This is a genomic window from Streptomyces sp. TBY4 (assembly GCF_024213195.1).
Taxonomy (GTDB): domain Bacteria; phylum Actinomycetota; class Actinomycetes; order Streptomycetales; family Streptomycetaceae; genus Streptomyces.
Genome location: NZ_JANAVF010000002.1, coordinates 680,288 through 795,630 on the forward strand (window position 1 = coordinate 680,288; position 115,343 = coordinate 795,630).

Consider the following 115,343-nt stretch of genomic DNA (forward strand, 5'->3'; position numbering starts at 1 on the left):
TCAACAACATCCTTTGGGCCGTTCGGAGGCAAGCCCGCGTCGGTCTGCGGCCGCCTCGGCCCGAGCCGCCAGAATCACCGATCGGCAAGGGGGGCCCGTACATCCCTGGAGGCGAACGTGGTGCTCTCTCGACGCGGTCTTGTGAAAGGGGCTGCCGCCGGCGGCCTCCTGCTCGGGTTCCCGGGGCTCACCGTCCAGTACGAGGCCGTCGCGGCGCCCCCCTCCCGACCGCTGGTCGACGCGGTCGCCGATGCCTGCGCCCGCCTCGCGGGCCGCGGATGGCGCACGCTGCTGCTCACCGTGACCCGGGGCGCACTCGACATCGGCGCCACGGACCTGGCCGCCGAACTGGGCAAGCCGGTCCCCGAGCTGGACCGCTCGGTCCCCGGCTTCGAGGACTTCTCCCCGACCCTGCCCGCCCGCGGCATCGAGCCGGGGATCCCCGCCCGGAGCCTGCTCTACCACGCGTTCGCCTCGCCCCACGTGACCACGGACGGCCGGGGCCGGACCCTCGGCGCGTTCCCGGAGCTCGCCGAGATCGAAGCCGTCGAGAACTACGTCTACGGGGTGCGCCCGCCCTCGCTGGCCCGGCTCCGGGAGATCGCCGGGCAGAACCCGCTCGGTGTGGTGGTGTTCGCCCTCGACTACCGCGATGCCACCGGCTCGGTGCACGGCCGCCACGCCGACCTCTGCTTCTCCCGGACCGGCATCACCCGCATGGGCACCACGGGCCCGCACTACGACGCCCGGGCCCGCCAGTTCGCCGGGCAGGACCCGAAGCGCCCGTTCGTGTTCCGTACGGTGCCGCAGCGCTTCGCCCCGTACATCGCCATGCAGGTCACCGGGGCCGACAGCCGCACCTTCGGGCCCCGCTCCGTCGTCACCGGCGACGACGAGCGTGCCTTCTGGGTGCCGGTGCACAAACTGTTCCCCGGGCGGGAATGCGTGGAGGGCCTGGACCTCTCCCTCAGCCTCGGCTCGCACCTGGTCAACGAGAAGCTCAAGCGGATGCACCTCTTCCTCCGGGAGCAGGGCTATCCCACCGAGTGGACCGGCAAGGACCTGGAGGAGTTCCCCTTCACGATCCGGGACGAGAAGATCGCCTCCCTGCTGCCGGCACGCAAGGGCGGGCACGGATCCGGAGTGCTCGCCCCGCGTCCCGGGCCGTTCGCGGACCGGGCCCGGTTCGAGGGGGAGTGGCTCGGCTTCAACGTGTCCGCGGACCTGGTGCAGGATCCGGGCATCCTGTACTTCTCCTCCGTCCAGCTGATCCCCGGCTCCCTCGAGACCGAGCCGACCTACCTGGAAGGGACCGCCCCCGACAACGACCGGCGCTCCCCCGAGTACGTCAACATCCGCCACCGCCTGCACGCCGACGGACGGTTGGAGGACCTCAACCTCAACCCGGACATGGACACGATCATCCGGGAGGGAGGCTACCGGGCCCAGCACTGGGTGGACTTCGCCGGGGACGGCTTCGTCTCCGTCGACTGCCCGCAACTCGCCTCCGAGATCGACACGTTCAAGCCCGCCTTCTGCAGCGTCGCACCACCCGACTTCTTCCCCCACGTCAACCAGCACGACCTCGCGGCGTGGTGGCGCACGGAGGTCCCCGAGGCGATCCGCGCCGCACTGTGGGCCGTACCGCCCCACCCGCTCTCGGAGTTCCGCTTCGCCGGCGACATCACCCTCCCCAAGGGCTTCGACATCTACGACGACACCCTGACCGCCGTCCTCGGCCATCCGGCGCCCGGTGAGCCCCTCGCCCGTCCGCTGCCCGCGGGCGCGCGCGGCCGGTACACCGGTCTGCCGGACGCGGCGGCCGGGGTCACGGACCCCGGGTGGGAAGTCAGCCAGGGCCTCGTCTACAACGAGCCCGGACTGCCGCTCCAGCGCTACATGCAGGCCTACAGCCTCGGCACCCCCTTCCTGGAGGACGCCAAACTCTGTGCGGCCCTGGGAAGTTACTGGCCCTCCGTGGCACCCGACGCGACCCGTACGTTCACTCCGCTCAAGGACGCCCCCGGCTTCCCCTATCCGTGGCCGACGATCGTCCCGCTGACCGACGCCGAGATCGGCATGGAGGAGACCGACGGGCTCGGCCGGCTGCCCTGGGACGGGATCCGCGGGCCGGAGGTCCGTACGGTGGGCGGCCGGCAGGTGGTCGCCTACCAGGACATCGACAGGGCCGACTACATCACCACCCAGGACCGGCTCACCGCCCACCTCACCGCACGCGTCGACCTCGCCGAGACCAAGTCCCGGGTCCTGGCCATGTCGGCGGTGTACTGGAGCCTGGGCATCCACGACCCCGAGTTCGTGACCCGGTTCGGAGACAAGGCCGTCATCGAGATCCTGAAGGCCAAATCGGCGTGGGCGGTGGTGTCCTTCACCGCGGTCGACGCCGACGACACCGGACTCGCGGAGGCCCAGCGGGCCACCGGCAGCCGCCTCACCGGGACCCGCCGCTACCGGGTCCGCGTGTACCGGCCCGGAACCGAATCGCGGGACCCCGCCGACATCCAGAAGGTCCTGGTGGAGATCGAGGAGGACGTACTCGCCTTCACGGACGGCACGGCCGTGCTGCTGCGCAGGGGCGGAGGCCAGTGGACGCGCGACGCGACGATCCCCACCAGGTGAGGGCGGCCGCAGACCCGGCCGTCGACGTGCTCGTCGCCGGAGGGGGCCCCGCCGGCTGCGCCGCCGCGATCGTGTGCGCGGCGGGCGGGCTGCGGACCGTACTGGTCGAACGCGCCGACGGCCCGAGGGACCGGCCGGGCGAGGCGCTGCACCCAGGCGTGGAGTCCGTCCTCGCACGCCTGCTGCCGGACGGCTTCGCGTCGGTGGTGGGAGCCCGGCACGAGGGCATCGAGGTCGGCTGGGGCGGGGCGCCGCGCTTCGAGCCGTTCGGCGCCGACGCGGACGGGCCCTGGCGCGGCTTCCAGGTGGACCGGCGGCGCCTGGACGGGCTCCTGCTGGACCGGGCCCGGAACGCCGGGGCGGAGGTGCGGATGTCCTGCCGCGTACTGGAGCCCCTGGTCGAGGGCGGCATCGTGACGGGCGCCCGCGTCAGGGGCCCGGGGCCGGGCACGGCGGTGATCCGCGCGCGGACCCTCATCGACGCGACCGGCAGCGCCCGCGCGGCCGGCCGCGTCCTCGGGCCCGCCCGCACCGACCGGGCCCGGTCACCGCGCCTGCTGATCCGCTACGGGTACGCGGTGGGCGCCTGCCCGGTCCGTGACGCGGCGCCCGCGATCGTCGCGGACCACACCGGCTGGACCTGGACGGCCCGGGTGGGGGCCGCCCGGTACCAGTGGATGCGTCTCGACCTGGTCCCGGAGCAGCGGTCGCGCACCTGGCTGCCCGAGGAGTTCTCGGGCCTCACCCCCGAGGGTCCGGCACGGGCCGCCGACGTGACCTGGCGGCTCTGCGGGGCCCCCGCGGGGCCGGGGTGGTTCGTGGTCGGCGACGCCGCCGCGCGGCTGGACCCGTCCTCCTCCCACGGCGTGCTGCGGGCCCTGCTGTCCGGCTGGACGGCGGGCAGCCTCACGGCGGCCGTGACGGACGGCGCGCTCGACCCGCACCGGGCCGCGGCCACGTACCGCCAGTGGCTGCACGAGGGTGCCGAGCGCGACATCCACCACCTGGCCGGTACGTACGCGAGGCTCGGAGCGCGGGGCTTCGGCTGACGGGGCGGCCGCCGCAGATCCGGCCGCCAGGTGCCGGGCCGGATCGGCCGGAGGCCTCAGCGCACGGGGGTGAAGTCCCGCGAGGCGATGTATCCGGGGCGGCGCACCGGGGCGGCGAAGGGCTTCGACGGGCGGTTCTCCACGCTGTTGAAGACGAGGAACACGTTGCTGCGCGGGTAGGGCGTGATGTTGTCGCCCGAGCCGTGCATCGCGTTGCAGTCGAACCAGGTGGCCGACCCCGCCCTGCCGGTGAAGACCTTTATGCCGCAGGCCGAGGCGAACCTGGTCAGCGCCTCGTCCGACGGAGTGCCCGCGTCCTGCATCTGGAGGGACCTCTTGTAGTTGTCCTTCGGCGTCGCACCGGCACACCCCAGGAAGCTCCGGTGGGAGCCGGGCATGATCATCAGGCCTCCGTTGGTGGTGTAGTTCGGCGTCAGAGCGATGGACACCGACACGGTGCGCATGTGCGGCAGTCCGTCCTCGGCGTGCCAGGTCTCGAAGTCGGAGTGCCAGTAGAAGCCGCTGGCACCGAAGCCCGGCTTGACGTTGATCCGGGACTGGTGCACGTAGACCTCGGAGCCCAGGATCTGCCGTGCGCGCCCCACGACGCGCGGATCGGAGGCGAGGGCCGCGAACACCTCGCTGATGCGGTGGACTTCGAAGACGGAGCGCACTTCGCGGGAGTTCGGCTCCACGACGGACCGCTCGTCGGCCAGCGTCGAGGGGTCGCGGAGCAGCCGGTCCATCTCGGCCCGGTAGACGTCCGTCTCGTCGGGCGTGATGAGTTCCTCGACGGACAGGAACCCTTCGCGCTCGTAGCTCTCCAGCTCGTGGGCCCATATGGGGCCCGGCGTGCCGGGCTCGGACCAGACGACGGGGTCCGCGCGGCCGGTGAGCACCTCCTCGGAGCCCCGGGTCGGATACAGGTCGGTCACCGTGCGTGTGGATGCGGAGGTCATGGTGGTGCTGCCTCTCCTCTCTGGATCTTTCTGGTGCGTGCGTTCTCGGGTACGTCAGTCGTGGCCGGGTTCGGTGAGCAGCGGGTACACGCCGTTCTCGTCGTGATCCTCCCGGCCGGTCACGGGCGGGTTGAAGACGCACAGGCAGCGGAACTCGTGCGTGACGCGCAGGGTGTGCCGCTCGTGGCCGTCGAGGAGGTACATGGTTCCCGGCGTGATCGTGTACGACAGGCCCGTCTCCTCGTCCGTGAGCTCGGCTTCCCCCTCCGTGCAGACCACGGCCTCCACGTGGTTCGCGTACCACATGGACGTCTCGGTGCCGGCGTACAGGACGGTCTCGTGCAGGGAGAAGCCGACGCGTTCTGCGGCCAGGACGATGCGCTTGCTCTCCCAGGTGCCGGATGCCGCCCTGACGTGGCGGTCGGTTCCCTCGATGTCCCGGAACGATCGGACGATCATGGTGGTGCCCTTCGTGGTGTCCGGCGGGGTGCTGGTCAGGCGGTTTCGCGGACGGAGCGCGCGAGGATGCCGAGGCCCTCGTCGAGTTCCTCGCCGGTGACGGTGAGGGGCGGGAGCAGCTTGACGACCTCGCCCTCGGGGCCGGACGTCTCGACGAGGAGACCGTGCTCGAAGGCCCTGCGGGACACTGCTGCCGCGCGCTCCTTGTGGGCGAACTCGATGCCCCAGACCAGCCCGCGGCCCCGGTACGTCGTGCCCAGCCGGGCGTGTTCGGCGCAGAGGTCCCGCAGTACGCCCTCGATGTGCGCGCCCTGGACGAGGGTCCGCTCGCGCAGGACGCCGTCGGCCCAGTAGGTCTCCAGGGCGGCCGTCGCGGTGACGAAGGCGGGATTGTTGCCGCGGAAGGTGCCGTTGTGCTCGCCCGGCTCCCACAGGTCGAGCTCGGGCTTGAACAGGCACAGGGACATGGGCAGTCCGTAGCCGCTGATGGACTTCGACAGCGTGACGATGTCGGGCGTGATGCCCGCCTCCTCGAAGGAGAAGAACTCGCCGGTCCGGCCGCAGCCCATCTGGATGTCGTCGACGATCAGCAGCATGTCGCGGCGTCGGCACAGGTCGGCGAGGGCGCGGAGCCATTCCGCGCGCGCCACGTTGATCCCGCCCTCGCCCTGGATCGTCTCGACGATGACCGCGGCCGGGTGGTTGAGACCGGAGCCCTGGTCCTCCAGCAGGCGCTCGAACCAGAGGAAGTCGGGGACCCTGCCGCCGAGGTAGTTGTCGAAGGGCATCGGGGTGCCGTGGACCAGGGGGATCCCGGCGCCGGCCCGTTTGAAGGCGTTGCCCGTGACGGCGAGGGAACCGAGCGACATGCCGTGGAAGGCGTTGGTGAAGGACACGACCGACTCGCGCCCCTTGGCCTTCCGCGCCAGTTTGAGCGCCGCCTCCACGGCATTGGTCCCGGTGGGCCCCGGGAACATCACCTTGTAGTTCAGTGCGCGCGGTTCGAGGACGTGGGACCGGAAGGTCTCGAGGAAGGCCCGCTTGGCGGTCGTCGCCATGTCGAGCCCGTGCGTGATGCCGTCCCCTTCCAGGTAGTCGAGCAGGGCCCGCTTCAGGACGGGGTTGTTGTGGCCGTAGTTCAGGGACCCGGCGCCCGCGAAGAAGTCCAGGTAGCCGGAGCCGTGTTCGTCGTACAGCCGGCTTCCCGAGGCGCGCTCGAAGACGACGGGCCAGGCGCGGCAGTAGCTGCGCACCTCGGACTCCAGTGTCTCGAAGACGGACAGGACCGGCTCGGTCATGGTCAAGGGAACTCTCCAATGAGCGTGGGGTGTTGTGTGCCCGGCGCCAGACGCCGGGGTGAGGTGTCCGGACCGGGATCAGAAGTGGAGCGGCCCGATGCGGTGCAGGACCTCCGGGGCGTAGCCGCGGTCGGGGAACTCCTCCGGGGCGAACAGCACCGTGCGCGTGAGCGTGGCGCCGTGCCGTGCGGCGTACGAGGCGAACAGCCGCTCCGACGCGAGGTTCCCGGGGGAGACGGTGGCCTCCAGGGAGCTCATTCCGTGTTCCGCCGCCACGCGGGAGGAGAGGCCGTCGAGCAGGGCCCCGGCGACACCACGGCCGCGGACGGATTCGTCGACGGCGATCTGCCAGACGAGCAGGGTTTCGGGACTGTCGGGCCGCATGTACCCGCTGACGAATCCGACGGGACGCCCCGACGGGTCGCGGGCCACGGCGGACGTGCCGGCGAAGTCACGGCACCAGAGGAGGTAGCTGTAGGCCGAGTTGAGGTCCAGCGTCCCGGAATCCCGGGCGAGGCGCCACAACAGGCGGCCGTCACCGGGGCGGGGACGGTCGATGTGCGGGGACGGGGTGGTCGAGGTCGTGGAGGTCGTGGAGGGCGGGGTCTTCCGGTAATGGGCCAGTTCTGCATGAGCAGTCATGCGGGCCGAAGCTACCGAGGGTTGGAGCGGATTGCACGGACCCGAGGGGTTATGGGGAGGGGGTGGTCCGTGATATATGGAGACCCCGTGGAAGAGTGGCGAAAGTGGCAGGAATGTGCCCGGTAATCCATGAAAAATCCGGATATTCACCCCCGACCCTCGAGTTCATAACGAGCGGATAACGTCTTAGACCTTGCGCCACCGGGCCATCGCCCAGGAGAACAGTCCGAACAGCACCAGTCCGACGGAGACCGCGACCAGGAGCCACGGCCCCGCTGAGGCAAGGGTGAACGACCTCAGGGTGTCGTCGAGGCCCTTCGCCTGTGCGGGGTCGTAGCGCAGGGCTGCGTACAGGACGAAACCGCCGACGGCCGCGAAGACGGTTCCCCGCGCGAGCCCACCGGCCACGCCGAGGAAGCCGACGAGCTTGCGCCACGGTGCCGCGACCTCCGCCATGGCGAGATGCTTGCGGAAGCTGCGCCGCGCCGCCTGCACAGCGATGGCCACCCCCGCGATCCCGATCCCGAGCCCGGCGGCACCCACCAGCCACTGGCCGGCGGGCAGGCCGAGCGCTTTCGCCGTCACGTCGCGTGACTGCTCGTCCCCGGAGCGTCCGCCGCCCACCGAGAACGCAAACACGGAGTAGGCCACCACGGCGTAGAAGGCGCACCTGCCCGTCGAGGACAGCCGCTTCAAGGGTTTGCCGCCCTCCGGTCCGGCCGCGCCGAACACCGCCTCCGACAGGCGCCAGAGCGCCATGCACACAAGCCCCAGGCCCACGGCCCAGATGAGGACCACGCCGAAGGGCTTCTCCCCGAGTTCCTGAAGGGCGCCCTGGCGGTCGGCCTCCTTGCCGCTGCCGCCGAAGGCGATGCGCACGGCCAGTACCCCGACCAGCACGTACAGCACTCCGCGCGTGGTCAGCCCGCAGCGTGCCGTGACCTCGCGGAATCGGCTGCCCCCGGACGTGTGCTCCTCGATGCGTGGCATGCGCACCCCTTCCGTGTCCTCGCCGGCTCCGCGCCCGGGGCGCGGGCAGGCCCGTCGGGACGTCTCGAGGGGCGGCTACCCGGCTCCGGGGTTCCAATGCGCGAGGCACCGTACGGGCGCGGTCACTGTTCCTGCGGCGGCTTCCCCTCCGCCGCGGACACCTCCACGAGCTCCACCTGGCCCTTGGCGTCGAGGCGCAGGACGGGGACGGCCTTGTTGCGCGGATTGCCGTTGTTCTGGAAGGAGATGAAGCCGCTGGCCCCGGCCACCTGCTGGGTGCCGTCCATCTGGTGGAACATCCGGGCCACGGCGTCGCCGACGACCTGGCCCTGCCAGCGGGCCGCCATCTGGATGCCGTGGGCCGCCGCGAGGACCGCGTCGTGACCCATCAGGGCCCCGCCGTCCTCGCGGGGATCGTGCGGGAACCACTCCTCCAGCTGCCCGCCCGGCTGGAAGTTCTTCGCCGAGGGCGCGGACACGGCCTGCGGCGCCGCACGGTACATGTCGGGGTGGGCGAGGCCGGTGTAGAGCACCTCGATGCCGGTCGCGGCGGCGCGGGCCAGCTGCTCGGGGCTCAGGTTGGTCGTGTCGTCCCCCGTGAACACGGTGAACCGCTGCTCGGTGCAGCTGCGGTTGGCCAGCGCGTCGAGGAACCGGGTGAGGTGCAGGCCGCGGCCCGCGAAGTAGACGAGCTGCGGGCGCTGCTGGCACAACTGGCCCGGCATGTAGCGCAGTTCGTTCTGCCAGGCGCTGCTGACGGAGGAGTCGTAGGTCATCCGCTCGGCGACGAGCTTGTGTGCGCCGCCCTCCTGGAACGCCTTGGTGAAGGCGGTGCCGAGGGTGGAGGAGTAGAGGTCTCCCGCCGCCACGTCCTGGATGACGACGCCGGTGGTGATGCCGCGCCGTTTGAGGTATCCGGCGCCCGCGTACGCCTCGTCCTCGTTCGTGGGGGCGATCCGGACGAAACCGTTGATGCCCTGGATGTTGGAGGCGGTCATGGTGGCGCCGACCATGGCGATCCCGTGCTCCGAGAGGCGCCGTATGGCGGCGAGGTTCTCGTTGGTGCTGGGACCGAGGCCGGTGACCGCGACGAGCCGGTCCGGGGAGTCCTTGCGGTCGATCAGCGCGTCGACGGTGTGCTTCCACTGCCGGGACTTGCTGCCCGGGTTGGCGATCAGCAGCCGGATCTTGGGAGTGGCCGCCAAGTCGCCCTGGTTGTGCCGGTACTGGGCGAGGTAGGCGCCCTGGAGCTCGTGCCGTACGCCCTCGGCGGAGTTGCTGTCGGCGGCGGTCGTGGTGAACGAGGTGAAGTAGGCGACGCTGACGTACGGCTCCTTGGCCGCGTTGGCGAGGACCCGGCGGTTCTCCTCCTCGATCTTCGCGCTGACCGCGTCGAGGTGCGGCGCGAAGACGTAGGAGCCGTCGCTCACGCCCACGCACTCCTCGTCCGGCCCCATTTCGACGACCCCCTCGGCGCACCGGGCCTGGCGTTCCTGGAGCCAGCCCACGCCCAGCCAGAGCGCCGCCACCAGGGTGACGGCCGCCACGGCGCCCAGGGCGACGCGGCGTACGACGTGCAGCGGCCATTCGAGTCTGGGCACGCGCTCAGCCCTCCCAGCCCGCGGTCTGGGGATCGCGCCAGTGCCGGTACCGTTCGGCCTCGTTGAACAGGGCCACGATGTCGTTCCTCCGCAGTTGGGACAGCTGGGTGTAGCCGTCGGCGATCAGGTTCCCCAGCCGCATGGCCGGGTCGGCGAGCGGATCGCTCCACACCCAGCGGGTGGTCACCAGGGTGTGGATCACGGACTCGGTGTCCACGACGCGCCCGGGCCGGCGCGGGACGAGCCCGGACAGGAGCTCCAGCGGCCCGCTGCCGGAGGGGAGCCGGTTCGGAGCGGTGGTGACCGCGTCGAACTCGGAGATCCACTGCGCGGCCGGTACCGCGGAGAAGCGCCGGGTCAGGTGGGCGGTGACCTCGTCGGTCCGCCCGCGGGCCAGCTGGTGGTACATCTCCTGCACCGGCTTGCCCTCGCTGCGGTAGTACTCCGCGAGGAGTTCGTGCGCGGCGTCCCACCCGTCGGGGCGCTCGGCCAGCCGCCACAGGAGCAGCCGGCGCAGCCACGGATGGAGTACGGGCACCACGGCGACGGGTCCGGTCAGCAGCCAGCGCGCCCGGATGTCGCCGAACAGGGAGTCGTCGGGGCTGAGCAGCCGCGCGGCCACGGAGAAGTCCCGGGCGGCGGCGCATTCGGCCAGGGTCGTGCGCTGGGTCCCGTCGAAGTCGCGCAGGAGATGGCCGAGGGCCGTGTCGGCCAGTGTGGCGGAGTGCTCCCCGGTGCGCAGCGGCCGGTCGGGCAGGGTGCGCAGCCAGCGGTCCTGCTGGGGGCCGGAGTCCGGGAGCGGCCCGGCCTGGCGCAGTACGTCGAGCACCTGGTGGACGGCGCGCGGCAGCCCGCCGGTGAGCCGGTGCACGAAGGGGGTGAGGCGGGTCAGCGGGGCCAGGTCGCTGTTCCCGCCGAGCTGGAGCTCGATCCGGATCCGCACCTCGTCCAGATTGAGGTCGCGCAGCCGCAGCGGGTACCACCAGCTGTCCTCGCTGTCGCGGGGAGGCCGGTGGGCGTGCCAGTCGGCCAGGGAGGCCCGGTCCGGGCCGCGCAGCTGCCAGGGCCAGGAGTCCCCGGTGGCCGGACCCCAGCGGGGCAGCCAGCGGTTGGAGCTGGCGACGACGGTCAGCGGGTCACTGGCGTGCCCGGCCACCACCGTCTGGTCGTGCCGGGAGCGCAGTAACAGGTCGAGGAAGTGACGCCCGTACTCGGTGTGGGAGTTGTCCAGCAGCAGCAGGTAGGAGCGGGGCATGAAGTTGCGGGCGGTGTTGCGCCGCAGGTCTTCCAGGAAGGCCGAGAAGAGGATGAGGTCGAGCCGTTCCTGTTCGTTCTCGTCGCCCTCGTGGCGCCACAGGTTGAGCTCCACCAGGGCTTCCATGGGGTCCGCGCTGCGGGTCATGGGATGGCGTCCGTACCAGTGGGCCCCGGTCGTGAGCCGGCTGCCCAGCCTGCCGCCGAGCAGGCCGGGCACCGTGCGGCGGCCGCGACGCAGGGCGTCCTGGAAGAGGGCGAGCGCGGCGCTGGAAGCCCCCTCGGGCATGCCGACCGCACCCATGCCCACTTCGAAGAAGGCCGCCAGGTAGTCGCCGTGCCGGGCCTCGTTCTCCTCCTGGAACCGGTCCAGCTGGCGCTGCACCGCCCGCCGCCCCTCGGCGAGGTTGCGCATGCGCAGCTCCTGGTCGGAGGCGAGCAGGCCGAGGCTGAGCAGCGGGAACTGGGAGCGCCCGTAGCGGGGCAGCTTGCGTTCGAGCTGGCGGGCCAGGAGCCCGAGGGCGTAGCGCGGCAGCAGGGACTGGGCCCCGCCGAAGTTGACGAAGGCGAAGGGGTAGTCGGGCCCGAAGCGCTCCATGAGCGCGCTGTGCGCCTCGCTGGCCCCGCTGCCCGCCGGGCCCAGGAGCATGGTCAGGGGCCGCTCGGCGGTCGGGCTCTCCTTCAGGCAGGAGTCGACCAGCGACAGGATGCCGCTGCGGCCCCGCAGACCCATGCCCGTACCCGGCTCCATCACGTGTGATCCCCCCAGGACGCGCTCCGAGGACTGAAGCCTGTCATCCGCGGCCGGAGTCAGACAGGGGTTTCCGCTCCTTGATTCGATACCGAGATCCAATGCGGCCGTACGGGGCGGCCTGCCACGGAACTGGTACACGGCTGTGCGGTGGCCGATGGACGACGGCGGGGGTCCTGATGCGGTGGTCGGGGATCGTTCACAGCGCGAAGGCCCGCCACGAAGACCCGCCGCGAACCCCCGCCACGAACCCCCACCACGATCCAGATCCAGGAGCGCCATGTCTGTCACCGCCTTCCTCCGCCGGACCGCCGAGCTGCCCGCACGGGGCGGGATCGCGGCCGGCCGGGCCGGTGACGCGGCCTACGCAGCCGCCCGCCGAGCGGTGTCGGCGGCTCCGCTGCCCTGGCCGCACGAGGGCCAGGCGAGCGTGGAGGTGGAGGGGGTCGGCTGCCTCGGCACGGTCGGCGAGCAGCGCCCGGTGCCCATCGCGAGCCTCACCAAGGTGATGACCGCCTACGTGGTCCTGCGCGAGCACCCGCTCGGCCCGGCGGACGCCGGGCCCCTGGTCCGCATCGACGGGGCCGCCGCCCGCGAGGCCGGTTCCGCGATCGAATCGGTGGTGCCCGTCGGGGAAGGGCAGGAGTTCCCGCTGCGGCAGCTGCTCGAGTACCTGCTGATCCCCTCGGGCAACAACATCGCCAGGCTCCTCGCCCGCCGGACCGCCGGCTCCGAGGCGGCCTTCGTGCGCCGGATGAACGAGGCGGCCGCGGAGCTGGGCATGGCCCGTACGACCTTCACCGGCTCCTGCGGGATGGACACCGGGAACACCAGCACGGCCGCCGACCTGCTCCTCCTGGCCCGTGCGGTCATGCGGGACGAGGTGTTCCGGGCCATCGTCGCCACCCCCTCCGTCCGTCTCCCGGGAGACGCGGGCGAGGCGCGCACCACCAACCGGCTCCTCGGCCGGTTCGGAGTCGCCGGGCTGAAGACCGGCACCAGCACCCCGGCCGGGGGCAATGTCCTGTGGGCCGCGTACAAGGATGTCGGCGGCACCCCCCGGCTGGTCCTCGGCGCCGTCCTCGCCCAGCGCACCGGCTGCTCCCCGGTGCGCGCCCGGGCGGCCGTCTGGGCCCACACCCGGCGACTGGTCGAAGCGGTGCAGCGGACCCCGATCGAGGACCTCGCGCGACTGCTGCCGTCGCTGTCGCCGTCGCCGTCGCCGTCGCCGTCGCCGTCGCCGGCCCCCGCCCCCGCCCCGGCTCAGCGCCCCGGCGGTTCCGCGACGCCCGCGCGCTTGTAGGTCCGCATCAGCAGGGCCGTCTCCACGTGGGTGGTGCCGCCCAGCAGGGCGAAGACGCGGGTGGTGAAGGCGTGCAGGCCCGCGAGGTCGCGGTGGCTGGAGTAGCCGAGGAGCCCGGCGGCTCCGGTGGTGACCACCAGATGCCGTACCGACGGCTCGCGGGCCAGCAGCCGCACGGCCGAGCCGAGCCCGCTGTGCGGGACCGAGATCCGGAACCGGGCCTCCACCGGGTAGCCCAGCACCGCCGGGTCCGCGAGCAGCCGCAGGTGCAGGATGTGGGAGGTCATCAGGCGGGCCAGGCGGCGCCGGGCGGTGGTCTCGCCGACCTGCAGCTCGCGGGCCAGCCGGGTCGTCGACATCCGCGCGTCCCGGCTCAGCAGCGTCACCAGACGCCGGTCGAGGTCGTCCACGGTGAGCGGCGCGGGCAGTTCCCGGCCCGCCATGGCCAGCCTGCGCACCTCCGTGGGCTCCTCGTCGTACGGGGCCCAGTCGCCGGCGGTGAGCAGCAGCCGCAGCACCACCCCGGAGTGGACGTCCACGACCCCGTCCAGCCGCCCGACCACCGAGTCCACCAGGGTCAGGAGCGCCTCGTGGCCGGGGGCGTTGACCTCGGCGAACACCTCCAGAGCGCCCGTGGCCACCTCCACCGAGCGGGTCTCGGGCCGGCGGGCGAGGGCCAGGGCCGTTTCGTGGACCCGCCCGGGGGCGCACCGTACGGCCAGCTCCGCGGTGATTCCCTCGCCCTGGTACTCGGGGACGAGCGCGGCAGTGAAGCGGACGTGGCCCGTCGCCGTCATCCTTTCCAGGCGGCGGGCGACCGTCCGCTCGTGCACCCCGACCGCCGCGGCCACATCGGCGAAGGCGGCGCGCGGGTCGCGGTGCAGGATGCGCAGCACGGCGTGGTCGACGGCGTCGAGCGAAGGACCGGTGTTCATCAGGCCTCCCAGCTGTCCGCGCGCCTGCTCGCGGGAACGGTCGGTGACGCTACGACACCCCGGCCGGCCGCCTCACGGGCTGCCCGGTCCGCCACCACGGGGCGGCCGTGCTGCCCGATTCCGCTGCCGGACCGGGGGTCCACGCCGCGTTCACCCGATTATGGGCCCCGCTCTTGCCCGTCGGGTGACCCGCACCGGACATTGTGGTGCGGATTCCGCCCCGCAGGCGGCCCGCTCCCCCCTCCCTGCCCCGGCCCGCCAGCCGATCCCCGAACAGGTGGTACGTATGACGTACACGGACGCCAGACCCCTGCGCAGCCCGGTGCGGGCGACCCCCGCGACCGCCGTGATCGCCTCCGTGGTCCTCGTCGAGCTCTCCAGCGGCATCACCCAGGGATTCCTGTCGCCCCTGCTGCGCGGACTCACCGACACCCTGGGCGTCACCGCCGCCGACCTCAACTGGATCAGCGTCGCCAACCTCCTGGCCAGCGTCGCCTTCACCCCGGTCCTGTCCCGGATGGGTGACCTCCACGGCCACCGCCGGGTGCTGCGCTGGAACCTGCTGATCGTCCTCCTGGGCTCGCTCCTGGTCGGCCTCAGCCGCGACTTCGGGACCCTGCTCGCCGGGCAGATCCTCCAGGGGGCCTTCGCCGGGTTCTTCCCGCTGCTGGTCGGCATCCTGCGCAACCGGAGCCGGGGCGCCGACGGGACCGGGGGCGATGCCGAGGCCGAGAGCCGGCGCGGGATCAGCGTCATGGTCGCCGCCCTGGTCGCGGGCATGTCCTTCGGGCTCGTGGCCAGCGGCTTCGTGGCCCGTACCGTCGACAGCCCGACCGCTGCCCTGTGGGTACCGGCCGTGGCCACCAGCCTGGCCCTCGCCCTCACCTGGCGGCTGCTGCCGGAGTCGGACCACCGGCCGGGCGGCCGGGTCGACTGGGCCGGCGGCATCCTGCTCTGCCTCGGCCTGACCGCCGTCATGCTCGGCCTCGGTCTCGGCGGTACCCCGGGCTGGGAATGGACCTCCGCCCGCACCCTGGGCTGCCTCGCCGGCGGGGTGCTCGTCACCGCGCTCTGGGTCCGGGTGGAACTGCGCACCGCGGAGCCGATGATCGACGTAAGGATGTTCCGCCGCCGCGGAGTCGTCGCGGTCTCGCTGGTCACGCTGACCTTCACCTTCTGCATGTTCGGGCTGATGGTCGCCAACGCCGTGTTCATGGGCACCAGCCGCGCCGAGCAGGGCTACGGGCTGGGCCTCGACCCCTTCGCGATCGCCCTCGCCACCCTGCCCAACCTGCTCGCCCTCTCCCTCGGGGCGCTCCTCGCACCGGCCGTGGCCCGCGCCGTCACCGACCGGCTCACCCTGGTCGCCGGCTCCCTGCTGATGGCCGCCGGCTACGCGACGGTGCAGTCCTTCCACGACGATCAGGCCCTCTTCCTGGCGGGCACCGCCGTGGCCGGCCTCGGCACGGGCTTCCTGCAGCACTCCACGCGCACGCTCGCCGTGGAATGCGTACCCCGCGACCGCACCTCGGTGGGCTCCGGCATCAACGAACTCCTCATCAACATCGGCGGATCCCTCGGAGCCGCCGCCGTCCTGACCGTGTTCGCGGCCCACACCCCGGCCGGCCGGACCCTGCCCGGCCTGAGCGCCTACACCGTCTCCTGGACGGTCTGCATCCTGGTCTCGCTGGCCGGCGCCGCCGTCGCCCTGCTCTACCGCACCCCGAAGGCCGACGCCGTCGCGGAGGAGGGCCGGTGAACGACACCACCGTCCTGCGCGAACGCGGCCGGGCCTTCCTGACCACCCGGCAGGACGCCGTCCTCGACCTCAGCCACGCGCTGCACGCCGATCCCGAACTCGCCTACGAGGAACACCGCGCGGCCCGCCGCATCACCGACCTCGTCGAGCGGGCCGGCTTCGAGGTGACCCGCGGGGCCTACGGCCTGCCCACCGCGTTCAGCGCGACCGCCGGCACCGGTGAGCTCGTCATCGGCATCTGCGCCGAGTACGACGCCCTGCCCGGCATCGGCCACGCCTGCGGCCACAACGTCAACGGCGCCGCCTCCGTGGCCGCCGCCCTGGCCCTGGCCCCGCTCGCCGACGAGCTCGGCATCACCGTCAAGCTCCTGGGCACCCCGGCCGAGGAGTCCGGCGGCGGCAAGGTGGACATGCTGCGCGAAGGCGCCTTCGACGACGTGGCCGCCGCCATGATGGTGCACGCCGCGCCCTCCGACTCGGTGGGCATGAGCTCCCTCGCCATCAGCAGCTGGAACGTCGGCTACACCGGGCGGGCGGCGCACGCCGCGGCCATGCCCGAGCGCGGCGTCAACGCCGCCGACGCCATGATGATCGCCCAGGTGGCCATCGCCGCCTACCGCCAGCAGATGCGCCCCGGCGCCGTGGTCTCCGGGATCGTCACCCGCGGAGGCGAGGCCGCCAACGTCATTCCGGGCCGCACGGAGGCCTCGTACGACTGCCGGGCCGTCACCAGCGAGGAGCTCACCGAACTCCAGACCCGGATCCGCGCCTGCTTCGAGGCCGGAGCGCTCGCCACCGGCGCCGAACTCGCCCTGGAGACCGTCGGCAACGACTACGCCGACCTGCGGCAGGACTTCGCCATGGGCCGCGCCTACCTCGGGGCCGCCCGCGACCTCGGACGCCGGGTCCAGGACCTGGACCCGACCCTGCGGGGCGGCTCCACGGACATGGGCAACGTCTCCCACCTGGTGCCCACCATCCACCCGATGATCGGCTACGACTGCGGCGACGCGATCATGCACAACCCCGAGTTCACCCGCTACGGGATCACCGCCCAGGCCGACCGCGCCGTCCTCGACGGAGGGCTGGCCATGGCCTGGACGGCGATCGACCTCGCGACCGACCCGGAGCACCGCGGGTCCCTGCTCACGCGGCTGGCCGCGCGGAACGGCGCCGCCGGCGACGCCTGACGCCTCCGGCAGCACCCCAAGTATCTTGACGTCAAGATTGATCTGGGGCAGGCTTCCGCTGGTATCTCGACATCGAGATACTTTCGCGGGGGCTCGGAGGTCGGGGAATGAGGCGGCTCGGTACGGGGATCCGGAAGGACCCGCAGGGGTGGCGCGGGCGGTCGGAGTGGCGGCGGGAGCCGCGACGGCCCGGGCTCGTGGCCCAGTTGCGGCGGCCGCCGGGAGGCCGGGACGCCCGGATCATGCTGCTCGCCCAGTTCCTCGACCGCGCCGGAACGGGCCTGTGGGCCGCCGCCGCGGTCCTCTACTTCACCTTCGTCCTCGGCCTGGACGCCGGCCGGATCGGCCTCCTGCTGGGCGCCGCGGCCGTGGCGGGCATCGCCGGATCCCCCCTTGCGGGGCACCTGGCCGGCCGGTTCCCGGTACGGTCCCTGCTGATCGGCTGCCACCTGCTGCGCCTCGGAACCCTCGGCGCGCTGCTCGTGGTCACCCGCTTCGACCTGCTGCTGCCCCTGGTCGCCGTCACCTACCTCGGCGACCGGGCGGCCAAGGCCCTGGAGATGCTCTTCGCCACCCGGGTGGCGGGCGAGCGGCGGGCCACCTACCAGGCGCTGTCGCGCAGCACGGCCAACGCCGGCTACGCGGTGGGCGCGGGCATCGCCGCGGCCGGTCTCGCGCTCGGCACCCGGGAGGCCTACCAGGCGCTGATCCTGGCCAACGCGCTGTCGTTCCTCGCGGCCGCCGTGCTGGTCCGGCGCACCCGGGAACCGCGCGCCGAGGGGCGAGTGGCCGCGGGTGCCGGGGACGCGGGTACGGGGGGCGCAGGCGACGCGGGTACGGGCCGCGTCGCGCCCGGCCGGACCGGGGCGCCGAGCCCGTGGCGGGACCGGGGCTACCTGCGCTTCGTCCTGCTCGACATCCCGATGAACCTCGACGACTCGGTCCTGGCCGTCGGCCTGCCCCTGTGGCTGGTGGCCCACACCGACGCGCCGCACGCCCTGGTCCCGGCCTTCCTCGTCATCAACACCGTGCTGGTCGTCGTGCTCCAACTCCGCGTCTCCGCGCGGTTCGAGGGACCCCGGCGGGCCGCGGCGGCGGTCACGGTGTACGGGCTGACCATGCTCGCGTGCTGCGTCCTGCTGGCCCTCACCGCCGGCGCCGGGGCGGTGGCCGCCTCGGTGGCGCTGCTCGCCGCGGCGGTGCTGGTCACGGGGGCGGAGCTGCTGCGGTCGGTGAGTTCCTGGGAGCTGGCCGTCTCGCTCGCCCCCGAGCAGGCGCGGGCCTCGTACCTGGGCGTGGCGGGGATGGCCCAGTCCGTCCAGAAGGCTGCCGGCCCGCTGCTCCTGACCGGCGCGGTGATGACGGCAGGGCCCGCGGGCTGGCTGGCCCTCGGCACGGGGATCGCCGCCCTGTCGGTGCTCCAGCGGCGCTGCGCGGTCCACCGCCTGGACTCCGCCCCCGGCCGGCCCGGCCCCACCGAACCGGCGCCGTCCGGCAAGGGCTGCGCGGCGGCTACGGAGTGAGGGGCGCGGAGAGCGGGCGGAGGTGGCGCTCCAGGACCACCGCCACACCGTCCTCGTCATGGCCGGCGGTGATCTCGTCGGCGACCGCCTTGAGGCTGTCGTGAGCGTTGGCCATGGCGACCGAGTGCCCCGCCCAGGCGAACATGGGGATGTCGTTGGGCATGTCACCGAAGGCGATGGTGCCTTCCGCCGTGGTGCCCAGCGCCTCCGCGGCCAGGGCCAGGCCGGTCGCCTTCGACAGGCCGAGGGGCAGCAGCTCGACGCAGGTCGGGCCGGCCATGACCACGGTGACGAGATCGCCCACCACCTCGCGGGCCGCCTCGGTGAGCTGGTCGTCCGTCAGGTGCGGGTGCTGGATCTGGACCTTCCCGATCGGCCGGTCCCACAGCCGGGCCGCGTCGTGGACCCGCTCGATGTCGGCCGAGGGCATCGGCGGGACCGGGAACCCGGGCCCCACGAGGATGGGATCGGCCAGCTCCAGCGGCATCACCGCCACCGACAGCGGACCGGTGACGGCCTCCACCCGGGCCACCACGTGCGCCGCGAGCTCGCGGTCGAGGGGGACCGACGAGACGAGGGCGTCGCGCCCCGCATCGTAGAGCTGGCCGCCCTGCCCGCAGACGGCGAGGCCCCGGTAGCCGATCTCGGCCAGGGTGGACCTGGTCCACTGGGCGACCCGCCCGGTCACCACCACGTGCCGGGCCCCGGCGGACACGGCGGCGGCCAGGGCGGCCGTGGTGCGCGCGGAGACGGTGTGGTCGCTGCGCACGAGGGTGCCGTCGAGGTCGGTGGCGATCAACTGGTAGGGGAACCGGGGGGACTGGGACATGAGAGAGGACTCCTGTGTGTGGGGGAGGGGGGAGGGGGGAACGCGGCGGGGCCGCCCGCCCCCCCCCCGGGGGGGGGCGGCCGGCGGCCCGGGGGAGCACGGGATCAGAGGGAGCCGTTGCCCTTGATGAGCTGCTGGTACCAGAAGAAGCTGTCCTTGCGGATGCGGCGGAGCTCCTTGAGGTCGAACTCGTCGCGGTCCACGTAGATGAAGCCGTAGCGCTTCGCCACGCCCTGGTGGGTGGAGATCAGGTCCATGGCCGACCACGGGTGGTAGCCGATGACGTCCACCCCGTCGGAGACGGCCAGGCGCATCTGCTCGATGTGCGTGGAGAGGTAGGCGATCCGGTAGTCGTCGTGGATCTCGCCGTCCTCGACCGTGTCGAAGCCGCCCAGCCCGTTCTCGGTGACCATGATCGGCAGCCGGTAGCGGTCGTAGACGTCGCGCAGCGTGGAGCGGAAGCCGACCGGGTCGATCTCCCAGCCGAACTCGGTCGTGGCCAGGTGCGGGTTGCTCACGGGGCGGAAGACGCCCGCCTCGCCGGCCGACAGCTGCTGGTCGCAGACTCCGGAGTCGACGGCCTCGCCGCCCTCGGCTGCGGCCACGGTGGCGGTGGAGTAATAGTTCAGGGCCAGGAAGTCGGCCGTGCCCGCCTTCAGCACCTCCGCGTCGTCCTCGGCGAACTCCGGCGCGATCCCGGCCGCGGTCATCCACGCCCAGGCGGTCGGGTTGTAGGTGCCGTACACCGCCATGTCCAGGTACAGCCAGTTGCGGATGGCGTTGTAGTCGGAGGCGGCCAGCACGTCCTCGGGCTTGCAGGAGGCCGGGTAGACGACGGAGATGTTCGGCGCCGGGCCGATCTTGGCGGCCGGCAGCATGTCGTGGCACATCTTCGTCACGCGGGCCTGGGCCACCATCATGTGGTGGTTCTGCTGGTACAGCTCCCGCTTCGGATGGTCCGAGGTGGTGCCCGCGGTGCCGATGGCGGCGCCGTGCAGGATCATCATGTTCTGCTCGTTGATGGTCAGCCAGTGCTTGACCTTGCTGCCGTACTCCTCGAACAGCACCTCGCAGTAGCGGGCGAAGGCGTCGATGGTCGAGCGGGAGGTCCAGCCGCCCTTGTCCTGGAGGGCCTGCGGCAGGTCGAAGTGGTAGACGGTGACCACCGGTTCGATGCCGTGCGTGAGGAGGGTGTCGAAGAGGCGGTGGTAGAAGGCGATGCCGTCCGGGTTCACCGCGCCGTCGCCGTCCGGGACGATCCGGGTCCAGGCGATGGAGAGCCGGTAGGCCTTCAGGCCCAGCTCGGCGAAGAGGCGCACGTCCTCCTCGAAGCGGTGGTAGTGGTCCGCTGCGACCTTGAAGTCGGTGGTGCCCTCGGGGTAGTTGCCGCGGGCGTCCTGGACGGACGGGCCCTTGCCGTCGGTGTCCCAGGCACCTTCCACCTGGTAGGCGGAGGTCGCGGCGCCCCACAGGAAGTCGGGGCGGAAGGCGGCGGGGGTCTTGTGGTCCATGTGCGGATCTCCTTCGGGGGTACGTGGATCAGGGCGCGGGGTGCCGGGCCCGGCGGGGGCGGCGCGGCGGGCGGGACGTCAGCCCGCCGGGGCGAGTTCGCGCTCCGGGCTGAGGGACAGGAGCACCGTGCTGTGCCCGACTTCGGAGTGCTCGGTGGTCCGTACGACGCCCGTGCCTGCTGCGTCGAGGACGATCACCATCGTGGTGGTGTCGTAGCCGGCGGCCTCGACCGCGGCCAGGTCGACCTCGCCGAGCGGGTCGCCGAGCCGGACCTGGTCGCCCTGCCGGACGGCGGTGGTGAAGTGCTCCCCGCCGAGCCGCACGGTGTCGATGCCGATGTGGACGAGGACCTCCACGCCCTCGGGGGAGCGGAGCCCGAAGGCGTGCGGCAGGACGCTGACGACCGTTCCGTCGATCGGGGCGTGGACCTCGCCGGAGGTGGGGGCGACGGCCGCGCCGTCGCCGAGGGCACCGGAGGCGAAGGCCGCGTCCGGCACGTCGGCCAGGGCGACGACCTTGCCCTCGACCGGGGTGGCGACCTGGAAGGCCTCACCGGCGGGCCGCTCGGCGGCCGGTCCGGTTTCGCCGTCTCCGGCTCCCGCGCCGGCTTCGGTGTCCTGCGCGGTGCCGGCTTCGGGGACGTCCTTGAAGCCGAGGGCCATGGTGAGGCCGAAGGACAGGGCGATGGCGACACCGACACCGATCAGCTGGAGGGCGAAGCTGCCGACCTCCAGGTAGGCGGAGAGGGACAGCAGGCCCGGCATGATGTAGGCCGTGGAGGCCGAGCCGCCCGCCGAGGCGATGCCGCCGCCGACCGCGCCGGCGATGCAGGCGTAGACGAAGGGCTTCTTCAGCCGCAGGTTGACGCCGTAGACCGCGGGCTCGGTGATGCCGGCGAGGAAGCTGGACACGGCGGCCGGGCCGGCGAGCTTCTTCAGGCCCTTGTTGCGGGTGCGGAGCATGACCGCCAGCACCGCGGCGCCCTGCGCGGCCGACGCGGCGACCAGCGGGCCGTAGAGGAGCGAGTGCCCCTGGACGGCGAGGTCGTTGGCCATCATCGGGACCAGACCCCAGTGGATGCCGAAGACGACCATGATCTGCCAGGTGCCGCCGAGGACGGCTCCGGCGATGGCCGGGCTCAGACCGAACAGCCAGCCGATGAGGTTCGACGCGCCCTGACCGGCCCAGTCGGAGGCCGGGCCGATGGTGAGCAGGGTCAGCGGAACCATGAGGAGAATCGTCAGCATCGGGGTGATGAAGTTGCGGATGCTGGACGGCAGCGCCTTGTCGAGGCCGCGCTCCACGAAGCTCTGGACGTACACGGCGAGGATGACCGGGATGACGGAGGAGGCGTAGGCGGCCATCACCATCGGAATGCCGAAGAAGGAGACCGGGTCGCCCGCCTCGTTCAAGGCGCCGATCGTCGGGTAGACCAGCGATCCCGCGATGGCCATGGCGGTCCACTGGTTGGACCCGAACCGCTTCGCCGCCGTCACCGCCAGCAGCACCGGCAGGAAGTAGAACACGCCGTCTCCGGCCGCGTTCAGGACGGTGAACTCCTGCGAGGTCTCGGCGACCAGCCCGAGCTTGGTGACCAGCACGATCGTGGCCTTGAGCAGGCCCGCGCCGGCCAGCGTCCACAGGAACGGCGTGAAGATGCTGGAGATGACGTCGACCAGCCGGGTCAGCGGATTGCCGCGCTGGGCCGAGCCCGCGGAGCCGGACGCCACCGAGTCCTTCGAGCGGGCCTTGTCGCCACCGAGCGCGGAGATCCCGGTGATGGCGGCGTAGGCCTTGGCCACGTCGTTGCCGATGACCACCTGGAACTGGCCGCCGCTCTCGACGACCGTGATGACGCCGGGGGCCGATTCCACGGCCGCTCTGTCGGCCTTCGACGCGTCTCTCAGAATGAAGCGCAGACGCGTGGCGCAGTGCCCGAGGGACTCCACATTCGATTCGCCGCCGACGCCTTCGAGGACGGCCGGTGCCGTCTTTCCGTAATCCACGATGGGTTCTCCCTGCATCGCGTTGGAACGAACCCGGAACGTCTTCGGTCCGAGTCCCCTCAGTCTTGACGAGGTCAAGGGAAGGCAAAGGAAGGCGAAGGTCCCGAAAGGGACCACCTTTGTGCCCCAGCTACTCCAACTCGCCAACAAGGCTTTTCCTCAAGCGAGTTCACTGTGCGGTGACATCTCCCGGATCGGGCCGTTCGGTCTTCCGGGAAAGGACCTTCAGCCCCTGTCCCCGGGGGGACCGGCGGCGGAAGAGTGCACGTCGAGGATCCGGTCCCGAGGCGCTGCCTCCCGGGTTCCCGGACATCGCGATCCGCCGCAGGGATCGCTCCACCGCAGGGCCCGCTCCACCGACAGGGAAGGCCCCCTCATGCGCTCCGTTCGCCGCACACTCCTCGCCGTGGCCGCCGCGTGCGCGCTCGCCGCCACCACCGGCGCCGCGGCCTCCGCAACCACGGCGTGCTGACCGTCCAGCAGCGGGAGCGGATGCCGGCCGGCTACGAGAACGACTGTGCGGGCGCGCCCTCGGGAGCCCCCGTCTTCGGTGTCTGCCTGGCGGACGGCCCGTGCGGCCCCGACTCGCCGAGCGCTACCCCCGCCGACACCGTCAAACTGGCCCTGCGCGGCGGACTCGCCGCCAAGGCGGGCTGGAGCGGCGCCCCCGGCCTGGTCGTCACCGGCATCAACTCCGGGCTCAACGTGAGCTCTTCGGTCAACGACTCCGGCACCGTCGGAGCCGCGATCGCCGCCATCGACATCGGGGTCCCGGCCGTGGCCTTCAGCGCCTCCGCGAACGCGGACATGAGCGCGCACCCGGTGGAGAACTACCGTGCCACCGCCGCGTTCGGCGCGAAGTTCCCCGCCGGACTGAAACAACACCGGCTGCTCACCGCCACGTTCGCCCTGAAGGTCGACTACCCCGACATCAGCGCCGGCGCGCAGGCCCAGCCGCCGGTCTGGACCCGGTCGGCTCGGGCGCGTACGCCTACCACGGCTACGTACAGGGCGGCGGCGGGGACAGCTTCGAGATCGCCCTCGGCGACTGCGAGTCGGCGCAGCCCGGCAGTGCGGAATGCCGGGAAGACCGCCCGGACGCCGATTCCACGGCCGCCCGCGGCGGAGCCGTCTCCATCACGCCCGTCACCTCCGACCGTACCTACGGCACCGCCGTCGACGGAAAGAAGGAGCTGAAGAAGACCGAGCAGTACGTGAAGAAGTCCGCGCCCCGCAGCTGAGCCCATGAGAACGGAACACCGATGAAGATCGTGATCACGCAGGACTACGCCGACCTCAGCCGCACCGCCGCCGACATCGTCCTCGGTGACATGCTGCACGACCGCCGGGTCAACATGGCACTGACGGCGGGCGCGAGCCCCATGGGCACGTACGAGATCGTCACCGAGAGGCTGCGCGGCAATCCCGCGGCCTTCTCCGACGTCCACTTCTACACCTTCGACGAGGTCCCGCTGCCCGGGCAGGAGCACGGACTGACCCTCTCCGCGCTCCAGCAACACCTCTACGGCCCCGGCGCGGTGTCCGAGACCAACATCCACCCGATCACGGTCGACAACCATGCCTCCGTCGCCCGTGAACTGCGCGGGAACGGCGGGCTGGACCTGATGCTCATCGGGCTCGGCGCGGACGGCCACTTCTGCGGGAACATGCCGTACGCCACCCGCTTCGACCAGGAGATCTACACCTACGAGCTCAAGGACTCCTACCCCTGGTACGAGGACGCCCTGCGGCTACTGCCCGACCCCTCCCGGGTGCCCGAGCAGGTGGTGACGATGGGGGCGGCCATGCTCGCCCGGGTGCGGCGCCTCGTGCTGATCGTGAGCGGCGCCGCCAAGGCGGAGGCCCTCGCCGGGATGCTGGAGCGCGAGATCTCGACCGACTTCCCGGCCGCGATCCTGCGCACGCACCCCAACGTCGTCGTCATCGCCGACCGGGAGGCGGCGTCGCGGCTGGGGTGAGCGCGCGAGGGGCGGACCCGGGCGGGTGGCCCGGGTCCGCCCGCGCCCGCAGCCTCCTTCTAGAACCAGGTGAGGGTGAGGGGGAAGGTGGTGGTGGCGGTGGCTCCGGTGGTGTCGGTGGCGGTGGCGGTGATCTGGATGGTGCCGATGGCCCAGGGTTTGCCGGTGATGCGGCCGGTGTTGGTGTCGAGGGTCAGGCCCCAGGGGAGGCCGGTGGCGGTGTAGCGGACGGGGGGTTTGCCGCCGGTGGTGGTGAGCTGGATGGTGCAGTTCTGGTTGAACTTGCAGCTCTGGGCGCCGGGGTTGGTCAGCTTCAGCTCGGCGGAAGTCGGGGTCGGGGTGGGTGTGGGCGTGGGAGTCGGGGTGGGCGTCGGGGTCGGAGTGGGCGTCGGCGTGGGAGTGGGGGTCGGCGTGGGTGTGGGCGTCGGGGTGCCGCCGCAGCCCGGAGTTGCCTCCGGGGGCAGCGGGACGCGCCAGATCTGGGTGTCGTTCTCCGAGCCGACGAGCAGGGTGGTGCAGTCGAGGTACGTCACCGTCTCGCCCTGGGACTGGGCGGGCAGGGCCACGTCCGCGAGCTTGGTGCCCGAGGCGTCGTACACCGAGGCCGTGTTGGACCCCAGCGGCCCGCCGCTGCGCAGGGTGTAGGAGGCCCCCGAGGGGGAGAAGGCGCCGTCGGTGGCGAAGACCGGGCCCGGCCGGACCGCGGTCAGGGTGTTCGGCTGCCCGGGCACCGGAGGCATCGGAGCCTGGTACAACTGCCCTGCCGCACCGATGAGTTTGCTCGCGATGTGGATCCGGCCGGTGACGGGATCCGCGAGCAGGGATTCGGCGTCGTGCTTCCCGTCGGCGTAGGTGAAGCGGTACGTCGCGGGCGTCACCGAGGCGTTGGCGAGCTGGTCGGGTTCGGCGAAGGAGTGCACGGTGATCTCGGCGCGGTTGCCGAAGTTGTCGCCGATGTCGCCGACCAGGATGACGGGACGGCCCGAGGCGTCCTTGCCCAGCGCCAGGCCCTCCCAGTCGGTGTTGCCGGTCCCGGAGACCGTGTACGTGGCCTTGAGCAGGCCGGTGGCGCCATTGCAGTCGATGGCGAAGACCTGGTTGGTGTTCCCGCTGTCGTTGAGGGCGTAGAAGACGCCGGGGTGCTTCCGGCTCATGGCGAGCCCGCTGAGTTCGGCCAGGCCCCCGGGCAGGGTGCAGTGGCGCTCGGGGGCCGCGACGGCGCCGGCCGGGGGCGCGGACGCGGGCCTTGCCGGGACGGGGGTCGCGTCGGCGGGGCCAGCGGCCGGTCCGGTCAGCCAGGCCGCGGCCGGCAGGACCGTGGCGAGGACCGCGGTGGCGAGGGCGGCGGCGCGCGGGGGTGCGAGGGGTAGTCGTAACATGCCCACCATGTGAGGGGGAGTCAGGTTCCGGCGCCAGGGCAGATCGCCGTCCGTTTGAGCATCGTTCAATGCCGGGCGGGCATGTCCGGCGGTCGGGAGGTGCCCTCCGGCCGGCCCGCCCGGGATGCGTGGTGCGCGCGGGTCGTGCGGTCACCGGGAGGGTTCGCGGATGGGGGCCTTGTGCCGGGCGTGCGCGATGAAGGCGCGGGCCGCGCGGCTCAGCGGCCGGCGGGCGTGGGCGATGCCCACCGGGCGCAGCAGGGGCGGGGTGAAGGAACGTATCTCCGCCCGGCTGCCGAAGGCCCGGGCGACCACGTCGCGGTACCAGATGAGGGAGCCGCGCCCGTCGGTCACCCCCGTCACCCAGCCGAGGCGTTCGTCCACCTCCAGACAGGGCACCGGGCGCACCCCCAGACAGCTGAACATGGCCTCCATCTCGGTGCGCCGGCCGGTCCCGGGGGTGGGCAGCACCATCGGCAGCCCGTCGAGCGCGCGGAACGGCAGCGGGTCGGGCAGTGCGGACCCGGCCGGGGAGATGAGCACCACCTCCCGCTCCTGGATGTAATGGGTGGAGAGCTCCTTGTCGAGCGGCAGATCCACGAGGGCCAACTCGGCCCGGCCCTGGTTGAGTTCCTGGACCACGGCCTCGCGGCTGTCGTACTGGTGGAGCCGGACGTCGAGGCCCGGATGCCGCTCCGTGAAGGTGTGCACCAGGTCGGAGGCCAGGTCGAGGGCCAGGGTGGGGGTGGTGACCACGGACAGGGCGGCCCTGGCGCCCAGCCCGTGAGGGGCGCCGATGTCGTCGATGGCCTCCACCGCGTCGAGCACGGTGCGGGCCAGCCGGACGACCCGGGCCCCTTCCGGTGTGAGGTCCACCCCCCTTCCCCGGCGGGCGAGGAGATCGACCCCGAGGTCGCGTTCCATGGCCTGCACGGCACGGGACAGGGCGGACTGGGCGACGAAGACGGAGGCGGCCGCGCCGGTGATGGAACGACAGTCGGCGACGGCGACGAGGTAGCGGAGCTGGGCGAGGGTGGGGGTCATGACCGGACGGTAACCGGGCAAGGGTGTACCTGTAAGACCGCGTCGGGTGAACAACCGTCAGACTTCGCAAAGGTGCTCATGCCGGGCCGGTGACATCTCATGCCGATGTGGCATGAGCTCGCACCGATAAGGAAGGCCGGCCGGCGGGCCGGGGGCGGCCGGCTCGGGCGCAACACCGCAGGCCACGGCCGCGACGGGCGTGCGCGGACGGGGTGGCGGGGGAGCCGCCGGAGCGGGTGCGGACCGTGCGGGGTGCGAAGTGAACGACTCCGGATGACCGTTGACAGTGTGAGGCCGTCACCGCACGATGCATCCCGGCAACAGGGAATTTGACCACCGCTCAACCCTGTCCCCGCCGGATCGCCCGGGTGATCCGCGCGTTTGCCCACCTCGGATCCCCGGCGGGGAGGCGGCTCGTCCGCCGTCCTTCTCCCGCGCCTTGCCGCTCTTCAGCTCCCTCCGCGTCTTACCCGTCCTCCCAGTTCTCCCCGTCTTCCGTTCCGCGCCGCGCCATGTCACACAGCACTGGAAGAGGAGCGTCCGTGTCCCCCCAGCCCGAGCCGTCCCCCCAGCCCTCGCGTGCAGTCCCTCCGCCGCAGCCCCCGCCGGCTCCCCGCGCCGCACGGCCTCCGCGACCCGAACGGCCCTCCAGGCGGAGCAGGCGATCCGACCGGACCGGAGGGCCCGGGCAGCCCGGGCGGGGGCCGGGGGAGCGGAACGTACCGCCGTCCTCCGGGGCGGCCGGGCAGCCCGGGCGGGAGGCCTCCGCACCCGGACCCCGGCCGCGGCGGCTCCGCGCCGACGACCGCGACCTCGTCGTCGCGGTCAGCCCGTTCGAGGAGCCCAACCCGCGGATCGTCACCGCCGCCGAGCGCGCCGGCTCCCTGGGCCTGCTCGACCTCGGCCGGGACGCCGCGGCCGCACGGAGCGCCATGGCCGAGATCGCCCGCCGCCTCGGAGCCGGCCGGCCCTACGGAGTACGGGTCCCCGCAGGCTGCCCGATCGGCCCCGGGGAGCTGCCGGACGTGGTCGATACCGTGCTGCTCGCCGACCCCGCGAGCCACACCGCCGACGAGGTGGCCGGCTGGGCGGCCGCCGCCGGACGGCCCCGGGTCTGGGCCGAGATCACGGATCCGGCGGAGGCCGCGGCCGCGGAGGCCGCCGGAGCCGGGGCCCTCGTGGCCAAGGGGCACGAAGCGGGCGGCCGGGTGGGCGGCACCACCACCTTCGTGCTCCTCCAACAGTTGCTCGCAGAGCCTGCGTTGGGCCTGCCCGTACGGGCCTGCGGCGGGATCGGGCCGCACACCGCGGCCGCCGCGGTAGCGGGCGGAGCCGCCGGGGTGTTGGTCGACGTACAACTGGCGCTCACACCCGAGGGGGAGGCCGGGCTGCCCGCCGAAGTGGCCGCGGCCGTACGGGCCATGGACGGCTCCGAGACCAGGCTGCTGGAGGGGCGCCGGGTGTACGCGCGCCCCGACCTGACCCCGCCGCAGGGCCCTGTGGCCGCCCTGCTCGGCGCCCGGGACCTGCGCACCGGGCTGCTCCCCGTCGGACAGGACGGGGCCTCGGCGGCCCGGCTCGCCGCCCGCCACCGGACGACCGGAGGCGTCCTCCGGGCCGTCCGCTCGGCCGTCGCGGGACACCTGGCGGCCGTCGTACGGGCCCGGCCGCTGGGGGGCGGCCACGGCCCGGGGCGGCCGCTCCCGGTGACGCAGGGGCCGATGACCCGGGTCAGCGACCAGGCGGCCTTCGCGGAAGCGGTGGCCGCCGGGGGCGGGGTCCCCTACCTCGCGCTCGCGGTGATGGAGGGACCGCAGGTCCGCCGCCTCCTCGCCGAGACCGCCGAGCGGCTCGGCGACCGCCCCTGGGGCGTGGGGATGCTCGGCTTCGCCCCCGCCGAGCTGCGGGCCGAGCAGCTCGCGGCCGTCGCCGAGGTGCGACCGCCGTACGCGATCATCGCCGGCGGCACCCCGGGGCAGGCGGCCCCGCTGGAGGCCGCCGGGACCCGGACCCATCTGCACGTGCCCTCGCCGGGCCTGCTGGAGCGGTACCTCGCCGACGGGGCCCGGAGGTTCGTGTTCGAGGGGCTGGAATGCGGGGGCCACGTCGGGCCGCGCGCCTCGTTCCCGCTGTGGGAGGAGCAGATCGAGCTGCTGCTCGCCTGTCCCGAACCGGCCGCACTCGACGTGCTGTTCGCGGGCGGGATCCACGACGCCCGCTCCGCCGCGATGGCCGCGGCCGCCGCGGCTCCGCTCGCCGAACGGGGTGCCCGCGTCGGAGTGCTCATGGGCACCGCCTACCTGTTCACGGAGGAGGCCGTGGCGGCGGGCGCGGTCCTGCCCCGCTTCCAGCGGGAGGCGCTGGAGTGCACGGACACCGTCCTGCTGCACACCGCGCCCGGACACGCCACCCGCTGCGCCGTCACCCCGTACGCGGACACCTTCGAGGCCACCCGGCAGCGGCTCGCGGAAGGGGGCGCCGAGCCGCGCGAGGTGTGGGAGGAACTGGAGCGGCTCAACCTGGGCAGGCTCCGGATCGCCAGCAAGGGCCTGCGGCGCGGGGCGGACGGCTCCGCACTGGAGCACGTGGACGAGGAACAGCAGTCCTCCGAGGGGCTGTTCATGCTCGGCCAGGCCGCCACCCTGCGCTCGCGCACCACCACGATCGCCGCCCTGCACGCCGAAGTCACCGAGGGCGCGACAGAGTTGCTCCGCCAGCGGTCCGAAGAGCTGGCCGGCCGGGAGTCCGCGGCCGATGAGGCGGCCGCCGCGGACGTCACCGGCCCGGTGCGGCCCGATCCGCTGGACGTGGCCGTCGTCGGCATGGCCTGCGCCTACCCCGGCGCACCGGACCTCGCCGCCTACTGGGCCCGGATCCTGGACGGGAGCGACGCCGTCACCGAGGTCCCGGCCGAACGCTGGGATCCCGCCCTCCACTTCGACCCCGACCCGGCACGGGCCGGCGAACGCACCCCGTCCCGCTGGGGCGGCTTCCTCGGCCCGATGCCCTTCGATGCGCTCGCGCACGGCATCCCCCCGGCCTCGCTGGCCGGGATCGAGCCGGTGCAGCTGCTGGCCCTGGAGATCTCCGCGCGGGCCCTCGCGGACGCCGGGTACGGCAAGGACCGGGAGTTCGACCGGTCCCGGACCTCGGTCGTGTTCGGCGCGGAGGCCGGTACCGAGCTGGCGGGCGCGTACGGGCTGCGCGCGCTGTACCCCGGCTACCTGGGCGAGCTCCCGCCCGGCCTGGACGAGCAGCTCCCGCGGCTCACCGAGGACTCCTTCCCCGGTGTGCTCGCCAACGTCATCGCGGGACGGGTCGCCAACCGGCTGGACCTCGGCGGCGCGAACTGCACGGTCGACGCCGCTTGCGCCTCCTCACTGGCCGCGCTCGACCTGGCCTGCCGCCAACTGCGGGACAACGACAGTGACATGGTGCTCTGCGGGGGCGCCGACGTGCACAACGGCATCAACGACTACCTGCTGTTCTCCTCCGTCCGCGCGCTCTCCCCGGGCGGCCGCTGCCGCCCCTTCGACGCGGCCGCCGACGGGATCGCCCTCGGGGAGGGGGTGGGGGCGCTCGTCCTGAAGCGGCTGACGGACGCGGAACGCGACGGCGACCGGGTGTACGCCGTGATCAAGGCGGTCGGAGCCGCCAGCGACGGACGCTCCCTCGGCCTGACCGCACCCCGGCCCGAGGGGCAGCGCCGGGCCCTGGACCGGGCCTACGCGCGGGCCGGCGTCAGCCCCGCCGAAGTCGGCCTGATCGAGGCGCACGGCACCGGCACCGTGGTCGGCGACACCACCGAACTGGCCGTGCTGACAGCCCTGTTCACCGATTCGGGCGCGACCGGCGGAGCCTGCGCACTGGGCTCGGTGAAATCACAGATCGGGCACACCAAGTGCGCGGCCGGGCTGGCAGGACTGATCAAGGCCGTCCGGGCGGTCCACTCGGGCGTACGCCCACCGACCCTGCACCTGAACGCACCGGTCCCGGCCTGGAATGCGGAAACCAGCCCCTTCACCTTCGACACCGGGGCCCGGCCGTGGCCGGCGCCCGCTGAACGCCGCATCGCGGGGGTGAGCGCCTTCGGGTTCGGCGGCACCAACTACCACGCGGTGCTGACCGGTTACGCGGGAGCCGAGGAGCCCCGGCACGGACGGGAGGAATGGCCGGCCGAGCTGTTCTGCTTCCGCGGCGAGGACCGGCGCGCGGCGGGCCGGGCGATGGCCCGGCTGGCGGCCCGGCTGGAGGAGAACGACGCGGCCGGGCGCCCCTGGGCACTGCGGGACCTCGCGGCCGAGGCGGCCGGCGGTGGCTCCGGCGCGATACGGATCGCGGTCGTCGCGGCGGACCTGGACGAGCTGGCCGACCGGCTGGAGCGGGCCCGGGCCTTCACCCCGGGATCGGGGGTCCACGTACGGGAGGAAGCGGCGGAGCCCGGGCAGGTGGCCTTCCTCTTCCCCGGCCAGGGCAGCCAACGGCCCGGCATGCTCGGTGAGTTGTTCACGGCGTTCCCGCTGCTCCGGGGGCTCCTGGACGGGGCGCCGGAAGCGGTCGTGTCCGCGATGTTCCCCCCGGCGGCCTTCACCGCGGAAGGGCGGACCGCCCAGCGGGCCGCGGTCACCGACACCCGGGCGGCCCAGCCGGCCCTGGGCCTCGCGGGCTCGGCGGCGCACCTGCTGCTCGGGGATCTGGGCGTACGGCCGGACTGCGTGGCCGGGCACTCGTACGGCGAACTCACCGCACTGTGGGCGGCCGGGGTGTGGGACCAGGAGAGCCTGCTGCGACTGAGCGCGCGCCGGGCCGAGGCCATCCTCGCGGCAGCCGGGGCCGCCGGGACGGATCCGGGGTCGATGGCGGCGGTGTCGGCCGCGCCGGAGGAGGTCAGGGAGATCGCCGCGCGGTCCGGGTGCGTGGTCGCCAACCACAACGCACCCCGGCAGTGCGTGATCTCGGGGCCGGCCGCCGCCGTCGCCGAGGCGGTGGCCGCACTGCGGGACGCGGGACTGTCGGCGACCCCGCTCCCCGTCGCCTGCGCCTTCCACAGCGAGGTCGTGGCCGGGGCGGCGGCGGCCCTGGCCGAGGAACTGGCCGGGACGGAACTGGCCGAGGCCGCCGTCCCGGTCTGGTCCAACACGACGGCCGGCCCGTACCCGGCGACCGCCGAAGCGGTACGCGACCTGGTGGCCCGTCAGGTCGCCGAGCCGGTCCGGTTCGTGGAGCAGGTCGAGCACATGTACGCCGCCGGAGTACGGACCTTCGTGGAGGCCGGGCCGGGCCGCGTCCTGTCCGGCCTGGTCGGCCGCATCCTGCACGACCGGCCGCACACCGTGGTACCGCTCGACGTCCCGGGCGAGCACGGGCTGCTCCGCCTGGTCACCGCACTGGCGGAACTGGCGGCAGCGGGCGTGCCGGTGGCACCGGAAGCCCTGTTCCGCGGCCGCACCTCCCGGCTCCCCGAGCGCGCACCGCGCCGCCCGGGCTGGCTGGTGGACGGCCACCTCGTCCGCACCCGGGACGGCAACCCCGTCCCCGGCGGCCTGCGCCCGGCCCGCCGGGTCCACATCCCGGCATCCGAAGGAAAGGGAGCCCAGCAGATGACGCACCCGACGAACGGCACCGGCCCGGCGAGGGACTCCGCCGCGGTGGGGGCCCACGCCAGCAGCTTGCCCGGGAATCCGCCGACTCCGGGCGGCGGCGGGCACTGGCTGCCGGCCGGGACCGCCTCCGAAGGCGGCCGTCTCGCCGGCAGCAACGGGCACGGCACGGCGGGCCCCGGCGGGGCCGGGCACTGGCTGCCGCGAGGGGGCCCCGGGGTGGGGGAGGCGACCGCCGGGCGCCCGGAGGCTCGTTTCGCGGAGCCGGGGTACGGCGGTCCCGTCGGGGGTGCGCCTTGGCTGCCGGGTGGGGGGTCCGGCCCGGTGGCCGATGCCCAGGGGGGTGCGAGCGCGGAGCGTGCGGGAGGGGGCTTCGCGGATCTGGGGTACGGCGCTCCCTCGGGGGGTGACCAGTGGGCGCCCGGTGGGGAGCCCGGTGGGGGGTCCGGTCCGGTGGGGGGCCCGATGGGCGGGTACGCGGACCCGCGCATCGGGCGGGCCGGGCTTCCGCAGGCCGAGGGGGCGCCGGGCCTCCCGGGGAGCGGTGGAGCGGTGGCCGGGCCGGCCGTCGGGGGTGGGGACCGCCGGCACCTGCGGACCGCGAACGGCAGCCCGGGTGCGAGCCTCGAGCCGCTGCCGGGCGCGGCCGGCGGTGCGGGCCTCCGCTCCGGTCGGGCGGCCGAGTACGCCGCACCGGCCCCGGCGGACCGTCGGGAGGAGGCGGTCCTGGAGTACCTGCGCGGTTCGCGCGAACTGGTCCAGGCGCAGCGGGACGTGATGATCGGGTACCTGGCGTCGACGGCGTCGGCATCGCCCTGGACCGGGCCCGACCCGGCCCCGCCCGGGCACTTCGCCGCCACCGGCGGCCCGGCCCGGGCGATCCTGCTCCCCGGGCCCGGTGCCGCCCTTGGCCATGCGGTCCCGCAGGGAATGCAAGCGGCTCCGGACCCGGCCGCCGACCAGGACTTCGGGAGCCCGGAGGGGGCGGGGGGTGCCCCCGGGACGTTCCGGAGCGCGGCTGCCGCTTCCTTCCGCGGCGGTCCCCAGCCGGACGGCCGAACCCTGCCGGGGGCCGCCGCCGGCGCCTGGTCCGCGGCTTCCGGCGAGTCCCCGGCGGGCCCGGATGCCGATGCCGAGGGGCCCGGCCCGTGGCCGACGGCCCCCGGTGGGACGGCTCCTGACGGTGCGGCTGTCGGCGCAGGGGCCTTCGGAGGTGCGGAGGCGGGCTCCGGGGCGTTCCCGGGCGCAGCCTCGCCCGCGCACTGGGCGGGTCCCGGGGCCATGACCCCGGGCGGGGCTCAGGCGGGCCCGATGCACGGCTTCGGGGGCTCCGGCCCGTGGCCGGCGGTCACTGGTGGGCCTGCCTCCGGCGCCGGGCTGCCCGGTGTTCCGGGTGCGGTCCCGGGCTCCGGGATGCCCGGTGACGCCGACTGGGGTTCGGGGATGCCCGGCGGCGCGGCCGCAGGCGCTGACGGACCCTGGGCCGCCGTGCACGGCGCAGCCGCAGCCCAGGGCCCCGGAGGAACGGGACCGTGGCCAACGGCGGCCGTGGGGACGGTCGGCGGCACGGCCCCGGGCTCCGGGATGCCCGGCGGCGGTGCCGCAGGCACCGAGTTCCCCGGTGATGCCCACCTGGGGGCGGGGACCCCAGACGGCCGCACCCCGGGCTCGGGGGTCCCTGGTGGCATGGCCACAGGCACCGGAATGCCCGGTGGTGCTGCCTGGGGGGCGGTGATGTCCGGGAGCCCTGCTCAGGTTTCGGGGATGCCCGGCGCCGTCGCCTTGGGCTCCGGGATGCCCGGTGGTGGGGCTGCGGGCGCCGAGTCCCCCGCTGATGCCCACCTGGGAGTGGGGATCAGCAGGGGAGCCGCCTCGGGGCCGGGGATCTCTGGTGGCGCGGCCGCAGGTTCCGGAATGCCCGGCGGCGCTGCCGTGGGGAGGGGGATGCCGGGTGGTGTGGCCGCAGGTGCCGGAGGGTCCGGCGGCGGGGTCCCGGGTGTGGGGATGCCCGGCGGGGTGGTGCCCGGGAACGGGATGCCCGGCGGAGCCGGCAGGGGCGGCGGTGTCGGCAGGGGCGGCGGTGTCGGCGGTGGGGACGCGGCTCCCGGAGGGGCTCGGTCCGTCGAGGAGGTGATGGACGTGATCGTGGAGATCGTCCACACCCGGACCGGGTACCCGCGGGACATGCTCGCTCCCGAGCTGGACCTGGAGGCGGACCTGTCCATCGACTCCATCAAGAGGGTCGAGATCATCGGAGCCCTGGCCGACCGGATCGGTCTGCCCCAGGACGCGGGCGGCTCCGCCGAGTCCGCGATCGAGGAGCTGTCCCGGATCAAGACCCTGCGCGGGATCGTGGACTGGGTCGCCGGCCACACCGCCGGCCCGGAGGCCCCGGCCCCGGCCCCGGCTGCGGAGGCGGTCGGGGGCTCGGCAGCGGCGCCGCCCGCGCTCGGCCGCCTCCGGGTGGAGCTGCACGAGCTGCCGCCCGCGCCCGGGAACCCGGAGGTCCTGCGGGGGCTCCGGATCGGAGTCGTCGGAGACGGAGACGGAGACGGGCGGGGCGTCGGCGCCGCCGTCGGCGGAGCCCTGCGCGCCCGGGGAGCAGATGTGCGGCAACTGGCGGAAGTCGAAGCCGGGTTCGACGCCGTCCTCGATCTGTCCGCCCTGCGGCCGGGAACGGAACCCGTCCTGCCCGGAACCTTTCCCGGCCTGCGCCGGGCCCTCACCGGAGGGGTGCACCGACTCCTCCTGGTCACCGTCCGCGGCGAGTCTGCCGGAGCGGGAGCGCACGGTTTCGCCCGCAGCGCCTCCCTCGAGTACCCGGGCCGGATGGTCCGCGCCGTGGAGGTCCACTCCAAGGAGGACCCCGCGCAGATCGCCGCGCAGCTCCTCGCCGAGCTGAGCTGCGATCCGGCGGAGGACTCCACCGCCTCCGTCGCCTACACCGCGGACGGCCTACGGGTCACCTCCCGGCCGGTACCCGCACCGCTGGTCCCCGGCAGCGGGACCCCGCCCCTCGACGCCGGCTCCGTGGTCCTGCTCACCGGCGGGGCCCGCGGCATCACCGCACGGACCGCCCTGGCGCTGGCCCGGGCCACCGGATGCCACGTGGAACTCATGGGGCGTACGCCCCAACCGGCCCCCGAAGCAGATCAGTTCGGGCACGCCACCGACCGGGTAGCCCTGCGCGCCGCACTGATCGCCACGGGCCTGCGGACCCCCGCGGAGATCGAGGCCGCGGCCTCGCGGATCCTCGCCGAGCGCGAGGTACGGGCCACCCTGGAGGCCCTCGCGGGCGGGGCCGCGTCCGTCGGCTACCACTGCGCGGACGTCACGGACGAGCAGGCGGTGCGAGCCGTCGTGGCCGCCGTACGGGCCCGCCACGGCCGGCTGGACGGGATCGTGCACGGGGCCGGGACCCTGAGTGACGGGCTGCTCCGCGACAAGGAACCGGCCGTGTTCGCCGAGGTGTTCACCACGAAGGTGACCGGCGCGCGTCACCTGGCCGCCGCGGCGGCCGAGCACGGCACGGTGCCCGCGCCCCGCTTCCTGGCCCTCTTCGGCAGCGTGGCGGGCGTCTACGGGAACCGGGGGCAGACCGATTACGCCGCCGCCAACGACGCCCTCGACGGCCTCGCCCACCTCTGGGCGGAGGACTTCCCGGGCCGGGTGCTGTCCGTCGACTGGGGCCCCTGGGCCGCCGAGTCGGGCGGGATGGTCAGCCCCGAGCTGGCACGCGCGTACACCCGCCGCGGCATTCCGCTCATCGACCCGGAGGTGGGCGGCGCCGCCTTCCTCGCCGAACTGGCGCACGGGACCGACGTACAGGTGGTCCTGATGGCGGCCGACGGACCCGAGGGGAACGAGCGGCATGGCTGACCGCCACCGACAGGGCCAGGGCCAGGGCCAGGACCGACGGCGGCAGCATCGCGGCCCGCGGCCCACCGACGCGGCGATCGTCGGGATGGGCGCCGTCTTCCCGGGTGCCGCGGACCTCGCCGCGTACCGCCGCAACCTCCTGGCCGGTACGGACTGCATAGGCGACGTGCCGCCGGGCCGGTGGGACCCGGAGGTCTACTACGACCCGGGCGGCGCCGCCGGACCGGTCTCCGGCGACCGGTTCTACTGCCGGCGCGGGGGCTTCGTGGACGGGCTCGCCGCCTTCGACCCGACCCGGTTCGGCATCATGCCCGCCACGGTGGAGGGGGCCGAGCCGGACCAGATGCTGGCCCTGCAGGCCACGGCCGAGGCCATCGCCGACGCGGGCGGCGAAAGCCGCCTGCCGGCCGACCGCTCGCGGATCGGGATCGTCCTGGGGCGCGGCGGGTTCATGGGCGTGGCCACCGCCCGGCTCGACCAACGGGTGCGTACGGCACACCAGTTGGCGCAGACCCTGCGGGAGCTCGCGCCCGAGCTCGGCGAGCGGCGGATCACCGCGGTGCGCTCCGCCTTCCAGGAGGCCCTGGGTCCCGAACGGCCCGACGCCTCGATCGGACTCGTACCGAGCTTCACGGCCGCCCGGACCGCCAACCGGCTCGACTTCCACGGACCGGCCTACACCCTGGACGCGGCCTGCGCCTCCTCCCTGCTGGCCGTCGACCAGGCGGTGGGGCTGCTCGCCGGCGGGCGCTGCGACGCAGTGGTCGCCGGGGCCGTGCACCACTGCCACATCGCCACCCTGTGGAGCGTGTTCACGCAGCTGCGCGCCCTGAGTCCCAGCGAGCGGATCCGGCCCTTCGACCGGCGCGCCGACGGAACCCTGCTGTCCGAGGGCACCGGTGTGGTGCTGCTGAAGCGGCTGGCCGACGCCGAGCGGGACGGCGACCGGATCTACGCGGTGATCCGCGGCACCGGCGTGGCCGGGGACGGCAGGGCGGCGAGCCTGATGAGCCCGCTCGTCGCGGGCCAGGTGAGGGCGCTGGAACGGGCCTGGCGGGAGGCGGGCCTCGATCCGAGGGCCCCCGGAGCGCTGGGACTGCTGGAGGCGCACGGCACGGGGACCCCGGTGGGGGACACGGCTGAACTGGAAACCCTGGCCCAGGTGTTCGGACCGCACACGGTCGGCGGGTCCGGGTCCGGGTCCGGGTCCGGGACGGGTTCCGGCGACGCAGCCGGCCTCGACGCCGGCCTCGAAACCGGGAACCTCACCGGCTTCGGCTCCGTGAAGTCCATGCTCGGCCACACCATGCAGGCCTCCGGCATGGCTGGGCTGATCAAGGCCGCGCTCGCGGTGCACGAGGGGGTGCTGCCGCCGACCCTGCACCTGGAGGAGCCGCACCCCGCCCTGGCCGGGACCCGGATGCGGCCGGTGACGGAGGCCCGGCCCTGGGTCCGGGGGCCCGCGCCGCGCCGTGCCGGGGTGAACGCCTTCGGCTTCGGCGGCATCAATGCGCACGTGGTGCTGGAGGAGGCTCCCGGTGCCGCGCGAGGGGCCGCGACCCCGGGAAGGACGGCTCCCGCGCGAACGGCCGCGCCCGTACGCCGCTTCCTGCCCCTGGACGGCCCGCCCGCGCCGGTGGGGGCGCCCGACCGGGAGGAGGTGCTCCTGCTGGCGGCCTCCGACCCGGCGGAGCTGGCGCACCTGCTGGCCTCCCACTCCGCGGCCTCCCGCTCCCCGGCGTCCGGTTCCCCGGCCTTCGGCTCCCCGGCGTCCGGTTCCCCGACCTCCGACGGCGACGGCCCCTGCAGGCTCGCCGTCGTCGGTCCCACCCCGCAGCGGCTCACGCTGGCCGCGAAGGTCGTGGCGCGCGGCCGGGCCTGGCGGGGGCGCGGGGAGGTGTGGTTCACGCCCGAGCCGCTGGGCGGCCGGCTGGCCTTCCTGTTCCCGGGCCTGGAGCCGGAGTTCGCCCCGGCGCTGGACGACGTGGCGGACCGGCTCGGGCTGGACCGGCCACGGCTGACCAGGGGAGTGGAGCTGACGGAACGGGCCCTGGACGCCATCGCGACGGGCCGCTTCCTCGCCCGGGCACTGCCCGAACTCGGCATCGGAGCCGACCTGCTGGCGGGCCACAGCCTGGGGGAGTGGGCGGCGATGGTCACCGCCGGGATGTACCGGCAGGACGCGGCCGACACCTTCCTGGACTCGCTGCGACCCGGCTCGGTGAAGGTCCCGGACCTCGTCTACGCGGCGCTGGGCTGCGGGACCCGGCGGGCGGAGGCCGCCCTCCACGGCCTGGACGGGGTGGTGGTCAGCCACGACAACTGCCCCCACCAGTCGGTCGTCTGCGGCGATCCCGCCGAAGTGGCCATCGCCCTCGCACGCTTGAAGGCCGAGGGCGTCGTCGGCCAGGAACTCCCCTTCCGCTCCGGGTTCCACACCCCCATGTGGGAGCCCTACCTCGGGCAGGTCCGCGCCGCCTTCGGCCGACTGCCGCTCCAGCAGGGGGACGTGCCCGTCTGGTCGGCGACCACGTGCGCGCCGTTCCCCGCGGAGCCCGAGGCGGTGCGCGAGCTCGTGGTCCGCCATTTGCTGGAACCGGTCCGGTTCCGCGAGCTGACGCTCCGGCTGTACGAGGACGAGGGCGTCCGCGGCTTCGTCACCCTGGGCCCCGGCAGCCTTCCGGGCTTCATCGAGGACACCCTGCGCGACCGTCCCCACCTCTCGGTGGCGGCCTCCTCGCCCCGGCTCACCGGCCTCGCCGCCCTGCGGCGCACCTGCGCCGCCCTGTGGACCGAGGGACACGCCCCGCGCTGGGACCGACTGGCCCCCGACGGGCCGGAACACCGGGACCGCACCACCGCCGGACCACCGGCACCGGCACCGGCTGCGCCCGTGCCCGGGCGGAGCGTGCTCCTGGACCTCGGCTCGCCGCTGGTCCGCCTCGGCGAAACCGCACGCGCCAACCTGGCCGGCCTGCTGCCCCAGCCCCCCGTCCCCGCCGAGTCCATGCCGCCGGCCGCGGACCCCCGCCCGGTCCTGCTCTCCGCCCTGGACGCCGCCCCCGCCGAAGTCCACCCCGGGGCCCCGTCCGGGAGCCACACCCTGCGCCTCTCACTTGCCGCGCTGCCCTACGTACGGGACCACTGCGTCTACCTGCAGCCCGAGGGCTGGGCGGAGGATTCCGACCGGTTCCCCGTCGTCCCCATGACGACCATGCTGGAGCTGGCCGCCGAAGCCGCGCTGCGGGACGCGCCGCCCGGCCTGGCCGTCGTCGGCTACGAACGCGTTCGGGCCCTGCGCTGGCTCCCCGTGGAGCCGGCCCTCGACCTGGAGGTCACCGTCCGGTCCGCCGGGCCGGGCCGGGTGCGCGTCACGCTGGGGGAGTACGCCGACGTGTTCGTGCTGCTCGGCGAGGGCTACGAGGCCCTGCCCGGCCCCGACACCACCCCGCTGCGCGACCCCCGGCCGGCCCCCGTCAGCGCCGAGGCCCTCTACCGGGACCGGTGGATGTTCCACGGCCCCCGCTTCGCCGGGGTGCACGAGGTGCGGTCCGTCGGCGCGGACGGCATCAGCGGCGTGCTGCGGGCCCTGCCCGACCCGGGGGCGCTGCTCGATGCCGCCGGGCAGCTCTTCGGGCACTGGATGCAGCTGAGGCTCCCCGTGGACCGGCTGGTGTTCCCGGCCACCGTGGACGCCATCCGCTTCTCGGGGCCGCCGCCCGCCCCGTACGAGCTCGTCGGGGCCACGGCCCGGATCCGCGAGGTGCGCGATGTCACCGTGCGCGGCGATCTCGAGCTGTTGCGGGCCGACGGCCGGGTGTGGGCCCGGATCGACGGCTGGACGTACCGCCGCTTCGGCGCCGACGAGCGGGTCTGGCCGATGAAGTTCACCCCGGAGGTCTGCGGCATCGGCGAACCCCGCCCCGAGGGCTGGTGCCTGGCCCGGCGCCGCTGGACCGACCCCGCCTCGCAGGAGCTGGTCATGCGCCGCTACCTCGGCGCCGCCGAACGCGCGGCCCACGAGCGGCTGTCGCCGCGGGCCCGGGCGCCCTGGCTGCTGGGCCGGATCGCCGCCAAGGACGCGCTGCGCCACCTGCTCTGGGACGGCGGAGCCGGGCCGGTCTTCCCGGCCGAGGTGCCGATCGGCAACGACCAAGCCGGGCGGCCCCTCGCCGGGGGAGCGCTGGCCGGCGGGTTCCGGCTGTCGATCGCCCACAAGGACCGGATCGCCGTCGCCCTCGCCCACCCCGCTCTGCCGGTCGGCATCGACGTGGAACAGGTCACCACCGATCCGGACGCGCTGATCCGCATCGCCCTGGCGCCGGGCGAACTCGGCCTCGCCGAGCGGCTGGCGGCCCGGGAGGGCACCGGACTCCCGGCCGCGCTCACCGCCCTGTGGTGCGCCAAGGAGGCGGCCGCCAAGGCAGCCGGAACCGGACTCGGAGGCCGGCCGCGGGACTGGCGGACCACCGGCGACCCGGACTCCGGCGAGCTGCGGGTGCTCTCCCCGGACGGACACCCCTACCCGGTCCGCACCACCCCGCTCGTGCTCACGGACGCCCTCACGGACGCGCCACTCGCCCACCCCGACCACGTCGTCGCCTGGACCGACCGGCCCGCGACCCCGTCCCCCGTTCCCTTCCACCTCACGGAGACCAGTCATGGCAGCTGACATCCTCGCCGAGATCACCGGCATGCTCGTGGAGATCGTCGGTGACGAGCACCTCCTCGCGGACGAGGTCACGATGAAGACGACGTTCAACGAGGACCTCGCCCTGGAGAGCATCGAGTTCGTCGCCCTCGCCGAACTCCTCCACCACCGCTACGGCGCCGGCGTCGACCTGATGGGCTTCCTGTCCGAGAAGGACATGGACGGCATCCTCGCCATGTCGGTCGGCGAACTCGTCACGCACATCGGCCGGATCACCCACGCCTCCCTCACCCACGCCGCCCCCGCCCGCAGTTCGGTGGGAGCCGCCGCGCCCGGATCGGACGGCTGATCCCGCCATGGCCCTCGTTCCCGCGGGTACCGTCCGCTTCCACGTCCAGCAACTCCCGGCCACCGCACCCGCGGACGGCCCCGATCCCTCCGAACGCCCCGTGGTGGTGTTCCTGCACGGGCTGGTCGTCGACAACCTCTCCTCCTTCTACTGCCCGCTGGCCGTCCCGGTGGCCCGGGCCGGGCACGAGGTCGTCACCTACGATCTGCGCGGCCACGGCCGCACCGAGCGGCCGGCCACCGGCTACGACAGCCGCACCGCCGTACGGGACCTCTTCGCCCTGCTCGGCGCCCTCGGACTCGGGCACCGCCCGGTGCACCTCGTGGGCAACAGCTACGGCGGCACCCTGGCGCTGCACGCCGCACTCGCCCGCCCCGACCTGGTCGCCGGGCTCACCCTGCTCGAACCCCCGCTCAGCGGGGCCTGGGTGGACAACATGGTGGACACCCTGTCGGCGGCCGCGCTCAGCCTGGAGGACAGCCCAGTACCGGCCGAACTGCTCACCCTGCGGCTGCGCAAGGCGGCCAACCTGACGGCCATCGCCGACGCCCTGCTCAACCGCACCACCCTCATCGACGACATCGCGGCCAGCCGTACCTTCACCCCCGCCGACTACGCCGCCCTGCGCTGCCCCGTCCTGATCGTCTGCGGCGAGCACTCCGAACTGGTCCCGGGCGCCCTGGAACTGGCCCGCCACGCCCCGCACGTCACCGCCGTCGAGATCCTGCCCGGCCTCGGGCACGACGTGCTGAAGGAGAACAGCGGAGCCCTGCGGGCGGCCGTACTCGCCCACCTCGACGCCGCCGCGACGGCCGCGGCCGCACCGGCACGGGCATCGACGGCGTCCGCCCGGTCATCGGCGGCGTCGGACCGGTCCTCACCGTCGACCGTACGAGCACGGGCGGGAGCGCTGGTCCGATGAGGGTGCTCTTCGCGGTCCCGCCGCTCGCGGGGCACGTCAATCCGACCGTGGCGGTCGGCTCCGAACTCGCCGCCCGCGGCCACGAGGTCGCCTGGACCGGCCCGCCGGGGGCACTGTCCCGGCTGCTGCCCGACCACGCCAGGATCCTCTCCGCAGGGGCCGAGGCGGGCGGCGACTACACGCTGCTGCACGCCCGCTGGCGCGATCTGCGCGGGGTCGGGGCGCTGCGGTTCCTCTGGGAGGAGGCCCTCATCCCCCTGGCCAGGGCGATGCTCCCGGGAGTGGTCCGGGCGATCGGCGCCTTCGGTCCGGACGTGCTCGTCGCCGACCAGCAGGCGCTCGCCGGACCGGTGGCCGCGCGCCGCCTCGGGGTGCCCTGGGTGACCTCCGCCAGCACCTCGGCGGAACTCACCCTCCCCTTCGCGGACTTCCCGAAGGTCGGGGAATGGGTCGCCGCGCAGATCGCCGGACTGCTGACGGCGTGCGGCGAGGAACCCGAGCAGGCCGGGGCTCCGTGGGACCCGCGGTTCTCGGAGCGACTGGTCCTGGTGTTCTCCAGCCGTGAACTCGTGGGAGGCGAAGGGAAGTTCCCGCCGCACTACGCCTTCGTCGGCCCCGCCTTCGGAGCCCGCCCGCCCGCTCCGCACTTCCCCTGGGACCAGCTGGACCCCGAGCGGCGACGCGTGCTCGTCTCGCTGGGGACCCTCAACCAGGAGGCCGGGGGCCGGTTCTACGGGGCGGTCCTGGGCGCCGCCGAACGGCTCAGCAAGGACGTCCAGTTGATCCTGGCAGCCCCCGCCCCGCTGGTCGGGACGGTCCCCGGGAACGTACTGCTGCGCGACAGCGTCCCCCAGCTGGACCTGCTCCGCCACCTGGACGCGGTCGTCTGCCACGGCGGGCACAACACCGTCTGCGAGGCCCTCGCGCACGGGCTGCCCCTGGTGGTCGCCCCGATCCGCGACGACCAGCCGATCGTCGCCCGGCAGGTCGTGGACGCCGGGGCCGGGGTGCGGGTGCGGTTCGGCCGGACCCGGGCCGAGGAACTGCGCGACGCGCTGACGGCCGTCCTGGACGACCCCGGCCACCGCCGGGGAGCCCGGCGGATCCAGGCCTCATTCGCCGCGGCCGGCGGGGCCGCCGCCGCGGCCGACCGGTTGGAGGAACTCAAGTGAAGCGCCGCCCGATCTCCCCGCTCCCTTCCCCCCTCCGGAACCCCCTCTCCGTGCCCCCGGTCCTGGCCGGCGTCCGGTGGACCTCCGCCCTCCTGCTCGCGGCCCTCGGCGCGGGCACCGTGCGCACGGCCCGCCGGCTGCGGGACGTCCCGGTGCTGTCCGCGGCCCCCCGGGCCGACGCCGGGGTGCCGCGCGCCGCCGGGTGGCGGCTGCTCACAGCCGGCGGGGTCGAGCCCGACGCGGCCACCTTCCTCGCCGCCTGCGCGCACGCCGACCGCGAGGGGCTGCGGGTCCTGGACCTGCTGCCCGGGGACCTGCCCACCGAGCGGGTGCTCGGCCTGCTGCGGCTGGTCGACCCGGCCGGCTACCGGCAGGACCGGCTGGGGGAGGGGCGCGGGGCCGGGTTCGCCGTGCTCGTCGCCGAGGAGGTGCTCGCCCGGGCCGGGGTGGACCCGGCGGGGCCGGACGCCACCCCGGCGGAACTCATGGCGGTGACCCGGCGCGTGAAGGAGTACGCCGCCGACGCCACCGGGCTGGCCATCGCCCCCGGCCTGAGCTGCGGACCACCCGCCGGCCGGGGCGGACCGGCGCGGGCGGCCGAACTGCGGGCCCAGGGGCTGCCACCGGGGGCGCTCGCCGCCGCCCAGCTCGCCGGGCTGGCCCTGCTGGCCGGGGTCGCCGTACGCCAGGGCCGGTGGGGAGCCGCCGCCGCGGGGCTGTACTGGATCCAGCCCTACCTGGCCCTCGGCCGGCCCGGAGCACCCCTGCGCCCCGGCGACCTCGCCCGGGCCACGGCCGCCCGGCCCGTACGCTCCCTCGGCGCGGCCCTGCGCACGGCCGCCGCGACGCCCCGTACGCCACGCACCGGGGCCGCCCCACGGGGCTCGGCGCGGACCGAGGCGGTGCGTACGGAGGCCGTCCAGGCGTACCGGGCCGACCTGGCCGCCGGGACCGACCGGTTCCTCGAACCGCGCCGGCCCGACTGCCCCTGGTGCGGCTCCCGGCGGCTGTCCGTCCGGGTCCGGGTCCCCGACCTGCTCCAGGGCAAGCCCGGCCGCTTCACCCTGGAGGACTGCGGGGCCTGCGGGCACGTCTTCCAGAACCCCCGGCTCTCCCCGGAGGGACTGGAGTTCTACTACCGCGACTTCTACGACGGCCGCGGCGGCGAGGGCGCGGCCACCGTCTTCGGCCGCCTCGGCGCCGCCTACCGGGGCCGCGCCGAGATGCTCCGCCCGCACACGGACCCCGTCTCCTGGCTCGATGTCGGCACCGGCCACGGCCACTTCTGCAACGCGGCCCGCGCCGTCTGGCCCGACACCCGCTTCGACGGGCTGGACATGGGCGACGGGGTCCGCGAGGCCGAGCGGCGGGGCTGGGTGGAGACGGGATACCAGGGCCAGTTCCCCGAGTTCGCGGTGAAACTCGCGGGCCAGTACGAGGTGGTCAGCATGTACCACTACCTGGAGCACACCCGGGACCCGCTCGCGGAACTGGACACGGCGGCCGCCGTCCTCGCCCCCGGCGGCTACCTCACCATCGAACTCCCCGACCCCGAATCCCGGATGGCCCGCCTGCTCGGACCGGCCTGGCTGCCCTGGTTCCAGCCGCAGCACCAGCACCTGATCCCCGCCCCGAACCTCCGCGAGGCGCTGGCCGACCGGGGCTTCACCGTCCTGGCGGAGGAACACGGCCCGGCCCACCAGGGCAACGACTTCTTCGGCGCGGTCGCCCTGACCGCGACCCGGCTGGCCCCCGACCCCGACCGCCCCTGGGCACCCCCCGCGGGCCCCGCCCGCCGCGCCCTCACCGCAGCCGTACGCCTGGCCTCCCTCCCCTGCTTCGCCGCCGCGGCGGTCCTCGACGCCCTGCGCACCGCCGCAGCCCACCGCACGGACGGCGGCAACGCCTACCGCATCCTGGCCCGCAAGGACCCCCGATGACGCCCCCCGCCGGGACCGGCCCCGCCGTGTTCCCCGGAGGCGGCCTGGCCCGCCGGGCCACCGCCGACCCGCTCTTCCGCCTGGTCGCCTATGCCCTGGAGGCCGCGCACGGGCGGCCGCCGGCCGCCGTCTGGAGCGCCCCGTACGCCTTCCACCTGGGCTCCCCGGGGCTCGTCGCGGCGGCCGGCTGGCCGGTGGCGGCCGCCGCTGCGCCGCGGACCGACGGGCTGGTGCGGCTCAGCTCCCTGGCCCACCCGGCGGACGGCTGCGACCTCCCGCTGACCCTGTCCGGGCCGCCGCCCGCCACTCCGGCGTGGGCCGCCCGCCCGTACGCACTGCTGCGCGCGCTGGCCCGGGCCGGCTACGGCCGGGGCGGCACCGACCTGCACGTGCAGGGCTCCCTCACCCCGGCGGCCGGGCTGGCCACGGAGGAGGCCGCCGACTGTGCGGTGGCGCTCGCGGTGGCCGACGTCCACACCCCGGCGGGCGAGGATCCGGACCGGTCGCGGCTGGCCCGGCTGATGGCGCAGGCCCTGCCGGAAGGCGACGACGCCCTGCGCCGGGGCGCCCTCTTCGCCCGCCCGGGCAGGGCCCTGCTGCTCGGGCACGGCCCGGCCCGGCCCGAGCCGGAGCCCCGGCGGCACCGGCACCGGTACGTGGTCTTCGACCCCGCCGGGTCGGGCTCCCGCCTGGTGCTGCTGGCCCTGCGGCCGGGCCCCGACGGCACGCAGGACCGTACGGCCGACCTGGCCCGGGCCGTCGGGTGCGCGCGCCGGGCCGGCGCCCTGAGCGCCTGGCAGCCCGGACCGCGGCCGGGGCGGAGCGTACTGGTCCTGCTCCCCGAGGCCCGCCTCACGGCGGTCCGCGCCGCCGTCGCGGAGGACTTCCGCCACCGGGAGCAGCCCGTCCCCCGCTTCCTGAACATCACCGTGGCCGCCGCAGCCCGCCGCGAGACATGACTCCGGCCCCCGCCCAGGGGCCCGACACCAGGGCCCTGCTGTCGGGGCCCTGACCTCGAACATCGCACCTGGCCCCACATCCACTCATCACTCATCACTCGTCACGAGGAGGAACCACCCATGCCCCTCCGTCCCCCGACAACGTCCCGCGCGAGACAACGGGTCCACCGGTCCGCCCTGTTCGCAGGCGTCGGCGCGATCGGCGCCCTCGGCCTGCTGGGCGCCTTCACCATCGCCAACTCCCAGGCGGCGGAAACCGGTTCCGCCGCGCTCTCGGCCGCGGCCGCACTGCCCGCGTACGACCACGTGGTCGTCGTCGTGTACGAGAACAAGCAGTACGGCGAGATCATGGGCAGCGCCAACGCCCCCTACATCAACCAGCTCGCCAGTGGCGGCGCGAGCCTCACCGGCATGAAGGCCCTGACCCACCCCAGCCAGCCGAACTACTTCAACCTCTTCTCCGGCTCCACCCAGGGCATCACCGGAGACGGCTGCTACACCCCGCAGTCGATGACCGCGCCCAACCTCGGCCAGGAGCTGATCGCGGCCGGCAAGACCTTCGCCACGTACAACGAGGACCTGCCGAGCGAGGGTTCCACGGCCTGCACCAACGGCCAGTACGCCCAGAAGCACAACCCGTGGTTCGCCTTCAAGAACGTGCCCCTCAACACCGGCAAGACCTGGGCCCAGTTCCCGCAGAACAACTTCGCGGCCCTGCCGAACCTGTCGTTCATCGTCCCCAACCAGTGCAACGACATGCACTCCTGCCCGGTCAACACGGGCGACACCTGGACGAAGAACAACATCGACGCCTACGCCCAGTGGGCGAAGGCCAACAACAGCCTCCTGGTGCTGACCTGGGACGAGGACAACTTCCTCGGCTCCAACCAGATCGCCACCGTGTTCTACGGGGCGAACGTCAAGACGGGCACTTACTCCACGGCCTTCAACCACTACAACCTGCTGCGCACCTTCGAGGACCTGTTCGGCACGGCGACGCACGCCGGGAACGCCGCCAACGTCCCTCCGATGAGCGAGGTGTTCACCTCCACGACCCCGACGCCCACTCCGACCTCGACGTCCACACCGACGCCGACACCCACTCCGACCCCGACACCCACCCCGACTTCCGCCGAGCTGAAGCTGACCAACCCCGGCGCCCAGAGCTGCAAGTTCAACCAGAACTGCACCATCCAGCTCACCGCCACCGGCGGCAAACCCCCCGTCCGCTACACCGCCACCGGCCTCCCCTGGGGCCTGACCCTCGACACCAACACCGGCCGCATCACCGGCAAACCCTGGGCCATCGGCACCATCCAGATCACCGCCACCGCCACCGACACCACCGGAGCCACCGCCACCACCACCTTCCCCCTCACCCTCACCTGGTTCTAGAAGGAGGCTGCCGTGTACCTCTCGACCAGCCGTGCGGCGGACATCGCCGCGGACCCTCCGGCTCCGAAGGGCCCCCGGCGGGGCCCCCTGCGGGCCGTCCCCGGCACGGTGCTCGCCCTCGGCATGGTCAGCCTGGTCACGGACGTCTCCGCGGAGATGGTCACCGCCGTCCTGCCGCTGTACCTGGTGGCCGGACTCGGGATGTCCCCGCTCGCCTTCGGCGCCCTGGACGGGCTCAACCAGGGCGCCACCGCGCTGCTGCGCCTCATCGGCGGACGGGTCTCGGACCGCACGCAGCGCCGCAAGCTCGTCGCCGGCACCGGCTACGCGATCTCCGCCGCCTGCAAGGCGGCCCTGCTCGCGGTCACCACGCCCTGGTCGGTGGCGGCGGTGCTCGCCGCCGACCGGACCGGCAAGGGCCTGCGCACCGCTCCGCGCGATGCGCTGATCTCGCTGTCCTGCCCGCCGGGGGAGCAGGGCCGCGCCTTCGGCGTGCACCGCGCGCTGGACACCGCCGGGGCCCTGCTGGGGCCGCTGGCCGCGTTCGGCGTGCTGTGGGTGGCGGTGGACGGGTACGCGGCCGTCTTCACCGTGAGCTGCTGCTTCGCGGTGCTCGGAGTCCTGGTACTTGCCCTGTTCGTACGGGAGAGCCCCGCTCCGGCGCCGGCGGCCGAGGCGCCTGCGGTACGGGCTCTCCTGCGGATCCCGGGCCTGCGGCGGCTCTGCCTGACGGCCGCCGTGCTCGGCGTGTTCACCGTCGGGGACGCCTTCCTCTACCTGCTGCTCCAGCGGCGCATGGAGCTGCCGGCCGCCTGGTTCCCGCTGCTCGCGGTCGGCACCGCGGGCGTGTTCCTGCTGGCGGCGGTGCCGATGGGCCGGCTCGCCGACCGGCTGGGCCGACGCCGGGTCTTCCTCGGCGGCCACCTGCTGCTGTGCGGCGCCTGCCTGCTGCTCCTGGCCCCGGTGCCGCCGGGGCCCGTGCTCCTGTGCGGGGTCCTCGGTCTGCTCGGCCTGTTCTACGCGGCCACCGACGGGGTGCTGATGGCCGCCGCCGGGCCGCTGCTGCCCGCCGGCCTGCGCACCACCGGGCTGGCGGTGCTCCAGACGGCGCAGGCGCTGGCGCGGTTCGCGGGCTCCCTGCTCTTCGGCGCGGCCTGGACCCTGTGGGGCCCGGGCGCGGCGCTGGCCGCGGCGGCGGGCGGACTGCTCCTGGCCCTGACCGCCGCGGCCGCCCTCGCGGGCCGCGGCACCGCCGAGGAGGACGGCAGCCCCTCCGCGGGGTGAGGCCGTACCGCGGCCGTCCCCGTCAGACCGGCGTTCCGCTCGGCTGCGGGTCAGGCAGCGTCTGGGCCTCCTCCTGCTCCCGCTCCTTCTCCGACCGGCGCCGCAGGGCGTCCTCGTCCGTGTCCGCGTCGTAGGAGATCAGCTTCGGCAGCAGGGCGGCCAGCAGCGCCACCGAGGCCACGCAGGCGAGCCCGCCGCTCCAGAACGCCGAACGGGTACCGGTCCAGCCGGCCATCGTGCCCGCGCGGACCTGGCCGAGCTGCGGGCCGACGGAGTACGAGAGCACCTCGATGCCCGCGAGGCGGCCCCGCAGCTCCTCGGGGATGGTCTGGTTCCAGATCGTGGCGCGCCCCAGCCCGCTCAGCATGTCGCCCGCGCCGGCCACGGCGAGGCACACCAGCACCAGCCAGATGTTCCCCGACCAGCCCGCGGCCGCGATGGCCAGTCCCCACACCCCCGCCCCGCAGACCACGAGCAGCCCGTGCCGGCGTACCCGCGAGGCCCAGCCGCTGGTCATCCCCAGCGCCAGGGAGCCCACCGCGCCCGCCGCGTACATCAGACCCAGTGCCCACACCGCGTCGAGCTCGTCCGCGAGGAAGGGGAAGATGGCGTTCGGGAAGGCGAAGAGCATCGCCGCCATGTCCACCGCGTAGGTGCCGAGCAGCACGGGCCGGCTCCACGCGTACCGGGCCCCCTCGGCGATCCCCCGCAGCGAGGGCCGCTCGGCGTCCCGGGCGGGCGGGGCCGGACGCAGCCGCAGGCACAGCAGCACCGATACGAGGAACCCCGCGACGGTGATCGTGTACGCGGGGACGTACCCGGCGTACGCGACGACCAGACCGGCCACCGCAGGGCCCGCGATGGCCCCGAACTGGTAGCGCAGCCCGTTCAGCGCGGCGGCGGCGGTCAGCTGGTCGTGCGGCACGATCCGCGCCATCAGCGAGTCCATGGCCGGCCGCTGCAGGCCGGTCAGTGCCGAGACGCACGCCGCGACCACGTACAGCGGCCACAGCATCGGGTTCGGCAGGGCCGCGTTCACCACGAGGACCAGCGCGAGCACCCCGAGCCCGGCCTCGGTGAGCAGGATCATCCGCCGCCGGTCCACGGCGTCGGCGAGGGCGCCGCCGTAGAGCCCGAAGACCACCAGCGGGAGCAGCTCCACCGCGCCCATCGCACCGACCGCGAGCGGCGAGTCCGTCAGGTGCTTGATCTGCAGGGGCAGCGCGATCATCGCCATGAAGGAGCCGAAGAAGGTGACCGTGCCCTGGTAGAAGAGCAGCCGGAAGTCGGCGCTGGACCGCAAGGGGGACAGGTCGGGCAAAACGGAGGCGAAACGGGATCTGCTCACGAGGGGCCATCGTGAGCGCTCGGCCGCCCCCGGGCAACCGATTTTCGGTCGGGACGGGGTCGGGCACAATCGGCGGATGAGCGAAGAAGACCCCTACCTCTGGCTGGAAGAAGTCACCGGCGAGGCCGCCCTCACCTGGGTGCGCGAGCGCAACGGGGAAACGGTGTCCGAGCTGGCCTCGGATCCCGGGTTCAAGGTGCTGGAGTCGGGGATCCGCGAGGTCCTCGACGACGACGGCAGGATCCCGTACACGCGCCGGCGCGGACGCCACCTCTACAACTTCTGGCAGGACGCCGACCACGTGCGCGGCCTGTGGCGGCGCACCACGCTGGAGGAGTACCGCAAGGACCGGCCCGACTGGGAGCCGGTCCTCGACCTGGACGCGCTCGCCGAGGCCGAAGGGGAGAAGTGGGCCTGGGCGGGCAGCGCCGTCCTGGCCCCCGATCACCGCCATGCCCTGGTCATGCTGTCGAGGGACGGCGCGGACGCCTGTGTGGTGCGCGAGTTCGACCTCGTGGAGCGGGAGTTCGTCGCGGGCGGCTTCGAGGTCGCCGAGGCCAAGACCCGGATCGGCTGGATCGACCGGGACCTGGTCTGGATCGGCACTGACTTCGGCCCCGGTTCGATGTCCCCGTCCGGCTACCCCCTCCAGGTGCGCCGGTGGCGGCGCGGCACCCCCCTCGCGGAGGCCGAACTCGTCTACGAGGGCCGGCCCACGGACCTGTCCGCCTCCGGCTGGCACGACGACACGCCCGGCTTCGAACGGGACTTCGTCCACCGGCAGATCGACTTCTGGCAGGGGGAACTGCTCCTCCTCCCCGGGGACGGAAGGGTGGATCCGGCGGCCGGACCCGAGAAGATCGACGTCCCCGACGATGCCAGTGCCTCCGTCCACCGCGAGTGGCTGCTCGTCTCGCCGAAGTCGCCGTGGCTGGGCCACGCCGCGGGCAGCCTGCTCGCCTTCGACTTCGAGGCCTTCCGGGCGGGGGGCCGGGAGGCGGCGGTGCTCTTCGCCCCGGACGAGCACACAGCCCTCGCGGGCTGGAGCTGGACCCGCCACCACCTGATCCTCACCACCAGCGCCGACGTCTCCTCACGGCTGGAGATCCTGACCCCCGGGCCGGGCCCCGACGGCTGGACCCGCACTCCGCTCGCGGGCGTACCGCCCCTGTCCACGGCCTCCGTGGTCGGCACCGACCCGGACGTGAGCGACGAGTTCTTCCTGAACGTCTCGGGCCACCTCCAGCCGTCCACCCTCTACCGGGGTACGGCCCCGGCCGGCGCGGACGAGACCGTCAAGCAGGGCCCGGCGCTCTTCGACACCGCCGGCCTCGCGGTCCGCCAGCACTTCGCGCGCTCCGCGGACGGCACGCGGGTCCCGTACTTCCTCGTCGGACCCGAGGACCGCACCGGCCCCGGACCCACCCTGCTCTACGGCTACGGCGGCTTCGAGGTCTCCATGGTCCCGGGCTACAGCGCCGTCACCGGCCGCGCCTGGCTCGCGCGAGGCGGTACGTACGTGGTCGCGGGCATCCGCGGCGGGCACGAGTACGGGCCCCGGTGGCACAAGGCCGCGCTCGGCGCGAACCGGGTCCGGGCCTACGAGGACTTCGCCGCCGTGGCCCGGGACCTCATCGCCCGGGACGTCACCACCCCCGCCCAGCTCGGCATCGAGGGCGGCAGCAACGGGGGACTGCTCATGGGCGCGATGCTCACCCGCGACCCCGAACTGTTCGGCGCGGTCGTCGCCCACGTGCCGCTGCTGGACATGCTCCGATTCCACAAGCTGCTCGCCGGAGCCAGCTGGATCGCCGAGTACGGGGACCCCGACGACCCGGCCGACCGGCCCCACCTGGAGCGGATCTCCCCGTACCACCAGGTCCGGACCGACGGGCCCGCGTACCCGCCGCTGCTCCTGCTGACCTCGACCCGCGACGACCGCGTCCACCCCGGGCACGCCCGCAAGATGGCCGCCCGGCTGCGGGAATCGGGGCACCCCGTGCTCTTCCACGAGCACCTCGGCGGCGGCCACGCGGGCGCCACCGACCACGGCCAGACCGCCTTCAACGAGGCGCTGGTCCACACCTTCCTGTGGGAGCGGCTGACCCCGCAGAAGTGAAGTGCGGCGCAGCACCGCGGGTCGCGGTGCTGCGCCCTTTCCGGCCGTGAGCCCGGCCCGCCGCCACCGATCAGCCTCCGTGCAGCGCCCGGACCCTGGTCTCGATGGCGGTGATCAGTGCCTCGACCCTGGCCTCGAAGATCTGCTCGTCCGTGACCTCGGCCAGGTGGCCGCCGAGCCGGGTGATGTTCGGGAAGCCCGCGGGGTCGACCAGGCGGTACTCGCGGCTCCAGGAGGACTCGTCGGCCGCCCGGACCTCCGGGTCGAACAGCAGGTAGGCGGCACGCTGGCCCACGTAGGCCAGGAGGGAGTCGCCGACCATCCGGTAGTGGACGGCCGCCTCGGCCCCCTCGAGGCCCGCCTCCGTCACCGCGCCGAGGATCAGCTCCACGACCCGGAACTCGTTGGGCCTGCGGGTGGTCCGGCTGGCCATGACCGAGCCCACCACCGGGTACCTGAGCGCGACTTCGAGGGAACCGTCGGCGAGCGCCCGCAGCCGGTCCTTCCAGTCGAGCCCCGCGGGGATGCGGTCGAGCACCTCGCCGAGCGTGCGGTCGGCGACCGACAGCAGCAGCTCGTCCTTGTCGCGGAAGTGCCGGTAGATCGCGGTCGGGTCGGCACCGAGCTCCTCGCCGAGGCGCCGCACGGTGAAGGCGTCCTCGCTGCCGCGAGCCGCGATGCGCAGGCTCGCTTCGATGATCGCGTCGGGTGTGAGCTGGCTGCCCGCGCGCTTGGACCGGGCGGGTGTGTCGGATGACTTCGGCATGGTGGAGCCAGTGTAACGATGTGGATCAGAGCGAGCGCAACACCGTTGACAACATTGTTGCGCTCCCGTTCACTCCTCCTCAACGAACCAGCCGTGCGGGCCCCGCCCGCCGAGCCGAAGGATGCGTCGATGGGCAAGACCAGGCAGCGTGCCGACATCGTCTTCACCGGGGGACGGGTCTTCACCGGCACCTCACCCACCCCGGTCGACGCCTCCGTCGCCGTCGCGGACGGCCGGATCCTCGCCGTGGCCGACGCGGCCACCGTGCGCTCCCTCGCGGACGCCGACACCGAGATCGTCGACCTCGCCGGCGGACTGCTCGTCCCCGGATTCCAGGACGCACACGTCCACCCCGTGGTCGCCGGCGTCCAGATGCTCGGCTGCGACCTGAGCGAGGAGCGCACCATCGACGGCTACCTCGCGGTGGTCGCGGCCTTCGCCGCAGCCCACCCCGGCGCGGCCTGGATCCGCGGCGGTGGCTGGTCGATGGACGTCTTCCCCGGCGGCACGCCGACCCGCGCCATGCTGGACGCGGTGGTCCCGGATCGGCCCGTCCTGCTCACCAACCGGGACGGCCACGGCGCCTGGGTCAACACCAGGGCGCTCGCCGTCGCCGGCGTCGACCGCACCACCCCCGACCCGGCCGACGGCCGGATCGAGCGGGAGGAGGACGGAACCCCCGCCGGCACCCTCCAGGAGGGGGCCGTGGAGCTGGTGGCCGACCACGTGCCCATCGCGAGCCCGGACGAGGCGCTCGCCGGCCTGCTCGCCGCGCAGCAGCACCTCTTCTCCCTCGGCGTCACCAGCTGGCAGGACGCCATGATCGGCGCCTTCCCGGGCAACCCCGACAACTACGGCGTCTACCTGCGCGCCGCCCGCGAGGGCTCCCTGCGCGCCCGCGTCGTCGGCGCCCTGTGGTGGGACCGCGAACGCGGCCTGGAACAGATACCGGACCTGGAGGAGCGCCGCCGCACCGGCCGGGCCGGCCGCTTCAACGCCACCAGCGTGAAGATGATGCAGGACGGCATCGCCGAGAACTTCACCGCCGGCATGCTGGAGCCCTACCTCGACGGCTGCGGCTGCGCCACCGACAACTCCGGGCTCAGCTTCATCGATCCGGAGGTGCTCGCCGAGGCGGTGGCCCGGCTCGACCGCGCGGGCTTCCAGATCCACTTCCACGCCCTCGGCGACCGGGCCGTCCGCGAGGTGCTCGACGCCCTCGCCGGTGCCCGCGAGGCCAACGGGGCCAACGACAACCGCCACCACCTCGCCCACCTCCAGGTCGTCCACCCGGACGACATCGCCCGCTTCGCGAGCCTGGACGCGGCCGCCAACATCCAGGCCCTGTGGGCCGCCCACGAACCGCAGATGGACGAGCTCACGATCCCCTTCCTCGGACCGGAACGGGCCCGCCTCCAGTACCCGTTCGGCGACCTCCAGCGCGCCGGAGCCCGCCTGGTCGCGGGCAGCGACTGGTCGGTCAGCAGCCCCAACCCGCTCTGGGGCATCCACGTCGCCGTCAACCGCTCCGTACCCGACGAGGCACCGAACGCGACCGGGACCTTCGAACCGGCGCCGCCGTTCTTCCCCGAGCAGGCGCTCACCCTCTCCCAGGCGCTCACCGCCTACACCGCCGGCAGCGCTTGGGCGAACCACCTCGACGAGGTCACCGGCACCGTCGAGGAGGGCAAGTACGCGGACCTCGTCGTCCTCGACCGGGACCCCTTCGCCCGCCCCCCGCTGGAGATCGCCGACACCCGCGTGCTGCGCACGTACATCGACGGCGAACTGGTCTTCGCCGCCACCGACTGAGCGGTCCGCCCGCCCCCGTAGAGCCACCGGCCGGGCCGCCACCGGCCGAGCGTCATCCACCCCACCGAGCTCATCCCTCAGGGAGTCAGACGATGTCACCCACCCGATCGGGATCCCCGCTGCACCGCCCCCGCCGCCGCGTCCACCGCATCCGCGACGCCGCCGCGGCCGCCCTCGCCGCGGCCGCCGTGCTCGTCACGAGCGCCTGCTCCGGCTCCGCACCCGACAAGGACGCGGACCGGGCCACCGCGTACGAGATCACGGACAGGACGCCCGCCGCCACCGGGAACGTGGACTCCTTCACCTGGTCCGTCTACGCGGAGCCGACCACCATCGACTACGCCTACTCCTTCGACTTCCCGCCCAACCAGATCCTCTCCAACGTCTGCGAGAGCCTGCTGCGCTGGAACCCCGACCTGACCACCTCCCCGGGGCTCGCGGCCTCGTACACCAACCCCACGCCCACCACCTGGGTCTACCAGATCCGCCCCGGCGTGCACTTCCACGACGGGACGGTGCTCACCGCCGACGACGTCGTCGCCTCCCTGAGCCGCAACCTCGACCCGGCGACCGCCAGCGTCTGGGCGAACCAGTACAAGAACGTGAAGTCCATAGACAAGACCGGCCCGATGGAAGTCACCGTCACGCTGACGAAGCCGGACTCCACCTTCAACAAGTACCTGGCCGCCGGCCCCGGCACCGTGGAGTCCGCCGCCACCCTGGCCAAGTCCGGCAAGGACTACGGCAATCCGCAGACCGGCGTGAACTGCACCGGCCCCTTCTCCTTCGGGTCCTGGACCTCCGGCCAGTCCCTCACCCTCAAGCGGTTCGACGGGTACTGGAACCAGGAGCTGAAGGCCAAGTCCGGCGAGGTGAAGTTCGTCTTCCTCGCCGATGCCACCACCCGGGTCAACGCCTTCCAGAGCGGGGAGGTCGACGGCGGCTGGATGGTGCCGCCGAACGCCTACGCCCAACTGGGCTCCACCCAGGCCGGAAAGCTCTACTTCGGCCGCAACACCACCGTCGCCGACGAGGTGGTCGCCAACCTCAAGGGCCCCCTCGGCGACGCCAGGGTCCGCCAGGCCCTCCTGATGGCCATCGACCGCAAGGGCATCGTCAAGGCCGGCGCCGGCGGGGTCGGCGAGGTCTCCGACTCCCTCGTCACCGACAACCTGTGGGCCGACGCGCCCCCCGCGACCCGCGAAGCGCTCCTGAAGGACCTGCCGAAGTACCCGTACGACCCGGCCAAGGCCAAGGCGCTCGCCGCCGAGGCCGGAGTGAACGGCCAGAAGGTCGTGATCGCGACCAGCCCGCTGGACTCGCAGACCACCATCATCACCCAGGCCGTCGCCCAGGCCGCCACCGCCATCGGACTGAAGCCGCAGATCGACTCCCTCTCCGCGGAGAAGTACACGACCCTCTTCACCGACCCCGCGGCCCGTGAGGGCATCGACCTCTTCCTCACCTTCTGGTACACCTCGATCACCGACCCCCTGGACATGTTCGCCTCGCTGGAGACCGGCGCCTTCAGCAACTACGGCAACTGGTCCGACCCCGCCTTCGACGCCGCCGTCCAGAAGGCCGTCGGAGCCTACGACCCCGCCGCGCACGCGGACGCCAACGCCGAGGCGCAGCGGATCGCCTCGCGCGAACTGCCCTGGCTGCCCCTGTACACGCTGCCCGTCAGCGTCTTCATGGGCAAGAAGATCACCGGGGTCCAGCCCTCCATCGCCTACCTCTACTACCCGTGGGCGGCCGAGATCGGAGCCAACGGATGACGGCCGCGGCGACGGCCGCGAAGCCTGCGAACTCCGCGCCGGCCGGAAAGTCGACGAGGTCCGCGGCGGCCCGCGCCGGACGGGTCCTGCGCCGCCTGGCCGGCATGGCGGCGACCCTGCTCGCCACCTCCTTCCTCGTCTTCTCCTCCCTCTTCCTGGCCCCCGGGGACCCGGCGAGCTTCCTGATCAAGGGACGCAGCCCCAGCCCCGAGGACCTCGCCGCGCTGCGCAGCCAGTACGGCTTCGACGAACCCTTCCTGGTCCGGTACTGGAACTGGCTCGAAGGCGTGCTGCACGGCGACTTCGGCCGCTCCTACCTCTTCCACCAGGACGTCTCCTCCGTCATCTGGTCGCGCCTGCCCTCCTCCATGCTGCTGATCGCCGTATCCGGCCTGATGATCGCCGTGTTCGGCATCGGCTCCGGCATCATCGGCGCCCTGCGCCGGGGTTCGCGCACCGACCGCTCCCTGATGCTGCTCGTCACGGTGGGCGCGGCCGCACCCGCCTTCGTCGCCGCCCTGCTGCTCCGGTCGGTGTTCGGGGTGCAACTCGGCTGGTTCCCCACCATCGGCAACGGCGAAGGCCTCATGGACCGGCTGCACCACGTGATCCTCCCGGCGGCTGCCCTGTCCGTCACCTTCACCGCCCTCGTGACCCGGGTGACCCGCTCGGCCATGCTCGACGAGCTGGGCCGCGACCACGTGGAGGTCGCCCTGAGCCGCGGAGCGCCCCGGCGCACCGTCATCCGGCGGCACGTGCTGCGCAACGCGCTCGGACCGATCGTCACCGTCTCCGCCCTCCTCGTCTCCGGCATGCTCGTCAGCACCGCCATCGTGGAGACCGCCTTCGGAATGTCCGGCGTGGGCTCCCTGCTCGTGCAGTCCGTCGACCAGCTCGACTTCCAGGTCGTCCAGGCCATCGTGCTGCTGGTGGTGGCCGCGTTCGTCGTCGTCAACGCCCTCGTCGACCTGATCCACCCACTGATCGATCCGCGCACGGCGGCCGCGGGGAGCGCCCGATGAGCACCCTTCACGAAACGGGCGCCACGCCCCGCACCTCCCGGATCCGGCGCGACCCCCTCGCCCGGCTGCGCCGCCTCGGCGGCGGCCCGCTCCAGCGGACCTGCCTGGCGCTCCTGGTCCTGTTCGTGCTCATCGCACTGCTCGGCCCCTGGATCGCCCCGTACGACCCCACCTTCGGACAGCTCGGCGACACCCTCCTGGGGCCGAGCGCCCAGCACTGGCTGGGCACCGACCAGGGCGGCCACGACACCCTCTCGGCGCTGCTGGCCGGCACCCGGACCAGCCTGGCCGGCCCGCTCGCCGTCGTCCTGTTCTCCACCGTCCTCGGCGTCGCCGTGGGCCTGTTCACCGCCTGGCGGGGCGGCTGGATCGACACCGCCGTCGGGCGGGTCCTCGACGTCCTGTTCGCCTTCCCCGCGCTGCTCCTCGCGATCCTCGCGGTGGCCCTGTTCGGCAAGGGGATGACGGCCCCGGTGATCGCCATGGCCCTCGCCTACATGCCGTACACCGCACGCCTCGTACGGGGCCTGGCCGTCCGGGAGAAGTTCCGGCCCTACGTCGCCGCCTACCAGGTGCAGGGACACTCGCCCCTGTACGTCACCGTCCGCAGGCTGCTGCCCAACATCGCCCCGACGCTGCTCGCCCAGTCGACGGTCAACTTCGGCTACGCCCTGCTCGACCTCGCCGCCCTCTCCTTCCTCGGGCTCGGCGTCCAGCCGCCCACCCCCGACTGGGGAGCCATGATCAACCAGGGGCAGGCGGCCGTCCTCCAGGGCCAGCCGCTCTCCGCGATCGCGCCGGCCGTGGCCGTCGTCCTGGTCGTGGTCGCCTTCAACGTCGTCGGGGAAGACCTCGGCGACCGGCTCGCGGGGAGGGACCCCCGATGACACTGCTCGCCTACGAAGCCCTGCGCGTCACCCTCCCCGGCACGGCCCGCCCGCTCCTCGACGGCATCAGCCTCACCGTCGCGGCGGGCGAGGTCGTGGCCCTGGTCGGCGAATCCGGCTCGGGCAAGTCCGTCACCGCCCGGGCCGCCCTCGGCCTGTTCCCGCAGGGCTCCGAGACCGGCGGCCGGGTCCGCGTGGACGGGACCGACCTGGTCGGCGCCGACCCCGCGAGCCTGCGCGAGGTCCGCACCAACAAGGCGGCGATGATCTACCAGGACCCCCGGGCCGCCATCAACCCGGTGCGCCGGGTCGGGGACTTCCTCACCGAACCGCTGCGCCTGGTGCACGGCTGGTCCAAGGCCCGCGCGAACCTCAGGGCAGCCGAACTGCTCGACGCGGTCGGCCTGCCCGACCCCGTCCGCCACCTGGACCAGTTCCCGCACGAGCTCTCCGGCGGCATGCTCCAGCGCGTCGTGATCGCCGCGGCCCTCACCGCCGAACCGAGGCTCCTGCTCTGCGACGAGCCGACCACCGCGCTCGACGTCAGCACGCAGGCCGAGATCCTGGCCGTCCTCGGCCGGCTCCAGCGCGAACGCGGCCTCGGACTCCTCCTCATCACCCACGACATCGAGCTGGCCGCCTCCGTCAGCGACCGGATCTACGTCATGTACGCCGGCCGGATCGTGGAGACGGCGCCCGTGGCGGAACTCTTCGCCTCCCCGCGGCACCCCTACACCGCGGGCCTGCTCGACTCCTCCCCGCCCCTCGAAGGCCCCCTCGCCCGCCTCACCCCCATCCCCGGCGCCCCGATGGGCCTGCTGGAGTCGGCCCCCGGCTGCTCCTTCGCACCCCGCTGCCGGTTCGCCGAACCGGGCCGCTGCGACCAGTCCCCGCCGGAGCTCCTGCGGCACGGCACGGCCGAGGTCGCCTGCCACCGCGCCGCCGAACTCTCGCCCGAGGAGGACCGTTGAACACCGCACCGAGCGGGGGCACCGCCCCCGAACTCCTCCGGGTGACCGGACTGCGCAAGACCTACCGGACCGGGGGGACGGAGGTCGTCGCCGTGGACGACCTCTCCTTCTCCGTGCGCGCCGGAGGGGCGCTCGGCATCGTGGGGGAGTCCGGCTCGGGCAAGACCACCACGGCCCGGATGCTGATCGGCCTGGAACGCCCCGACGCGGGGGAGATCCTGGTCCAGGGCCGGCCGCTGGCGACCTCCGTACGGGGGAGGCCGGCCCGGCTGGCCCGCGCCAAGGCGGTCCAGATCGTCTTCCAGGACCCCTACCTCTCCCTCGACGCGCGGATCACCATCGGGGAGACGGTCGACGGCGTGCTCAGACTGCACGGCATGTCCGACCGTGCGGCCCGGGCCGCACGGGTGCGGGAACTGCTGGCGCAGGTCGGCCTGGGCGACCGCGAGGCGGCCGCGCTGCCCCGCCGGCTCTCCGGCGGGCAGCGCCAGCGCGCCGCGATCGCCCGTGCGCTGGCCGTGGAACCGGCCGTCCTGGTGCTCGACGAGGCGGTGTCCGCCCTGGACGTGTCCGTGCAGGCGCAGGTGCTCAACCTGCTCTCCGACATCCGGCGCGACACCGGGATCGGCCTGGTCTTCGTCAGCCACGACCTGGCCGTCGTCCGCTACGTCTGCGACGAGGCGCTCGTCATGTACCGCGGCCGCACGATGGAACACCGCCCCGTCGACGAGCTCCTCACCGACCCCGAGCACCCCTACACCCGGCTGCTGCTGGCCTCCGTACCCCGTCCGGGCTGGGACCCCGACTCGATCAGCCGGCGCCGCCGCGAGCTCGCCCCCTGAGAGCGTTCCCGTCGCCGGGGCGGGTTCCCACGAGCCCGCCCCGGCCGCGGGGGTGACGGACCGGCACCTCCGGGCGACGGCCGGACGATCATGGCCGGGAACCGCCCTGGCGCCCCCGGAACGCATGGCGGAAGATCCCTCAGCGGGCGCCGCCCGTGGCTTACGATCACCGCGGACGGTCCGCCCGTGATCGCCGCTCGACCCGCACCCGTGGAGGTCAACCGTGTTCCGGACGGCCAGAGCAGACCGTACGCGCCCCAGCAGCCTTCGCATCCGTGCCGTCGCCGCGGCGACGGCCGCGGGGGCCCTCCTCGTCGCGGGATGCTCCTCGGGCGATGACGGCCCGGCCGAGGCGGCCGGGGGAGTGCCCGTCGTGGAGAAGGGCAAGCTGACCACCTGCACCCACCTGCCCTACCCGCCGTTCCAGTTCGAGCAGGGCGGCAAGGTCGTCGGTTTCGACGTGGCCCTGGTCGATCTGGTGGCGGAGCGGCTCAAGGTCGAGCAGAAGATCCTCGACACCCCCTTCGAGAACTTCAAGACCGGCGCCTTCCTGAACTCCGGCGAGTGCGACCTCGCGGCCGCCGGCATGACGATCACCGACGAGCGCAAGAAGAACGTGGACTTCTCCGTCCCCTACTTCGACGCCACGCAGGCCCTGCTCGCCACCAAGAAGAGCGGCGTCACCTCGCTCGCCGACCTCAAGGCGAAGTCGAAGAAGCTGGGCGCGCAGGCCGAGACCACCGGCGAGAGCTACGCCAAGTCCCAGGGCTTCGACCCCGTGGCCTTCGAGAGCTCGGACGCGGTCCTCAACGGGCTGCGCACCGGCCAGGTGGACGCGATCGTCATCGACTACCCCGTGGTCCAGGGCTGGCTCAAGGACCCGAAGAACGCCGCCGAGTTCACCCTCGGACAGAACATCGAGACCGGCGAGCAGTACGGCTTCTCGGTGAAGAAGGGCAACACCGCCCTCGTGGCCGCGATCGACAAGGCGATCACCGACGCCAAGGCCGACGGCACCTACAAGAAGCTCTACGAGCAGTGGATCGGCCCGCTGCCCCAGACCACCCCGTGACCTCCCGGCTGACCCGGCGCCAGCGCCGCCGGGTCTCGCAGGGACTGCAGTACGCGCTCTTCGCCGCGGTGCTGGTCCTGATCGCCGTCTCCGCGGACTGGGGGAGGCTGCAGAACCAGTTCGCCCAGAAGGACCTGGCGCTGCGGCTCTTCCCGGACATCATCACCATCGCCCTGCGCAACACGGTGGTCTACACGACCTCCGGGTTCCTCCTCGGCCTGGTCCTCGGGCTGGTCATCGCCATGATGCGGCTGTCCTCCGTGGCCCCGTACCGGTGGGTGGCGAGCGTCTACATCGAGCTGTTCCGGGGACTCCCGGCCCTGCTGATCTTCATCTTCGTGGGCGTGGCGGTGCCCCTGGCGTTCCCCGGCACGGAGATCCCCGGCGGTACGTACGGCAAGGTCGCGCTCGGCCTGGGCCTGGTGGCCGCCGCCTACATGGCGGAAACGATTCGGGCCGGCATCCAGGCGGTCCCCAAGGGGCAGATGGAAGCCGCCCGCTCGCTGGGCTTCTCGCACGCCCGCGCCATGGTCTCCATCGTCATCCCGCAGGCCTTCCGCATCGTCATCCCGCCCCTCACCAACGAACTCGTCCTGCTCTTCAAGGACTCCTCGCTCGTGCTGTTCCTCGGCGTGACGCTGCAGGAGCGCGAACTGACCAAATTCGGCCGGGACCTCGCCAGCCAGACCGCCAACTCCACCCCGATCCTGGTCGCGGGCCTGTGCTACCTCCTGGTGACCGTGCCGCTGAGCTTCGTGGTGCGCCGCCTGGAAGCCCGCGCGGACAAGGCCGGGTGAGGAAGACATGCCACAGGAGGCCCCAGCGGTGGACACGAAGGCCACGGACGGCCCGGAGATCGAGATCCGGGGACTGCACAAGTCCTTCGGCACCCACCACGTCCTGCGCGGCATCGACCTCGACATCGCCCGAGGCGAGGTGGTGTGCGTCATCGGGCCCTCCGGCTCGGGCAAATCGACGCTGCTGCGCTGTGTGAACCTGCTCGAAGAGCCCAGCGCGGGCAAGGTCTTCGTCGGCGGTACGGAGGTCACCGACCTCGACGTGGACATCGACGCCGTCCGCCGCCGCATCGGGATGGTCTTCCAGCAGTTCAACCTCTTCCCGCACGTCAGCGTCCGCGAGAACCTCGTCCTGCCCCAGCGCCGCGTCCTGGGCAGGAGCAGGGCCGAGGCCGAGGCCGTGGCCCGGGAGAACCTCGCCCGCGTCGGCCTCTCCGAGAAGTCCGAGGCGTACCCCGCCCAGTTGTCCGGCGGTCAGCAGCAGCGGGTGGCGATCGCCAGGGCCCTGTCGATGGGCCCGGAGGTGATGCTCTTCGACGAGCCGACCTCGGCCCTGGACCCCGAACTCGTCGGCGAGGTACTGGCGGTGATGCGGGTCCTGGCGGCGGAGGGCATGACGATGATGGTCGTCACCCACGAGATGAGCTTCGCCCGCGAGGTCGCGGACCGGGTCGTGTTCATGGACGGCGGGATGGTCGTCGAGCAGGGCCCGGCGGCCCAGGTGGTCGGGAACCCCCGGCAGGAGCGGACCAGGAGCTTCCTCACCCGGATCCTGGACCCGGCGGCCGCCGAGCCGCCTGGGGCCCCACCCGCGCCGTCGAGTTGATCATGAGGCAGGATGGCACCCCGTTCGGATGCGCACACCTGCGCGAACGCGGCCTCATGCACGACGAACTGACAGGTGACAAGGTGACCACACCCCTCATCCGGCGGCCCGCAGGGTACGCCTCCGCCTCCCCGGCCCGGCGAGGGGCGGAGGGCGTCCGTTGACCCGGGACCTCGTCCTGCACGACTGGCTGGTCGCCGGCATCGCGCTCGCCGCGGGCGGATTCGCCGGACTGCTGCTGCGCGCCCTCGTACGGTGGCTGGCCAAGCACGCCCTCAGGACCCGGTGGAGCGGCGACGACATCATCGTCGACGCGCTGCGCACCCTGGCACCGGCGGCGGCCGTCATAGCCGGCGCCGCCGTGGCCGCCTCCATGCTGCCCCTCGGCCCGCACGTCTCCGCCTGGGTGGGCAACTCGCTGACCGTGCTGCTGATCCTGGTGGCCACGGTCGGCGCGGCCCGCGTCGTCGCCGGGCTCGTGCGGTCCCTGGCCCAGGCGCGGACGGGAGTGGCCGGATCGGCCACCATATTCGTCAACATCACCCGGGTCCTGGTGCTCGCGATGGGTCTGCTCATCGCCCTCGAAAGCGTGGGCGTGTCCATCGCGCCCCTGCTCACCGCGCTCGGCGTGGGCGGCCTGGCGGTCGCGCTGGCGCTGCAGGACACCCTCGCCAACCTCTTCGCCGGCGTGCACATCCTCGCCTCGAAGACGGTGCAGCCCGGCGACTACATCCGGCTGACGAGCGGCGAGGAGGGGTACGTCGTCGACATCAACTGGCGCAACACCGTGGTCCGGAACCTCTCCAACAACCTGGTGATCATCCCCAACGGGCGGCTCGCGCGCACCAACATGACCAACTTCACCCAGCCCGAGCAGCCGTTGACGATCATGGTCCAGGTGGGAGTGGGCTACGAGAGCGACCTGGAGCACGTCGAGCGGGTGACCATGGAGGTGGTCGACGAGGTGATGGCGGAGGTCAAGGGAGCGGTCCCCGAGCACGAGGCGCTCGTGCGCTTCCACACCTTCGCGGACTCCAGGATCGACTTCACGGTGATCCTCGGCGTCGGCGAGTTCAGCGACCAGTACCGGATCAAGCACGAGTTCATCAAGCGGCTGCACAGCCGCTTCCGGGCGGAGGGCATTTCCATCCCCGCCCCCACGCGGACGGTCCAGCTCCACCAGGAGGCCCCCCGGTCCGCGCGGCCCGCCCCCGCCTCGCCCGTACCGCACCAGCGCGAGGCGCCGGACACGGCCCGCGCGGAACGCGGGCGGTAGCGGGTCATAAGCTGGCGGCCCGGGCGGTCCGCGCCCGGGCGTTCCAGGACCGGCCCACCGAAAGGCCCGCATCATGAGTGAGAAGGCCCGCAAGCTGTTCGACGCGCTCGACCTGAACAGCGACGGGGTCCTGACCCGGGTTGAGGTGATAAGGGCCCTGCGCAGCAAGGGCCCCACCCTGGCCGCCCAGGGAGTCCTGCCCCAGTGGGCCGTGGGAGACGTGGACGCCTCCTCGGCCCTCTTCGACCAGGCGAACGCGGACGGCGACCACGTGCTGACCTTCGAGGAGTTCGAGCGCGTGGTCGACCGCCGCTTCGGCTGGTAGACGCTGCGCGGGCCCCGGATCAGGGCCGGCTCAGGAGCGGATCCCGTCGCAGGCGATCCGCAGGTGCCGGGGCCCGCGCAGGACCGCGTTCTGCCGGTAGGGCGGCGGATCCTCCAGCAGCCGCGGGTTCTCCAGCCGCCGGGCCAGTTCGCTCAGCGCGAGCTGGGCCTCCAGCCGGGCCAGCGGGGCGCCGAAACAGCTGTGGATGCCGCTGCCCAGGCCGAGGTGCTGGATGTCCTTGCGGTGCGGGTCGAAGCGGTCCGGGTTCTCGAAGCGGTTCGGGTCCCGGTTTCCGGAGGCCAGGATCAGCCACATCGAGGAGCCCTTGGGGATGGTGACCCCGCTGACCTCGATGTCCACCAACGGCGTCCGCTGCGGCAGCAGTTGAACCGGCGGCTCGAACCGCAGCAGCTCCTCCACGAGCGGCACGGCGAGCCGGGGCTCCTCCCGCAGCTCCGCCAGTACGTCCGGATTGCGCAGCAGGGTCAGCATTCCATTGGTGATCAGGTTGACCGTGGTCTCGTGGCCGGCGATCAGCAGCAGGGCGGCCGTGCTCAGCAGCTCCATGGTGGACATGGACTCGTCCGGGCCGTGTCCCACGGCCAGTTGGGAGAGCATGTCCTCGCCGGGATCCTTCCGGCGCTGTTCGATCAGCCCGGCCAGGTACATGCCCAGCTCCATGCGGGAGTCATGGGTCTTGCGCTGCCGTTCGGCGGGATCGGAATCGGGATCCGGGTCCAGGCTGGCGGCGAGGGTGTCGGCCCAGACGTGGAACTTGGGCTCGTCCTCGCGCGGTACGCCGAGCAGCTGGCAGATCATCGTCACCGGGAACGGGTAGGCGAACTGGTCGACCAGGTCGATGTTCCCGGTGTCCCCGAGGTTGTCGATGAGACCGGTGACGATGTCCTTCAGCCCGCCGCGCATCCCGTCGACGCGGTGCGGCGAATGCGGCGGCCCGAAGGGCCGGTTGGTCATCCGGCGCAGCCGGTCGTGCTCCGGCGGGTCGAGCTTCAGGAAGCTCGGCGGCAGCGCCGTCTCCTCCGCCTCCCCGCCCTCGGCCAGCGGGTCCCCGGCCGTGGCGGCCAGGTTGCGCGCGTCGGAGCTGAGCCGCGGATCGTGCAGCAGGCTCTGGATGTCGTAGTAGGTGCTGATGACGTAGGGGCCGGTCCCGTCGTGGAAGACGGGGGTCTTGCGCAGCTCCTCGTACAGCGGGTAGGGGTTCGCGCGGCTGGAATAGTCCAGGATCTGGCTCAGGATGCCGTGGGCCATGGGGGGTCCTCCGGGAACGCTCGGATCAGTGCCGGGCGGGGGTGAAGGTGGCGATCCGGCGGTCCGCCGGCGAGTACCCGCTGAGGGTGATGGTCGGGCCGTGCGTGGGCACGGAGGGGTCGGGGAAGTCGGCCGGGATCGGCCGCTGCCCGTCGGGGCGGCGGTCCACCGTGGTGAAGGGGGGCGGGAACGGCGCCGTGCTCTCGATCTGCTTCTCGTAGAACTGCAGCCAGCGCCCGTTGTCGAAGGTGACGGCCCCGATCACCCGGCCCTGGTAGCCGTAGACCCCGGTGAACCGGCGCTCGGACCGGGACCCCTGGGTGATCATGATCTCGGTGCCCATGGAGGGCACGCCGACGGACTTGATGTTCACGCCGAACTGGGAGGACCAGAACGCCGGCACCCACAGGTGCGGCCGGCGGTCGGTGCTCTCGCTCAGCATGTTGTGGGCGGCGGTCTCGGCCTGCGCCACCGCGTTGCCCCAGTGCTCCAGCGAGAGGAACTGGTAGCCGAACAGCGCGTGCGGGGAGCGGGCCACGTCGCCCGCCACGTAGATGTCGTCGGTGACGATGCCGCGGAGGTCGAAGGCCCGGCAGCCCGCGTCGCAGGCGATGCCGCGGGGCCCCGCGCCGAGTCCGGAGCCGGTCAGCCACTCGGTGTTGCGCATGGCGCCGAGCGAGACGACCACCACGTCGCATTCCAGCGTGGTGCCGTCGGAGAGGTGCGCGGCCCGCACCCGGCCGGTGGAGTCGCCCTCCAGGGCGGTCACGGAGATGCCCGTGCGCAGGTCCACGCCGTTCTCCCGGTGGAGTTCGGCGGCCACGGCCCCGATCACCCCGCCCAGGGCGCCGACCAGGGGGCCGTTGCCGCGTTCGGCGACGGTGACCTCCAGTCCGCGTTCGCGGCACGCCGAGGCGATCTCGGAACCGGTGAAGCCGGCGCCGATGACCAGGACCCGGCGCGGACCGGCGGCCAGGGCGCGGGCCAGACCCGCCCCGTCCTCGCGGGTGCGCAGGGTGAAGACCCCGTCGAGCTCGCCCTCGGCCTCGTTCGGCCAGGGCCGGGCCCGGACCCCGGTGGCGATCAGCAGACGGTCGTACGGGACCTCCTCGCCGTCGGCGAGCCTGACCGTACGGGCCGCCATGTCGAGGCCGGTGGCCGCGACGCCGAGGCGCCATTCGGCGTCGATCTCGCGCCGCCGGGGGAGCAGGGTGCGCTCGGCGTCGGCCTTGCCCAGCAGTACCTGCTTGGACAGCGGCGGCCGGTCGTACGGCTCGTACGGCTCGTCGCCGATCATGGTCAGGGAGCCCGCGAAGCCCTTCTCCCGCACGACCTCGGCGGCGCGCAGTCCGGCCAGCGAGGCGCCGACGACCACGATCCGGCCGGAGCGCTTGAGCTGGTCCAGAGCGGTGTCAGCCATCGGAGGCCTCCCTCCCGGAGCCGGCGGCCGCGGCCGCCGGGGTACGGGCTGCGGGGCTGCCCGGCAGGTCCAGATCGTCCACGAGGATCGCCTGTACGGGGCAGGCGGCCGCGGCCTGGGCCACGCGTTCGCGCTGGGCCTCCTCGGCCTGCGGATCGTAGAGCAGTGCTTCGTCCCCGTGCATCGCGAAGACGTCGGGGGCGAGGAAGGCGCACTGCGCGTATCCCTGGCACCGGTTGAGATCGACGACGAGCCTCAGCACAGTGTGTCCTTTCGGTGCCCCCCTGGGCTTCCCGCACCAGCCTGCGCGCGGGGGTGCTAAGGGGCGCGTCAGGTACCGCCATCGGAGTGGTGTGCGGCCGCCCCCGAGGGGGCGGTCCGGGGCCGGCCACGGACCCGGCCCGAGTTCAGGATGTACAGGCTCACGACCAGGGCCCAGGCCGGGAAGACCAGCTCGGACCAGGGCAGGGAGGAGCCCGCCACCAGCAGCACCAGGCCGGCGAGGTACCCGGCCATGGCCAGCGGGCGCGGGAAGGCCCCGAGCCGGCGGCCGATCGTGGAGGTCGCGAACACGAACACGGCGGCCATCCGCATCCCGTACGTGGTCAGCAGGTCGTAGGCGAAGTGGCGGCCGAACTCCTGGGGCTGATCGGAGCCCAGCACCGTTCCCGCGGCCGCCGCGGCGCCGAAGAGGCTGGCGACGAAGACCAGCCCGCTGCCCAGGAAGACGGTGGCGACGAACCGGTCCTCGGCCTCGCCGGAGTGCTCCCGCAGCGCGCCCATGAACCACAGGAAGGCGATGCCCGCGAAGGGCACGAGCTCCAGCGCCGTGGTCACCGCGTCCCGCTGGCCCGGGGTGACCTCGACCTCGGACGCGCCGCCCCCCTCGGGCAGGCCGATCCGGGCCAGCACGATCGCCGCCGCCATGAGGACGGCGAAGAGGATCCCCGCGAGCCCCGCCGCCCTGGGGGTGCTCAGGCTCGGCCTCGGGGCCGTCTCCGGTGCTTCTGGTCTCATGCGTCCAGCAAGCCCGCGGTACGGCCGTGGTGCCAGCGGGGCCGCGCGCCCGGGTGACGTGGGGGCCGGGCCGCCCACCGGGATTCCTGTGTAAGAAATTATTGACACGAGGTATGGATCCTTTTACCTTCGTGGTGTCAAAGTTCTTTTACACGGGAGCAGGTGCGGCCATGGCCTTCGAGGAGAAGCGCGCATGGATCATGGGGGTGGTCGCGGTCATCGGGTACGCGGTCTACCTGGCCCTCGTCCTGGGCCGGTCCGGCGACGGGGTCCCCCTCGTGGAGGTCCCGTACGTCGCGCCGCTGCTCTGGACCGTCGGCGGCGCCATCGCCGCCGCGATCCTCCTCGGCATCGCGGCCGCGGCGTCCGCACCCGGAGAGGCCGAGGTCAAGGACCAGCGGGACAAGGAGATCGGCCGCCTCGGCGAGCACGCCGGGCAGTCCTTCCTCGCCATCGGCGCCGTGACCGCGCTGATCCTGTCCATGGCCGGGGCGGACCGCTTCTGGATCTCGAACGCCCTCTACCTGGGCTTCGTCCTCTCGGCGGTGCTCGGTTCGCTGGTCAAGCTCGCCGCCTACCGCACGGGATTCCAGTCGTGGTGAAGCCGACCGGCATCACGAACCGGATCAGGATCCTGCGCTTCGAGGGCGGGGAGATGACCCAGGCGGAGCTGGCGGAACGCATCGGCGTGACCCGCCAGACCGTGATCGCCATCGAGAAGGGCCGTTACTCGCCCTCGCTGGAGACGGCGTTCAGGATCGCCCGCGTCTTCGCGGTGCCGCTCGAAGAGGTTTTCCAGTACGCCGACGTTACGGACGACGAAGGGGCGGGACCGTGAAGGCGATCGTGCAGGACAGGTACGGCTCCAGCGAGGTGCTGGAGCTCAGGGACGTCGAAACGCCCCGGCCGGGCGCCGGAGAGGTGCTCATAGCCGTCCGGGCCGCCGGCCTGGACGCCGGGGTCTGGCACCTCATGAGCGGCAAGCCCTACCTGCTGCGGCTCCTCGGCTACGGGCTGCGCGCACCCGGCGTGCCCGTACGCGGCCGGGAGGTCTCCGGGCGGGTCGAGGCCGTCGGCGAAGGGGTGAGCGCCTTCCGGGTGGGGGACGAGGTGTTCGGCATCTGCGAGGGATCCTTCGCGCAGTACGCGACCGCCCGCCAGGACAAGCTGGCGCCGGCGCCCGCCGGAATGCCCCTGGAGACGGCGGCGGCCCTCCCGATCTCCGGGCTCACCGCCCTCCAGGCACTGCGCGACGCGGGGCGCGTACGGCCCGGGCAGCGGGTCCTGGTCATCGGCGCCGCGGGCGGGGTCGGCACCTTCGCGGTCCAGCTGGCCAAGGCGTACGGGGCGCACGTCACCGGAGTGTGCAGCACCACCAAGACGGAGCTGGTGCGCGGGCTCGGCGCGGACGAGGTCATCGACTACACCCTCGAGGAGTTCGCGGACGGCGTCCGCCGCTACGACCTCATCCTCGACACCGCGGGCAACCGCACCCTGTCCCACCTGCGGCGCGCCCTCACCCCGCGCGGCACGCTCGTGATCGTCGGCGGCGAGGGCGGCGGCCCCTGGCTGGGCGGCATGGGCCGGGTCCTGTGGGCTGCCCTGCTGAACCCCTTCGTGCGCCACGGCCTCAAGGGGTTCATCTCCGCCGAACGCCAGGCCGACCTGGAGGTCCTGCGGGGGCACGCCGAGGACGGCACCCTGTCGCCGGCCGTCCACCTCACCTGCCCGCTCGCGGAGGCCCCGGAGGCCATCGACCGGCTCCACCGGGGCGAAGCGCGCGGAAAGATCCTGATCAGGCCCTAGGGGGAGCCGCCGGGGTCGCGGGGGAGCCCGACGGGGTCGCGGGGGAGGCCGATGGAGCCCCGGGGGAGGCCGACGGGGCCCCGGGGGAGGTCGAGGGGGTCGCGGGGGAGGCCGACGGGGCCCCGGGGGAGCCCGAGGGGGTCGTGCCCGGCGTGGCCGTGGGGGATTCCGGGACGCAGACGATCTCGTCGCGCGGGGTGTAGTGCGTACGGAACGTCTCGCGGCCGACCTCGTGGCCGGCCCGTACGAAGACGCGGTCGACGGAGACGTCGAACCCCTCCAGCGGGGTCTGCGCCTCGCAGGTGGGGCCGGCGACGGTGCGCTTCACCGGCGGGGTGACGTTCGTGCGCGGGCCCTTGGTCGCGCGGATCTCGTCGTACTGCTTCGTGCCGAGCAGGGTGACGGTCACCGAGGTGGAGGTGGAGGAGGCCCGGACGGTCACGGGGTGCCCCGAGTCGTTCTGCCAGCGCAGGTCGAGGGTGCCCCAGGCGACGGTGGCCTCGCGGCCCTCCGGGTAGCGCTCGATGTAGAAGGAGTGCGCCCCGTGCTCCACCGGCTTCAGCCCCGCGAAGAACATCGCGTTGTACATGGTCGTCGCGACCGCGGAGACCCCGCCGCCGGGGGATTTCACGTAGCGGCCGTCGTTGATCATGATGCCGTCGACGAAGCCGTTCTCCACGGTCCGCTCGCCCACCGCCCGGTTGAAGCTCCAGATGTCGCCCTGCCCGACGACGGCCCCGTTGATCAGTTCCACGGCGCGCGCGATGTTGTGGGTGCGGTAGGGCGCGGCGGGATAGGCGACGGTGAAGGTGGAGAGGACCTGCTGCCCGGCGGGCGCCTTGACCGGCGCTCCGGCGGCCGCCCCGGCGGTGGCTCCGGCGGTGGCCGAGGGCTCGGCCGTCCGGTCCGGGGCGGGCCCGGTCGCGGCGGCCGCGGCGCCGGCGAAGACGCCGCCGAAGCCGAGCACGGCGGCCGTACCGGCCGATATCAGGGCGATCCGCGTGGTGGCGGTACGGCCCGGGGCGCGTCGCATGTCTCTCCCTGTCGCTTCGGAATCCGAACCACACAAGTTTGGTCCAAAACGGACCAAAAGGGTGAGAAATGTGCCGGGTCTCACGCGAGGGCCCACCCCGCCCCGGACCCCTACGGGACCGAGCGGATCCGCCGGACCAGCAGCGATCCCGCCAGGGCCAGGGCTCCGGCCAGCGCGTACAGGGCCGTGTACCCGCCGAGGTGGAGGACGACCGGGGCCGCGATCACCGGGGCCAGCACCTGCGGCAGCGCGTTGGCGATGTTGATCACCCCCAGGTCCCTGCCCCGGTCCTCCGCGGTCGGCAGCACGTCCGTGAGCAGGGCGAAGTCCACCGCCGTGTACACGCCGAAGCCGAGGCCCAGGATGAGCGAGGCGACGACCGCGCCGGTCCAGGTCTGCCAGACGGCGAGCAGCAGCGTGGCCGCGGCGATGACCAGGCCCGACCGGATGACGTAGGACTTCCGGCGGCCGCTGCGGTCCGACCGGATGCCGCCGATCACCACCGTGGCGAGCATGGTGACCGCGTTCAGCGCGGTCAGGATCAGCACGCCGTTGTCCGCGTCGCCCTCGTAGCGCACGGCGTCGGTGAGGTAGTAGAGCAGGTACATCGTGCTGATCGAGTACGACAGGTTCATCAGGAACCGGGTCAGCAAGGCCCAGCCGAAGTCGGGATGGCGGCGCGGGTCGATCCAGAAGCCGCCGAGGAAGGTCCGCCAGTGGAAGGCCGGCCGGTCTGATGCGGCGAGCACCGAGTCGCGCCGCATCAGGACGTACGGCACGGCTGCCACCACCGTGAAGACGGCGCAGGCCAGGTAGCCGCCGGCGATCCCGCCCGCGATCGTGGCCAGCGCCGTGCCGACCAGGATCCCGATGACCTGGGAGACGCCCAGCCAGCCGCCGACCAGGCCGCGCCTGCGGACCGGCACCTGGTCGGGCACGGCCGCGGTGAGTGCGGCGAAGGCGGCGTTCAGGGCCAGCTGGACCAGGCACCAGCCCGCGATCACGGCCGGGACGCTCTGCGCCAGGGCCAGGACCGCCAGACCGGCCGCCCCGCCCGTCACCCCGGCGACCACCCAGGGGATCCGGCGGCCCGTCCGCGCCGTCGTCCGGTCGGACAGCGCTCCGAAGACGGGATTGGCGACCATCGAGACGGCCGCCCCCACCCCGGTGACCAGCGCGAGGGTGGACGCCTTGTGGTCCGGGGAGAGCTGCTCGGCCTGGCGGGCCAGCAGCAGCTGGAGCGGGCCGAACCAGCCGACCCACACCCCGAGGTTGGCGAGGGACAGCGCGCCCACCCACCGGCCGCCGGGCGGCGTGGTGCCCTCCTCCGCCGCCGCGGCCTGCGGCCCGGCGGTCATCTGCCGCTCTTGATCAGGTCGCGGTACCAGGCGTACGACTCCTTGGGGGTCCGGGCCAGGGTCTCGTAGTCCACGTGGACCAGGCCGAACCGCTGCCGGTAGCCCTCCGCCCACTCGAAGTTGTCCAGGATCGACCAGATGAAGTAGCCCCGGACGTCGGCCCCTTCGGCGATCGCCTCGTGCAGGGCGCGCACGTGGCCCTCGTGGTAGGCGATCCGGCGCGCGTCCTCGATCCGGCCCGTGCCCGGGTCCGGTCCGTCGCCGTACGAGCAGCCGTTCTCGGTGATGTACAGCGGCGGCAGCCGGTCGCCGTAGCGCTCGCGCAGGGTGCCGAGCAGTTCGCGCAGCCCGTCCGGGACCACCGGCCAGTCGAAGTCGGTGCGCTCGTACCCCTCGATCTCCCGGATGCCGAAGGGCAGGCCGGAGGGGATCTCGATGCCGCCGAAGGCGGAGCCGCCCGCCGGTGCGGGGGCGCCGACCAGCATCGGGTTGTAGTAGTTGACCCCGTACCAGTCCAGCGGCGCCGAGATCGCCTTCAGGTCCTCGGCCACCGGGCCGGGCAGCAGGGCCTCCAGGCCGTCGGGGTAGGCGCCGGTCAGGATCGGGTCGGCGAAGAGGCGGTTGGTGAGGGTGTCGTACAGCGCGGCCGCCGCCCGGTCCTCCTCGCCGTCCCCGGCGGCCCACACGGGGCTGTGCGAGGCGGCGATGCCGATGTGGCGGGCGCCGGCCGCGCGCAGGGCCTGTACGCCGAGCCCGTGGGCCAGGAGCTGGTGGTGGGCGGCGGGCAGGGCGTCGAAGACGAGCTGCTTGCCCGGGGCGTGCTCGCCGAGGCCGTAGCCCAGGAGGGTGACCTCGGCGGGCTCGTTGATGGTGATCCACATGGGCACGCGGTCGGCGAGCCGCTCCGCGACCACGGAGGCGTAGACCGCGAACCGCTCGGCGGTGTCGCGCTCCAGCCAGCCGCCCCGCTCCTCCAGGGCGAGCGGGGTGTCCCAGTGGAAGAGGGTGGGCACCGGATCGATCCCCGCGGCGCACAGCTCGTCGACGAGCCGGTCGTAGAAGTCCAGCCCCGCCTGGTTGACGGCCCCGTGCCCGTCGGGCAGGACCCGGGACCAGGAGACGGAGAACCGGTAGGCGTCCACGCCCAGTCCGCCCATCAGGGCCACGTCCTCGCGGTAGCGGCGGTAGTGGTCGGTGGCCACCTCCGCGTGCGAGCCGTCCTTGACCCGCCCCGCCTCCCGGGTGAAGGCGTCCCAGGAGGAGGGTCCCCGGCCGTCGGCGGTCGGGGAGCCCTCGATCTGGAAGGCGGAGGCGGAGACGCCCCAGCGGAACCCGGCCGGGAACCGGGGCAGGGGTGACACGGGCGGTACGGGCGCTGTCATGCGGACTCGCTTAAGTCGGGGACGTTCACGGCACTTTCGGGTCCCCGGACCCGCCCTGTCAATGGAAAGTGAACAATTCTCAACTTTTGCCGGGGTGCGCCGCGTCCAGCAGCGCGAGCTGCTCTGCACCGGCCCTCTCCAGCTCCCCGGCGAGCTCCCGCGCCTCCCCGGCCCCGCCCGCTCCGCGTTCACCCGCGCAGAGCAGCACGGACTGCGCGAGATGGGCGCGCAGGGCGGCGGCGAAGACGCGGTCGAATTCCTCCCCCGACAGGGCCCCGGCCCTGCGCAGGGTGTCGGCGCCGACCATGCCCGGCATGTCGTGCCCCTCGTGCGGGCGGGTGTCGGGGGCCCCGGACAGTTCCAGGAGCTCGCGCAGCCGGGCCAGTTCGGCCTCCTGCCGGTCCGCCGCCCGCCGCGCCAGCCGGGCCAGTTCCGGATCGACGGCCCGTCCCGGTGCCAGGTCCGTCAGCAGCCGGGCCCGCTCGTCCATGGGGATCATGAGCTGGATCCAGGCGATGTCGGTGGGCGTGAAGGCCGCCGCCCGCGGCGTCCCGGTCTCCGGCTGCGCACCGCAGCCGGAGACCAGGAGCACCGCGAGCAGGGCCCACGCCGGCCGCCGGGTCAGAACGTACCGGCGGAATTGCACTTGGCGCTCTGCACGACGCAGTCCTTGACGCGCTGGCCGAGCGCGGCGTTGTCCCAGGCGTTGAAGAAGTCGCCGTGGATGGAGGAGGCCATGCCCGACGACAGCGAAAGGCCGTCGGGGCTGCCGCTGGTGGGGTAGCCGATCACGAAGGAGACGGAGGGGATGGCGACGGGGTAGGCGCCGGAGCACTTGCCGTCGACGGTGTTGTAGGAGACGTGCGACTTGTGGTCGGGGCTGTCGAGGTGCTTGCCGTCCCAGCAGTCCGGGAAGACCAGCTGGTACACCAGCTTGGCGGTCGGGGCGCACACCGGCCAGTTCCCGTCGGCGCTGCGACCGATCTCACCGCCCTCGCCCGCGCACCAGAACTGGTTGGCCGAGCCGGCCGGAGTGGGCACCTGGGACTTGGAGTTGCCCGCGATCACCCGGAAGCCCTGGGGGAAGGGCACCGTCGCCGTGGGGTCGGGCAGCCGGGACCCGTAGTAGACGATCATCCCTTCGGGTTCGATCGCCTTGCCGTGCTCGTACAGGGTCGGGATCCAGTAACTGGAGAGGTCCTTGGCGGGCGAGCAGCTGGTGGCGGTGTGGGAGAGCAGGGACTCGGTCGTCGTGAACGCGTCCGTGCTGCGGTTGCCGAAGAAGCTGTGCATGTGGGACGCCCCGGGCAGGCCGGGAGCCACGATCGGGTCGTCGGGCTTGGAGTGGCTGTAGACGCAGGTGGCGTTGAACTCGGGAACGCGCACCGTGTTCGCGGGCACCGGAGCGGGGGTCATCGCCCGGAACTGGGCCAACTGCGCCCCCCACTTCGCCTGATCGACGGGGATCCATCCGGGGGCGGAACCGGTGCCGAAGGAGAACCAGTTGATGTTGACGAAGTCCCCCGGCGCGCTGTTGCGCATCACCGCGAACACGGTCTGCGGGCCGGTGGGGTGGGAGGTCACGTCGGCAGTGCGCGTGACCCAGCTCTGCCAGCCGCCGGTCACCGGGATCTCGATCCGCGCGAGCAGGGGTCCGTCGGCCGATCCGGTGTGCAGTTCCACGGCGCCGGGGCCGCCGACGGCGGAGGCCACGCGGGCCGAGACCGTGAGGGGGCCGGCGGCGCCGAGGTCGACGTTGTCGAAGCGCAGCCAGTCGCCGTCGGCGAGGTACGCGGCGTTCTGACCGCCGTCCGCGTCGGCGGTCGCTTCGAACACGACGCCGTTCTGGGCGGCGTGGGCCTCGGCCTGGACCAGGACGGTGGCGGCTCCGGCGGGCGTGCTGGCGATCGTGGCGCTCAGACTGGCGGCCAGCACGGTCGCCAGCCCGCACGCGAGCAGGGCCCGGGGTATTCGGGGTCTTCTCATGGGGATTCCTCACAGGGCTGAGGGGGGGGAGGGGGGGAAGGGCAGGGGCTGCCCGGGGGCCGGGCAGCCCCGACGGGTCACTGGTAGATGCGCACGTAGTCGACGAGCATCCGGGCGGGGAAGGGCGTGGTCGGGTCCGTGGGACCGGGCCAGTCGCCGCCCACCGCGAGGTTGAGGATCATGTAGTGGGGGTGGTCGAAGACCCACGGGCCGCGGGTGCGCTCCACCTGCTCCTTGTCGAGGGTGAAGACGGTGCGGCCGTCCAGGCTGTAGACGATGCCCTTGCTGTTCCAGTCGGCGGCCCAGACGTGGTAGTCGTCGGAGAAGTCCGCGTCCCCGGGCAGCTTGTACGGGCCGCCGATCCCGCCGCCGCCGTTGTAGGCGGGCGCGTGGACGGTGGAGTACGAGGTCTTCACGTCCTTGCCGAGGACCTCCATGATGTCGATCTCGCCGTTGTACGGCCACGGCCGCCCGGTCAGGAAGTCGCCGCCCATCATCCAGAACGCCGGCCACAGCCCGTTGCCCTTGGGCACCTTGATCCGGGCCTCGACCCGCCCGTACGTGAACTGGAACGTGGCCCCGGTGTTCATCCGCGCCGAGGTGTACTGGCAGGTGGTGCTGCCGGTCAGCGGGTCGGGCGGGCAGCCCTTCCCGGGCGTGGCCTCCTTGCGGGCCTCCATGACGAGGTGCCCGCACCGTCCGTCGCGGCGTTCTGGTGGTCGGTGTAGTACTGCAGCTCGGCGTTCTGCCCGGTGCCCGGGTCCGCCCGCCACTTGGCCGGGTCCGGCTTGCCGGCCGCGGGGCCGTCGAACTCGTCGCTCCACACCAGCCTCGGCGGGTTCGCGGGGTCCGGCGGGAGCGGCGGCGGAGTCACCGGCGCGCCGCCGGTGCCGTACACCTGGAACTCCCACAGGGAGTATCCGTACGGGGTCGCGCGCTCGGTGCCGTACATCCGCACGTACCGCCCGGAGCCCGAGACGGTCAGGGTCTGCTTGAGGCCCGTGCCCGCCGTCGTGGAGTAGACCGGGGTCCAGGTGTTCCCGTCCGCGGAGACCTGGATCTGGAAGGACTTCGCGTAGGCCGGGTCCCACTGGAGGACCACCTTGCTGATCTGCGCGGGCGCCCCGAGGTCCACCGAGATCCAGCCCGGGTCCGTCCAGCCGGTGGTGGGGCTGGTCGCCCAGCGGGAGGCGGGATCGCGGTCGAAGGCCCTGGCGGGCACGCACTCCCAGCACTGGCCGTCGGCCTGCGAGGAGGAGGCCGCGCCCGTCCTGCCGTATGAGAGGAGCGCGTCACCGCCGCCACCGGTGCCGGGGGTTCCGTAGACCTGGAACTCCCAGAGGGAGTAGCCGTATCCGGTGGCGCGCTGGGTCCCGTACATCCGGACGTAGCGGCCGGTCCCGGAGACGGTCAGGTCCTGGGTGCCGCCGGCGCCGGCGGTCGTCCCGTAGACGGTGGTCCAGTGCGCGGCGTCGTCCGAGACCTGGATCTGGAAGGCCTTGGCGTAGGCGGCCTCCCAGACGAGGGAGACCCGGGAGAGCGTGGCCGCGGACCCCAGGTCCACCTGGATCCACTGCGGGTCCGTGAAGGCGCTGGACCAGCGGGTGCCGGCGTTCCCGTCGACGGCGCTCGCGGGGCTGTAGCCGGGCTCGCTGGCGGAGACGGTGACGGATCTGCCCTGCGACAGCAGGGTTTCGGCGGCGCGGGCGGGGGAGGCGGGGAGGGTGCTGAAGGTGAGGAGGGTGAACGCGACGGCGAAGAGTAAGCCGAGGCGGCGCAGCGACGGGGGCACGGCGGCTCCAGAGGGCGTGGGAGGAGAGGGGCGGGGAGGGGCGGGGAGGGGCGGAAAGTCGTTACAGATGTGGGGACTTGGCGGTTCCGGAAGCCAGAGAGCGCTCCCTGAGGGGTGAGGATGGGGTGGCCCCCCAGGGCTGTCAAGGGCTCCCGTCACCTGGTGGAAACGCCTCCGACACCGGTTCGTCCACCTGTGGAGCGCTCTCCCAAGATCTGCGCACCACCCGCCGGACCGGGGTGACCAGGGAGAAGCCGCCGCAGTCGGTGACGGCTCCTCAGTGCCACCTCAACCACAAAAAAATCAGGGCCTGTTGACAGTCGATCAGGCCCGGGTCCACCATCACCGGAGAACGCTCCCCGCGGGCCGTCCGGCCCGGACCCGGCGGCAGCACCGCCCAACGGAACGGGCCGCAATGAGAAGACCCACGCTGGAAGTGGTCGCCGCCCGCGCGGGCGTGTCCCGGTCGAGCGTCTCGCGCGTCGTCAACGGGGAGACCACGGTCGCACCCGAGATCCGAGAGGTCGTCCTGCGGGCCGTGCGCGAACTGGGCTACGTCCCCAACGCCGCCGCCCGCAACCTGGTCACCCGCCGGACCCACGCGGTGGCCGTGGTCGTCGCCGACCCGCCCCAGGGCGTGGTCTCCGACGACCCCCTCTTCTCCACCGTGGTCCGCGCCGTCAGCAGGGAACTGGAAGCCGCCGGCAAGCAGGTCGTGCTGATGCTCGCCGAATCCGACCGGAGCCGCGCCCGGGTCGAGCAGTACGTGGCCGGCGGGCACGTGGACGGCGTCATGCTCGTCGCCCTGCACGGCACGGACCCGCTGCCCGCCGCCCTGGCCAGGACCGGCCTGCCGGTCGCCTCCTTCAACCGCACCTGCGCCCCGGACGTGCCGTACGTGGAACTGGACAACGCGGCCGGGGCAGCGCTCGCCGTACGCCACCTCCTGGAGCGGGGCCGGCGCCGGATCGCCACCATCACCGGACCGCTGGACCTCTTCGAGTCGCGCGAGCGCCTCGACGGCTACCGCGATGCCCTGCGCGACACCGGCCGCCGGTCCATCGTGGCGCTGGGCGATTTCACCCGGGCCTCCGGAGCCGAGGCCATGCGGCAGCTGCTGGAGGACGACCCGGAGCTGGACGCGGTGTTCGCGGCCAACGACCTGATGGCGATCGGCGCCCTGCGCACCCTGCGGCAGGCGGGCCGCCGGGTCCCCGAGGACGTGGCCGTCGTCGGCTTCGACGACATCGAGGCCGCCGCCTACACCGTGCCGGCCCTCACCTCCGTACGCAGCCCCATGGCCGACCAGGCCACGGCCACCGTGCGGCTGCTCCTGGGCCTGATCGAGGGGGGCTCGCGCGAGCGGGTGGTCATGCCGAACTCCCTCGTGGTCCGCGAATCGTCCTGAGGGAGCGGGCAGCGGGGCAGCGGGGGAATCAGGGAGCGCTCCCTCACCCGCTCAGGAGGCGCGCCCCCCGGAGAACCCCGTCACGTCCTGTACGTGCCGCAGGCCCGGCCCCGCCAGGACCTCGTGCAGCTGCTGGAAGACCTGCCGGGCGCCCACCGCGTTCCAGTCGGCGGGGAGCAGCTCGGCGGGCAGGCCCGGGTCGAGGTAGGGCAGCCGGCGCCATTCGGTGAGCATCGGCACGTAATGGCGGAAGGCCTCGGCGGCGTCGATGCCGTCCTGCCCGGCGAGCCGGGCGGCGACCGGCGCGTACGACCCGGTGAAGGTGGCGTACTGGGCCTGGATCGCGGGGAAGTCCCACCAGGAGCTCACCGCCTCCGGCAGGTCGCTGAAGGCGGCGTAGTCGGCGGCGGCGAACAGGTGGACGTACTCGCTGAGGCCGAGCCGGACCAGCATGTCCCGCGCGTCCTCCAGGAGCCGGCCCGGCGCCAGCCACACGCCGGGGGCGATGTTGCCGAAGCCGAGCCAGGTCAGCCTGGTGCGCAGCTGGTAGCGGTGGGAGCGCTCGGACTCCGGTACGGAGAACACCGCCATGGCCCAGCCGTCCGCGAGGTCCGCCGGTTCGAGGCTGGCGAAGATGCGCCGGTCGCCGGCGTCGAAGACGGGGTGCACGGCCGGGCTGAGCCGGTAGCCGGTGGCGGTGCGGCGCTCCGGTTCAAGCACGCCCTTCTTCTTCAGCCGGGAGATGGCCGAGCGCACCGCCTGGCTCTCCACGCCGAGCTCCGACATCAGCGTGATCAGGTCGGCGACGGAGATCCAGCCGCCGCTCCCGCGCACGAAGGCCCCGTAGACCGTACTGATCAGCGAGCTGGGCCTGAGGGGGCTGTCCGGCATGATCACCTTCCCGTGGTGTGGGTGGTGATCCTATCGAGGGGCGGCGGCCGGGCCGCCTCCGGTCACCCCGCGGTCCGCGTCCCCGGGGGCAGGGGAGCCTCCGCGTACGCGCCGGAGAGGAGGTGGCCGGCGCCGGGGGCGACGGCCGGCAGGCCGAGGGCGCGCAGCATCTGGTGGGCGGTGCAGACGGCGGCAGAGACCACCGGCTTGCCGAGCAGCTGCTCGGCCTCCTCGATGGCGCCGAGCGAGGGCATCTGCACGCAGGCCGACAGGACGACCGCGTCCGCGTCGGAGTAGTCGAGGGCGCGGGCCAGACCCGGGAGTCTGGCGGGGTCGTGGGCGGCCACGTCGAGGTTGTTCGGGATCTCCAGGGCCCGGTGGTCGATCACCTCGATGCCCTCGTGGGTCAGGTAGTCGACGACGGTCTGCGTCAGCGGGCGCATGTACGGGGCCAGCAGGGCCACCTTCCGGGCGCCCATGGTGTGCAGCCCGTGGACGAGGGCGCCGGCGCTGGTGACCACGGGGGCGGGGGCCCCGTTCTCCACGGTGCGCGCGTGCAGGCGCTCCTCGGAGGCGCGGTGGTAGCCGAGGCCCATGCTCATGATGGCGACCAGACAGGCGTAGCCGAGCACGTCGACCCGCGCGTCCGAGAGCTCCACGGCGCAGCGGTCGGAATCGGCGTCCATGGCCTTGAGCTGCTCCGGCGTCACGTGCGTCATGCGCATCCGGCTGGAGTGGAAGGTGAAGCGGTCCTCGGGCGCGATCTCCATACGGGCGCGCAGGATCGCGGGCACCTCGGTCTCCATGGTGACGTTGGAACTCGGGACGATCTGGCCGATGCGGTGGGTACGGGGCGGCACGGGTGCTCCTCGGTTCTGTGGCGGGGGGTCGGGGTGGCGGGATGTCGATGTGGCGGGGTGCCGGGGGTGTGCGGCGGCCCGGGTCAGCGGGCGTCGACGACGGGATTGGCGAGGGTTCCGATGATCTCGACGGTGGCCTCGACGGTGTCGCCCGGCACGAGGAACTCGGGCGGGACCATCCCGGCCCCGACACCGGAAGGGGAGCCGGTCGCGATGACGTCACCGGGCTCCAGGGTCACGCCCGAGCTGATGTCGGCGATGAGCCGGGCGATGGGGAACAGCATGTGGCGGGTGTTGGACTTCTGCTTCGTGACCCCGTTCACCCGCAGTTCCAGGTCGAGGTCCATCGGGTCGGGGACCTCGTCCGCGGTGACCACGGCCGGGCCGAAGGGGGCGTAGGAGTCCTGCCCCTTGGAGAAGAACCACTGGCCCGAGCGGCGCTGGTCGCGGGCGCTGATGTCGTTGACGATGCTGTAGCCGAAGACGTGCCCGTACGCCTCCTCCTCGGTCACCCGGAACGCGGTCCGGCCGATGACCACGGCGAGCTCGCACTCCCAGTCCAGCTGCGCCGTCAGGTCGGCGTTGTGCAGGATCGGCGACCCGGGGCCGGTGACGGCGGTGGCGGGCTTGCTGAACAGCACCGGACGCGGGGGCAGGTCCTTGTCGGTGTCCAGGCTCCGGCTGGACTCCGCCACGTGCTCCACGTAGTTCAGCCCGACCCCGATGATCTTGCCGGGGCGCAGCGGGGCCCGCAGGGTGACGTCCTCCAGCCGGTGGACGGCCCCGGCGGACCGGTCCGCGGGACCGCCGGCCAGCAGGCGGGCGGCCGTCTCACGGGCGGGGGCGCCGGCCCGGACGAAGGAGAGCAGGTCGGCGGGGAGTTCGACGCCGGCGTGCCGGGCGAGGGCCGCGAGGTCGTACACCAGGCCGTCGGCCTGGGCGCCCAGGCGGTCTGCGGTGCCGGTCATCGGCGCGGTCGTGTAGGTCACCAGTCGCATCGGTGGCTCCTAGGGGGATTGGTAGGGGAGAAGAGAGGGGGGCGCGGGGTGCGCCGCCGCACTGGGACCGGTGTCAGGGCCGGCGGTCCGGTGCGGCGGCGCGGCTCAGGAGGCGGGCTGGTGCCCGCCGTTGTCGGGGTACGCCTCTTCGCGGTGGAAGCCGAGCGACCGCATGACGGGGAAATCGTTGAAGGAGAACAGGCAGGCGTCCTCGGACGGGTCGAGGTTGCGGTGCTCGTGCCAGGCCCAGGACGGGACGCAGAACACGTCGCCCTGCTTCCACTCGAAGCGCTGCCCGGCGATCACCGACACCCCGCGGCCCTTGGCCGCCGTGTAGATCACCGACCCGGTGTGGCGGTGGGCCAGAGTGGCCTGGCCCGGGCGCAGCAGCTGCATGTGGGCGCTCATGGTGGGCATCACGGAGCCACCGGTCACCGGGTTGGTGTACTCCGCGATGACCCCGTCGTACGGGGACCCGTCGGTGGCCGAGGCCAGGCCGAGCAGGGCCTCGTAGGTCTGCTCCCAGGGGTAGGCCAGCAGCGGGGAGTACGGGCGGGTCCACTTCTCGGAGCCGTACGGGAGCAGGTGCGCGGCGTAGGTCAGGACCGAGGAGTTCACCACCTTCCCGGGCTGCTGGTACAGCTCGGGGTGCACCTCGTAGAACCCGGCGTCCAGGGCGTTGACCAGCGGGATGTCGAGGCCGTCCTGCCAGATCACCGGGGCGTCGGAGGAGTCGTTGCCGTGCTCGTGCCAGGTGCCGTTCGGGGTGATGGCGAAGTCGCGCGGGCCGACCTTCAGCTTCTGGCCGTCCACGATGGTCCAGGCCCCGGTGCCCTCGTGCACGAAGCGCAGCGCCGCGGCCTGGTGGCGGTGGGCGGTCATGGCCTCGCCGGGACCCATGATCTGCAGGCCGGTGTAGAGGAGTCCGGCGGCGGCGCTGACGTCCCGGCGGCCGGGGTTGACCAGCATCACGACCCGGCGGCCCGCGTCGTCGGCCCGGACGAGGCCGAGGGCCTTGTGGACGAGGGGCCGCAGCTCCTCGTAACGCCACAGCACCGGAACGGACTTGGGCTGCGGGTACCAGGGCTCGATGTCATTGGCCACCGTCCACAGCGCCCCGGCCTCCAGGGCTTCGAGCTCGCCGTAGTAGGCGGTGAGTTCGGGGGTGTCGGACACCCGGGCGCGGCCGAGTGCGGTGTCGTCCTGGTCGGTGGTCATGCGTCCTCCTCGGGAGCGGCGGTGGGGTGCGGGGCGTGCGGGACGGTGAAACTGACGGGTGTGCGCGGCCGGTTGTCCACTTCGAGCCGGAAGACGTCGAAGCGGTTGTAGTGCCCGGTGATGTCGTGCATCTGCTTGGGCTGGATGCACCGGTTCAGGTCGATCTCGCCGTAGACGATGCCCTCGGTGTCGACGAGCGGCTCCGTGACCGGGCGGCCGTCGGGCCCGAAGATGCCCGACAGGGCGCTGCGCGGTCGGGCGAACAGGGCCCGGACCGCCTCGTCCTCACCGGCGACGGCGTCGACGATCTCGGGGGAGACGGTGGAACAGGCGACGACCGAGAAGACCTTGCCCTCGAAGCTGTGGGCCGCGGTCCGCACCGCGATGGCCTCGGCCATGTCGTAGTCCGCCGGCGCCACGGGCAGCGCGATGTAGCAGGCGGCGTGCACGAGTTCGCCCTGGGCCAGGAGCGCGAAACGGGCCAGGGTGTTGGTGTTCTCCCCGCAGGCGAGCGCCCCGATCGGACCGACGGGGCTCTGGTGGACGCGCAGGGAACTGCCGTCGCCGCCGGTCCAGGTGAGCTTCTCCGCCCAGGTGGGCACCAGCTTGCGGTGCACGCCGAGCAGTTCGCCGTCGGGGCCGATGGTCAGCAGCGTGTTGTAGAGCACGCCCAGGCTGTGCGGGGCGCGCTCGTTGACGCCTATGACCAGCACGACCCCGTACTGGCGGGCCGCCGCGCGCAGGGTGTCCACGTGCGGGCCGGGGACGTCGATGGAGGCGCGCTGCAGGCGCTCGAACCAGGGCGAGCCCTGGACCGGGTTCATCGTCCAGTTCCAGTACGGGTAGCCGGGCACGAACGCCTCGGGGAAGACGACGAGTTCGGCGCCCTTCCCGGCGGCCTCCGCGATCAGGGCGACGGCCTTGTCGACGGTGGCGGCGGGATCGAGGTAGACGGGAGCGGCCTGGACGGCGGCCGCGGTGAAGCGGGGCAGGTCGTTCGGGGAGCGGTTCGGGGAGTGGGTCTGCATGGGATCTCGGCCGTTCCGTTCAGAGGGCCGGTGCGGCGACGCGCGGCAGCCATCGCTGGTGCACCGGTGCGGCGGGCCGCCGCAGCAGTTCGAGGCGGGGAGGCACCCGGTCGGTGCGCGCCGCCGGCGGCCGGGCGCTGCCCGCCCGCCAGGACCGGGCCCAGGGTGCGGCCGGCCCGCGGTACCCCTGGGCCGCGGCCGCGTGCAGGGTCCACAGCGGGTCGTGGAGCTGGGCGCGGCCCACCGCGCACAGGTCGGCGCGGCCCGCCAGGATCACCGAGTTCACGTCGTCGTAGGTGGAGATCGCGCCGACGGCGATGGTCGCCACCCCGGTGGTGTTGCGGATCAGGTCGGCGTACGGGGTCTGGTAGCTGCGGCCGAAGGGCGGCCGCTCGTGGGCGACGACCTCCCCGGTCGACACGTCGAGGGCGTCGGCCCCCGCCGCCGCCAGGGCGCGCGCGATGTGCACGGCGTCCGCCGCGTCGAGGCCGCCCTCGGCCCAGTCCGCGGCCGAGATGCGGACCAGGAGCGCCTTCCCGGCCGGCCACACCGCCCGTACGGCGCCCAGCACTTCGAGGGGGAAGCGCAGCCGGTTCGCCACCGGCCCGCCGTACTCGTCGGTGCGCCGGTTGGTCAGCGGGGAGAGGAACCCCGACATCAGATGGCCGTGCCCGTACTGGAGTTCCAGGACGCCGAAGCCGGCCCGGTCGGCGCGTTCGGCCGCGCGCACGAAGTCCCGTACGACCAGGTCCATATCGGCGCGGCCCGCCTCGCGGGGGACCTGGCCGTTCTCCTCCCAGGGCAGCGGGGAGGCGGCCAGCAGCGGCCCCCCGGCGGCCCGCCGCCCGGCGTGGGTGAGCTGGATGCCCAGGCAGGTGTCGGACTGGCCGTGCGCGAAGTCGGTGATCCGGCGCCAGGCGGCCTCCTGCTCGTCGGTCCACAGGCCCGGGCAGCCCGCGTCCGGCCGGCCGTCGGCGCTGACCGCCGTCATACCCGCGATGACCAGGGCCGCGCCGCCGAGGGAGTGCGTGCCCAGGTGGACGAGGTCGAAGTCGCCCGGGACTCCGTCGACGGCGGTGGACAGGGCCATGGGCGGTACCACGATCCGGTTGCGCAGGTGCAGGCCGCCGAGCCGGAAGGGCCGGAACATGGGCGGGACCGGCGCCGAGGTGTTGACGGCGTTGGTGAACTCCTCGTCGCGCACCCGCAGGTTGTCGTAGGTGACCCGGCGGCTGCGGGTCAGCAGGTTGAAGGCGAACTGGTGCGGATCCTGGCCGGTGTACCGGTCGATGTGCTCGAACCACTCCAGGCTGGCCTGCGCGGCCCGCTGCGTGGACTCCACGACCGGCCTGCGCTCCTCCTCGTAGGCGGCCAGCGCGCCCTCCACGTCCGGGTGTTCGTGCAGGCACGCGGCGAGCGCGAGGGCGTCCTCCATGGCGAGCTTGGTGCCGGAGCCGATGGAGAAGTGGGCCGTGTGCGCGGCGTCCCCGAGCAGCACGGTGTTGCCGTGCCGCCAGGTGCGGTTGCGCACGGTGGTGAAGCGCAGCCACTTGGAGTTGTTGGGGATGAGCCGGTGGCCGTCCAGGTGCGCTGCGAGGATCTCCTCGCAGCGGCGGATCCCCTCCTCGTCGCTGGCGCCCGGGGCCGGGTCCTGGCCGGCGGACCCGGCGAAGCCGCCGCGTCGCCAGGTGTCCTCGTCCATCTCCACGATGAAGGTGGAGCGGGTGTCGTCGTACGGGTACGCGTGCACCTGGAGGGTGCCGAAGTCCCGCTCCTCGACGATGAAGGTGAACGCCTCGAAGACCTTGTCGGTGCCCAGCCACATGTACCGGCCCGCGCGTTCGTCGAGATCGGTGCCGAAGGTGCCGGCGTAGGCCGCCCGGGTGGCCGAGCGCACGCCGTCGCAGGCGACCACCAGGTCGTATGCGGCGGCCAGTTGCTCCGGCGGCGGGGCCTGCGTGCGGTAGCGGACGTCCACCTCCAGGGCGGCGCACCGCTCCTGGAGGATCTGCAGCAGCCGGCGCCGGCCCAGCGCGGCGAAACCGTGCCCGCCGGAGGTGAGGGTCCGGCCGCGGTGGCGGACGTCGATGTCGCTCCAGCGGGCGAACTCCGCCGACATCGCGGCGTGCACGAAGGGGTCCGCCTGGGCGATTCCGTCGAGGGTCTCGTCGGAGAAGACCACCCCGAAGCCGAAGGTGTCGTCGGGGGCGTTGCGTTCCCAGACGGTCACCTCCCAGTGCGGGGAGATCTGCTTGGCCAGGGCGGCGAAGTACAGGCCGCCCGGCCCGCCTCCGATGACTGCTATGCGCACGGGGCGCCTCCTCGGTGGTTCTCGATCAGTTCGGGGGCCTGCCGGCCGGCCTTCGTGAGGACCTCGCGGACCTCGGCGGGCCAGGGGGTGGTCCCGGTCGCGCGGGCGGCCGAATGGGCGATGACCATGCGGCCGGTGGCGGCCTCGGTGCCGTGCGGGCCGCCTGCTCCGTTCGGGCCCGGCTCGCCGCGGACGGTGAAGGCGTAGTGGAGGGAGCTCGCGCCGACCTTGGTGACCCGCAGCTCGGTCCGCACGGCCTCGCCGAACCAGAGACGGGCCCGGTAGTCGGCCTCGAAGTGGACCCGGGGCGTGCTGCCGAAGAGGTGCGACAGGCCCAGGCGGCGCAGCAGCACGGCCTCGGCCGCCTCGACCCAGCGGATCACGGTGGAGTGGTGGTAGTGGCCCGCGGCGTCGGTGTCGGTCCACTCGACCCGGCGCTCGACGACGACGCTGGGCAGGTCCGGCACCTGCGCCTCGGGACACCCGCCGTCGTCCGGTGCGGGGGCGGTGTGGTCCGACTCCCGTCCACGGGCGCGGAGTTCGCCGCGCCGGAGCTTGCCGGTCTCCGTCCGGGGGAGCTCGGCGACGAACTCCACCGCACGCGGGTACTTGAACGGGGCGATGGCCGCCTTGACGTGCTCCTGGAGCTCGCGGACGGTCGCCGGGCCGGCCGGGACGCCCGCGCGCAGCACCACGTACGCCTTGACGAGCATGCCGCGCCGTTCGTCGGGGACCCCGACGACACCGCAGTCCGTCACGTACGGGTGGTCGGCGAGCGCCTTCTCGACCTCGGGCCCCGCGATGTTGTAGCCCGAGGAGACGATCATGTCGTCGCTGCGGGCCACGTACCAGAAGTAGCCCTCGGCGTCGCGGACGTAGGTGTCGCCCGTGATGTTCCAGCCGTCCCGGACGTACGTGGACTGGCGCGGGTCGTCCAGGTACCGGCAGCCGGTGGGCCCGGTGACGGCCAGGAGCCCCGGCTGCCCGTCGGGAACGGGATCCCCGTTCGCGTCGACCACGGCGGCCCGGTAGCCGGGGACGGGCCGGCCCGTGGAGCCGGGGCGGATGTCCTCGTCGGCGGCGGAGATGAACACGTGGAGCATCTCGGTGGCGCCGATGCCGTCGATGATGCGCAGCCCGGTCGCGGCGCGGAACTCCTCCCACACGGCGGCGGGCAGGGGTTCGCCCGCCGAGACGCAGCGGCGCAGTCCGGCCAGCCGGTCGGCCGCACCCGCGGCCAGGATCGCCCGGTAGGCGGTGGGCGCGGTGAACAGGACAGTCACCCCGTGCTCGGCGACGAGGTCGGCCAACTGCCCTGGCGTCGCGGCCTCGACGAGCAGGGTGGCGGCCCCGACCCGCAGGGGGAAGACCACCAGCCCGCCGAGGCCGAAGGTGAACGCGAGCGGCGGGGTGCCGGTGAACACGTCGTCGGACTGCGGCCGCAGGACGTGCCGGGAGAAGGTGTCGGCGTTGGCGAGCACGTCCCGGTGGAAGTGCAGGGTCGCTTTGGGGCGGCCGGTGGTGCCCGAGGTGAAGGCGATCAGGGCCACGTCGTCCGCGGCGGTGTCCACGGCGGTGAAGACCCCGGCCTTGGCCGAGCAGCGGACGGTGAGGTCGTCCTCGCCGGATCCGCCGTAGGCGACCAGTCGCGGGGCGGGGTTCTCGGCGGAGTCCTCCATGGCGGCCGCTTCGAGTTCGCCGAGGTAGCGGTGGTCGCACAGGGCGACGGCGGGGCGGCTGATCTCGCACAGCGCGGCCAGCTCGGCGGCCCGCAGCAGCGGCACCGTGGTGACGGCCACGCCGCCGGCCTTGAGCACGCCGAACCAGGCGGCGACGAGCCAGGGGTTGTTCGGGCCGCGCAGCAGCACGCGGTTCCCGGGGACGAGGCCCAGGTCCTCGGTGAGCACCTGGGCGACCTGGTCGGCGCGCTGCTGCAGTTCGCCGTACGTCCAGCGCTCGTCGGTGGTCAGCAGGCAAGGGCGGTCGGGCCCCCAGCGCTCGACGGCGTCGTCGAGGAGGCTGCGGGCGCAGTTGAGCCGGTCCGGGTAGTTCAACTCCGGTAGATCGAAGTGGAGTTCGGGCCAGAGATCGAACGGCGGAAGTCGGTCGCGGCAGAAAGTGTCGGCGTGTGCCGAAGGGGAGAGCTCCATGGGGCGGCACCTCGTTCAGGGAGCAGCGGGGGAGATGGGGCAAGTATCTCGATAAATTGGCGCTCGTCAATTCCCCGCCATATTTCACGAGGCGATCGCCCCCCCCGCGGCCCGGCCGGTGCGTCAGGCGGCCGGCACGCGGACGCGTACGGACTTGCCGAACTCGTCCACCCCGACGCTGAGCCGGCCCCCGGCCCCGGCGGCCATCAGGTGCACGATCAGCAGGCCGCGCCCGTCCTCGGCGTCCGGGTCCGCCTCGGCCCGCTGGTGCGGGAGCCGGGGCAGCGCGGGGGATCCGTCGGTGACCTCCAGCTGGAGCCATCCGCCGCGCAGGGAGATCCCGACGCGCAGGCGGCCCGCGTCGGCGGCGTGCAGGACGACGTTGCCGACCAGCTCGCTCACGGCCAGCAGGAGGACGTCCGCGATCTCGGCGGAGACCTCCCAGCCGTCGAGCACGGACCGGACGCGGGAGCGGATCAGGGGGACGGTCGCCGCGGTGGGCTCCGCGGCCCAGCGTCCGAAGCCGCGGGCCCGGGAGGCGGCCGGGGTGGCGGCGGGCCGGGTGGCGGAGCGGGCGGACGGGGAGGGCGTGGAGGCGGGGGGCGTGGAGATGAGCATGACGTGCTCCCGGAGGGGAAGGCGACGACATTCGCGCGGCGGCTCGTGTAACTGCCGGGGAACTGGGACTGCCCGTGCTCTTGTGGTCTGCGGAAACGCGTCGCTAGAGTCGTGATTACACGTGTAACACGCTAGACCTGCTCGCCGGCTCGCGCAAGCATTTCGGACATACGTACCAGATTGGAAGGGCCGCAATGACCCAATCGCCCCCCGCCGCGATCGATCCGGCGGACATGACCTGGCCGCCGCCGCCGTTCCGGACCCCCGTGTCCGCCGTGGTGGACGCGGACGGAGTCCGCCGCTTCGAGGGGATCACCTACGCGACCTCCCCCGGCTACCGCCCCCGGCTGCTCGACGTCCACGTACCCGCGGGTGAGGGCCCCTTCCCCGTGGTGGTGTGGATCCACGGCGGCGGCTGGCTGGACGGCGACCGGCGCTATCCGCCGCCGACCGTGCCCGTCGAGCTGCTGCACGGGTCGGTGCTGGGGGCCGGGCTCGCCCTCGTCTCGATCGACTACCGGCACAGCCTGGAGGCCCCCTTCCCGGCCCAGCTGCACGACGTGAAGGCCGCGATCCGCTACGTCCGCCGGTTCGCCGCCGACCTGGGCCTGGACCCGGACCGGATCGGCGTCTGGGGCGAGTCCGCCGGCGGTCACCTGGCGGCCCTCGCCGGGGTCGTCGGCGCGGACACCCCGGACGCGGCGGCCCTGGAGGGCGCACAGGGAGTGGGCGCCGGCGACACCGCCGTACGGGCCGTCGTCGACTGGTACGGGGTCTCCGACCTGGTCACCCTCTCCGCGCACCCCATGCCGGCGTTCCCGCCGCTGCCCGGCGGAGCCGAGCTCCCCGACCCGTACGAAGCCCTCCTCGGCGCGTCCGTCGCCGAGCGGCCCGACCTGGCACGGGCCGCGAGCCCGGTCACGTACGCCGTCGAGGGCTCCGACCCGCCGCCGTTCCTCCTGATCCACGGAACCCTGGACGGGCTGGTCCCGTACAGCCAGAGCGAGGAGCTCGCCGCGGCCCTCGAGAAGGCCGGGGGCGAGGCGGTCCTGACCCCGGTGGAAGGCGCCGACCACATCTTCCTCGGCTCGCCCGACATCGGCCGCATCGTCGCCGACAGCGTGGCCTTCCTCGCCCGCCACCTGGGTGTCTGAGGTTGCCGCCACCGCACGTGCCGGTTCCCCCCTCCGCCACTGAACGGCGGAGGGGGGAACCGGAGACGGGCCCGGGCGCCGGGGTCCCGGGGGACCGTCAGCCGGTGCAGCCGGGGACCGTGCCGACCGGGCTGCAGTTGTTCGGCCGGTTGGCGCGGACCTCGTCGCCGTTCAGCGTGAGGACGCCGGAGGCCTTGAAGATGCCGCCGCCGTCACCCGCCCGGTTGTGGGTGACGGTGTTGTTCTTCAGCGTCGTGGTGCCCAGCCCCTCCGGTCCCCCGGCGTGGTAGAGGCCGCCGCCCTGCGCCGTGCCGCCCTTCGCGGTGGCCGTGTTGCGCAGGACCTTGTTGCGCTCGGCCTTCAGGCTGCCGCCGTCGGGGTTGTCGATGCCGCCGCCCTGCGCCGTGCCGCCCGGCGCCTCGGCGGTGTTGGCGGTGATCTGGCTGTCGGTCAGCTCCAGGGTGCCGAAGGGGCCCAGCCGGACGCCGCCCCCGCGCGCCGTGCCGTTCTCCGCGACGGCCCGGTTTCCGCTGATCTTCACCCCGCTCACGGTCATCAGGGCGTTGGTGGCGAGGCCGCCGCCCTGCGCGGTGCCGTTCGGCGCGTCCGAGGTGTTGTCCGAGATGGAGCCCCCGGTGATTTTCATCGTGCCCGGCTCAAGGACGCCGTTGGAGACGGCGGCGCGCGCGAAACCGCCCCGGGCGAAGGCGCGGTTCTTGTTGATGACCGTGTTCTCGACGGTGGTCTCGGCGAAGCTGATGATGCCCGCCCCGAAGGCGAAGCTCTGGGTGTCGGCGGTGACGGTCGCGGTGTTCCCGGTCAGCCGGGAATCGGTGACCGTGAGCGGACCGTCGTTGGCGATGGCGCCACCCGCGGCCCCGCTGCCGAGGTCGGTGCCGCTGTAGACGACGTGGTTCCCGGTCACCTCGGTCTCGCTGATGCTGCCGGTGCCGGGGTTGTCGATGCCGCCGCCCTGGGCGAACACGTCGGACTGGGACGTATTGCCGGTGAACTTGCTGCGGGTCACCGTCATCCTGCCGAGGTTGGAGATGCCGCCGCCGCAGGCCAGGCCCGGCGGGTCGGGGAAGGCGGGGCAGTCCGTGGCGAAGCCGCCGCTGATCGTCGTGCGGGTGAGCGTGAGGTCGCCCGCCGGGCCGACGAGGAGGATGCGGAACTTCGGGACCTTGTGGCCGCGCTCGTCCCGCTTGATCGTGGCCCCGCGCCCGTCGATGGTGATCTTGCTGGTGATCACCGGCAGCCCGTTGCCCGGGTTCACGGGGTCGGGCGCCGTCAGCTTGTACGTGCACGAGCGCGCGAGGTGGAGGGTGTCCGGTCCGGGCGAGCCGTTCGCGGCGTTGATCGCCGCGACGAGATCGGGAACCGAGCAGGGAACCTGCACGGGGGCGGCGTGGGCGGCCGGGGCGGGGACCGCCACCAACGCACCTGCCACGAGACCGAGGACGGCCGGGACGTGCCGACGACGAGACATCGGAGGACTCCTCCTTCTGGGCTGCGCTGAGCTGCGCTGCGGGGCCGGCCGTCACGGGACCGCGACCGGCCGAGCCCAGCCGACCACGCGCGAGCGCCGCAGGCTCCCCGGCTTGGTCCGGACAGGCGGGCGGACAGCCCGTACGGAGCACGAACGCGTGCGAACGGGCCAAGGGCCCGAAGGCGTGCTCGCGACGGAGGGCCAGGCCCGGCCCTCAGGAGGTCTCGCGCTGGACCAGGACCGCCTCTATGTCGGGCACGGGCGCCGTGGTGCCGGTCTCGATCAGCTCGTGCACGGCGTCGGCGACCATGGCCGGCGAGGCCAGGTCCAGGCGGATCGAGGTCAGCGGCGGTTCCTGGAGCGCGGAGAGGACCAGGTCGTCGGAGCCCACGACCGCCACGTCCCGCGGTACGGAGATCCCTTCGGCCCGCAGCGCATGGAGGAGCAGGGCGGCGTACTCGTCGTTGTACGCGAACACGGAGTCCAGCCCGAGGCTCCGCCAGCGCCTGGCCAGCGCGATCGCGGACTCCCGGGTGTACGAGAGCTCCACCGGGGTCACGGTCGCCATGTGGCGGGCGGCGACGGATTCGGCGCCGGCGAGCCGGGGCGCGGCGAACAGGCCGAGGCCGCGTTCCTGGGGCATGACCACGCCGATACGGGTCCGGCCGCGGGCGATCAGGTGCTCGGCGGCGGTGGCGCCGATCAGGGCGTGGTCGAAGCCGATGGTGTGCACGCCCGGTACGGGGCGGGCGGCGAAGGCGAGCAGCCCCCGCACTCCGGCGCGCCGCAGCAGCTCGGCGGCCTGCGCGGTGAGGCGGTCGCCGTCGAGGGCGATGACGGCCGCCGGACGCAGTTCCGCCCAGGCGCGGGCGGCGTCGAGGGGATCGGTGAAGCGCCCGGCGTGCAGGACCGCGGTGTAGCCGTGCCGGTCCAGCTCGCTGTGCAGGTCGTCGACCCAGTCGCTGACGAGGCGGCCGACCGCGGAGATCGACGAGGGCATCAGGACGAGGTTGCTGCGGCCGGCCCGCAGGGACCGGGCCGCGGCGTGCGGTACGTAGCCGAGCTGCCGGGCGGCGTCGAGGACGCGCGCGCGGGCGGCCTCGCCGACGCGGTGCCCCTGGGTGTCGTTGAGGACGAAGGAGACCGTGGCGCGGGACACCCCGGCGAGACGGGCCACGTCGGCGCTGGTCGGGGACGCCGGTACCGGCACAGGAGTCTCTTTGGCCATGACGTCGATCGACGCTCCTTTTGATCGGCTCGATGCCTTCCCTTCGAAGGTTACACGAGTTAGATCAAGGGAGCGGGGGCCCGCCCGGATGGGCGGAGGGCTCCGGAGGAGGACCGGCCTCGCGTGGAACCGCCGGTCGGCGTGATCGTGCCGACCGGCGGGGGAGTGGCGCGGGAGTCCGTCAGTGGTACAGCACCGCGCCGAAGCGGAGGGACTTGTAGTCCTCCGGTCGCGTGGTGAGGTCGGACAGGCCGAAGTCGGTCGAGCCGGTGCCGCCGATGACGCCGGTGGCGCTGATGGGGAGTTTCCAGGCCCGTCCGGTGTAGGCGTCCTCGCCGTATCCGCCCACGTACAGCTCGGGACGGCCGTTCTTGTCACTGTCGATCAGGGCGACGTCGCTGCCGAAGTGGTCTTCTCGCTCGGCGGTGTTCGGGATGCCGGTGGAGTTCTGGGTCAGGGCCTTGGCCCCGGTGCCCGTGATGCCGGTCGGGCCGCCGCGCAGGACGGTGATCGCTCCGGTGTCCTTCTGTGCGTCGGTGGCGCCGTCTTCCGTCGGTGCGCCGATGACGATATCGGCGTAGCCGTCGCCGTTGGTGTCGCCGACGGTCACCGTGCGGCCCCAGGCGTCGAAACTCTCGTCCGCACCGGGGATGCCGTCCTTGCCCTGGACGAGGACCTGCGGCTTGAGGGTTTCGTGCACGCCCTTGGGGCCGCCGTACGTGACGTGGACCTCGCCCTCAGGCGATCCGGGGCCCGAGTAGGCTTGCGGGTCGCCGCTGACCAGGTCGAGGTATCCGTCCTTGTTGATGTCGCCGAACTCGAAGGGACCGTCTCCGGTGGCGAATTTGCTCCCGGTGGGCAGCAGTGCTCCGGTGGGCGAGGTGGTCAGCAGCGTGGCGATGGGACCGTCGGGGTAGTGAAAGTCTCTGACCACGATGTCGGAGCGGCCGTCGCCGGTCATGTCCGCGATGGCGAGTCCTCGGGGCCGGAACCCGTCCTTGGCGAGGGTGTCACGGAACGTGCCCTTGTAGGCGGGCTTCCCGGTGCGGTCGAAGGGGCCGAACATGGCCACGATGCCGGTCTTCGTGGGTTCCGAGCCGGGGACGGAGTTGTCGACGGCCACCACGGCGTCGGGCTTGCCGTCGCCGTTGAGGTCACCGATCTTGAGGTCCCGGACCCTGGTGCGGGGGCTGAGGACCGAGCCCGGGTTGAGGACGGCCGATCCGGTGAAGCCGGGTTCCTTTCCGCCGAAGTACACGTTCGTGCCGCTGATCAGGTCGTCGTAGCCGTCCCGGTCCAGGTCCCCGTGATCCTTCCCGTGGGAGTCCCACATTTCCTTGAGGGGCGGCACGTGGGGGCCGGAGGGGTCGAGCACGACGGCGCGGTCGTTGCGGAACCCTTCGGCGGATCCGTAGAGGAGGGCCAGCGCGCCCGCATTTGCCTTGCCGCGTACTTCCGTGGTCGGGGCGGTGATGAGGAGGTCGGGGTAGCCGTCGCCGTTGAAGTCGGCTTGGGCCCGCGGCTTGGCCGCGTTGGTGGCGGCGCCGGCGGTGGTCGGCGTCAGGCCGATGGCGGCGAGAGCCGTTATGCCGGTGACGGCGAAGGTCATGGTGGAGCGCGTGCGCAAGGTTTCCCCCCTGGTGGTGAACAAGATGAACAGTCCCTCCCACCGGTGATCAAATCATCCGCGTCCGGTGGAGACGGAGGTCGGCCCCGCTCCTGGGGAGGGCGGGCGCCGCGTCCGGCCCTGCGGCCGGTGCGGAGCGCTTCACGATCGGCGTCCCGTACGGAGCCTTCCCTTCGTCCGGACCGGCCCGGGATACTCGACCTCGACCTCGACCTCGCCCCCGGCAACGTCTGCTCGGGGCGTTTGTCCACCTGTGGTCAAGGGGGCGTGGACATGCTGGAGCGATTCAGGCGGAGTGCGGCTCGTGCAGTTGCGGTGGGGCTGGCGACGGCGGGACTCGCCGCACTGGCCTCCGCGCCCGCGCACGCGGCTGCCGGGGACTGTTCGCTGGCCGGGTGCTCGATCACCTACAACTACTCCGGCATCTCGGCAACCGCGGTGCGGGACTGGACGTGCGACTCGGGCACCACCGGTACCTCGTCCACGGGATGCGTGTCGCTGTCCTACACGGAGTGGCTGAGCAACGGCGAGCGCACTCCCGGGAGGAGCGACGATCGGGGCGGCGACTGGGACGCGTTCCGGGTGGACGCGGGCTGGTGTTACCTGGTCGAGCTGCACGCACCGGGGAAGAAGTGGCACATGCGCTATGACCGGCGCGGAAGCTCCACACCGGTGTACGTGAAGGTGGAGGACTACGGGACGGCGTACATCCGGGGCCAGTCCACGACCTCCTGCCCTTGATCGGGTGAGTCCGGGAGCAGGGGCGGGGTTCAGGCCGGCCGGTCGGCGGTTCGCTCGTGCAGGCGCAAGGAGTCGCCTGCGAGGTCGTCGAGCGCGGTGACCACGGAGTCGAAGCGCATCGTCGTGCGGGTGCCCTTCTCGTACGGGTTCCACCTCGGCATGCCGGGGTGGTTCGGGTCGCCGGTGCGGGCGAAGGCGATCCAGGCCTCGTGCATGGTGCGGGCGAGGCCGTCGCGGACGGCGGGGTTCAGCCCTGCCGTCAGGGGGGCGTGGGCCCACTGGTCGAAGTTGGCGAAGGCGAAGGGCAGTTCGAGGCAGTGCGCGGCCCCGAGCCGGCCGTCGTAGGCGACGGCGGGGAGGTCGAACTGGTAGGCCCACACGGGGTGTTCCGTCTGGGCCCGTGCTTCGGCGAGCCTGAGAGCGGGGACCCGGAAGAGCTCGTCGGTGATGAGGTCCATCAGGACGTCCGCCGGTCCGGCCCCCGGCCGGGCACGCTCGTACGCCGCGTACACGCCGGGGGCGGCTTCGGGGCCGAAGGTGTCCGCGATCCGGGCGGTCACCCGGTCCGGGTCGGCCGTGGCGTACGCCTCGTTCAGGGCGAAGCCGAAGTTGGCCTCCTCCCGGGTCCAGCCGATCATCACCTCGATGCCGGCCGCGGCCCCGTGCAGCAGGGACTCGGCGGGGTGCCGGGGCAAGGTCACGCCGTCGATCACGGGCAGGAAGGGCGTCGGCCAGTAGCCCCAGCGTGTCGTCCGGCCGAAGAGCCCACCGGTGGCGCCGATCAGTGCCGGCCACGGGAGGGCGCGCAGCTCGGCCAGAGTCTTGACCCCGGCGAGCTCCATGAAGGCGGCGGTGCGCTCCAGGGAGGCTTCGGGCGTGGGGAGGTCCAGTCCGAAGGGCGGGCTCATCAGGATCACCCGGCGGATCAGGCCCTGGGATTCCGGCAGTCCGGCAAGGGCAGCGGTGGACACCGCGCCCCCCGACTGGCCCGCGACGGTGATCGAGTCCGGGTCGCCACCGAAGGCGGCGATGTTGTCCCGTACCCAGCGCAGGGCGGTGAGCTGGTCGGTCAGCCAGTGGTTGGCGCCGGATCCCTTCGGCTCGTCCTCGGAGCCGGTGTAGAGGTAACCGAGCGCACCTATGCGGTAGTTGATGCTGACGACGACCAGGTCGCCGTCGCGGGAGAAGGTCGCGCCGGAGTAGTTCGGAAGCGACCCGGAGCCGGAGACGAAGCCGCCGCCGTGGATCCAGACCAGCACGGGTCGCCGGGCGTCGTCGGCCGCGGGCGTCCAGATGTCGAGGGTCAGGCAGTCCTCGTCGAAGGGCGGCGAGCCGTGCCCGCCGAGGACGGGGTCGCCGCCCTCCAGGTGCATCTGCGGGGCGCTGGGGCCGTCCGCGGTCGCGTCCCGGGTGCCGGTCCAGCCCGGGTGCGGCCGGGCGGGCCGCCAGCGCTGCTCGCCGACCGGGGGTGCCGCGTAGGGCACGGCCCGGAAGACGGCGAGCCCGTCCTCGAACGTCCCGCGGAGCGAGCCCGGGGGTGCGTGTACGTGTGCCACGGGCTGATCGGGTCCTGGGGGCACTGGCATGAGTCGATCCTTCCTGGGCTGCGCGCCGGGCGCGCGCCGACCTGCTGAGGGTATGGCGATAAATTGGCGACAGTCAATGTTCCGCGATAACCCTCCCTCACAGCCAGAGGGTGTCGGCCGCCATCCGTTCCGCCTCCGTCTTCAGCAGCGGTGCGAACGCCCGCCACAGGAGCAGGCAGGCCCCCGTGGCGGCCAGGGCGCCGGCGAAGGTGTCGCTCAGCCACTGGGCGTGCTGCCAGGTGCGGCTCCACATCATGGCGCCGGTGTAGGCCGCGCCGAACAGCCACCACCAGCGTCGCCCGCCCGGCGGGAACAGCACCACCGCGGCCGCGATCACCAGGGCCACCGCGCTGAAGACCTGGCCGGAGGGGTACGAGCCGTCGTTGACCAGGACCCAGGTGTGCGGCGGCCGCGGTCGGTCGGCGAGCTGCTTGAGCGGCAGCACCAGGAGCAGGTTGGCCACGATGGCCGCGGTGAACACGAAGAGCGCCGACCGCCAGCGCCCGTACATCGACAGGCAGCCGATCAGCAGCAGCGGCAGGACCGTGCCGAGCGGTCCGCCCAGCCGGTCGAGCACGGTGGCGAACCCGCTGGCGCTGTCGGCGGGCGAACCAGTCAGTGAGGCGTCCCACGCGTCGTCGAAGCCCTGGAAGAAGGGCTGTTCGTCCAGGCGCAGGAGCAGTCCCATCAGTACGGACAGCAGGGTCAGCGCCGCGCCCCAGGCGAGGGCGTGACGGGGTGGAGCCGCGGGTACGGGGCGCCGGGGCGGCCGGGTGGGGATCGGGGGCGGGGTGACGGCGTGACCGGGGAAGCGGGACATGGCGAAACCTTTCGCGGCCGCCTCCTCCGCGGTGGGGGTGCGTGGGGAGGCGGGCGGACGAGCGCGAAGCGCGGGGACGGGCGGAACGGAAGCGGGCGCGCCTGGGGCCCGAGGGGCGGGCGGAAACTGCGCGCCGGGGGACGGGGGCACCGCGCACCGGGTCGGGTGAGTGGGTCCGGGCAGGTCGGCACGACGGCGGGGCCGCAGGGGTGGGCGGGCTCGGCCGGGGCGGGCGGCGGCGGGGCCGTCGCGGTGCGGCACGGAGTATTGCGGAAGCGTGACCGCCGCCACAAGGGCAAGAGGGTTCTCGGCCGCGCCGGACCCGCCCGGAGGCTGCATTCGATTGGTTACACGTGATCGAACTGGCCTTGGAGTACGGGTCACGATCTGTACGAAGCCCTGCGCCAACCCTTGGCTAGACCGGGGAACGGGTGCTACACAGTGTCCAGCACCTGAAGTGACACGTGTAACAACATCGTGTCCGCCACCCGCACCGCAGGCACTGCTCTGCACTGCACGCACCGCGCCGAGCAAGCGCCCCGCGTCAGCCGCATCACCCTCGGTGCGGCACTTCTCCGGCGACGCCCTCGTGCACGACAGCACCCTCGGCGTCTCCGTCCCCTCCCCGCGCACCGCAACGGCGGTCCCCCCACGCCACCTCCCCGCTCCGTCCCCCGAGGAGTCGTCATGGCTACGAACGAGATCATCGACCCGCCCGCCCCGGCGGATCCCGAACCCTCCCGCGGACGCGGGCTCATGCTCCTCCTCCTGGTCGCCAACTCCGCGATGATGGCCGTCTACATGGGCGTGGGCTCCGTCCTCCTGCCCACCCAGATCGCCGCCGTCGCAGGCGACGACAAGGTGGCCGTCCTGGGCCTGATCGGCGGCATCAGCGCGATCTTCGCCACCGCGTTCAACCCGATCGCCGGCGCCCTCTCCGACCGCAGCGGCCGCCGCAACCCCTGGGTCCTGGGCGGAGCGCTCGGCTCGCTCGCGGGGCTCGCCCTCCTCGGCAGCGTCACCACCGCACTGCTCGTCGGGATCGGCTGGTGCCTGGTCCAGGCGACGATGAACGTCTACCAGGCCGCCGTCACCGCGATCGTGCCCGACCGGGTGCCCGCCGCCCGGCGCGGTACCGCGTCCGCGCTGGTGGGGCTGGGCCTGCCCATCGGCGGCACGGTCGGCGTACTGATCGCCTCCCAGACCGCGGAGCACCTGCGCACCGGCTACCTCGTCTTCGGCGGGGTCATCGCCGCCGCCGCGCTGCTGCTCACCACCCTCTGCCGCGACGTACCGCGCTCCGAGCCCGTCCCGGACGCGCCCGCGGCCCCCAAGGGGGGCCAGATCAAGGCCTTCCTCTCCTCGCTCGGCCACCACGACTTCCGGTGGGCCTTCATCGGGCGCGCCCTGATGGTCCTCGGGTACTTCTCGGTGGTCGGCTACCAGCTCTACATCCTGGGCGACCACATCGCGCTCCCCGCGGGGCTGACCCCGCCCGCAGCGATGGCGGTCCTCACCCCCGTGTCGATGGTCGCGATGGCCGTCTCCACCATCGTCGGCGGACTGCTCTCCGACCGCTGGGACCGCCGCAAGGTGTTCGTCGGGGTCTCGGCGGCCCTCGCCGGGCTGGTCATGGTGGTCCCCGTCGTCAGCCCGACCTGGACGGGCATGATCGTCTTCAGTGCCCTGAACGGCCTGGCCTTCGGATGCTTCATGGCCGTCGACACCGCCCTCGTCACCCTGGTGCTGCCCCGGGCCGAGGACGCCGCCCGCGACATGGGCGTACTGAACATCGCGAACGCCGGGCCCCAGATCATCGCCCCGTTCGTCGCCTCCGCCGTGGTGACCACCCTGGGCGGGTACACCCCGCTGTTCCTGGTCGGCGGCGCGCTCTCGCTGATCGGCGCACTCGCCATCCTCCCCATCCGCAGCGTGCGCTGACCCCCTCCGGAGCCCGAAGTCCGCGCACTCCGGGTTCCCTTCGACCGCCGGGCCGCCCCTCCCGGGCGGCGGCCCGGTCCGCACTCCGGCGGGCGGGCTCGTGCCGAGGGTCGCGAGCCCGCCCCCCCCCCCCCCCCGGGCCCCACCCCACCCCACCCCACCCTCAGGTCCCTGTTCCCCTTCTCCACTTCTTCTCCCAAGGAGCGTTCCGTGCAACGCAAGCGAGTTCTGCCGTTGGCCGCCCTGCTGCTCTGCGCACCGGCCCTGGCCGGTACGGTGCCCGCCGCCGCGGCCGTGCCGCAGGCCGGGCCGGCGCCCGCACCCGTGCCCGCGGGCCCGCTGCGGATCCTGCTCACCAACGACGACGGCTACAACGCCCCCGGCATCCGCCTGGCCTTCGCGCGGCTGACCGCCGCCGGGCACGACGTCACCATCGTGGCCCCGCTCACCAACCAGAGCGGCGCCGGCACGAAGACGTCCAACGTCACGTCCGTCGCGGTACGACACCCCGAGCCGAAGGTGTGGGCGGTCGACGGAACCCCCGGCGACTCGGTGAGCTTCGGGCTCTCCGAGGTGTTCGAAGGACGAGCGCCCGACCTCGTCGTCTCGGGCACCAACTTCGGTCCGAACCTGGCGGCGATCACCAATCACTCCGGCACGGTCGGCGGCGCCATCGCCGGACTGGACGCCGGTATTCCCTCGATCGCCCTGAGCACCGGCGGCCTCGCGGTACCCGACCCCGTGACCACGGTCAACGCGATGGGCCCGACGCTCGACTTCGCCGTCAAGCTGATCGACCGGCTGCGCGCCCGGGCCCGCTCCGGCCCGCTGCTGCCCAAGGGTGTCGGCCTGAACGTCAACCACCCCGTCATCGGAGCCGACGGGAAGGGCACCCCGGCCGGGGTGGCCACCACCTTCCAGGACGCGCAGGCGCTGCTGAAGGCCGACTACACCGACGCAGGCGACGGCACCTGGAAGGTCGGCGTGACGCTGGACCTCAAGACGCCGGCCCGGGGCAGCGACGTGGAAGCCCTGGGCGCGGGGAAGATCGCCGTCAGCCCGATGAACGCCGACTGGAACACCGGAACGGCCGACTACGCCGTCACCGCGGCCCTGCTCGCCGGGCTCCGCCCGTAGGTCTCCGCACCAGCCGGTTCTCCGGGGGCGGGGCGGGCGTCCCGCACCACCGCGCCCCGCACCAGCCCTCCCCGCCCCCGGATCGTCCCCAACCCAGGAGTACGGATGTCACGACCAAGACCCTTACTCGGCACGCTGCTCGGCCTCGCCGCGCTGATCGCCGCCGCGCTCCCGGCGGCCTCCGCCTCTGCAGCCGCCGTCGGCGGCTTCCCCGACGGCGCCCCCCGCGGCCCGGCGGCACGCCCCGTGGTCCCCGTCGCCCAGGGCGCCCTGCGCGGCCGCGCGCACGGCGGCGGGGCGCAGGAGTTCCTCGGCGTGCCCTACGCCGCCGCCCCGGTCGGGGAGAACCGGCTGCGCGCCCCGCAGGCGCCCCGGCGCTGGAACGGGGTGCGCGAGGCCGTCGAACAGGCACCCGCCTGCCTGCAGTTCTCGCCGTTCGGGCTGAGCGACCCCTCGGCCGTCAGCGAGGACTGCCTCTACCTGGACGTGTACCGGCCCGGCCGGGCCCGCGCGGGAGCTCGGCTGCCGGTGATCCTCTGGATCCACGGGGGCGCGTACAGCCAGGGCACCGGCACCCAGTTCGGCGGACGCACGATGGCGGAGCTGACCGGCTCCCTCGTGATCAGCATCAACTACCGCCTCGGCCAGCTGGGTTATCTAGGCCTGCCCGAACTGGGCCGGGAGAACGCACTGCGCTCCGGCTCCTTCGGGCTCATGGACCAGATCCAGGCGCTGCGCTGGACGCGCGAGAACATCGCGGCCTTCGGCGGGGACCCGGGCAACGTCACGGTCTCCGGCCAGTCCGCGGGCAGCGGTTCGGTGTGCGGACTGCTGGCCGCCCCGGCGGCGGCCGGGCTCTTCCACCGGGCCGTGCTGCAGAGCGGGCCGTGCACGCTGCTGCGCACCCCCGACGGGGCGCGGGCCGAGTCCGAGGCGCGGGCCTTCGCCGCGCGTGCGGGCTGCCCCGATCCGGCCGGGGTCGTGGCGTGCCTGCGTGCCGCTTCGGGACCGTCGCTGGTGGACGCGGCCCGTACGCACGCCACTTCGGGTCCGGCATCGGGCGACGGGCTGCTCCCGAGGGATCCGGCCGCCGCGATCTCGGCCGGTTCCTGGAACAAGGTCCCGGTCCTGATCGGGAGCACCCGCTCCGAGGCGCGCCTCTTCGTCGCACTGACCCAGCCCGGACTGACGGCCGCGCAGTACGAGGCCCAGGTCCTGGCCGGCTACGGCGCCGCCGGGCCGGAGGTCCTCGCCCGCTACCCGGTCGCGGCGCACGGATCCCCGTACCTGGCGCTGTCGGCGCTCATGACCGATGCGACGTTCGCCTGCGAGACCGCACGGACGGCGCAACTGTTCGCCCGCCAAGTGCCCACCTTCTCCTATGAGTTCGACGACCCCGACTCGCCGACCCTGGCGGGCGCGCAGGTGCCCGGCCTGGACGAGTCGAACGCGCACAGCGCCGAGCTCGCCTACCTGCACGACTTCACCATGGGCGAGCGGCCCCTGACCTCGGTCCAAGTGGCCCTGGCGACGCGGATGAAGCGTTACTGGGGTGCCTTCGCCCGCCACGGGGTTCCCGCCGTGGCGGGGCAGACCCCCTGGCCCGCGACCGGTCCGGGCGGCACGGTGCTGACCCTGGCGCCCACGGGCGACCGGATCGGCGGAGCGTTCGAGGCCGAGCACCAATGCGGCTTCTGGCGCGACCAGCCCTCCCGGCCGCTCTGACGGGATACGAGACCCGGTGGTCCGCCGGAGGGATGATCCGGTGACCACCGAACAGGCGGCGGCCCGGGGGGTGCCGCCAAGCCGCCGGATGCCCCGAGGGCGCCGTCCCCAGGGGCGTCCGGCGGTTCACCGCATCCATGTCCGCCGATACTCGGCAAGGTCCGAAAGAGACGGCCTAGCGGGCGCCCGCCGAGGCGTGGGCGGGCGGTGCGGAGGCCGCGGCCGGCACTCCCGACGTGGCCTGCACGGTGTCGAGTTGGGCCTCCATGTCGTCGAGCGCGCTGCGCACCGCGGCGATCCGCAGCAGGAGCTCGTCGGCCGCGTCCGGCGGCGACTGCTTCGCCAGGAGCAGGGAGCGCTTCTCCTCCCTCTCCGCCTCGTCCTCCATCTCCCGCGCCTCCTCGAGGGCGTTGAGGACGACACCGATCAGGACGTTCACCAGCACGAAGGAGCCGAAGAGCACGTAGGAGGCGTAGAAGAGGATGCTCAGCGGGGAGATGGCCAGCCCCGCGTACACGGCGTCCCCGAGTCCCTCGAGCGTCATCAGCAGGAACAGCGTCAGCCCGGCCCGGCCGATGGACCCGTAGTGCTGCGGGTCGTGCTCGGCGAAGCAGATCCAGCCGATCATCGCGTACACGTAGACGATCAGGGCGCCCACGAACAGGAAGCTGACGGTGCCGGGCAGGCTGCGCCCCACCGCGACCAGGAGGATCCGCAGCTGCGGCATGAACCGGGCCGTCCGCAGGACCCGGGCCAGTCGCAGCAGCCGCAGCAGCGTGGTGTTCTCGCGGAGGAAGGGGATGAAGGCCGAGGAGACGACCAGCAGGTCGAAGACGTTCCAGGGATCCCGGAAGAAAGCTTTCGGCCGGTCGGCGTGCGCGCCCAGGCGGATCAGCATCTCCAGGGTGAAGGCGATCACGCAAAAGCGCTCGGTGGCCGCGAGGAGGCCGCTGTACTCGGCGGCGAGCCCGCTGTAGGTCTCGGCCCCCAGCAGTGCGGCGTTGAAGAGGATCACCGAGAAAACGGTGAGCGAGAACGCGGGCGCCTCGCACACGTCACGGCAGTGTGCGGCAAGCCGTCCGCGCCAGGTGTCCACCGCGGTCTGGTCGGTCATCGTGCTCCCTCGTACGTGCCACCGACCGCCCCGGCCCGCACGCGCCGGCTGCGCCGCGACGGAAGACGAGGCAGCCGAGGCGATGTTCATGTTCCGGGTCGTGTAACGCCCTACGGGGGAATTCGAGACGCCCTGGAGCGCTACATCGCCCGATCGGGGACCCGGCCCGCCTGTAGCCGGTCGCGGGGCGGCGGGCAGGATGGGTGCATGACGAGTGGTGACGGTGGGACAGGACAGGCATGGGCCGCGCTGGGCGGCCCCGGGGAACTGGCCGGGCGGGTCGGCTACCAGGGGCCCAGCGGGCTGGGGGACGGGCCGCTGCCCGTACGGGAACTCGCGCGGGCCACGGTCGGGGTGTGCGCGCTGGCTGCCGCCGAGCTGGCCGCCGTACGGGCGGGGGGCGGCGCGGAAGACGTGGCTCCGCTGCTGGTCGACGAAGGGGCCGTGGCCACGGCGTTCGTCAGCGAGCGCCACCTGCTGATCGACGGCCGGGCGCCCGTGACCTTCGCGCCGCTGTCCGGCTTCTGGCGGGCCGCCGACGGGTGGGTGCGGACGCACGCCAACTATCCGCACCACGAAGCCGCCTTGGCGCGCGTCCTGGGGACCGGAACCCGGGAGGGCGTGGCCGCGGCGATCGCCCGGCGGCGGGCGGTGGACGTCCAGGAGGAGGTCTACGCGGCCGGCGGGCTGGCGGTGGCCGTGCTGACGGAGGGGTTCGGCGCGCCGCAACCCCTCGTGGAGCGAACCTGCTCGGGCGTGCGCGGGCGGCCCCTCGGGCCGGTCGCCGCGGGGACGGGAGCACCGCTGGAGGGGGTGCGGGTGCTCGACCTGACCCGGGTCATCGCCGGTCCGGTGGCCACCAGGACGCTCGGACTGCTCGGTGCGGACGTGCTGCGGATCGACTCCCCGGGGCTCCCGGAGTCGGACGACGCCTACGCGGACACCGGTTTCGGGAAGCGCTCCGCCGTCCTGGACCTGGCGGCGGCGGAGGACCGGGAGGTGCTCGACGGCCTGCTGGCCGGTGCGGACGTGGTGGTCACGGGCTACCGGCCGGGAGCGCTCTCGCAGTACGGGCTGGGCGCGGAGGAACTGCTGGCGCGGCGGCCGGGACTGGTGGTCGCCGAGCTGTGCGCATGGGGCCGGCAGGGCCCCTGGGCGGGACGCCGGGGCTTCGACTCGCTCGTACAGGCGGGGTACGGGATCTCCGCGGCCTGCGGGGACGGAACCGCCCCCGGGGTGCTTCCGGCGCAGGCGCTGGACCACGGCACGGGGTACCTGGTGGCGGCCGGAGTCCTACGGGCCCTCGCGGAGGGCGGTGGACAGGCCCTGCGGTTCTCCCTGGCGGGTACGGCGTCGTGGCTGGTCCGCGAGGTGCCGGGGGCCGGCGCCCCCGTACCGGGCTACAGCCCGGATCCTTGGCTGCGGGAGACCGGATCGGGATACGGGCCGCTGCGGTACGCGGCTTCGCCCCTCGGCGGCCCCGACTGGAGCCGGGGCCCCTCCCGCTGGGGGACGGACCGGCCCGCCTGGCTCTGACGTTGGTGCCGCCGCCCCCGGGGTGTGGGGGCGGCGGCAACCGCTCGGACGGGCCGACCCGATCGGATCGATCGAACGGGTCGGACGGGTCGGACGGGTCGGACTGTCAAACCGTCGGACTAGAAGTACACGTTCCAGGTCACGCTGACCGAGGAGGACTTGCCCGCGGCGTCGGTGACCGTGAGGGTGCTGCTCCCGAAGCCCCAGGTGGTGGGCGAGCCGGTGATGACACCCGTGGCCGCGTTGATGCTCAGGCCGGCCGGCAGACCCGTGGCCTTGAAGGCGTACGGCTTGGTGCCGCCGGTGGTCTGGAGGGAGAGGGAGACGGGCTTGCCGATGTAGACGACCTGGTTGCCCGGGTTCGTCAGGACCGGGCTGGTGCCCGTGACCGTGGTGACGGTCCAGGAGAAGGTGGCGGACGCGCTCTTGCCCGCGCTGTCGGTGGCCGTGACGGTCACGCTGGAGGTGCCGGCGGTGGTGGCGGTGCCCGTGACGGTGCCGGTGGAGGAGCCGATGCTCAGGCCCGCCGGGAGGCCGGTGGCCGACCAGGAGTAGGGCGCGGTGCCGCCCGCGGCCTTGACGGTGAGGCTCGCCGCGGCGCCGACGGCGGAGCTCTGGCTGCCGGGGTTGGTCACGGACAGGGCCGTACCCGCAGTCGTGATCGTCCACGAGAAGGAGGCGGAACCGGTCTTGCCGGCGTTGTCGGTGGCGGTGACGGTCACGTTGGAGGTTCCGGCCGTGGTGGGGGTGCCCGTGATGGTCCCGGTGGAGGAGTCGATGGCCAGCCCGGCGGGCAGGCCCGTAGCGGACCAGGTGTAGGGGGCCGTGCCGCCCTCGGCGCTGTTCCTCAGCTCGGGTATGCGGGCGCCGATGACGCCGTTCTGGGCCGAGACCGCGGCGACGGTGACGTTTCCGGGCTGGGGGGCCGTGACGACCAGGGCGAGGTTGAACCGGGACAGGGCCTCGACCACGGGCTGGAAGATGGTGAACTTCTCACCGCTGCCCGAGGTGCAGGTGGCGCTGCCGCCGCCGGAGTGCAGGCCGACGGCCTTGCCCCCGGTCGCGGTGACGTACGCACCGCCCGAATCGCCGCCCGCGGAACAGGCGTTGGAGTACGACAGACCGTCGATGACCACGTTGCCGTAGTCCACGCTCTGGTCGACCTTGGTGACCTCGCCGCACCGCATGCCCGTGGTCTGCCCGGAACGGCAGATCGCGGTGCCGACCACGGCATCGGCCGAGCCGGTGACGGGGACGGTGGTGTGGGTCGCGTCGCCCGCCACGTACGGGGAGAGGTTCCACCCCGACTGGTCCACGTCGACGACGCCCATGTCGCCCTCCCGGGCGTTGACGCTGCTCCTGCCGTCCTTGTTGGACGTGCCCACACGGGTCCCGTCCTTGCCGTAGGCGGCCTGGTTGACGTCGTTGGTGCAGTGACCGGCCGTCAGGAAGGTCTTGGCGCCGCCGGTCACCCGGGTGGCGGCGAACCCGATGGAGCAGGGGCTCTCGCTGCCGGGCACCCACTTCTCGCCACCGGTCACGTCGGCCTGCTGCCGCGGGCCGCCGTCGGTCTCCGTGACGTGGACGATGCCGCCCAGGGCGGCGAGCCGGGCCACGAAGGCGTCGGTGGAGGCGTTGCGCGCCGTCCGGTCCACCGTGACGTCGATCCGGTTGTTCCGGACGTCGGGACCCCACGACACCACACCCGCGATCCCGGACCCGATGTCCCGCGTCACGGTCCGCGCGGTGGCGGCCAGTTCGGCCCGGCTGTAGCGGACCGGCCGGGCCACGGCGCCCGCGTCCCGCACCAGGGCGGCGTCCGCGGCGCTGGAGACGGCCGCGTTCAGGCGGCCCGTGGAGGAGTCGAACCACAGGCCCGCCACCCGGTCGCCGACCCGGCCCCGGATGACGGTGGCCGCCTTGCCGGCCGCCGCCTCGTCCGCGATCCGGTCGCGGACCTGCCCGGCGGAGAGGTGGAGATCGCGCTGCATGGCCTCGAGGACCTGCGGGGCCGCGGGGGCGGTGGCGGCGGTGGCGTGTGCGGGCAGGACGCCGAGGCCGCTGAGCGCGACGACGGCCGTGACCGAAGCGGCCGTGGCGGAGGCCCACTTGGACCTGTTGGAAAGACTTCGCACGGAAATCCCTTCATGGGGGGCGGACCGGAGGGGAAGCCGGTTCGGATGCGCGTCCCGTGGGGGAGACGGGACCCTTCGAGCCCCCGGAGCACCGATGTCGGGGAGCCGCGTCCGCGCACTCCGGGGTGGCCAACAGAGTGATCCCGGGCCGGCGCCGCGAGCATCGGAGGAATCCCTTGCGGGTCGCCTGCCGCGGGCTGAACAGCCCCAACACGACTGGCTCCGCCCCGTGTTGTCAGCCCGCGCGGCCGGATCAGGGCTTACGCGCGCGGCGCGGGCAGGGAGCGGGGGTGGGGCCGGGGCCCGCGCGGGCCGGGGCCGGGGGCGGGCACGGGCCCCGTGCCGCGTGCGGGTACGGAGTCTCGTGCGGGTACCGGAGGTCGCGTCGCGCCCGCGTACGGAGCCTCGCGTCGCGTGTGCGTACAGGAGGCGGCGCCATGCGCGCGTACGGATCCCCGCGCCCCGCGCCCGTACGTGCTCCGGGCCCGGAGTTCCGGGTCCGGGGGTGGGGCGGCGGGCCGTCCGGGTCGGGTCCCTGGTCCTCCCGTGGAGGGACGCGGTGCTCCGGGTCTGCCACCCCGCACCCGGAGCCGGGACGGCCCGCCGCCGCACCACCATCGCCGGGAGCGGGACCCCTTGGCATCAGGGGAAACCCTTGATCCCGCGGGCTGGCCGTGCCCGGCGTTGTCATGGGAACCGGCGCCGCCTACGGTGCCTCCTCGTGACGGCAGACACTGACCCCGCCCTCCCCGACAGGCCCGCGCCGGCCGCGGCCGCACACGCCGCCGGCGTGCTGGAGCGCGAGGGGCGGGTGGCGCTCGCCGGCCCCTGGGGCGCGGGGAAGACCACCGTCCTGGAGGACGTGCTGCGCACCGGGCGCGCGGGCTCCGGCTCCGATCCGGAGCGGACCGTGCTGCGCGTCACCACCGTCGAAGAGGACCGCGCGCACGTCTTCGGCGCGCTCGCCCAGATGCTGTCCCACTGCGGCCCGGCCCAGCTCGCGGCGCTCTCCGCCCGGCAGAACGAGGTGGTCGACCGGATCCTGCACCGGGGCGCCCGCGCCGCCGGCGAACCGCTCGCCGCCTCCGAGCAGTTGCCCGCCCGCCTCGCGGTGACCGCGCTGCTCGCGTCGGGCCGCTGGATCCTGGCCGTGGACGGGGCCCAGTGGCTCGACCCGGCCAGCGCCGACGTCCTCGGCTACGCCCTGCGCACCCTCGCCGCACCCGGGCTCACCGCGATCGTCACCGAACGCGTCCACGGCCGGGCCCAGGCCGCCGCCCGGCTGCTCGGGGGCCATCCCGCCCAGATCGACGTGGACCCGCTCGACGCGGAGGAGACGGCCGCCCTGCTCCACGCGCACGGCCTGCCCACCCGCTGGGCGGGCCCCCTGCAGAGCCACTGCGGCGGCCACCCCCTGCTGACCTCCGTGTCCTGTACGGCACTCGCCCGGCTGCCCGCGTCCCAGCGGCTCCGGCCCGCCCTGACCGGGCCGACCGTCGACGCGGCCGGGGCCTGGCTGCGCTCCACGCTCGGTGAGGACGCCCGGCACACCCTGATGCTCGCCGCCCTGACGAGCCGGCCCTCGCTGCCGCTCCTGCTGAGGGCGGGCCGCTCCGACGCCGAGGAACACCTCGCCCAGGCGCAGTCCGCCGGGGTGGTGAGCGTGGACCCGGGCAGCGCGGTCCGCTTCACGGCGGCGGCCCTGGCCCTGGCCGCCGCCCGCTCCGGGGCCAGGCCCCTGCGCGCGGCCGCCCACCTGACGCTGGCACGGGCCGTCGGGGATCCCGTCCACGAGGTGCGCCACCGGGCCCTGGCCGCGGACCTGCCCGACCAGGGACTGGCCGAGGACACCGAGACCGCGGCCGCCACCGCCAAGGAGGCCGGCGAACGGGCCCTGGCCGCCGAACTGTTCCTCCTCGCCGCCGAGATCACCCCGCCGGCCCGCTCCGCCCCGCGCATCCGCAGGCTCTCGTACGCCGCCCAGGAGGCGGCCTGCGCCGGCTCCGTCGACATCGCCCGGCAGGCGGCCGACGCCCTCACCGCCAGCAGGGCCGAGCCCACCGACCAGGTCACCGCGCTGCTCGCCGTGGTCGACGCCCACGGCCAGGCCGTCGCCGATCTGGAACCGCTGCTCGCGCGCTGCCGGGAACTGGCGGCCGGCCGGCCCGGCCTCCTCGCCGCCGTCGAACTCCGCGCGGCCATCGCCGCCAACGTCGCCCACGCGGCCCCGGAGCGGGCCCTGCGCGCGGCCGGCCGGGCCGCCGAACTCGCCGCCGGCGGCGAGCACCGCGCCCTGCGGGCGGCCGCGCTGACCATGCGCGCCCGGATGGAACGCGTCCTCGGCACCGCCGACGCACCGGGCACCCTTGCCGAGGCCCTCGCCCTGGGGATCCCGGCCCAGCACTCCGGGATCCGCAACAGCGCCCAGTACCTCGCCGCCCGGCACGCCGTCTTCGACGACCGGCTGGCCGAAGCGCGCGAACGGCTCCTGGAATTGCTGGCCCTCGCCGAGCACGAGGGCGACGCCGAGGACCTGGTGGACATCTGGCGCAGCCTCGCCGAGGTCGACACCCGGCTCGGGGCCTGCGCCCCGGCGCTCGCCTGGGCCGATCAGGCCGTACGGCTGTCCACCGGGGCGGGGCTGTCCATGGGCCCCGCCTGGTACACCGCGGCGCTGACGCAGAGCGCCGCCGGATCCTTCGCGGCCGCCCTGCGCACCGCCTCCTGCGGGGCCCGCGCCTCGCAGGAGGAGGGTGACGGACTGTACGTGTCGCGCAACCTCTGGGTCAGGGGCGCGGTCCAGCTGCACACCGGGGACGTCGACGGCGCCGTGGCCTCGCTCACGGCCGTCGCCGAGGCCGAGCGGCACGTCCCCTCGGCGGACCCCGGGATGTTCCGCTGGCAGCCGGACGCCGTGGAGGCCTTCACCTGCGCGGGCCGGACCGACCTGGCCCGCGCCCTGCTGGAGCGCTCCCGGCCCGCCGCGGGCACGGCCGGAGCCGGCTCGGGGCCGGGAGCGGCGCTGGACCGCGCCCACGGGATCCTGCTGGCCCGCGGCGGCGAAGTGGAGGAGGCGAGCGGCCTGCTGCACCGCACGGCGGCCGCCTTCGAAGAGCTGGGGCTCCCGCTGGAGCAGGCCCGTACGCTCCTCGCCCTGGGCCGGGTCGAGCGGGCCCGCAGGCGCCAGGCGGCCGCCCGCGCGGCCTGGGAGGCGGCCCGGGCCGTCTTCGACGACACCGGCGCCCGCCCCTGGCAGGAGCTCACGCGGGAGCTGCTCGACCGGGCGGGCGGACCGGGGCAGGCCGCGGGCCCGGCACCGGGCGCGAGCAGGCTGACGGAGTCCGAGTCGCGCCTGGCGGACCTCATCTGCCAGGGGGCCACCAACCAGCAGGCCGCCCAGCACATGTTCATCTCGGTGAAGACCGTCGAGGGCATGCTGAGCCGCGTCTACCGCAAGCTCGGCGTGCGCTCCCGCACCCAGCTCGCGGCGGCCCGCGCCGCCGCGGCCCCGGGCCGGGACGCACGGACGCCCCCGGAGTGACCTGGGGTCACTCCGGGGGCGTCCGGTGGATCGGTCCTGCGGGGCCTCGGAGGATCAGGCCACCGGAGCCGGGTAGGTCGGGTACTCGACGCCGGACACGTGCTGGACCACACGGATGACCTGGCAGGAGTAGCCGAACTCGTTGTCGTACCAGAGGTAGAGGATGGCGTTGTCGCCGTCCACCTTGGTGGCGCCCGCGTCGACGATCGAGGAGTGGCGCGAACCGACGAAGTCCATGGAGACCGCGTCGGGAGCGGTGGTGAAGTCGATCTGGCGCTTGAGCGGCGAGTGCAGCGAGACGTCGCGGAGGTAGTCGAGGACCTCTTCGCGGGTGGTCTCACGGCCCAGGCGCAGGCTCAGGATGGCGATCGAGACGTCCGGGACGGGGACGCGGATCGAGCTGCCGGTGATCGGCGCCTTGAGGTCCGGCAGCGCCTTGGCGACGGCGGAGGCGGCGCCGGTCTCGGTGATGACCATGTTCAGCGGCGCGGAGCGGCCGCGACGGTCGGCCTTGTGGTAGTTGTCCAGCAGGTTCTGGTCGTTCGTGAACGAGTGGACGGTCTCCACGTGACCGCGCAGGACACCGTACTCGTCGTCCATGGCCTTGAGCGGCGGGACGATCGCGTTGGTGGTGCAGGAGGCGCAGGACAGGATCTGCTCGTCCGGCTTGATCGTGTCGTGGTTGACACCGTGCACGATGTTGGGGACGTCGCCCTTGCCCGGAGCCGTCAGGACGACCTTGTCGATACCGGGGCGCAGGTGCTTGGACAGGCCCTCGCGGTCGCGCCACTTGCCGGTGTTGTCGATCAGGATGGCGTCCTTGATCCCGTACACCGTGTAGTCGACCTCGGACGGGTCGTTGGCGTAGATCACCTTGATCTCGTTGCCGTTGGCGACGATCGTGCTGGTCGCCTCGTCCACGGTGATCGTGCCCTGGAACTGGCCGTGGATCGAGTCGCGGCGCAGCAGCGAGGCGCGCTTGACCAGGTCCGCCTCGCCGCCGCCGCGGACGACGATGGCGCGCAGGCGCAGGCCGTTGCCGGAGCCGGCCTTTTCGATCAGCAGGCGGGCGACGAGGCGGCCGATGCGGCCGAAGCCGTAGAGGACGACGTCGCGGCCTTCGCCGCGCTCGATCTTGTTCTCACCCGTGGCACCGGCGACGGCGAGAGCGGTGAACTCCTCCACCGAGAGGCCGCGCTCGTCGGTCGCGTACGTCGCGGCGAGCATGCCGAGGTCGATCTGCGAGGGACCGAGGTCCAGCGTGGTGAGCGCCTGCAGGAACGGCAGGGTCTCGGTGACCGAGAGCTCCTCGCCGTCGATCTGCCGGGCGAAGCGGTGGGTCTTGAGAATGCTGACCACGGACTTGTTCACCAGGGAGCGGCTGTGGAGCAGGATCGTGACGTCCCGCTCGCGGTGCAGCTTCCCGATGATCGGGATCATCGACTCCGCGATCTCCTCGCGGTTCTTCCAGTTGGTGAACGAGTCGTCGTCTTTGACAGTCACAGATCATATCTTTCGAGCTAGGCGGCGCTCATATGCTAACCCGTGCCCGATTCGGGACTTCAAGCACCCCCTGGGCATCCTTTCAGCCCTCGCTCAGCCCTCGGTCCGCTGGGTCACGGGGGCATTGCTCTCGTCGCCCAGGAACTCGTACCAGCGGCGCTGCAGGCACAGGTAACGGGTGTCCGCCTCGGCCAGCGCGAGGAAGGAGTCGACCGTGTCGGCCAGCCGCTCGCGCAGCCCCGCGTCGGTCAGCTCCCCGTCCTCGCCGAAGGCCGAGTGCGCCATGGCGAGGCTGAACATGTCGGGGTACACCCGGGCCCCGAGGTGTTCCAGCGGGACCCGCAGCGCCCAGAGCCCCCGGTTCCCGCCGACCATCGACGGGGAGGCGGAGACCAGCAGGGTCTGCTTGTCCTTGAAGGGCTGCGGCCGGAACCGGGACACCCAGTCGACGGCGTTCTTCAGCACACCGGGCACGGAGGCGTTGTACTCGGGCGAGGCGATCACCAGGGCCTGCGCGGCGAGCAGCCGCTCGCGCAGGGCGGCGGAACCGGGGGGCTGGCCGCCGGCCTGCTCGTCGTCACCGTCGTAGGTGGGCATCACGAAGTCCCCGATCCGGGCGAGGTCGGCGACGGCGCCCGACCGCTCGACCTGGCCGGCGACGAGCGCGGCCAGCCGGGCGTTCACCGAGCCCTCGCGGGAGGATCCCGCGAGGACGAGGACCCGTAGCGCCTCGGATCCCGTGGTCGCGTCCGGGGCGGCGGGGGCGGCCGGATCCGTCGGGAACTTCGGGCTCTGGGGCTGGTTCGCATCGGTCACGTGCGGGACCGTACGGGACCCGGCGGGGGGCCGCGCGGAGCGGCGCACGGGCTGTCACCCGGACGGGGTCAGTTGGCGCTCCAGCCGCCGTCCAGGGGCAGCGAGGTGCCCGTCACGTAACCGGTGTGCGGACCGCACAGCCAGGCGGCGGCCGCCGCCACCTCCTCGGGCTCGATGAGCCGCTTGATCGGCGAGCGGGTCAGCAGCACCTCGGAGAGCACGTCCCCGGCGTCGATGCCGTGGGCGGCGGCCTGGTCCAGGATCTGCCCTTCCACCAGGGGGGTGCGGACGTAGCCGGGGCTGATGCAGTTGCTGGTCACCCCGTACGGGGCCCCCTCGATCGCGGTGACCTTGCTCAGCCCCTCCAGGGCGTGCTTGGCGGCCACGTAGGCCGATTTGTACGCGCTGGCGCGCAGCCCGTGCACGCTGGAGATGTTGACCACCCGGCCCCAGCGGGCGGCGTACATGTGCGGCAGCACGTGGCGCAGCAGCAGGAAGGGAGCGGTGACCATCACCTGCTGGATCAGGGCGAACCGCTCCGGCGGGAACTCGGTGATCGGGGCGACGTGCTGCAGCCCGGCGCTGTTGACCAGGATGTCGACGGCGGCGGGCAGCTCCCCGACGGCGGCGGGATCGGCCAGGTCCACGGCGTGGGCGTGCCCGCCGACCAGGCCGGCGACGGTCTTTGCGGCCGCCGCGTCGATGTCGGCCACGTGCACGACGGCCCCGGCCTCGGCCAGGGCCACCGCGCACGCCCGGCCGATGCCGCTGCCGCCGCCCGTCACCAGGGCGACGCGCCGGAGCAGACCGGTGGGGGAAGGAAGTTCGCTCGTCATGGCCGGAAGCGTAGGGAGGGCCGCGGGTGGCGCCCACGGTGCCGCACCCCACACTCGGCGCCGCCCGTATGGAGCCGGCCACCATGCGGGCCGGCGGTCTACGGGGCGGGGCGCGGGCGTCCTCAGGCGCCGAGCGGGCAGCTGGTCAGCAGGGTCGCGGGGGTGGCCGCCGGATCCCGGGGCACGGTGCGGCCGAGCGGTGGCCGCGCCCCGCGGCCGATCCACTCCTCCAGGGCGGTGAAGGCGGCGCGGTGGCAGGGGGTGAGGGGGCGCAGCCGGTCGGGGAAGGAGTCGACGAGCGAGTCCACGTGGGTGCCGCCCTCGATCCGGTAGTAGCGCATCAGGCTCCCGCGGCCGGCCCGGCGGACCATCTCGGCGTAGACGTCGGAGTCCCGGGAGATGGGGAGCAGCACGTCGAGGGTGCCGTGCAGGGTGATCAGCGGTTTGCCGATCCGGCCGGTGAGCCCGATCCGCTGGACCGCGCGGCGGACCTCCGCCGGCCGGTCGGCGTAGGCGTAGTCGGCGTCACAGGCCGGGGTGCCGGGCGCGCAGAAGGGGGTTCCGGCCTCGGCCGGACCGTCGAAGCCCGGATCGAACTCCTCGCGGTAGATCCGCTGGGTGAGGTCCCAGTAGTAGCTGTGGTGGAAGGGCCACAGGAACTCGGAGCCGGCCGGGAAACCGGCGGCGAGCATCGCCTGGTGCGCCGGCCCGGCCTGCGGGCCGCCGGCCGCGTAGGCGGGGTAGGCGGTCAGGGCCGGGGGCAGGAAGGTGAGCA

Annotated in this window: 83 protein-coding genes and 2 pseudogenes (1 of these 85 cut by a window edge); 40 read left to right on the forward strand and 45 right to left on the reverse strand. The window is 73.5% G+C overall.

Going from position 1 to position 115,343, the window contains the following annotated elements:
- Positions 1-117: 117 nt before the first annotated feature.
- Both NLX94_RS39310 and NLX94_RS07345 read left to right on the forward strand, forming a co-directional pair.
- The gene (locus NLX94_RS39310; protein ID WP_254381765.1) at positions 118-2,640 is read left to right on the forward strand and encodes a hypothetical protein; all 2,523 of its coding nucleotides are present in this window, start codon (positions 118-120) and stop codon (positions 2,638-2,640) included.
- Positions 2,637-3,689, forward strand: coding sequence for an NAD(P)/FAD-dependent oxidoreductase (locus tag NLX94_RS07345; RefSeq protein WP_254381766.1), 1,053 nt, complete (start codon positions 2,637-2,639; stop codon positions 3,687-3,689). The genes NLX94_RS39310 and NLX94_RS07345 overlap by 4 nt, the downstream gene beginning before the upstream one ends.
- 56 nt (positions 3,690-3,745) lie before the next feature.
- Here the strand turns inward: NLX94_RS07345 and thpD are convergent, their stop codons facing one another.
- The 7 genes from thpD to NLX94_RS07380 form a co-directional block, all read right to left on the reverse strand.
- Positions 3,746-4,648, reverse strand: coding sequence for an ectoine hydroxylase (gene thpD / locus NLX94_RS07350; RefSeq protein ID WP_254381767.1), 903 nt, complete (start codon positions 4,646-4,648; stop codon positions 3,746-3,748).
- Positions 4,649-4,702: 54 nt separating this feature from the next.
- Positions 4,703-5,107 (reverse strand): ectoine synthase, encoded by a 405-nt coding sequence (locus tag NLX94_RS07355; RefSeq protein ID WP_254381768.1) that lies wholly within the window; start codon positions 5,105-5,107, stop codon positions 4,703-4,705.
- Between the two features lie 35 nt (positions 5,108-5,142).
- Positions 5,143-6,411: a diaminobutyrate--2-oxoglutarate transaminase gene (gene ectB, locus NLX94_RS07360; protein WP_254381769.1), complete on the reverse strand. Its 1,269-nt coding sequence runs from the start codon at positions 6,409-6,411 to the stop codon at positions 5,143-5,145.
- Between the two features lie 72 nt (positions 6,412-6,483).
- Entirely contained in the window at positions 6,484-7,047 is a 564-nt protein-coding gene (gene ectA / locus NLX94_RS07365) for a diaminobutyrate acetyltransferase (RefSeq protein ID WP_254381770.1), read from the reverse strand.
- Between the two features lie 186 nt (positions 7,048-7,233).
- Positions 7,234-8,037 (reverse strand): DUF1206 domain-containing protein, encoded by an 804-nt coding sequence (locus NLX94_RS07370; RefSeq protein WP_254381771.1) that lies wholly within the window; start codon positions 8,035-8,037, stop codon positions 7,234-7,236.
- A gap of 122 nt (positions 8,038-8,159) precedes the next feature.
- A complete protein-coding gene (locus NLX94_RS07375; protein ID WP_254381772.1) occupies positions 8,160-9,638 on the reverse strand; it encodes a branched-chain amino acid ABC transporter substrate-binding protein in 1,479 nt (492 codons plus the stop codon).
- Between the two features lie 4 nt (positions 9,639-9,642).
- Positions 9,643-11,643 (reverse strand): hypothetical protein, encoded by a 2,001-nt coding sequence (locus tag NLX94_RS07380; RefSeq protein ID WP_254381773.1) that lies wholly within the window; start codon positions 11,641-11,643, stop codon positions 9,643-9,645.
- A gap of 280 nt (positions 11,644-11,923) precedes the next feature.
- On the opposite strand from NLX94_RS07380, the gene NLX94_RS38850 reads away from it, so the two are divergent.
- Positions 11,924-12,946 (forward strand): D-alanyl-D-alanine carboxypeptidase family protein, encoded by a 1,023-nt coding sequence (locus NLX94_RS38850; protein WP_302168859.1) that lies wholly within the window; start codon positions 11,924-11,926, stop codon positions 12,944-12,946.
- Here NLX94_RS38850 and NLX94_RS07390 read toward each other — a convergent pair.
- On the reverse strand, positions 12,907-13,881 hold the full coding sequence (locus NLX94_RS07390) for an Lrp/AsnC family transcriptional regulator (RefSeq protein WP_254381774.1): 975 nt from the start codon (positions 13,879-13,881) through the stop codon (positions 12,907-12,909). The genes NLX94_RS38850 and NLX94_RS07390 overlap by 40 nt on opposite strands.
- Positions 13,882-14,167: 286 nt before the next feature.
- On the opposite strand from NLX94_RS07390, the gene NLX94_RS07395 reads away from it, so the two are divergent.
- From NLX94_RS07395 to NLX94_RS07405, 3 genes are all read left to right on the forward strand, one after another.
- Positions 14,168-15,640, forward strand: a complete 1,473-nt coding sequence (locus NLX94_RS07395; protein ID WP_254381775.1) for an MFS transporter — start codon at positions 14,168-14,170, stop codon at positions 15,638-15,640.
- Complete coding sequence (locus NLX94_RS07400) at positions 15,637-16,830, forward strand: amidohydrolase (RefSeq protein WP_254381776.1); 1,194 nt, start codon at positions 15,637-15,639, stop codon at positions 16,828-16,830. The genes NLX94_RS07395 and NLX94_RS07400 overlap by 4 nt, the downstream gene beginning before the upstream one ends.
- A gap of 242 nt (positions 16,831-17,072) precedes the next feature.
- A complete protein-coding gene (locus NLX94_RS07405; protein WP_254381777.1) occupies positions 17,073-18,353 on the forward strand; it encodes an MFS transporter in 1,281 nt (426 codons plus the stop codon).
- Here NLX94_RS07405 and NLX94_RS07410 read toward each other — a convergent pair.
- The 3 genes from NLX94_RS07410 to NLX94_RS07420 all read right to left on the reverse strand — a co-directional run bounded on the left by NLX94_RS07410 (position 18,343) and on the right by NLX94_RS07420 (position 22,700).
- Positions 18,343-19,182 carry an HAD family hydrolase gene (locus NLX94_RS07410; RefSeq protein WP_254381778.1) on the reverse strand — a complete coding sequence of 280 codons (840 nt, stop codon included), beginning with the start codon at positions 19,180-19,182 and terminating at the stop codon, positions 18,343-18,345. The two genes, NLX94_RS07405 and NLX94_RS07410, sit on opposite strands and share 11 nt — an antisense overlap.
- A 104-nt stretch (positions 19,183-19,286) precedes the next feature.
- On the reverse strand, positions 19,287-20,693 hold the full coding sequence (locus tag NLX94_RS07415) for a glycoside hydrolase family 1 protein (protein ID WP_254381779.1): 1,407 nt from the start codon (positions 20,691-20,693) through the stop codon (positions 19,287-19,289).
- A 78-nt stretch (positions 20,694-20,771) separates the two neighbouring features.
- Positions 20,772-22,700 carry a beta-glucoside-specific PTS transporter subunit IIABC gene (locus NLX94_RS07420; protein WP_254381780.1) on the reverse strand — a complete coding sequence of 643 codons (1,929 nt, stop codon included), beginning with the start codon at positions 22,698-22,700 and terminating at the stop codon, positions 20,772-20,774.
- A gap of 417 nt (positions 22,701-23,117) precedes the next feature.
- Between NLX94_RS07420 and NLX94_RS07425 the strand changes: the two genes are divergently transcribed.
- Both NLX94_RS07425 and NLX94_RS07430 read left to right on the forward strand, forming a co-directional pair.
- Positions 23,118-23,897 carry a 5'/3'-nucleotidase SurE gene (locus NLX94_RS07425; protein WP_254381781.1) on the forward strand — a complete coding sequence of 260 codons (780 nt, stop codon included), beginning with the start codon at positions 23,118-23,120 and terminating at the stop codon, positions 23,895-23,897.
- Between the two features lie 65 nt (positions 23,898-23,962).
- Positions 23,963-24,679 (forward strand): glucosamine-6-phosphate deaminase, encoded by a 717-nt coding sequence (locus NLX94_RS07430; RefSeq protein ID WP_254381782.1) that lies wholly within the window; start codon positions 23,963-23,965, stop codon positions 24,677-24,679.
- A gap of 59 nt (positions 24,680-24,738) precedes the next feature.
- Here NLX94_RS07430 and NLX94_RS07435 read toward each other — a convergent pair whose 3' ends face one another.
- Both NLX94_RS07435 and NLX94_RS07440 read right to left on the reverse strand, forming a co-directional pair.
- On the reverse strand, positions 24,739-26,058 hold the full coding sequence (locus NLX94_RS07435) for a putative Ig domain-containing protein (RefSeq protein WP_254381783.1): 1,320 nt from the start codon (positions 26,056-26,058) through the stop codon (positions 24,739-24,741).
- A 150-nt stretch (positions 26,059-26,208) separates the two neighbouring features.
- Positions 26,209-27,102, reverse strand: a complete 894-nt coding sequence (locus NLX94_RS07440; protein ID WP_254381784.1) for a LysR family transcriptional regulator — start codon at positions 27,100-27,102, stop codon at positions 26,209-26,211.
- A 542-nt stretch (positions 27,103-27,644) separates the two neighbouring features.
- Here NLX94_RS07440 and NLX94_RS07445 point away from each other — a divergent pair.
- The 9 genes from NLX94_RS07445 to NLX94_RS07490 all read left to right on the forward strand — a co-directional run bounded on the left by NLX94_RS07445 (position 27,645) and on the right by NLX94_RS07490 (position 49,253).
- On the forward strand, positions 27,645-36,581 hold the full coding sequence (locus NLX94_RS07445; RefSeq protein WP_254381785.1) for a type I polyketide synthase: 8,937 nt from the start codon (positions 27,645-27,647) through the stop codon (positions 36,579-36,581).
- A complete protein-coding gene (locus NLX94_RS38855; protein WP_302168864.1) occupies positions 36,574-41,253 on the forward strand; it encodes a type I polyketide synthase in 4,680 nt (1,559 codons plus the stop codon). Before NLX94_RS07445 ends, NLX94_RS38855 begins: the two co-directional genes overlap by 8 nt.
- Positions 41,243-41,581: an acyl carrier protein gene (locus tag NLX94_RS07460; protein WP_254381786.1), complete on the forward strand. Its 339-nt coding sequence runs from the start codon at positions 41,243-41,245 to the stop codon at positions 41,579-41,581. Before NLX94_RS38855 ends, NLX94_RS07460 begins: the two co-directional genes overlap by 11 nt.
- A 7-nt stretch (positions 41,582-41,588) precedes the next feature.
- The gene (locus tag NLX94_RS07465) at positions 41,589-42,503 is read left to right on the forward strand and encodes an alpha/beta fold hydrolase (RefSeq protein WP_254381787.1); all 915 of its coding nucleotides are present in this window, start codon (positions 41,589-41,591) and stop codon (positions 42,501-42,503) included.
- A complete protein-coding gene (locus NLX94_RS07470; protein WP_254381788.1) occupies positions 42,500-43,675 on the forward strand; it encodes a glycosyltransferase in 1,176 nt (391 codons plus the stop codon). The genes NLX94_RS07465 and NLX94_RS07470 overlap by 4 nt, the downstream gene beginning before the upstream one ends.
- Complete coding sequence (locus tag NLX94_RS07475; RefSeq protein ID WP_254381789.1) at positions 43,672-45,615, forward strand: class I SAM-dependent methyltransferase; 1,944 nt, start codon at positions 43,672-43,674, stop codon at positions 45,613-45,615. Before NLX94_RS07470 ends, NLX94_RS07475 begins: the two co-directional genes overlap by 4 nt.
- On the forward strand, positions 45,612-46,574 hold the full coding sequence (locus tag NLX94_RS07480; RefSeq protein ID WP_254381790.1) for a galactokinase: 963 nt from the start codon (positions 45,612-45,614) through the stop codon (positions 46,572-46,574). Before NLX94_RS07475 ends, NLX94_RS07480 begins: the two co-directional genes overlap by 4 nt.
- 120 nt (positions 46,575-46,694) lie before the next feature.
- Complete coding sequence (locus tag NLX94_RS07485; protein WP_254381791.1) at positions 46,695-47,969, forward strand: alkaline phosphatase family protein; 1,275 nt, start codon at positions 46,695-46,697, stop codon at positions 47,967-47,969.
- A 12-nt stretch (positions 47,970-47,981) separates the two neighbouring features.
- Positions 47,982-49,253 (forward strand): MFS transporter, encoded by a 1,272-nt coding sequence (locus NLX94_RS07490; RefSeq protein ID WP_254381792.1) that lies wholly within the window; start codon positions 47,982-47,984, stop codon positions 49,251-49,253.
- A 22-nt stretch (positions 49,254-49,275) separates the two neighbouring features.
- Here NLX94_RS07490 and NLX94_RS07495 read toward each other — a convergent pair whose 3' ends face one another.
- Positions 49,276-50,601: an MFS transporter gene (locus tag NLX94_RS07495; protein ID WP_254381793.1), complete on the reverse strand. Its 1,326-nt coding sequence runs from the start codon at positions 50,599-50,601 to the stop codon at positions 49,276-49,278.
- A gap of 76 nt (positions 50,602-50,677) precedes the next feature.
- Here NLX94_RS07495 and NLX94_RS07500 point away from each other — a divergent pair, with 76 nt between their 5' ends.
- Positions 50,678-52,720, forward strand: a complete 2,043-nt coding sequence (locus NLX94_RS07500; RefSeq protein ID WP_254381794.1) for a prolyl oligopeptidase family protein — start codon at positions 50,678-50,680, stop codon at positions 52,718-52,720.
- 70 nt (positions 52,721-52,790) lie between these two features.
- On the opposite strand, the gene NLX94_RS07505 is transcribed toward NLX94_RS07500, so the two are convergent.
- On the reverse strand, positions 52,791-53,486 hold the full coding sequence (locus NLX94_RS07505; RefSeq protein ID WP_254381795.1) for a TetR/AcrR family transcriptional regulator: 696 nt from the start codon (positions 53,484-53,486) through the stop codon (positions 52,791-52,793).
- Between the two features lie 129 nt (positions 53,487-53,615).
- On the opposite strand from NLX94_RS07505, the gene NLX94_RS07510 reads away from it, so the two are divergent.
- From NLX94_RS07510 to NLX94_RS07565, 11 genes are all read left to right on the forward strand, one after another.
- Complete coding sequence (locus NLX94_RS07510; RefSeq protein ID WP_254381796.1) at positions 53,616-55,298, forward strand: amidohydrolase; 1,683 nt, start codon at positions 53,616-53,618, stop codon at positions 55,296-55,298.
- A gap of 92 nt (positions 55,299-55,390) precedes the next feature.
- On the forward strand, positions 55,391-57,076 hold the full coding sequence (locus NLX94_RS07520) for an ABC transporter substrate-binding protein (protein ID WP_302168868.1): 1,686 nt from the start codon (positions 55,391-55,393) through the stop codon (positions 57,074-57,076).
- Complete coding sequence (locus tag NLX94_RS07525; RefSeq protein ID WP_254381797.1) at positions 57,073-58,098, forward strand: ABC transporter permease; 1,026 nt, start codon at positions 57,073-57,075, stop codon at positions 58,096-58,098. Before NLX94_RS07520 ends, NLX94_RS07525 begins: the two co-directional genes overlap by 4 nt.
- The gene (locus NLX94_RS07530; protein ID WP_254381798.1) at positions 58,095-58,985 is read left to right on the forward strand and encodes an ABC transporter permease; all 891 of its coding nucleotides are present in this window, start codon (positions 58,095-58,097) and stop codon (positions 58,983-58,985) included. Before NLX94_RS07525 ends, NLX94_RS07530 begins: the two co-directional genes overlap by 4 nt.
- Positions 58,982-59,956: an ABC transporter ATP-binding protein gene (locus tag NLX94_RS07535; protein WP_254381799.1), complete on the forward strand. Its 975-nt coding sequence runs from the start codon at positions 58,982-58,984 to the stop codon at positions 59,954-59,956. The genes NLX94_RS07530 and NLX94_RS07535 overlap by 4 nt, the downstream gene beginning before the upstream one ends.
- A complete protein-coding gene (locus NLX94_RS07540; protein ID WP_254381800.1) occupies positions 59,953-60,798 on the forward strand; it encodes an ABC transporter ATP-binding protein in 846 nt (281 codons plus the stop codon). Before NLX94_RS07535 ends, NLX94_RS07540 begins: the two co-directional genes overlap by 4 nt.
- Before the next feature lie 223 nt (positions 60,799-61,021).
- Positions 61,022-61,870 (forward strand): ABC transporter substrate-binding protein, encoded by an 849-nt coding sequence (locus NLX94_RS07545; RefSeq protein WP_254381801.1) that lies wholly within the window; start codon positions 61,022-61,024, stop codon positions 61,868-61,870.
- Entirely contained in the window at positions 61,867-62,667 is an 801-nt protein-coding gene (locus NLX94_RS07550) for an amino acid ABC transporter permease (protein WP_254381802.1), read from the forward strand. Before NLX94_RS07545 ends, NLX94_RS07550 begins: the two co-directional genes overlap by 4 nt.
- A gap of 7 nt (positions 62,668-62,674) precedes the next feature.
- Positions 62,675-63,493, forward strand: coding sequence for an amino acid ABC transporter ATP-binding protein (locus tag NLX94_RS07555; protein WP_374683913.1), 819 nt, complete (start codon positions 62,675-62,677; stop codon positions 63,491-63,493).
- Positions 63,494-63,653: 160 nt separating this feature from the next.
- Positions 63,654-64,769, forward strand: coding sequence for a mechanosensitive ion channel family protein (locus NLX94_RS07560; protein ID WP_254381804.1), 1,116 nt, complete (start codon positions 63,654-63,656; stop codon positions 64,767-64,769).
- A 73-nt stretch (positions 64,770-64,842) separates the two neighbouring features.
- Positions 64,843-65,094, forward strand: coding sequence for an EF-hand domain-containing protein (locus NLX94_RS07565; RefSeq protein ID WP_254381805.1), 252 nt, complete (start codon positions 64,843-64,845; stop codon positions 65,092-65,094).
- 30 nt (positions 65,095-65,124) lie between these two features.
- On the opposite strand, the gene NLX94_RS07570 is transcribed toward NLX94_RS07565, so the two are convergent.
- The 4 genes from NLX94_RS07570 to NLX94_RS07585 all read right to left on the reverse strand — a co-directional run bounded on the left by NLX94_RS07570 (position 65,125) and on the right by NLX94_RS07585 (position 68,800).
- A complete protein-coding gene (locus NLX94_RS07570; protein ID WP_254381806.1) occupies positions 65,125-66,363 on the reverse strand; it encodes a cytochrome P450 in 1,239 nt (412 codons plus the stop codon).
- 25 nt (positions 66,364-66,388) lie between these two features.
- The gene (locus NLX94_RS07575) at positions 66,389-67,783 is read right to left on the reverse strand and encodes an NAD(P)/FAD-dependent oxidoreductase (RefSeq protein ID WP_254381807.1); all 1,395 of its coding nucleotides are present in this window, start codon (positions 67,781-67,783) and stop codon (positions 66,389-66,391) included.
- On the reverse strand, positions 67,776-68,042 hold the full coding sequence (locus tag NLX94_RS07580) for a ferredoxin (RefSeq protein WP_254381892.1): 267 nt from the start codon (positions 68,040-68,042) through the stop codon (positions 67,776-67,778). Before NLX94_RS07580 ends, NLX94_RS07575 begins: the two co-directional genes overlap by 8 nt.
- Positions 68,043-68,113: 71 nt before the next feature.
- Positions 68,114-68,800: a hypothetical protein gene (locus NLX94_RS07585; RefSeq protein ID WP_254381808.1), complete on the reverse strand. Its 687-nt coding sequence runs from the start codon at positions 68,798-68,800 to the stop codon at positions 68,114-68,116.
- 170 nt (positions 68,801-68,970) lie between these two features.
- Between NLX94_RS07585 and NLX94_RS07590 the strand changes: the two genes are divergently transcribed.
- Genes NLX94_RS07590 through NLX94_RS07600 form a run of 3 tightly spaced genes read left to right on the forward strand, consistent with a single transcriptional unit; the run spans position 68,971 to position 70,606 of the window.
- Positions 68,971-69,402 (forward strand): hypothetical protein, encoded by a 432-nt coding sequence (locus tag NLX94_RS07590; RefSeq protein WP_254381809.1) that lies wholly within the window; start codon positions 68,971-68,973, stop codon positions 69,400-69,402.
- Positions 69,399-69,638, forward strand: coding sequence for a helix-turn-helix transcriptional regulator (locus NLX94_RS07595; RefSeq protein ID WP_374683921.1), 240 nt, complete (start codon positions 69,399-69,401; stop codon positions 69,636-69,638). The genes NLX94_RS07590 and NLX94_RS07595 overlap by 4 nt, the downstream gene beginning before the upstream one ends.
- Complete coding sequence (locus tag NLX94_RS07600; protein WP_254381811.1) at positions 69,635-70,606, forward strand: NAD(P)-dependent alcohol dehydrogenase; 972 nt, start codon at positions 69,635-69,637, stop codon at positions 70,604-70,606. The genes NLX94_RS07595 and NLX94_RS07600 overlap by 4 nt, the downstream gene beginning before the upstream one ends.
- On the opposite strand, the gene NLX94_RS39585 is transcribed toward NLX94_RS07600, so the two are convergent.
- From NLX94_RS39585 to NLX94_RS07630, 6 genes and pseudogenes are all read right to left on the reverse strand, one after another.
- Positions 70,596-71,639 carry a VanW family protein gene (locus tag NLX94_RS39585; protein WP_374683914.1) on the reverse strand — a complete coding sequence of 348 codons (1,044 nt, stop codon included), beginning with the start codon at positions 71,637-71,639 and terminating at the stop codon, positions 70,596-70,598. The two genes, NLX94_RS07600 and NLX94_RS39585, sit on opposite strands and share 11 nt — an antisense overlap.
- A gap of 110 nt (positions 71,640-71,749) precedes the next feature.
- Positions 71,750-72,997 carry an MFS transporter gene (locus NLX94_RS07610; RefSeq protein ID WP_254381812.1) on the reverse strand — a complete coding sequence of 416 codons (1,248 nt, stop codon included), beginning with the start codon at positions 72,995-72,997 and terminating at the stop codon, positions 71,750-71,752.
- Positions 72,994-74,379: a GH1 family beta-glucosidase gene (locus NLX94_RS07615; RefSeq protein WP_254381813.1), complete on the reverse strand. Its 1,386-nt coding sequence runs from the start codon at positions 74,377-74,379 to the stop codon at positions 72,994-72,996. The genes NLX94_RS07610 and NLX94_RS07615 overlap by 4 nt, the downstream gene beginning before the upstream one ends.
- Positions 74,380-74,458: 79 nt before the next feature.
- Complete coding sequence (locus NLX94_RS07620; RefSeq protein WP_254381814.1) at positions 74,459-75,025, reverse strand: DUF305 domain-containing protein; 567 nt, start codon at positions 75,023-75,025, stop codon at positions 74,459-74,461.
- Positions 75,001-76,365, reverse strand: a complete 1,365-nt coding sequence (locus NLX94_RS07625; protein WP_254381815.1) for a DUF1996 domain-containing protein — start codon at positions 76,363-76,365, stop codon at positions 75,001-75,003. The genes NLX94_RS07620 and NLX94_RS07625 overlap by 25 nt, the downstream gene beginning before the upstream one ends.
- Before the next feature lie 77 nt (positions 76,366-76,442).
- Positions 76,443-78,157, reverse strand: a pseudogene (locus tag NLX94_RS07630) (discoidin domain-containing protein).
- Between the two features lie 415 nt (positions 78,158-78,572).
- On the opposite strand from NLX94_RS07630, the gene NLX94_RS07635 reads away from it, so the two are divergent.
- The gene (locus NLX94_RS07635) at positions 78,573-79,565 is read left to right on the forward strand and encodes a LacI family DNA-binding transcriptional regulator (RefSeq protein WP_254381816.1); all 993 of its coding nucleotides are present in this window, start codon (positions 78,573-78,575) and stop codon (positions 79,563-79,565) included.
- A 51-nt stretch (positions 79,566-79,616) separates the two neighbouring features.
- Here the strand turns inward: NLX94_RS07635 and NLX94_RS07640 are convergent, their stop codons facing one another.
- The 9 genes and pseudogenes from NLX94_RS07640 to NLX94_RS07680 form a co-directional block, all read right to left on the reverse strand.
- Positions 79,617-80,456 (reverse strand): PaaX family transcriptional regulator C-terminal domain-containing protein, encoded by an 840-nt coding sequence (locus NLX94_RS07640; RefSeq protein WP_254381817.1) that lies wholly within the window; start codon positions 80,454-80,456, stop codon positions 79,617-79,619.
- 62 nt (positions 80,457-80,518) lie between these two features.
- A complete protein-coding gene (locus NLX94_RS07645; RefSeq protein WP_254381893.1) occupies positions 80,519-81,262 on the reverse strand; it encodes an Asp/Glu racemase in 744 nt (247 codons plus the stop codon).
- A gap of 137 nt (positions 81,263-81,399) precedes the next feature.
- Positions 81,400-82,314, reverse strand: a complete 915-nt coding sequence (locus NLX94_RS07650; RefSeq protein ID WP_254381818.1) for a fumarylacetoacetate hydrolase family protein — start codon at positions 82,312-82,314, stop codon at positions 81,400-81,402.
- A gap of 105 nt (positions 82,315-82,419) precedes the next feature.
- Complete coding sequence (locus NLX94_RS07655; RefSeq protein ID WP_254381819.1) at positions 82,420-83,532, reverse strand: cupin domain-containing protein; 1,113 nt, start codon at positions 83,530-83,532, stop codon at positions 82,420-82,422.
- On the reverse strand, positions 83,529-84,560 hold the full coding sequence (locus NLX94_RS07660) for a carbon-nitrogen hydrolase family protein (protein WP_254381820.1): 1,032 nt from the start codon (positions 84,558-84,560) through the stop codon (positions 83,529-83,531). The genes NLX94_RS07655 and NLX94_RS07660 overlap by 4 nt, the downstream gene beginning before the upstream one ends.
- Positions 84,561-84,579: 19 nt before the next feature.
- Complete coding sequence (locus NLX94_RS07665; RefSeq protein WP_254381821.1) at positions 84,580-86,871, reverse strand: FAD-dependent monooxygenase; 2,292 nt, start codon at positions 86,869-86,871, stop codon at positions 84,580-84,582.
- Positions 86,862-87,338, reverse strand: coding sequence for a thioesterase family protein (locus NLX94_RS07670; RefSeq protein WP_254381894.1), 477 nt, complete (start codon positions 87,336-87,338; stop codon positions 86,862-86,864). Before NLX94_RS07670 ends, NLX94_RS07665 begins: the two co-directional genes overlap by 10 nt.
- Positions 87,339-87,398: 60 nt before the next feature.
- A pseudogene (locus NLX94_RS07675) lies at positions 87,399-89,021 on the reverse strand (AMP-binding protein); the annotation flags it as partial.
- A 123-nt stretch (positions 89,022-89,144) separates the two neighbouring features.
- Positions 89,145-89,639 carry an ATP-binding protein gene (locus NLX94_RS07680; RefSeq protein WP_254381822.1) on the reverse strand — a complete coding sequence of 165 codons (495 nt, stop codon included), beginning with the start codon at positions 89,637-89,639 and terminating at the stop codon, positions 89,145-89,147.
- A 194-nt stretch (positions 89,640-89,833) separates the two neighbouring features.
- Here NLX94_RS07680 and NLX94_RS07685 point away from each other — a divergent pair, with 194 nt between their 5' ends.
- Positions 89,834-90,793 (forward strand): alpha/beta hydrolase, encoded by a 960-nt coding sequence (locus tag NLX94_RS07685; protein WP_254381823.1) that lies wholly within the window; start codon positions 89,834-89,836, stop codon positions 90,791-90,793.
- A gap of 97 nt (positions 90,794-90,890) precedes the next feature.
- Here the strand turns inward: NLX94_RS07685 and NLX94_RS07690 are convergent, their stop codons facing one another.
- The 3 genes from NLX94_RS07690 to NLX94_RS07700 form a co-directional block, all read right to left on the reverse strand.
- Entirely contained in the window at positions 90,891-92,282 is a 1,392-nt protein-coding gene (locus tag NLX94_RS07690) for a hypothetical protein (protein ID WP_254381824.1), read from the reverse strand.
- 214 nt (positions 92,283-92,496) lie between these two features.
- A complete protein-coding gene (locus NLX94_RS07695; RefSeq protein WP_254381825.1) occupies positions 92,497-93,510 on the reverse strand; it encodes a LacI family DNA-binding transcriptional regulator in 1,014 nt (337 codons plus the stop codon).
- 181 nt (positions 93,511-93,691) lie between these two features.
- A complete protein-coding gene (locus tag NLX94_RS07700) occupies positions 93,692-95,137 on the reverse strand; it encodes an FG-GAP-like repeat-containing protein (RefSeq protein ID WP_254381826.1) in 1,446 nt (481 codons plus the stop codon).
- Between the two features lie 315 nt (positions 95,138-95,452).
- Between NLX94_RS07700 and NLX94_RS07705 the strand changes: the two genes are divergently transcribed.
- On the forward strand, positions 95,453-95,878 hold the full coding sequence (locus tag NLX94_RS07705) for a hypothetical protein (RefSeq protein WP_254381827.1): 426 nt from the start codon (positions 95,453-95,455) through the stop codon (positions 95,876-95,878).
- Positions 95,879-95,907: 29 nt separating this feature from the next.
- On the opposite strand, the gene NLX94_RS07710 is transcribed toward NLX94_RS07705, so the two are convergent.
- Positions 95,908-97,434 carry a carboxylesterase/lipase family protein gene (locus NLX94_RS07710; protein WP_254381828.1) on the reverse strand — a complete coding sequence of 509 codons (1,527 nt, stop codon included), beginning with the start codon at positions 97,432-97,434 and terminating at the stop codon, positions 95,908-95,910.
- A 127-nt stretch (positions 97,435-97,561) separates the two neighbouring features.
- A complete protein-coding gene (locus NLX94_RS07715; RefSeq protein WP_254381829.1) occupies positions 97,562-98,284 on the reverse strand; it encodes a phosphatase PAP2 family protein in 723 nt (240 codons plus the stop codon).
- Between the two features lie 687 nt (positions 98,285-98,971).
- Here NLX94_RS07715 and NLX94_RS07720 point away from each other — a divergent pair.
- The 3 genes from NLX94_RS07720 to NLX94_RS07730 all read left to right on the forward strand — a co-directional run bounded on the left by NLX94_RS07720 (position 98,972) and on the right by NLX94_RS07730 (position 103,087).
- Positions 98,972-100,225, forward strand: a complete 1,254-nt coding sequence (locus NLX94_RS07720) for an MFS transporter (protein ID WP_254381830.1) — start codon at positions 98,972-98,974, stop codon at positions 100,223-100,225.
- A gap of 210 nt (positions 100,226-100,435) precedes the next feature.
- The gene (surE, locus tag NLX94_RS07725; RefSeq protein ID WP_254381831.1) at positions 100,436-101,362 is read left to right on the forward strand and encodes a 5'/3'-nucleotidase SurE; all 927 of its coding nucleotides are present in this window, start codon (positions 100,436-100,438) and stop codon (positions 101,360-101,362) included.
- A gap of 105 nt (positions 101,363-101,467) precedes the next feature.
- On the forward strand, positions 101,468-103,087 hold the full coding sequence (locus NLX94_RS07730) for a carboxylesterase/lipase family protein (protein WP_254381832.1): 1,620 nt from the start codon (positions 101,468-101,470) through the stop codon (positions 103,085-103,087).
- A 175-nt stretch (positions 103,088-103,262) separates the two neighbouring features.
- Here the strand turns inward: NLX94_RS07730 and NLX94_RS07735 are convergent, their stop codons facing one another.
- Entirely contained in the window at positions 103,263-104,201 is a 939-nt protein-coding gene (locus NLX94_RS07735) for an ion transporter (protein WP_254381833.1), read from the reverse strand.
- A gap of 207 nt (positions 104,202-104,408) precedes the next feature.
- On the opposite strand from NLX94_RS07735, the gene NLX94_RS07740 reads away from it, so the two are divergent.
- Positions 104,409-105,737, forward strand: a complete 1,329-nt coding sequence (locus tag NLX94_RS07740) for a CoA transferase (RefSeq protein ID WP_254381834.1) — start codon at positions 104,409-104,411, stop codon at positions 105,735-105,737.
- Positions 105,738-105,856: 119 nt separating this feature from the next.
- Here NLX94_RS07740 and NLX94_RS07745 read toward each other — a convergent pair whose 3' ends face one another.
- Positions 105,857-107,872 carry a putative Ig domain-containing protein gene (locus NLX94_RS07745; RefSeq protein WP_254381835.1) on the reverse strand — a complete coding sequence of 672 codons (2,016 nt, stop codon included), beginning with the start codon at positions 107,870-107,872 and terminating at the stop codon, positions 105,857-105,859.
- A gap of 721 nt (positions 107,873-108,593) precedes the next feature.
- Here NLX94_RS07745 and NLX94_RS07750 point away from each other — a divergent pair.
- Positions 108,594-111,413 (forward strand): LuxR family transcriptional regulator, encoded by a 2,820-nt coding sequence (locus NLX94_RS07750; RefSeq protein ID WP_254381836.1) that lies wholly within the window; start codon positions 108,594-108,596, stop codon positions 111,411-111,413.
- Between the two features lie 54 nt (positions 111,414-111,467).
- Here NLX94_RS07750 and NLX94_RS07755 read toward each other — a convergent pair whose 3' ends face one another.
- From NLX94_RS07755 to NLX94_RS07770, 4 genes are all read right to left on the reverse strand, one after another.
- A complete protein-coding gene (locus NLX94_RS07755) occupies positions 111,468-112,916 on the reverse strand; it encodes a glyceraldehyde-3-phosphate dehydrogenase (protein ID WP_254381837.1) in 1,449 nt (482 codons plus the stop codon).
- 93 nt (positions 112,917-113,009) lie between these two features.
- Positions 113,010-113,732: an NAD(P)H-dependent oxidoreductase gene (locus tag NLX94_RS07760; protein ID WP_308402400.1), complete on the reverse strand. Its 723-nt coding sequence runs from the start codon at positions 113,730-113,732 to the stop codon at positions 113,010-113,012.
- 68 nt (positions 113,733-113,800) lie between these two features.
- Entirely contained in the window at positions 113,801-114,568 is a 768-nt protein-coding gene (locus NLX94_RS07765; protein ID WP_254381838.1) for a 3-hydroxybutyrate dehydrogenase, read from the reverse strand.
- Between the two features lie 122 nt (positions 114,569-114,690).
- Positions 114,691-115,343, reverse strand: the 3' end of a protein-coding gene (locus NLX94_RS07770; RefSeq protein WP_254381839.1) for a 3-hydroxybutyrate oligomer hydrolase family protein. It continues 769 nt past the right edge of the window; the window shows 653 of its 1,422 coding nt (coding positions 770-1,422); its start codon lies off the right edge, out of view; the stop codon is at positions 114,691-114,693.

Excerpts from the sequence above, each read along its gene's own strand:
- thpD (WP_254381767.1), bottom strand. The coding sequence starts at position 4,648 with ATGACCTCCGCATCCACACGCACGGTGACCGACCTGTATCCGACCCGG.
- NLX94_RS07355 (WP_254381768.1), bottom strand. The coding sequence starts at position 5,107 with ATGATCGTCCGATCGTTCCGGGACATCGAGGGAACCGACCGCCACGTC.
- ectA (WP_254381770.1), bottom strand. The coding sequence starts at position 7,047 with ATGACTGCTCATGCAGAACTGGCCCATTACCGGAAGACCCCGCCCTCC.
- NLX94_RS07370 (WP_254381771.1), bottom strand. The coding sequence starts at position 8,037 with ATGCCACGCATCGAGGAGCACACGTCCGGGGGCAGCCGATTCCGCGAG.
- NLX94_RS07380 (WP_254381773.1), bottom strand. The coding sequence starts at position 11,643 with ATGGAGCCGGGTACGGGCATGGGTCTGCGGGGCCGCAGCGGCATCCTG.
- NLX94_RS38850 (WP_302168859.1), top strand. The coding sequence starts at position 11,924 with ATGTCTGTCACCGCCTTCCTCCGCCGGACCGCCGAGCTGCCCGCACGG.
- NLX94_RS07390 (WP_254381774.1), bottom strand. The coding sequence starts at position 13,881 with ATGAACACCGGTCCTTCGCTCGACGCCGTCGACCACGCCGTGCTGCGC.
- NLX94_RS07395 (WP_254381775.1), top strand. The coding sequence starts at position 14,168 with ATGACGTACACGGACGCCAGACCCCTGCGCAGCCCGGTGCGGGCGACC.
- NLX94_RS07405 (WP_254381777.1), top strand. The coding sequence starts at position 17,073 with ATGCTGCTCGCCCAGTTCCTCGACCGCGCCGGAACGGGCCTGTGGGCC.
- NLX94_RS07410 (WP_254381778.1), bottom strand. The coding sequence starts at position 19,182 with ATGTCCCAGTCCCCCCGGTTCCCCTACCAGTTGATCGCCACCGACCTC.
- NLX94_RS07415 (WP_254381779.1), bottom strand. The coding sequence starts at position 20,693 with ATGGACCACAAGACCCCCGCCGCCTTCCGCCCCGACTTCCTGTGGGGC.
- NLX94_RS07430 (WP_254381782.1), top strand. The coding sequence starts at position 23,963 with ATGAAGATCGTGATCACGCAGGACTACGCCGACCTCAGCCGCACCGCC.
- NLX94_RS07435 (WP_254381783.1), bottom strand. The coding sequence starts at position 26,058 with ATGTTACGACTACCCCTCGCACCCCCGCGCGCCGCCGCCCTCGCCACC.
- NLX94_RS07440 (WP_254381784.1), bottom strand. The coding sequence starts at position 27,102 with ATGACCCCCACCCTCGCCCAGCTCCGCTACCTCGTCGCCGTCGCCGAC.
- NLX94_RS38855 (WP_302168864.1), top strand. The coding sequence starts at position 36,574 with ATGGCTGACCGCCACCGACAGGGCCAGGGCCAGGGCCAGGACCGACGG.
- NLX94_RS07460 (WP_254381786.1), top strand. The coding sequence starts at position 41,243 with ATGGCAGCTGACATCCTCGCCGAGATCACCGGCATGCTCGTGGAGATC.
- NLX94_RS07465 (WP_254381787.1), top strand. The coding sequence starts at position 41,589 with ATGGCCCTCGTTCCCGCGGGTACCGTCCGCTTCCACGTCCAGCAACTC.
- NLX94_RS07470 (WP_254381788.1), top strand. The coding sequence starts at position 42,500 with ATGAGGGTGCTCTTCGCGGTCCCGCCGCTCGCGGGGCACGTCAATCCG.
- NLX94_RS07480 (WP_254381790.1), top strand. The coding sequence starts at position 45,612 with ATGACGCCCCCCGCCGGGACCGGCCCCGCCGTGTTCCCCGGAGGCGGC.
- NLX94_RS07485 (WP_254381791.1), top strand. The coding sequence starts at position 46,695 with ATGCCCCTCCGTCCCCCGACAACGTCCCGCGCGAGACAACGGGTCCAC.
- NLX94_RS07500 (WP_254381794.1), top strand. The coding sequence starts at position 50,678 with ATGAGCGAAGAAGACCCCTACCTCTGGCTGGAAGAAGTCACCGGCGAG.
- NLX94_RS07505 (WP_254381795.1), bottom strand. The coding sequence starts at position 53,486 with ATGCCGAAGTCATCCGACACACCCGCCCGGTCCAAGCGCGCGGGCAGC.
- NLX94_RS07510 (WP_254381796.1), top strand. The coding sequence starts at position 53,616 with ATGGGCAAGACCAGGCAGCGTGCCGACATCGTCTTCACCGGGGGACGG.
- NLX94_RS07520 (WP_302168868.1), top strand. The coding sequence starts at position 55,391 with ATGTCACCCACCCGATCGGGATCCCCGCTGCACCGCCCCCGCCGCCGC.
- NLX94_RS07525 (WP_254381797.1), top strand. The coding sequence starts at position 57,073 with ATGACGGCCGCGGCGACGGCCGCGAAGCCTGCGAACTCCGCGCCGGCC.
- NLX94_RS07530 (WP_254381798.1), top strand. The coding sequence starts at position 58,095 with ATGAGCACCCTTCACGAAACGGGCGCCACGCCCCGCACCTCCCGGATC.
- NLX94_RS07535 (WP_254381799.1), top strand. The coding sequence starts at position 58,982 with ATGACACTGCTCGCCTACGAAGCCCTGCGCGTCACCCTCCCCGGCACG.
- NLX94_RS07555 (WP_374683913.1), top strand. The coding sequence starts at position 62,675 with ATGCCACAGGAGGCCCCAGCGGTGGACACGAAGGCCACGGACGGCCCG.
- NLX94_RS07565 (WP_254381805.1), top strand. The coding sequence starts at position 64,843 with ATGAGTGAGAAGGCCCGCAAGCTGTTCGACGCGCTCGACCTGAACAGC.
- NLX94_RS07570 (WP_254381806.1), bottom strand. The coding sequence starts at position 66,363 with ATGGCCCACGGCATCCTGAGCCAGATCCTGGACTATTCCAGCCGCGCG.
- NLX94_RS07575 (WP_254381807.1), bottom strand. The coding sequence starts at position 67,783 with ATGGCTGACACCGCTCTGGACCAGCTCAAGCGCTCCGGCCGGATCGTG.
- NLX94_RS07585 (WP_254381808.1), bottom strand. The coding sequence starts at position 68,800 with ATGAGACCAGAAGCACCGGAGACGGCCCCGAGGCCGAGCCTGAGCACC.
- NLX94_RS07590 (WP_254381809.1), top strand. The coding sequence starts at position 68,971 with ATGGCCTTCGAGGAGAAGCGCGCATGGATCATGGGGGTGGTCGCGGTC.
- NLX94_RS39585 (WP_374683914.1), bottom strand. The coding sequence starts at position 71,639 with ATGCGACGCGCCCCGGGCCGTACCGCCACCACGCGGATCGCCCTGATA.
- NLX94_RS07610 (WP_254381812.1), bottom strand. The coding sequence starts at position 72,997 with ATGACCGCCGGGCCGCAGGCCGCGGCGGCGGAGGAGGGCACCACGCCG.
- NLX94_RS07615 (WP_254381813.1), bottom strand. The coding sequence starts at position 74,379 with ATGACAGCGCCCGTACCGCCCGTGTCACCCCTGCCCCGGTTCCCGGCC.
- NLX94_RS07625 (WP_254381815.1), bottom strand. The coding sequence starts at position 76,365 with ATGAGAAGACCCCGAATACCCCGGGCCCTGCTCGCGTGCGGGCTGGCG.
- NLX94_RS07635 (WP_254381816.1), top strand. The coding sequence starts at position 78,573 with ATGAGAAGACCCACGCTGGAAGTGGTCGCCGCCCGCGCGGGCGTGTCC.
- NLX94_RS07640 (WP_254381817.1), bottom strand. The coding sequence starts at position 80,456 with ATGCCGGACAGCCCCCTCAGGCCCAGCTCGCTGATCAGTACGGTCTAC.
- NLX94_RS07645 (WP_254381893.1), bottom strand. The coding sequence starts at position 81,262 with ATGGAGACCGAGGTGCCCGCGATCCTGCGCGCCCGTATGGAGATCGCG.
- NLX94_RS07650 (WP_254381818.1), bottom strand. The coding sequence starts at position 82,314 with ATGCGACTGGTGACCTACACGACCGCGCCGATGACCGGCACCGCAGAC.
- NLX94_RS07655 (WP_254381819.1), bottom strand. The coding sequence starts at position 83,532 with ATGACCACCGACCAGGACGACACCGCACTCGGCCGCGCCCGGGTGTCC.
- NLX94_RS07660 (WP_254381820.1), bottom strand. The coding sequence starts at position 84,560 with ATGCAGACCCACTCCCCGAACCGCTCCCCGAACGACCTGCCCCGCTTC.
- NLX94_RS07680 (WP_254381822.1), bottom strand. The coding sequence starts at position 89,639 with ATGCTCATCTCCACGCCCCCCGCCTCCACGCCCTCCCCGTCCGCCCGC.
- NLX94_RS07685 (WP_254381823.1), top strand. The coding sequence starts at position 89,834 with ATGACCCAATCGCCCCCCGCCGCGATCGATCCGGCGGACATGACCTGG.
- NLX94_RS07690 (WP_254381824.1), bottom strand. The coding sequence starts at position 92,282 with ATGTCTCGTCGTCGGCACGTCCCGGCCGTCCTCGGTCTCGTGGCAGGT.
- NLX94_RS07695 (WP_254381825.1), bottom strand. The coding sequence starts at position 93,510 with ATGGCCAAAGAGACTCCTGTGCCGGTACCGGCGTCCCCGACCAGCGCC.
- NLX94_RS07715 (WP_254381829.1), bottom strand. The coding sequence starts at position 98,284 with ATGTCCCGCTTCCCCGGTCACGCCGTCACCCCGCCCCCGATCCCCACC.
- NLX94_RS07720 (WP_254381830.1), top strand. The coding sequence starts at position 98,972 with ATGGCTACGAACGAGATCATCGACCCGCCCGCCCCGGCGGATCCCGAA.
- NLX94_RS07730 (WP_254381832.1), top strand. The coding sequence starts at position 101,468 with ATGTCACGACCAAGACCCTTACTCGGCACGCTGCTCGGCCTCGCCGCG.
- NLX94_RS07735 (WP_254381833.1), bottom strand. The coding sequence starts at position 104,201 with ATGACCGACCAGACCGCGGTGGACACCTGGCGCGGACGGCTTGCCGCA.
- NLX94_RS07740 (WP_254381834.1), top strand. The coding sequence starts at position 104,409 with ATGACGAGTGGTGACGGTGGGACAGGACAGGCATGGGCCGCGCTGGGC.
- NLX94_RS07765 (WP_254381838.1), bottom strand. The coding sequence starts at position 114,568 with ATGACGAGCGAACTTCCTTCCCCCACCGGTCTGCTCCGGCGCGTCGCC.